Genomic DNA, 95,236 nt, shown 5'->3' with positions numbered 1-95,236 from the left:
TCAAGCGCTATTTCATCCAGTTCTTTCTGGCTGTAGACCGATAGGTCCGTTCCCTTGGGCAAGTACTGCCGTATCAGTCCATTGATATTTTCGTTGGCGCCTCTCTGCCACGGGCTGTGCGGGTCGCAGAAGTAGATGGCAACGCCGGTGTTCTGGGTGATTCTGGTGTGCTTCGCCATCTCACGTCCCTGGTCATACGTCAGGCTCTTCCGTGCGGCCAATGGCATGCGATTCAGCGCCGCGCTGAAGCCTTCCACCGCGGAGGTAGCGGTCGCATCGTTCATCTTCGCCAGAATCAGATAACCGCTTTTGAGTTCGACGAGGGTACCGACGGCCGATGCGTTGCCCTTGCCTTTGATGAGGTCGCCTTCCCAGTGCCCCGGGAACTCGCGTTTTTCCACCTCCGGAGGACGCAGGTGAATGCTGACCATGTCAGGAATCTGGTTACGCCGATCGACCTGGCCCCGGCGTGGCTTTCGGGTCGATTTCCCTTGCCTCAGGCAGTGGATCAACTCCTTTCTCAGCTCACCGACGGGCAACGCGTAGATGGCGCTGTAGATCGTTTCACGGCAGACGTAGGCGTCTCGAAGGTCTGGAATCGTCATACGCTTGAGCTTGCCGCTGATCTGTTCGGGAGACAAGCGATGACGCAGCATATACTGGATCAAGGCGAACCGAGGACTTCCTTGAAGCAGCTTACGCCTTGGCCGACAGCCTACCCGGCGATCACGGCGATCACGGCGACACTGGTGAGCGTGTAAAACGCGGTATCGGCCATCGGGTGATCGATTACGTCGTATCTCTCGACTGATCGTCGACGGGGATCGCTCGAGCAGAGCCGCCATCCTCCTGATGCTCAAACCTTGCTCAAGGCTGACCTGGATTGCGGCACGTTCTTCGATGCAGAGTTCAGAATAGGACATGGGGCCAACACCTTACCGAATTGGTCAGGTGTTGCACTCAGACTTTGCGTCCAAGAAGTAATCAGTAAATATTGGAAAATCACGCTTTCCACCTCGGGAGGATGGAGGTGAATGCTGACCATATCAGGAATCTGGTTGCGCCGATCGACCTGGCGATGGCGTGGCTTTCGGGTCGATCGACGCAACCAGTGGATCAACTCCTTCCTCAGCTCACCGACGGGCAAAGCGTAGATGGCGATCGTTTCACGGCAGACGTAGGCGTCTCGAAGGTCAGGAAATCGTCATACGCTTGAGCTTGCTGCTGATCTGTTCGGGAGACAAGCGATGACGCAGCATGTGCTGGATCAAGGCGAATCGAGGGCTCCCGAGAAGCAGCTTGTGTCTCGACCGACACCGTATCCGGCAGTCCTGTTGAAGCTGTTGAGCATGCGGGACGCAGTATCGGCCATCGAGCGCCTGATTGCGTCGTATCTCGCGATTGATAGTCGACGGGGACCGCTCCAGTAGGTCAGCCACCTTCCTGATGCTCAAGCCTTGCTCGAGGCTGACTTGGATCGTGACGCGCTCTTCGATGCAGAGTTCAGAATAGGACATGGGCACAACACTTTACCGAATTGGTCAGGTGTTGCACTTAGAGCTTGCGGCCAACAGGTTTCTCCGCCGTGCAACTGATCGAGCTCGAAACTCATCGCACGACGGCTGGTGCGGTAAACGTATAGCCGACGCCATAGACCACCTTGATGGGCGCTTGCAAGTTGGTGTGTGCATCTACCTTGCGACGAAGGCGGCTGACGACGGCATCGAGATACCGGTTGTCGAAATGAGCCCCTGGACGGGCAATCGTCTCCACCAGCTTCTCTCGATCACAAACGCCCCCCTCGTAGTCGCAGAGCGTACTCAAGAGAGCAAACTCGGTCGCGGTCAGCTTGAGCGTAAGCTGGTTTGGTGCTGTGAGGGTCCAGCTTCTGCTGTCCAACACCCAGTTGCCTCCGGTGTTGTCCGTTGCATCGGTCAGGTCTCCTGTCCGGCGCAACAGGCTGCGGATCGCCGCTTCTATCTCCCGCAACGTACTATGCTTGACGAGATAGATGTCAGCGCCGCTTTCAAAACCTCGTATGCGGTCGTCACTTTCGCTGAGCGCCGTGAGCATGATGATGCCGCAGCGATGGATTGCGCGAATTTCGCTGGCGAGCTCAAACCCGTTACCGTCTGGTAGCCCGACATCAAGGATGATGATGCCAGGTGGCTCGCTATCCAGCAGCGCCTGACGCAAGCCTTCCGCTGTCGCGACACCTTCAGCTGTAAAGCCGCACAGCTTGAGAAAGTCGACCAGGTCCTTTCGCAGCCGCGGCTCGTCTTCAACGATCAATATGTGCGTCAAGTCATCGCCTCCTATGGCTTGGTCGGCTGGGTTGCGTCGTTTGGCAACGGCACGCGCAGGATGGCCACCGTCCCCCGACCTTCATTGGGGAGTAACTCCAGTGTGCCGCCATGGTAGGCAAGTAGCTTGCGGGACGAGTAGAGGCCGAGCCCGGTGCCTGTCGCGGCCTTGGTGTTGGAGGCTCGGAAGAAACGCCGTCCTATCCTGGGTAATTCGGCTTTCGGTATGCCGATGCCGCGATCACGAACCCGGATAGTAACGAACCCGCCTCCTGCCCAGAAATCGATATGAACGGGCTGGCGTTCCGGCGAGTATTTGAGCGCATTGTCAATCAGATTGATAATGATCGTCGACATCATATCTGGATCGACGAATATCGATATTGCCTCGTGATCTGTCCGGAAATGCAAACGGTCACTGCGGCCACCCATTTCGAAATGCAACTGCACATCGACGATAAGGGATGCAATTGGCATTGATTCGGGCTGAAAACCATTTTCTCGGTCGTTCGTCATGAAGCGATCGATCAGAGAGAACAGTCGGTCCACCGCCTCTCCGATGCCGGAAAGACGTTCCCTCGTTGCCTCATGAGATCTGTCGCCGACAAGGCCAATCATGTCGACTGCATTACGGATGACTGCCAGCGGAGTGCGAAACTCGTGACTGACAACGCGCATGAAATCCGTCTGCTCCGCACGAAGTGCGCGTTCAGACTCAAGACTGGTGTTCAGCTGATCCTGCAATTTACGCCGTTCCAGCACCTCCCGCGACAGGGCGTCATTCTTCTCGCGCAAATCAGCAGAGAGCCGTGAACTGACCATGAAGAGCAGGCAGGCAAACAAGGCGATCTGGAACAGAATACCTTGCAGCAGATACCAGGCGTTACGGTCGTTTATAACAGTGATACCCTGCGGAATGGCCGGAAACCAGAATTCGATGGCGCTGTGAATGATGCTCGCTGCCATGTAATAGACCAGCACGCCAATCGTCATCCAACGCAAGAGCCAGGGTTGTGTCCGATCTCGCAGCAGCACCAGGGTCATGGCCGACATGGCGATCACCGTGAAGAGCGTGGATGTGTAAATGCGAATCGCGATGTTACCTGGGTCGGCGACCATGGCGACGCTCCAGATCGCGACATAGCAAATCAGCAGAGAGAGGCCGGCCCAGAGATAGCGCGGCTGTCCCAGAAAGCGTGCCAAACCTGCTGCGAGCAGGACCACCCCCAGCTTGATAACGGTATTGGACAGGACGATGGACCAGACTGCTGGCTGCTCCTCCCTCAGGAGCAGTAGGAGAAGCCCTATGGCAATGGCCTTGAACCCTACCGCGAGAAACTTGAGCTCGTAGAGATGACGCCACGCCAACCAGACAAAGAGCCAGGCCACTGCCTGCAGGCTCGCGATTGCCAGGCTGACGACCAGTACTGTCTTGAGATCAAGCATCGCTGAGCATTTTCATGGATCCCTCGCCGCATAGCCGCGGTGATGCATCTTATGGTTGGCAGGTGATGAAGGATAGCGCAAGTACCGTTGTGTTGGGCAAGACGTCGTTGGAAAGGTCGATGGATGTTGCCGTGGTCGATGGATCAGTTGGTTTTCCACCTTGACTCGACTCGAATGTCGATTCGCAAGATTTAGTCAGAATTCAATTGTTTTGATCAGTAGAAATGATGACTGCAATAGTCCTAAATTCTTATCAGACACTGGAACGCCCGTCACAGGCTGCCGCCCAGTCCATCAAGAAACTCCAAACTCTGTTGGATTTATGGATATGCATAACAAAGATAAAGCCTCATCCTGGCGCGGTAGTCTTTCTGAAACCTCGCTCAATCCGAATACTCTGCGTGTGCTGACCGCATCGGCTGTGGGTCTTTGCAGTTTGGCCATGGTCAGCGGTGCGCGCGCAGGCTGCGATGGATCTGCAACCCAAACACTTGGCGAAGGCAATTTTGGGTATACATGGTCGATTTGCCAAGGCGAGGACGGTGCCGATGACAAAGATGAGAAAGAAGGCAAGCCAGGGGCGGCCATAACGTTTCAAACCCAAGGATCGTATACGGCCGGCAGCAGCCTCCCTTATGACTCATATGGGGCCGACCAGAACGGTGTCATCATGGCGCGCTCACGTGGTGGCGATGGCGTCGACGAGGGGGCGGCGGGGGGCGGTGGTAGCGTTACGATCACAAATTCTGGCCCTGTAACCCTGACTAGCGAGAACGATCCGGGCTCGATCGGCAGCTTGATTTCGGCATTGAGCTTCAGCGGCGACGGAGATGCGGATAATGACAATTACAAGTCGAGTGGCGGGAATAGCACGTGGGCTGGGACCGTCACCATCAACAACACGGGGACGCTGACCGTAGAATCGGTTAAGGCCGATCAAGGCAGAGGCATGTCCGGCATCCTTGGCTGGAGCCAGGGTGGCATTGGTGGTCATCAGAACGACGGTGTGGTGGGCGACCAAGTGGGCGGCACTGGCGGCAACGGCAACACCATCACCATCACCAACGACGGGCAAGTGAATCTCGGTAGTGAGGGTAGCCTGCTGAACGGGCTGGACTATGCCTGGGGCATTGCTGCCAGGTCTGTTGGCGGTCAGGGTGGCGACGACAACGGTTCTGGCGGTACGGGGGGCGCCATCCATATTGGCAACGGAGCATCCGGTAGTGCACCAATCAATATCTACTCGAACAGCTCTGACAGCGTGCGCGGCATCTATGCGCTGAGCCTGGGCGCCAACGGCACCGCTTCCAAGGACAGCACCGATAATGGCGGCAACGGCGCGCGCGGCAGCACCATTTCAGTCGATACATTTTCCGATATCACCGTCGTCAATACCGCCGATGTCAGCGAACTATCAGGCGGTATCGTGGCCATCAACCAAGGGGGGAGTGGGGGCACCGGCTATGACTCGTCGAACGGCGGTGCTGGTGGGGCCGCCAGCAACGATGTGATGACCCTGGGCGTCGAACAAGGCGCTACGGTGTCGACATGGGGCGATCATGTGATGGGCGTGGTCGGGCTGACCCAGGGCGGGCGCGGCGGCGATGGCAGGGATGGTGAGAAGAATAGCGCCGGAGGGCGCGGCGGTGAGGGTAGTCAGATCCAAATGGATGTTGATGGCGGCACCATCGAGACGGACGGCAACTATGCCTACGGGGTATTGGGTGGGAGCATCGGCGGTCAGGGCGGCAACGGCGGCGACGACACGGCGGTTGTCGGTACCAGTGGTGGTGGTGGCTACGGCGGTGATGCCGGCAGCGTCGGTGCCTACGTAGCGAGTGGTTCCGAGATTACGACGCTCGGGGATTTCTCGGCTGCAGTGACCTTGCACTCGATCGGCGGCGGTGGCGGCACCGGTGGCGACTTCACCAATGTGCTCGGCGGCGGTGCGGGTAATGGTGGCAATGGCGGCAATGGTGAGTTGGCCACCATCAACAATAATGGCGGGACGATCACCACTCATGGCGATCATTCCTACGGTCTTCTTGCGCAGTCGATCGGTGGCAGTGGCGGTACCGGTGGCATCGCCGCTGGGTTGACCCTCGAATTGGGTGGCGATGGCGGCAGCGGCGGGTCGTCGGGAACGGCCAGTGTCGAGAATGTCGGCTCGGTTACCACCTCCGGCTATTCGGCACATGGCATCGTCGCGCAGTCGATCAGCGGCGGTGGCGGTGCTGCCGGCATGGCCGGCGGCGTGTTGTCGATCGGTGGGTCCGGCGGTGGCACCGATAATACCAATGGAAATACGGCCAAAGTCGAGAATTCGGGCGATATCAGCACCGTCGGCGATGCGGCGATCGGCATCATGGCGCAGTCGATCGGCGGCGGTGGTGGCACCGGCGCTGGGGCGGCGGGTATTGCCACCGTCGGCGGCCAGGGCACTGCCGGTGGCGATGGCGGAGACACCAGCGTAATGCTGACAGGTGGCTCGATTACCACCCAGGGCGAGATGGCGCATGCGATCATGGCGCAATCGATTGGCGGTGGTGGTGGCAATGGCGGGAATGTGATCGATATGTCAATCGGCCTTCCTGCGTTGGGTATCGGCGGTAGCGCCGACGGTGGCGGTGATGGTGGGACGGTCTGCGTCACGAATGTTGATGACGGCGGCGCTTGTTCGGCCAGCTCCAATATGAACCCTGTCACCATCACGACCGCGGATTCCGGTGCGCTCGGCGTACTTGCTCAGTCTATTGGCGGCGGCGGCGGCAATGGCGGTAACGCCACGGGCGGCGATCTCGGACTCGCCAGCTTCCAGGTCGGCGGTATTGGTGGTGGTGGCGGCAACGCTGATACCGTAAACGTTGCCTTCGGCAATCTCGACTTGACGACCCGGGGCTCGCATGCGCCGGGCATCGTGGCTCAATCGGTTGGCGGCGGTGGTGGCAATGGCGGCTCTGCCAACTCCTATTCCTCGGGTGTTGGCTTCACGGCGTCGATGGCGGTGGGCGGTTCCGGGAGTTCTGGCGGTGCCGGCGGCCCCGTTTCCGTGAAGCTGACCAACAGCGTCGTCAAGACCGGTCAGGATGGCGGAGACGTGACCGACGCCATCGGCGTGCTTGCGCAGTCGATCAGCGGCGGTGGTGGCAATGGCGGTTCCTCGGTTGCCGATGCACTCACTGTGGCGGTGCCGACAACCGACGGCGTCTCCCTGGCGATGAGTGTGGCCACGGCCGTCGGCGGCAGCGGTGGAGGAAGTCACTCCGCCAGCAGCGTAGATGCGGTACTGGATGGCGGTACCGTCTCCACGAAAGGTGCTTCGTCGCATGGCCTCGTGGCGCAGTCGATCGGTGGCGGTGGTGGCAATGGCGGCAGTGCGTCGTCGATGGCCGCAACGGCCGGCATAGCGGACACGGTCAGCGCGGACATTGGTGTAGCGGTTGGCGGCTCGGGTGGCGGTGGCGGCAATGGCGGCACCGTCAACGTGGTACTCAAGAATACCTCCTCCGTAACGACTGCCGACGATTATGCCAATGCGATTGTAGCGCAGTCGATCGGCGGCGGTGGTGGTAACGGCGGTGTCGGCAGTGTGAATAACCATCAGATCGGCGGCGGCTTCAACCTGACGGCTAATATTGGTGTCGGCGGCGCCGGTAGCGGTGGTGCCAGCGGCGGAACAGCGAATGTGGATCTCGACGCTGGGACCAGTGTGCAGACCAGTGGGTCCGGGTCGCGTGGCGTACTCGTTCAGTCAATCGGCGGCGGCGGCGGCACGTCACAGGGCGTCAGCGTGGGCCTGGCGGGCAGCGGGGGGACGGAGGAGACAGGCGACATTACTGCCTCGGTCGGCGTTTCCGTCGGTCGCAGTGGTGGTGGCGGCGGTAGTGGTGGCGCGGTCAATGTCACCACAGCGGGTAATATCATCACCAGCGGGGGGGACGCCGATGGGGTGCTCGCGCAATCGATCGGTGGTGGCGGTGGGCTTGGTGGCTCGGTCGCGTCAGCCACACCTCGAGACTCGATATTGCCCGACCAGGGCACCAGCTACGGTTTCACCGTCGGCATCGGGGGCGCTGGAGGTGAAGCGGCCGACGGTGGCACTGTGACTCTGACGCACGCTGGCGATATCACCACCACGGGTGACTGGGCCGACGGCATCGTCGCGCAATCGATCGGAGGCGGAGGCGGCGCGGGCGGCTCCTCCAGCATGTCTGGCAGTCAGGCAACCGCCAACATCGCCGTGGGGGTTGGCGGCAGTGGTAGCGGGGGCGGTGATGGCGGCAAGATCGACATCACGTTCGACGATAATAGCGGCAACAGCATCAACACCGCGGGTTATAGTGCCCATGGCGTGCTGCTGCAGTCGATCGGTGGCGGCGGTGGCCAGGGGGGGGACGGCTCTGATCAGGCTAACGGCAAGATCACCGTAGGCGGCGGTATAGGCGGTAGTGGAGGGGCCGGCGGCAATGGCGGCAGCGTGGTAACCAGGGATTGGATCAACCTGTCGACGAGCGGTGACGACGCACATGGAATCGTCGCGCAGTCGATCGGCGGCGGCGGCGGCGTTGGCGGAGCCGGCAACAGCACGGCGGCCGAGGGCGACGATAGCCATACGATCGATCTCGTCGTCGGCGGCGCCGGGAGTGCTGGGGGCAGCGGTGGCACAGTCGATCTCGACCTCGGCACGTCACTGATTACCCATGGCGATCGAGCGTTTGGCGTCGTGGCGCAGTCGATCGGCGGCGGTGGCGGCATTGGTGGCGCCGGAGAGGCAGACAACATTGCTTCGCTGGTGGTCGGCGGCTCGGCCGGCGGCACGATCAACGGCGGGGATGTCTCGGTCGACATCACGACGAAGAGCTCTCTCCAGACCGGTGGCCTCGCTGCTCACGGCATCGTCGCGCAGTCAATTGGCGGCGGCGGTGGAATTGGCGGCACCGCGTCCGGCGCACCGCTTTCCTTCCAGGGGAACGACGCGGGTAGCTATGGCGACGGCGGTGACGTTGCCGTGACACTCGACAACGCGCATATCGAAACTGACGGGGATCATTCCTTTGGCATCATCGCACAGTCGATTGGTGGTGGTGGCGGCTTTGGAGGCAACGGATCCAGCGCCTTTATGGGATCGAACAGGAACGCAAGCACGGCCGGCATGAGCGGCCAGGTGACCGTCAATGTCATCAACGATGGATCCGTCCGAGCGAATGGCGAGGACTCGGCCGCCATCTTTGCGCAAAGCGACTCGCGCCAGATCAACGGCGGCGTAGAAGTGAACATCGCCGGCACGGTCGTCGGCGGCTCGGGTGACAAGGGCGCAGGGATGATCGTCGCCGGTGGTACTGATCAGGGCGACCACGCCAATTCCGTCACGGTCAATGAAGGTGGTTCGCTCAGTGCCGCCTCCGGCGTCGCGATCCGCTACCACGGCAGCGATAACTCCAATAACGACAATCCCAATGCCGGTGGCCTGGCGATCACCAATGAAAGTCTTGGCCGGATCGATGGCAGTATCGAGGCCTATGATGTAAACGGAAATTTGCTGACTCGCACTCAGGGAACCGGTACCGCGATGGTCAGCACGGCAACCTTCGCCACCCCGTATGCCGCCGTCAGCGCGGTGCCGGCGCATCCCGTGACGGTGCTCAACGAGGCAGGCGGCACGCTGACCGGGGCAACGCGTTACCAGGCGGATGTCACCAACGAGGGGCGTCTGGACGTTGGTCATCCGGGGAGAAGCGATACACTGACTGTCGCCGGAGATTTTGTTCAGTCCGACAGCGGTGACACCCATGTCGCGGTCGATTTCGCCGGTAACGAGGGCGATCTGATGGCGATCAACGGGGCCGCAACGTTGGAAGGTACCCTGACACTCGAGCCGCTGTCGATCCTCTACGGCTCGGAGTTGACGGTACTGACCGCCGAGGAGGGCATCGTCGGGAGGTTCGATGATGACGCATCTGAACTCATCACCTTCAAGCATTCGGTGACCGAGAAGGGGTACGCGATAGCCGTGTCGGAGGCGAGTTTCAGTGATGATCGCCACGGTCTGAACGAGCAGCAGGAGAATGTCGCGGACTACCTTGGCGATGTGTTCCGGGCGGGCGACATCAACACCGCTGAGGCTGTTGCGGCGTTGGAGCTCGCCGCGCGCGATGGTGGCTACCGCGAGGCCCTGTCGAGGCTCTCGCCCGGGGCAAGTCTGGCTGCGGAAGCGGCAAGTTTCGAACTTGCACGCGGCCGGTTCTCGACGGTTCTTGACTGTTCGGCCCAGGCCGGTGCCTGGTCCGACGGCCAGAACTGCCTGCAGATCCTGGGGTCGGGACAGTATCTCGACCAGGGGGGCGGCGATGACGCCTTCGGCTATGACGGGCATGTTGATACCGTCGGCGTGGCCGGTGCGACGATGCTGAACCCCGACTGGCGGATCGGCGGGGCGATCGGCTACGAGACCGCTGACTTCAACGGTGAGGACGGTTACGGCGCGACCGAGGGCGAGACGGTCTTCGCCGGTATCTCGGCTACACGCGAGATCGGTCCAGTGACCCTCGCCGCAGCCGGGGTGTTCAGCCGTGGCAATTTCGACACGACCCGGCAGCCGGGTCTTACCGCCGGCGCCGACACAGCACGCGGCGATCACGATGTGACCAGCGTGGCAACACGCTTGCGGGCCAGCTATCGCAAGGATTTCGGGTCATCCTACGTAACGCCGATGATGGATCTTGACGTCATCTGGACCGATTCCGAGGGTTACACCGAGGACGGTGCGGGAGAACTGGCGCTGGAGGTGGACGACAGCGAGGAAACGGCCTTCGTGGCAACACCGGCGATCGAAGCGGGACACCATTTCACCTTGGACAACGGTGCAGACCTGCGGGTTTACAGCAGTGCGGGGGTCAGTCTTTCGTCACTCGACCGCTACCGGACCAGCGCACGCTTTGCCGGTTCTGACCCAGCGGTAGGTTCCTTTGACAGTGACGTGGCCATGCCCGATGTTGTCGGCCGGATCAGCGCGGGGGCGGAGGTTCTGAACTCTCGAAACCTGGGATTGGGCGTACGTTACGACGGCGCCTTCGGTAGTGACCTGACCAACCATGGCGGAAGTCTGAGTCTGACCTACAGGTTCTGATTGCCACTGACAGGGATGGTTATTCACGAGGAGAGTTTCGAAATGAGTGAGAGTCTTATTCAATGACAGTAGGGGCATGTCGAGCGTAAGTAACTTATGGCGGATGGTGACCTGGGGACTGGTCATCATCCTTGCTATTGTCGTTGATTAGCTCCAGCTGTGTGCCTGATGGCATCGGCAGTGTCGTTACGACAGCGATCATGCGCGCAAAAGGTCATGGACTGGCTGATGAGCCAGCCGAGGCGCTTCTCACTGTTCATGTACACCATCTCAGGGCATACCGAATCAGGTGGCAACAGTATGCTCGCAGCCGAGTGTCAACGAAGCACCTCGAATCGACTGATGATCCAGAAGATGTGGAAAAGCAGTGCGAGGACTGCGAAAGCCGTCTGATAGCGCTTCGATCGCCATATCAGCGCAAGGACGGTTCCGGCGAACAGCACGGCCTGGCGGACCGGATAATACCAGCTGCCGTAATGAGCCAAATAATACTCTCGGCCCTTGATCAACGTATCGATCACATCGACGGTAAGTAGTAGCAGGAGCAGGATATAGAAGGCGTGCCGTCGCTTGCGGAAATAATCGCCAAAGCCCTGATATTCGTCCATGCGATCAGGGAACAGGACAGCCGACAGTGCTGCGAACAGGCCAGCGTAGAAGATCAGGAAGACATAGAGCTCAAAGGACCAGTTCTGTCGATGTGAAAAGGAAAATTCAAACCACCAGAAGTGGATGATAAATAGTAGAAGGAACAGCACCCAGCAGAAATGCGATAGAGAAAGCTGTTCGCGCCCCGGGTGTTGGATGAAGCGCGTCATCCCGGTGATCAAGCGGCTAACGCTGAGCCCCAGTACCATACCCACGATGACGCGGATATGCGTAAAGATTTCCCCACCGGTCGAGCTGTGTGCCAGTTCGTTCATATCACCCCGGGTATTCAACAGAAACGATGGTAGTTCCCACAGCTGCGTCCAGTTGGAGGCTAGTACATTATCTTTGGCATCGCCAAGGGATGGGTGTCGTTGATGGTCAGCTCCGAATCATGTCGCACATGAATCACGTAACCTTCACGCCGCTATCATAAATATTGCCATACCGAGTACGCCCTTGGTCGCCTGAAAAGCTGAAGAGGAATGTCAAGCTGCTATGAGTCGATATGTAGAGCCTCCCATAGATTGGCTTGATTCCCGAAGGAAGTGATTTACAGCGAGGTGATAAAAGTTAACCGAAGGCTATAAGTTCATGTATGTTTTCGTGTCTGTGCTCTTTATTTCTGTTGAAAATATGAAGAGGAAATTTACCTCATATCCGATCAGAACCGCACCCATCTGAAATATCAGTGACACGTCGAGGAAAATGCGCCTGGTTGTCGCCTGACCCGACTGGAGGCGATCAACGTGCGTTACTCTCCAGAGCGTAGTTCAGCCGTCATCCATGTTGACGATCACCGGCTGTTGCGGAGTCGACGATCGTGCGCCTCAGCCAGAGGTGGCGCGGCTCATCCTGATGACGGGTATGCCACAGCAGGCTCATCGTGAAACTGTCGAGATCAAGCGGTGGTGGTAGCGCAATGAAGCGCCCCATTCCCGCTGCCGTCTGTGCCAGACTTTCTGGCAGCGTCATGATCAAGTCGGAGCGGGCGGCGATCTCGACGGCGGCAAGAAAGCTCGGCACGCGCACGCGAATCCGCCGCCGCCTATTCTGCCTGGCGAGGGCAATGTCGACGGGCGCCGATCCCACGCCAGTGACGCTGACGACGATGTGGCCCAACGCGAGATAGCCATCGAGATCAAGCTTCCGGCTGGCGGCGGGGTGTCCAGCGCGCATCAGCGTCACGAATCGATCATCGTAGAGACGGCGCCGACGAATACCTGTCGGTGCCTCATCGATCACGCCGACCACCGCGTCCACGGCGTCGTTCTCCAGCGCCGCAAAGACTGCCGGCCCGGGCGACACGATGTCCAGATCGAGCCCCGGGGCCTCGGCGGCGAGGCGAGCCAGCAGATGCGGCCCCAGCACAGCGGTTTCCAGGTCCAGCATCAGCAAGCGCACTTGCCCCGTCGCGGTGGCCGGATCGAATGGATTCGCCTCCAGCATTGCCTCAACACCCGATAGGGTTGTGTGCAATGTCGGCCGGATCTCCTGAGCGCGGGGAGTGAGGGTATAGCCGGACGGTCCTTCTGCCAGCAGAACATCCCCAAGGAGCTTGCGTAGCCGAGACAAGGCGCGGCTCACCGCCGGCTGGCTCATGCCGAGGCGGCCGGCGGCACGGGTGACGCTTCTTTCCTCGAGCAGCGCCTCGAGCACCACCAGAAGGTTCAGGTCGATTCGACGTAGATTCACTTCACGCATGCAAACTATATAGCCCATGCATTAGACGCATGTTCAGTGGCCGAACACACTCAGGAGTGTGCTCGTCACGAACTACCTGGAGGACAGCGTCATGTATGTGATCTTTGGAGCCAATGGTCGAGCAGGCGGCGAAACGGCGCGAGCGCTGCTCGAGCGCAGCGAACCGGTGCGTGTCGTGGTGCGTCATCGGGAACAAGGCGAACGCTGGAAGGCGCTGGGCGTCGAAGTGGCTCTGGCCAGCCTCGATAACGCGGCACAGGTCTCCGACGCCCTGACCGGGGCGACGGCAGCTTTCCTTCTTGAGCCGCCGCCGGTGGCCAATGATCCGTTTGAGCAGGCGACGGCGATCAGCACAGCTCTCTCCGAGGCGGTACGGCGCTCTGACCTGCCCAGAGCGGTTGTCCTGTCAGCAGTAGGTGCGCAACATGCCTCGGGAACTGGTGTCATTGCCACGCTGCATCAGCTTGAGGCCAGTTTGGCTGGGACTGCTCCGGCCACCGCCTTTCTCCGCTCGGGCTATTTTATTGAAACCTGGTCAGAGGTTGCCGAGTGCGCTGTTGCTGACGGTATCCTCCCATCCTTTCTGGATCTCGATCAGAAAATCCCGATGGTGAGTACGACCGATGTCGGGCAGGCCGCCGCTCGGCTCATGACCCAGCAATGGACAGGTACGCGCATCGTGGAGCTTGGCGGGATCACCGATTGGAGCGCTCGTGATGTCGCCGCTGCCTTTGCCGAGGTTCTCAACCGCCCGGTCAAGCCGATGTGGGTGCCGCCGGAGCAGCGGAGCGCCATGTTGGCCGAAGAAGGACTTCCCGAGGAAGTGGTTACTGTCCTGCTCGGCATGTATGAGGGCATCACAAACGGCCGCTTCACCCGCGAGGATGGCACCGAGCATTGGCGAGGCTCGACATCGCTGACCACCGCGGTTGAACACATCGTGACGAAGCTTCGCACCGCTGTATAAGCCAAGTGATCATGATGAACTTCATCCCGAAGACAGGAGGGGCAACGACAATGGAGCTATCCATCGATCTTCTGCTGTGGTCTGCCGCGATCGGCTGTGGCCTCATCGCCGGGATCTACTTCGCTTTCTCGACCTTCATCATGGCGGCCCTCGGCCGTATTGATGAAGGTGGCGGCATCGCTGCCATGAACTCGATCAATGCGACGATCCTTGGCTCACTGTTCATGACACTGTTCTTTGGCACAACGCTCGCCAGTGTCGCGTTGGTGATCCTCGGCCTGGCTGCGTGGGGCCAGCCGGGTTCGACGGTGATGCTCGCCGGTGGACTGATCCACGTCATCGGCATGTTTGCCAGCACGCTGGTCTTCAACGTACCGCTCAACAAGGAGTTGACGAGGGCCGGGGAAGGGGCTGCGGATGTCTGGGCCCGTTATCTCAAGAAGTGGACCTTCTGGAATCATGTCCGGACGGTCGCCTCGACGGTGGCCTGCGCAGGTTTCATCGCGGCTCTCCTGGCCAGGCCCCCAGTGTTCTGAAGCCTGCCAATGACTCTTGTCCCGGACAAAGGCCCCTGTGGCCGAACATTGAGGATCTTGCTTCGCTTACTGAAGTACGGAGTCTCGCAGCCACGATCAAAAGTCAGTACACGCAGCTGGACGAGCTGGTCAGCAATGCCGGAGTGGTAATCCTGGGTGATGTTCCGAAAGCCCTGCATATTCTGACAAACCCCCAATGATCTCCTATGCTTGACCCGTACGGGCAAATGACAGGTCAAAAGAACAACAAACGGTGGTCGATCAGTATGCTAGTGGGCCTGCCTGCCGTTCATGGATTGGATGAGGGCATGCATGAAACAGGATGCTACCGTGATCATTGCGCAATACTGGGCTGTCGGCCTCTTCGTTGTTGCCGTGATCGCTCTGTGTGCCTTCATGATTGGTGTTGCCAGTCTGCTCGGCGGGCGCAGCAAGGGGCGTAGCAAATCCCTGCCTTTCGAGTCCGGCGTGGTCGGTACAGGGAGTGCTCGCCAACGTTTTTCCGTCAAGTTCTACCTGGTCGCGATGCTCTTCGTGATCTTCGATATCGAAGCCGTATTCCTGTTCGGCTGGGCCGTAGCCGTGCGCGAAGTGGGCTGGACCGGCTTTGCCGGGGCTGCGGTGTTCATCCTTATTCTGCTCGCAGGGCTGATTTACGACAGTCGTGTCGGTGCCCTCGATTGGGCCCCGAAGCGCAAGCTGCGTGACCCCGAGTTCTGACTCGGCCCTGGCAACAGGCAAGATCTGGCCGACGCCGGCTTCAGATGTTCCATAACGATGTGACAGCTAGCCGTTAGCGGGAGGAGATGTATGACTTACACCCTCACACGTGCCGAAGAGGCAGCGCCAGCGGATGAACGCTATCCACTGGGCGAGCGCCAGCGGGTCGAAGAAGATCCGATGAAGCAGCAGATCCATCGCAACGTTTTCACCGGCAAGCTGGAAGAGGTCCTCAATTCGGCCGTCAACTGGGGGCGCAAGAACTCCCTGTGGCCTTATAACTTTGGGCTGTCGTGCTGCTATGTGGAAATGACCACGGCGTTTACCGCGCCGCATGACATCGCACGTTTCGGCTCCGAGGTGATTCGTGCATCCCCGCGCCAGGCGGACTTCATGGTGATCGCGGGGACCTGTTTCATCAAGATGGCGCCGGTCATCCAGCAGCTCTACGATCAGATGCTCGAGCCCAAGTGGGTGATCTCGATGGGCTCATGCGCCAATTCCGGGGGCATGTACGACATTTATTCGGTGGTTCAGGGTGTGGATAAATTCCTCCCGGTAGACGTCTACGTTCCCGGCTGTCCGCCACGGCCCGAGGCTTTTCTGCAAGGCTTGCAGCTCCTCCAGGACTCGATTCAGGAAGAGCGGCGGCCACTGTCGTGGGTGGTTGGTGACCAGGGTGTGTACCGTGCCGACATGCCTTCGCAGCGCGAGAAGAACCGCGATAGACGCATCCAGGCCACTGAGTTGCGTACGCCCGACAGCATCTGACCCGTGCGTCCACTTTCCGTCGCAGGAGCTGGTTCACGTCCATGAGCGTTGCCACCTTTTCCCCCGATTCGACGATCGCCGACGATTCCATTGTCGATGCGCTCAAGCAGCGCTTCGGCGATCAAGCTGTCCTCGAGCAGTCGACGCTGACCGGCATGCTGGTGTTGTGGGTATCCCGCGAAATATTGACCGAGGCGCTGAGCCTACTGCGCGATATGCCCGAGCCGTTCGAGATGCTCTACGATCTATCGGCGATCGATGAGCGCCTGCGCGCTAACCGGCACGGCCTGCCGGATTCGGCTTTCACGGTCTTCTACCAACTGATGTCGATACGGCGGAACCGCGACGTCATGCTGAAGGTGGCGCTGCACGAAGATGACCTGACGCTGCCCACCAGCGTGTCGCTCTATCCCAATGCCAACTGGTACGAGCGTGAAGTGTGGGACATGTTCGGTATTGATTTCCGTGGCCACCCCCATCTTGCGCGGCTCCTCATGCCGCCAACCTGGAATGGCCATCCGCTGCGCAAGGACCATGGCGCACGGGCCACCGAGTTCGACCCCTATACGCTGACGGTCGAGGGCCAGGACATCGAGCAGGAGGCGCTGAGATTCAAACCTGAAGACTGGGGCATGCAGCGCGAGCAGGGCGACACCGAATTCATGTTCCTCAACCTGGGGCCAAACCACCCCTCGGCGCATGGCGCCTTTCGCATCGTGCTGCAGCTCGACGGCGAGGAGATCATCGACTGTGTGCCGGATATCGGCTATCACCATCGCGGCGCCGAGAAGATGGGCGAGCGCCAGTCCTGGCACAGCTACATCCCCTATACCGACCGGGTCGATTACACCGGCGGGGTAATGAACAATTTCCCCTATATCCTGGCGGTGGAGAAGCTTGCCGGTATTCAGGTGACCGAGCGCGCCCAGACCATTCGTATCATGATGGCCGAGCTGTTTCGGATCAGCAGCCATCTGCTCTTTCTTGGCACCTACCTGCAGGATCTGGGGGCCATGTCGCCGGTGTTCTACACCTTTACCGATCGCCAGAAGGCCTATGAAGTCATCGAGGCGATCACCGGCTTTCGCATGCACCCGGCGTGGTTTCGCATCGGCGGGGTGGCTCAGGACCTGCCCAGGGGGTGGGATCGCCTGATGCAGGGCTTTGTCGATTGGATGCCTGCACGGTTGCGCGAGTACGAACGGTCGATGATGGAAAACGCCATCGTCCGCGAACGCACCCGTCACATCGCCGCGTACACCACCCGGGAAGCACTGGCCTGGGGCGTCACCGGCCCCAACCTGCGCGCTACCGGCTGTGACTTCGACCTGCGCAAGCAACGCCCTTATTCGGGTTACGAGCAGTTTGACTTCGAGGTGCCGTTGGGTGGTAACGGCGACGCCTTCGATCGTGGCCAGCTGCGCATCGAGGAAATGCGCCAGAGCCTGCGTATCATCCAGCAATGTATCGATCACATGCCCGCCGGTGACTACAAGGCGGATCATCCGCTGACCACGCCACCGCCCCGCGAAAGGATGCTGCAGCACATCGAGACCTTGATCACGCATTTCCTGCAGGTGTCCTGGGGCCCGGTGCTCAAGCCCAATGAGTCGCAGCAGATGATTGAAGCGACCAAGGGCATCAACAGCTATTACCTGACCAGTGATGGCAACACCATGAGTTACCGCACGCGCATTCGCACGCCGAGTTTTCCGCATCTTCAGCAGATTCCGTCGGTCATGCGCGGTGGCTTTGTACCCGATCTGATTGCCCATCTGGGCAGTATCGATTTTGTGATGGCCGACGTGGATCGCTGACATGACCGAGACGGCACGACAGATCACCAGTGATGGCGATGGCTTCATCCTCGCCGACGAGGACCGCCAGGCCATCGAGCATGAGCGCGACCATTATGAGCAGCCCCAGGCGGCCTGCATCGAGGCGCTCAAGATTGTTCAGCGTCGCCATGGCTGGGTGCCCGACGCGGCGATTCCCGTCATCGCCGAGGTGCTAGGGATCGGACCGGCCTCCGTCGAGGGAGTGGCGACCTTCTATAGCCTGATCTTCCGTCAGCCGGTGGGGCGCCATGTCATTCTCGTCTGCGACAGCAGTTCGTGCTTTCTCAACGATTACGATGAACTGCTCGAGGCGCTGTCGGCGAGGCTCGGCATTGGTTTGGGTCAGACCACCGAGGATGGTCGCTTCACGCTGCTGCCGGTGTGCTGTCTGGGCGCCTGCGACCGCGGTCCGGCGCTGATGGTCGACGATGATACCTACGGCCCCGTTGCACCCGATGACGTGGCCACTTTGCTGGAGGGCTATGCATGAGCGTCAGCCGCTATCGCAGTCAGCTGCGTCAGAGCGCCGCCGAGCGTCGCGCCGAAACCCATCCACTGACCTGGCGACTGGGTGAAGACGGCGCCATGGTCGGGCTGGGCGAGTACCTCGACAAGGACGGCTATGTCGCCGCACGGAAGGTCCTCAACCACCAGTCGCCCGATGACGTGGTCGCGACCATGAAGGACGCCAACGTGCGCGGGCGTGGCGGCGCTGGCTTCTCGGCGGGCATGAAGTGGAGCCTGACCATGAAGGGGCAGGACATCCCTCGCGGCTACCTGGTCTGCAACGCCGACGAGATGGAGCCGGGCACCTTCAAGGATCGCCTGCTGCTGGAACAGCTGCCACACCTGCTGATCGAGGGCATGATCATCGGTGGTTACGCCAACCACTCGCGCTTCGGCTACATCTTCCTGCGCGGCGAGTACGTTGAGGCGGCTCGCGCTCTGGCTCGCGCAATCGACGAAGCGCGCGCTGCCGGCTGGCTGGGCAATGATATCGCCGACAGCGGTTACGACTTCGACATCGCGCTGCACACCGGTGCTGGCCGCTATATCTGCGGGGAGGAGACGGCGCTGATCAACTCGTTGGAGGGCAATCGTGCCAACCCGCGGGCCAAGCCGCCGTTTCCGGGCCAGTCAGGCGCATGGGGCAAGCCCACTGTCGTCAATAACGTCGAGACCTTCTGCAACGCCCCGGCGGTGATGCTTCACGGTGCCAGGTGGTATCAGGATCTGTCCGGTGAGCTCAGCAACGACGGAGGGACCAAACTCTATGGTGTCTCCGGCAAGGTCGCCATGCCGGGGCTATGGGAGTTGCCGATCGGCACCAGCGGCAGTGAATTGCTCGAACGTGCCGGCGGTATGCGTGATGGTCGAGCGCTGAAGGCCTGGTTGCCGGGCGGCGGAAGCACTGGCTTTCTATTGCCCGAACACCTCGATGCGCCGCTCGACTTCGACACCATCGGCGAGTTGGGAAGCCGCATGGGCACTGGGCTGTTGACGGTGGTCAACGAGGATCAGAGTGTGTTGTCGCTGGTGCGCAACCTCGAGCAGTTCTTCGCCCGCGAGTCGTGCGGCTGGTGCACGCCGTGCCGCGATGGACTGCCGTGGACGGTCAAGATACTCCAGGCGCTCGAGCACGGCGAAGGCGAGCGCGGCGATCTGGAAATGCTCGACAAGCTGGGCGGCGATCTGGGACCGGGCAAGACGTTCTGTGCTCATGCTCCGGGGGCCGCGATGCCGCTGCAGTCGGCGCTCAAGTACTTCCGCGAGGAGTTCGAGCGTGGCGTCGTGCATCCGCCGCGCGCTGCCCATGCCGACCCGATCCCGGTGGGTGTGGTATGAGCGGATTCGTTCACCTGAAGGCGAGGTAGCGGCATGGCGACGATCCACGTAGACGGACAGAGCTACGACGTCGACGGGGCGGATAATCTGCTCAGTGCCTGCCTGTCACTGGGCCTCGATGTGCCCTATTTCTGCTGGCATCCGGCGATGGGCAGTGTTGGAGCCTGTCGCCAATGCGCGGTCAAGCAGTACAAGGATGCCGACGATACTCGGGGCATGCTGGTAATGTCGTGCATGACCCCGGCGGCCGATGACAGCAGGATCTCGATCAGCGATGCCGAGGCGCGCGAGTTTCGCGCCAGTGTCATTGAGTGGCTGATGATCAACCACCCGCATGACTGTCCGGTGTGTGAGGAGGGCGGCCATTGTCATTTGCAGGACATGACGGTGATGACTGGCCATGATCGGCGGCGTTATCGCTTTCGCAAGCGCACTCATCGCAATCAGGAACTGGGTCCGTTCATCGCCCACGAGATGAATCGTTGCATCACTTGCTATCGTTGCGTGCGCTTCTATCGCGACTACGCCGGAGGCACCGATCTCGGCGCCTTTGGCGCCAACAGCAACATCTACTTCGGTCGTCATCAGGACGGCGTACTGGAGAGTGCATTCTCCGGCAATCTTACCGAGGTCTGCCCGACTGGAGTGTTCACCGACAAGACCCACTCTGAGCGCTATACCCGCAAGTGGGATCTGCAGTTTGCGCCGAGTATCTGCCATCAGTGCGCCTCGGGCTGCAATATCAGCCCCGGTGAGCGCTATGGTGACATCCGCCGCATCGAGAATCGTTACCACGGCGAGGTAAACCGATTCTTCCTGTGCGACCGCGGCCGCTTTGGCTACGGCTACGTCAACCGCAGCGACCGGCCGCTTCGCCCCGAGTGGCGCAGTGATCGCAACGACACCGCGGTCACTCTGGAGGTCGATGCGGCACTGGGTCGCGGCGCCGACCTGTTGCGCACTTCGCGCCGGGTGATTGGTATCGGCTCGCCGCGGGCGAGTCTCGAAAGCAACCATCAACTGCGTGAACTGGTGGGTGAGGACAACTTCTCGACCGGTATCGCCGCGCAGGAACTGGCGTGCCTGACGGCAATGAACGCGCTGAACCGGAATTGCGGATTGCCTACTCCGACTCTGCGCGATGTCGAAGATCATGACGCCGTACTGGTGCTCGGTGAGGATCTGATCGCCAGTGCTGCCCGCGCTGGTCTGGCGGTGCGCCAGGCGGTCACCGCCCGGCGTACCGAACTGGCCGCCGAGCGCGATATCCCGAGCTGGAACGATGAAGCCGTCAGGACGCTCGGCCAGGACAGCTATCATCCGCTGTACATTGCCTACCCAATCGCCACCGGACTCGATGACATCAGCGCCGGGAGCTGGACGTTGGCGCCGGCCGATATCGCACGACTTGGCTTTGCCGTGGCGCATGCCATCGACGCTGAGGCTCCAGTGGTTGAAGACCTCGACGAGTCCACCAGGCGTGAAGCCGAAACGATCGCCAAGCGGTTGCTCGCGGCGCGCCGGCCGCTGGTTATCGGCGGCGGATCGCTGGGCTCGCCAGTGGTGATCGAAGCGGCCGGCAGTGTGGCCCGGGCATTGTCCCGGCGCACCCGCCAGGGCAGCCTGCTGCTGGTGCGCGGCGAGGCCAACAGTACCGGGCTGACGATGCTCGGCGGAGAGTCGCTGGAGTGGGCGCTCGACGAACTCGATGGCGCGCATGCCGATGCCGTGGTGGTGCTCGAGAACGACCTCTACCAGCGAGCGCCGCGAGAGCAGGTCGATGCCGTGCTGGAGCGGGCCGATGCGGTGATTGTGCTCGATCACCAGCGCACCGCCACTTGGCAACATGCCGATCTGGGGCTGCCGGCGGCGGCCTTCAGCGAAGCCGACGGTACATTGGTCAGCCTGGAGGGGCGCGCCCAGCGTTTCTTCCAGGTGTTTGACCCGCGCTACATTCGCCCCGAGACACGCATCCACGAGAGCTGGCGCTGGCTGCATGCCTTGCGTGCCGACATGCTGCGCCAGGATACCGGTGAGATTACCTTCGATGCGGTGACCCGGGCCTGCGCTGAGCACTATCCTGAATTGCACGACATGCTCGGTTCGTCGCCGAGCGCCGACTATCGGGTGCGCGGGCTCAAGCTGGCGCGCGAGCCTCACCGCTACAGCGGGCGCACTGCGATGCGCGCTCATCTCGACGTCAGCGAGCCGCGTGCTTCGCAGGATGTCGATTCACCGTTCACCTTCTCGATGGAGGGGTATAACGGCTTCGATCGGCCGCGCGAAGAAGTCGCCTTCGCCTGGGCGCCGGGCTGGAACTCACCCCAGGCATGGAACAAGTTTACCGACGAGGTCGGTGGCCACCTGAGCGCCGGTGATCCCGGTGTGCGACTGCTGCATCCGTGCCCGGGTCAGTATGACTATTTTGTCGCGCTGCCGGAACGCTTCACACCGCGCGATTCCGCCTGGCAGGTGGTGGTGCTGCCGCGGCTGTTCGGCGGCGAGGAAACCTCGTCACGCGCTACACCGATCATTGAGCGTGCCGCACCGGTGACGCTGCGGCTGTCTGTCGACGATGCCCAGCGCCTGGGTTGTAGCGATGGCGACTTGCTCAGCGTGGTCACCGACAGCGGCCGAACCAACCTGCCCGTGCAACTCGATGCGGTGCTGCCTGTCGGGTTGGTCGGCATCCCGGCCGGCGTTGAACCGGGCCTGATCAGTGGTGACTGGGCTGAGCTGAAAGCGGAGGCGACGAACCATCACCAAGGCCAGATCATGGGTCAGCGTGACGACGAGACAGGAGGTCGCCCATGAGCTGGTTGTCGCCGGTCATTGTTGCCAGCCTGATCGCCATGCTCCAGGCCTTGGTGATCCTGCTTGTCGCAGTATTGCTGGGGGCGGTCATGACGGTGGTCGAGCGGCGTTTGCTGGGACTCTGGCAGGACCGCTACGGACCCAACCGGGTCGGGCCCTTCGGTTCGCTGCAACTGATCGCCGACATGATCAAGATCTTCTTCAAGGAGGACTGGATCCCGCCGTTCGCCGATCGCACGTTATTCGTGCTGGCGCCGGCGATTGCCATGGCCTCGTTGCTGCTGTCGTTCATGATCATCCCCATCACCCCCGACTGGGGGGTGGCGGACCTCAATATCGGTCTGCTGTTTTTCTTCGCGATGGCCGGCATCAACGTTTACGCCGTACTGTTCGGAGGCTGGTCGAGCGGCAACAAGTACGCTCTGATCGGCGCCATGCGCGCATCGGCGCAAACACTGTCCTACGAGGTCTTCATGGGCCTGGCGCTGATGGGGGTGGTGGCGATGACCGGCTCGTTCAACATGCGGGACATTGTCAACGCCCAGCAGGGGCTGTGGTTCGTGATCCCGCAGTTCTTCGGTTTCTGCACCTTTCTGATCGCCGGGATCGCGGTGACTCACCGTCATCCGTTCGATCAGCCCGAGGCCGAGCAGGAGCTTGCCGATGGCTATCACATCGAGTACTCGAGCATGAAATTCGGCATGTTCTTCATCGGTGAGTATGTCGGCATGGTGCTGGTGTCGGCGCTGATCGTGACGCTGTTCTTCGGTGGGTGGCATGGCCCGCTGTTGCCGCCGGTTGTGTGGTTCGCGCTCAAGGTCGCTGCCTTCCTGGTACTGTTCGTGCTGCTGCGAGCGGCATTGCCGCGGCCGCGTTATGACAGGGTAATGAGTTTCGGCTGGAAGTTCTGCCTGCCGCTGACCTTGATCAATCTGCTGGTGACCGGGGCGGTAATTCTGATTGCCGATCCGATGTGACGAGTCCGCCATGACCGAGGAGAGATGGCCATGTTCTGGAACGTGATCAAAGGAACAGTCTCCCAACTGCGTACGCTGGGCATGATCTTCATGCACAGCTTCCGCAAGCGCGAGACGCAAAACTATCCCGAGGATCCAGTTTATCTGCCGCCGCGCTATCGAGGACGCATCGTGCTGACCCGTGATCCCGACGGTGAGGAGCGCTGTGTGGCCTGCAATCTGTGCGCGGTGGTCTGTCCGGTCGCTTGCATCTCGCTGCAGAAGGGGGAGCAGGAAGATGGCCGCTGGTATCCCGAGTTCTTTCGCATCAACTTCTCGCGCTGCATCTATTGCGGAATGTGCGAGGAGGCCTGCCCGACCTCGGCGATTCAGCTCACCCCGGACTTCGAGATGGGCGAGTATCGGCGCCAGGAGCTGGTCTATGAGAAGCAGGACCTACTGATCGACGGCCCCGGCAAGGACCACGACTACCACTTCTATAAAGTGGCGGGGATGGCGATCGCCGGCAAGGACAAGGGGCGGGCGCAAAACGAGGAACCGCCGATCGACGTCAAGACGCTGCTGCCGTAAGACGGCATTCATCAGCAGGAGGTAGCGATGGAAATCGCCTTCTACTTGAGTGGCCTGATCGCCGTACTGGCGACATTGGGAGTCATCACCAACACCAATCCGGTGCATGCGCTGCTCTACCTTATCGTCTCGCTGATTTCGGTAGCGCTGGTGTTCTTCGCTCTGGGGGCGCCATTTGCCGGGGCCCTGGAGGTGATCGTCTACGCCGGCGCGATCATGGTGTTGTTCGTGTTCGTGGTAATGATGCTCAACCTGGGAGACCAGGGGGCCGCCCAGGAGCGAGCGTGGCTCAAACCACGCATCTGGTTGGGGCCGTCGCTGCTCGCTGCGGTGTTGCTGGTAACGCTGATTGCCACGCTATGGTCGGGCGATGCCGGACGTATGGTCGACGGCGAGATCCTGACCGCCAAGGCGGTGGGGACGTTGCTGTTTGGCCCCTGGCTGATGGTCGTCGAACTTGGTGCCATGTTGCTGCTGGCGGCGCTGGTCACGGCTTCACACGTCGGTCGCACGATCCCTCCCGACAAGCCCCGGATCAATGCTGAATCCGGTGCCCGCAAGGAGGTGTCATGAACGGAGTTCCCATGGAGCATGGCCTGGTGCTGGCATCGATCCTCTTCGTGCTGGGCTTCGCCGGACTGGTCAGTCGACGCAACATGGTGTTCGTGCTGATGAGCCTGGAGATCATGCTCAATGCCGCGGCGCTGGCTTTCATCGTCGGCGGTTCGGCCTGGGGCCAGCCGGAGGGCCAGGCGATGTTCCTGTTGGTGATCACCCTGGCCGCAGCCGAAGCGAGCGTAGGTCTGGCACTGTTGATCCAGCTCCATCATCGCTTCAAGTCGCTTGATGTAGATGCCGTCAACCGTATGCGCGGTTAAGGGAGCCTGCCGATGTCGCAGTTGCCACTGATGTTCCTGCTGCCTCTGACGTTTCTGCTGCCGCTGGCTGGGACTTTGATCCTTGCCCTGTCGCGAGGCAGGCTCAACGCTCGTGCCAGTATGGTGGTCGGCGTTGCCAGTGTCGGGCTGGCCGCGCTGGTCACCGCCCTGGTTGGCTGGAAGTTTCAAGTCAGTGGCGACACCAGCGTAGACATGACGCTATGGACCTGGCTTTCGGTGGGCGATTTTCAGCCGACCATCGGTCTGCACCTCGATGGGCTGTCACTCACCATGCTGGGGGTCATTACTGGCGTCGGCTTCCTGATTCACTTGTTCGCCGCCTGGTACATGCAGGGGGAGAGTGGCATCACCCGCTTCTATGCCTACATGAACCTGTTCGTGTTCAGCATGATTCTGCTGGTGCTTGGCGACAACCTACTGCTGCTGTATCTGGGCTGGGAAGGCGTCGGCCTGTGCAGCTACCTGCTGATCGGCTACTACTACCAGACGTCGGCCAACGGTTGGGCGGCCTTCAAGGCGTTTATCGTCACCCGGTTGGGCGACGTGTTCCTGGCCATTGGCTTGTTCGTGTTGTTCCGTGCGCTGGGCACATTGAATATCGCCGAGATCCTCACACGTGCGCCGGAAGTCTGGGCCGAGGGCACGCTTGAGGTGCAACTGGCGGCCCTATTGATTCTCGGTGGCGCCTTGGGCAAGTCTGCCCAGCTGCCACTGCATACCTGGCTGGCGGATGCCATGGCTGGTCCTACGCCAGTGTCTGCGCTGATTCATGCGGCAACCATGGTCACCGCCGGTGTCTATCTGATCGCTCGACTGCACGGGATCTTCGAGCTGGCGCCAATGGTGCTCTATCTGGTGGGGCTGATCGGTGCGTTGACGTTGTTGATGGCAGGTTTTGCGGCGCTTGCCCAGACCGACATCAAACGGGTGCTGGCGTATTCGACGATGAGCCAGATCGGATACATGTTTCTGGCATTGGGCGTTGGTGCCTATGATGCGGCGATCTTCCACCTGATGACCCACGCCTTCTTCAAGGCGTTGCTGTTCCTTTCTGCTGGTGCGGTGATTGTCAGTTGTCACCATGAACAGGACATGCGCCGGTTGGGTGGCCTGTGGCGCCGACTGCCGCTGGCCTACGCCGGTTTTGTCGTTGGCGGTGCAGCGTTGGCGGCATTGCCGTTGGTTACCGCCGGCTTCTACAGCAAGGATGAGATTATCTGGGAAGCTTGGGCCGCCGGCGATGGAGGCCTGGTGCTGGCGGGCCTGATCGGCGCCTTCCTGACCTCGTTATATACCCTGCGGCTGATCATTGGCACTTTCCATGGCGAGATGAAGAGCGACAACGCGCGCCACGCTGAAGCGGGGCGCGGTCTGGTGCACGGTCTGCCACTGGTCGTTCTGGCGGTCCTGTCGACCTTCGTTGGTGCGGGGATCCATCCACCATTGGAGGATGTACTGCCGTCGAGCCCCGGGGCCGATGTGCACGGTGTCGGCCATATCGTGTTGGGGCTTTTTGCTGCCGCGGCTTCACTGGGCGGGCTGGGACTGGCCGCCTGGCTATTCCTGAAGCGTCGCCGCTGGCTGGCTGACCGCATCGCCGATGGTTGGGGAGCAAGGCTGTGGCGCCTCTGGCATCACGCCTGGGGCTTCGACATCGTCTACGACCGGCTGCTGGTGCGCCCCTATCGGTGCCTGGTATACGTGCTGCGCAACGACATCATCGATCGTCTTGTGCTGGTGGTGGGTTGGATCGCCTGGCTATCTCACCGTGGCCTTGGTTACACGCAGTCGGGCAAGCTGCGACTGTATGCCGTCAGCATGGTGATGGGAGTCACGGTGGTCTTGATCGTGTTGGTGCTGGGCAGTTGAGCAACTGAGCAACGTGATGTCCATGACTTGCAGAACAAGAGGCAGAGGGAGGTCTCCAGTGTATCGACAACCACAGGGAATGCACCGCTTATGACGTTGCTCTGGCTGATCCTGATTCCCTTCGCTGGCGGCCTGTTGTGCTGGCAGGGCGAGCGCTTCGGTGATCAGGCACCGCGCTGGATCGCGCTGGCGACGATGCTGATCGAGCTATTGATCACGTTGGGGCTATGGTTCCACGGTGATTACCACCTGCCGCAGATGGGCACCGGCAGCGAGGGAGTTCGCTGGTCGATGGAGTGGCAGGCAGCGTGGATTCCACGCTTCGGTATCAGTGTTCACCTGGCGCTCGATGGCCTGTCGCTGGTGCTGATTGCGCTGACCGGCTTTCTGGGCATATTGGCAGTACTCTGCTCGTGGAACGAGATAGTACGCCGGGTCGGTTTCTTTCATCTCAACCTGCTGTGGATTCTCGGCGGTGTGGTGGGTGTTTTCCTGGCGATCGACCTGTTCCTGTTGTTCTTCTTCTGGGAAATGATGCTGGTGCCGATGTACTTCCTGATCGCGCTGTGGGGACACAGTGGGTCGGAAGGGCGGACCCGCATCCGCGCGGCGACCAGGTTCTTCATCTATACCCAGGCCAGCGGTCTGCTGATGCTGGTGTCGATTCTTGGCCTGGTCTTTGTGCACCACGCCAATACCGGTGAGTATTCGTTCTCTTACGCAACGTTGATGGAGACGCCGTTATCAGAGGGGACAGCGATGCTGCTGATGCTCGGCTTCTTCGTTGCCTTTGCGGTCAAGCTGCCGGTGGTGCCGCTGCATGGCTGGTTACCCGATGCCCATGCTCAGGCGCCCACTGCGGGTAGCGTCGACCTCGCCGGCATTCTCCTCAAGACCGCCGCTTACGGCATGCTGCGTTTTGCCTTGCCGTTGTTCCCCGAAGCCTCCCAGACCTTTGCTCCAGTGGCCATGACGCTGGGCCTGGTAGGTATCTTCTACGGGGCGCTGTTGGCCTGTGGACAGCGGGACATCAAGCGCTTGATCGCCTATACCAGTATCTCGCACATGGGCTTCGTGCTCATCGGTATCTACGCTGGCACCGAGCTCGCCTTGCAGGGGGTGGTGATGCTGATGGTCGCCCATGCATTCTCGGCGGCCGGGCTGTTCATCCTGAGCGGCCAGCTCTACGAGCGGCTGCATACCCGTGACATGCGCGAGATGGGCGGCTTATGGGGGCGCATGGGCAGTCTTCCGGGGTTCTCGCTGTGTTTCGTTGCCGCCTCGCTGGGTATGCCGGGAACCGCCAACTTCATCGGTGAGTTCATGATCCTGTTCGGCACCTTCCCGGTCGCTCCCTGGACGGTGGTCATCGCCAGTGGTGGGTTGGTACTGGCGGCAATCTACTCACTGCTGCTGATGCAGTGGGTCCACTTCGGCCCGGCCCGGGGCGAGGAGCGCTTCGCCGATCTCGATAGCCGTGAATACCTGATGATGCTTTCGCTACTTGGGTTGGTCCTGCTGTTCGGGCTCTATCCGCAGCCTCTGCTGGATACCACCGGTGCCGCGATGCTCGAAGTGCAGCACCTGTTCGGTGCGGTCGCACCGTCAACCATTCCGCCGACGGGGGCTCCATGATCTTGACCGCGACGCACCTGCTGGCATTGACGCCTCTGGTTCTGGTCTGTGTCACGGCCATCGTGGTGATGCTGGGGATTGCCTGGCGCCGCCATCATACCGCTATCACCATCGTCACGGTTGTTGGCCTCAATCTGGCGCTCATTGCGCTGATCGGCGTGTGGCGCATGGCACCACTGGCCACGCCGATGCTGGCCATTGATGGCCTGGCGATCTTCGCCGCGGTATTGATCCTGGTGGCGGCGCTGGCCTGTGCCACGCTGGGACATGCCTACCTCGAGCACTATCGTGGACCGCGGGAGGAGTTCTATCTGCTGTTGCTGTGTGCCACGGCGGGGGCCATGGTCCTGGCCGCCAGCACCCACCTGGCGACGCTGTTCTTTGGCCTCGAGCTATTATCGATGCCGCTGTATGGCATGCTCGCCTATACCTACCATGAGCGGCGCTCGCTCGAATCCGGTATCAAGTATCTGGTGCTGTCGGCGGCGGCGACTGCCATTCTGTTGTTCGGCATGGCGCTCCTCTACGCCGATACCGGCCATCTGGACTTTGCCGGTCTGGCCACGGGGCTGGTTGCCGATGCTGGCGCCTGGAGCCTGGCGGGTGCCGCATTGATGCTGCTGGGGCTGAGTTTCAAGTTGTCGATCGTGCCGTTTCACCAATGGACGCCGGATGTCTATGAGGGTGGCCCGAGTCCCGCATCAACCTTCCTCGCATCGGCAAGTAAAGTGGCGGTATTCGTGGTTCTGCTGCGGCTGGTCATGGCGGTCCCGGCCTTTCAGAATGCCTTGCTGCACAGCGTACTGGCGGTGTTGGCGATCCTTACCATGCTGGTCGGTAACCTGCTGGCGCTGACCCAGTCCAACCTCAAGCGTCTGCTGGGCTATTCGTCGATCGCTCATTTCGGTTACCTGTTGACGGCGCTGGTGGTCAGCGACGGGCTGGCAGTGGAAGCCACTGGCGTCTACCTGGTGGTCTACATGCTGACGACTCTGGGCGCCTTCGGCGTGGTCACGTTGATCTCCTCGCCATACCGCGGCGAGGACGCAGCAGCACTGCACCACTACCGCGGACTGTTCTGGCGACGTCCCTACCTGACCGCGGTACTTACCGTGACCATGCTGTCGCTGGCTGGCATTCCCTTTACCGCGGGCTTTATCGGCAAGTTCTACATCATTGCGCTGGGTGTCGAGGCCGAGCGCTGGTGGCTGGTGGGCGGGGTCGTCGTCGGCAGTGCCATCGGGCTCTATTACTACCTGCGGGTGATGGTCACTCTGTATCTGGCCGAGGCGGGCATGCAGAAGCGCGATGCGCCTGAGGACTGGGGAGTGCGCGCCGGCGGTGTGGTCGTCCTGGGCGTGGCGTTGTTGATCATTCTGCTGGGGATCTACCCGACGCCGATGATCGACTGGGTGCGGGTCATGGGCGGTGCCATGCTGGGGCCAACCGGCTAGCGCCAGGAGTTCCATGCGCCTCCTTTGAACGTCTTCCTGCATCGAAGAGGCGGATCACTGTCGGTGGAATGACCAACTGATATTGCCGGTCTCACGACAACACGGGTGAACACCATGCCGACTAGACTACATGGAGGAGCGGAAGCCTATGAACCTGACGAATAGCCGTCAGATGGTGGCGCCCTCGACAATCATGCCGTGAGCGACCCGAGTCCCTCGCCATGATGGCTTCTGCAACTATCACTATTGCCCAAGGAGCCACTACCATGAACGATATCAGGATTCATCCCGCCGTAGACGACGGGGTACGTGCCGGCAGTGATAACTTTGCAGGTGCCAGCCTGCATTGCCACTGTATCGACAGCCCTGTCGAGGTCACTGTCAAGGCACAGTGCGCCCACAACCACGTTTGCGGCTGCACCAAGTGCTGGAAGCCAGAAGGAGCCTTGTTTTCGATGGTCGCTGTGGTACCCCGAGAGACCCTCAGCGTCACCGCCAATGAGGACAAGTTGGAGGTGATCGATGCTTCGGCCGCCATCCAGCGTCATGCCTGCAAGGAATGTGGGGTACATATGTTTGGCCGCATCGAAAATACCGACCATCCTTTCCACGGTCTGGACTTCATCCACACGGAGCTCTCCAAAGACACTGGCTGGGCGGCACCTGAATTTGCTGCCTTTGTCTCCTCGATCATCGAGTCGGGAGCCAATCCAGACAACATGGACAGCGTGCGTGGCCGACTCAGGCAACTCGGCCTGGAGCCCTATGACTGCCTGTCACCGCCGCTGATGGATGCCATTGCCACCCATACGGCCAGGGCGAGGGGAGTACTATGACGCCAACTGTCACCATGAGGCACACACCAACGTGATGAACGGGATGTAGTTCCCCCACTCTGTGCCGACGTTGTCGCGTCATATGGGTGGGGGAATCACTTACCGGTCCGAGGATGAGGAGAGCTTCCTTGAACACTATCCAGCCCGGCGTGGATTGCCTTGGGTGATGTGGGAAAGACGTTGTTTATTCAGGAGCGCAGCTGGCCCGTCATGCGGCTCGCCGACTTGCGCACCGTTTCCTCTGGGCTCTTCTCATACGTCGGCGAATCGTGTCGCTGGATCATGAACAGCCTCTCATGCCGTTTCGTCGACTGGCGTCGCGCTCTCTGCTTCCGGTTGGCCAGGAGGTTGCCAATGTACGGGCATGATGTGGTCAAGGCGCGTACGCTCCACCACGAAGTCCACGAAGGTTCGCACCTTGGGCGAGATCAGGCGGCCGCCCGGGAATACGGCATTGAACTCGACTTCGGGACCCTCCCATTCCGGCAGGATGCGCCGCAACTGGCGCTCCTCTGGCCCCAGGCAGGCAACGATCTCACTGGTCAGCATCACGCCATGGCCCTCGACCAGTAGCCCTCTCAGCACGAATGGATCGTTGGCGATGGCAACCGGGTCTAATTCGATTTCTTCCCGGTGCCCCCCCTTGTGCAACTCCCAGAAATAACGTTGACCGCGCTGGTCCCTGGATTTGGCCAGAGCGGGGTGGAAGGCCAGCTCTGCAGGCGTCTGAGGTTCTCCGTGGCGGGCGATATAGCTGTCGCTGGCATAGACGAACGAACGGTAGCTGGCCAAGCGGCGGGCGACCAGACTCGAGTCCGGCAGTTCACCAACGCGCAGCGCCACGTCGATCTGATGAGCCACCAGGTCGAGCCGGTCGTTGGACAGTACCAGTTCGATTTTCACTGCCGGATACAGCTCGCGGAAATCCCGTACCAGTGCCGAAGTGAATTCGGTGCACATGGTGAATGGAGCGGTAACTCGTAGCCAACCCCGGGGGTTGCCTTCCAATTGTTGGACAGCACTCTCCGCCTCGTCCATATCCTGGACAATGCGACTGCAGTAATCGTAATAGACGGAACCTGCTTCGGTCAGGCTCAGCTTGCGGGTGGTTCGGTTCAGCAGCCGCGCGCCGAGGCGCAGTTCCAGCGCCTGAACCTTTCGACTCACGGTGGTCTTGGGAATGCTCAGCAGCCTGGAAGCCGCGGTGAAACTGCCCTGTTCTACGACCCTGGCGAAGATCAAGGCGTCATTGAGATCCGGTTGCATTGTTGTTGTCCCATGTACTTATGTTTCGAAAGCACTTATGTCTCGGAAGTACTTGTGTCCGGGAACTGTCCCACCAGTGGAACAGTATTTCCCTCATATAGTAGGTAATCAAATTGTGGCTGAACTCCTATGGTGTTGCATTGCACTTGCATGCCGGCGGTGTCGATTTCATGCCCTGGCAAACGACTACTTCGATGAACTGGCAGGCTAAGTAGTCCGCACGATACGACAGTCTTATGGCGCTTCCTGCGTAAGCTACGCGCGTTGCATCGATAAGTGGTCCATGGGCATGCGGCTCATTACCTCAAGTTGAATTCGGGATGCAAGCTTGCCGTGTCAGCACCTTCCTGGAGAGATGAACTGATGAGTTATCCCGCCCCGGCACGTGGACGAAGAGGGCACTTGCCCCCCAGGCTGGCGACCCGCGTGTTTTCCATACACATGTTAGTAGCCATGACTGTGGTGCTTGGTGCCATTGCGACGGCCGGTTGCGATAGTCAGGCCGACGGTCTGGGGCAGGAGGCGCCGCCGCCACCGGAGGTCAGTGTGGCCGAGGTGGTGGTCCAGGATGTGAGTTTCTGGGACGAGTTTACGGGCCACATCGAGGCAGTAGAGACGGTGGAACTGCGTTCGCGGGTTGCCGGCTACATCGATAGCATCCACTACACCGAGGGCCAGAGCGTCGACAAGGGAGATGTCCTGTTTACCATTGATCAGCGTCCTTATCGTGCCAGCCTGGATAGTGCGGAGGCCGACCTGCAGCGTGCTCGCGCACGGGTCGAGCTTACCCGTGGTGAGGCCGCCCGCGCCGAGCGCCTGGCTCAGACCCAGGCGATTTCCCGGGAAGAGCTGGACCAGCGCAGGGCAGCGTCACTCCAGGCTCAGGCCGATCTGCATGCGGCCCAGGCCGCACTCGAGACGGCGCGCTTGAACATGGAGTTCACCGAGGTGCGTGCACCAATCGCAGGCCGAACCGGTCGAGCTCTGATCACTGTCGGCAATCTGGTGTCGGACGCGTCCCTATTAACCAGCATTGTCTCTCTGGACAAGGTTCATGTTCATTTCTACAGCGACGAGCAGACCTGGCTGCAGTACGGCGACATGGCCCGTTCCGGAGAGCGCCTCAGTTCCCGTGAGAATAGAACGCCAGTGCGCGTTGGGCTAGCAAACGATGGGGGCTATCCCTACAGGGGCGAAGTGGACTTTGTCGATAATCAGTTGGATGCCGACTCAGGCACCATGCTGATCCGCGCCGTGCTCGACAATGACGCTGGGCGCTTCTCGCCCGGTATGTTTGCCAGGGTACAGATGCGTGGCGGCAGTTCCGATAGGGCCATTCTCGTCGATGACAAGGCCATCTTGACCGATCAGGACCGCAAGTACGTCTACGTTGTCGACGCTGAGGGGCTTGCCATCCGCAAGGATGTGGAGCTCGGACGCATGGCTGATGGATTGCGGGTGATCCGAACGGGCCTGGAACCGGGAGACCGGGTGGTGGTGCGCGGTACCCAGCGGATCTTCTATCCAGGCATGCAGGTGGCGGCGAACAGCATCGAGATGCCCGGAGGAGAGCCCGGCGAACGGGAGTTGGCCACGACTCATTGAGCGTGTTCGAACGTCAATAGCCGTCATTTGACTTCACTGTCGACCGAGTCATCGGGGTAGGCTCTGAATGCCTGCCTCGGCGAGGGAGTATTGCCATGGATTTTGCCAGGTTCTTCATTGACCGCCCGATCTTCGCCGGGGTGCTGTCGATCCTTATCTTCATCTCGGGGTTGATCACCATACCGCTGATGCCGGTCAGCGAGTACCCGGACGTGGTGCCACCCTCGGTGGTGGTACGCACGGTCTATCCTGGCGCCAATCCCAAGGTCATCGCCGAGACGGTGGCCACACCGCTGGAGGAGGCGATCAATGGCGTTGAGGACATGATGTACCTCAAGTCGGTGGCTGGTTCCGATGGTGTACTGCAGGTAACCGTAACCTTCCGTCCCGGAACTGATCCGGATGACGCGGCGGTCAAGGTACAGAATCGGGTCAGCCAGGCGCTGGCGCGATTGCCTGAGGATGTGCGCCGACAGGGGGTGACCACGCAGAAACAGTCACCGACCTTTTTGATGGTCGTGCACCTGACCTCTCCGGATGGCCGCTATGACACCCTGTATCTGCGAAACTATGCCCGCCTGCACGTCAAGGATGCTCTGGCACGTATCCAGGGGGTCGGTGATGCGCAGATTTTTGGTGGTGGCGATTATGCCATGCGCGCCTGGCTTGATCCGGACAGGGTTGCTGCGCGAGGACTCACGGCCGGCGATGTAGTGGAGGCGATACGGGAGCAGAACGTTCAGGTCTCGGCCGGTCAGCTCGGCGCCGAGCCGATTCCCGATAGCGACTTCCTGACCTTGATCAATGCCAGAGGACGGCTGACCTCCGAACAGGAATTCAGCGACATCGTGGTCAAGACCGGTAGCGACGGACAGATCACCTATTTGTCCGATGTGGCCCGTCTGGAGCTGGGGGCCAATGACTACAGCCTGCGTTCGAAGCTGGACGGCGACGACGCGGTCGCACTCGGCGTCTTCCAGGCGCCGGGGGCGAATGCCCTGGAAATCCAGGAAAACGTCATCGCGACCATGGATGAACTTGCCCAACAATTCCCGGAGGGAGTTGAGTACGAGGCGGTGTATGACACTACCATCTTCGTGCGCGACTCGATCGAGTCGGTGGTCAAGACGCTGCTTGAGGCGGTACTGCTGGTGGTGTTGGTGGTGACGCTGTTCCTGCAGACCTGGCGCGCGTCGATCATTCCGCTGATCGCAGTGCCGGTGTCGGTGGTGGGCACTTTCGCTGTGCTCTATCTGTTGGGATTCTCGATCAATACTCTGACTCTGTTCGGTCTGGTGCTGGCGATCGGCATCGTGGTTGATGATGCGATCGTGGTGGTAGAGAACGTCGAGCGCAACATTGAGGAGGGCCTGGCGCCGCTTGCCGCCGCGCACCAGGCAATGAAGGAAGTATCCGGCCCCATCATCGCCATCGGCCTGGTATTGTGTGCGGTGTTTGTGCCAATGGCATTTCTGTCCGGTGTCACTGGGCAATTCTATCGCCAGTTCGCGGCAACCATCGCCATTTCCACGGTGATCTCCACGGTCAACTCGCTGACCCTGTCACCGGCGTTGGCGGCGCTGCTGCTCAAACCACACGATGCCCCAAAGGATCGCCTCACGCGGATGATCGACGGGTTGTTTGGCTGGTTGTTCCGCCCGTTCAATCGCTTCTTTCTCGCCAGCTCCAGACGCTACCAGGGAGGCGTTTCGCGCAGTCTGCGGCGGCGCGGCGTGGTGTTCGGCATCTATGCGCTGTTGCTGGTCGGAACAGGGGTGATGTTCCAGGCGGTGCCGCCGGGTTTTATCCCGACCCAGGATAAGCAGTACTTGATCGCTGGCGTGAAGTTGCCGGAAGGTGCCTCGCTTTCACGTACCGATGAGATGTTGAGCCAGGTGGGTGAGATCGCCATGGAGAGTGAGGGCGTAACCCACACAATTGCCTTCCCGGGGCTCAATGCGCTGCAGTTTACCAGCACGCCCAACAGCGGAGTGGTGTTCCTGCCTCTGGCCCCGTTCTCCGAGCGGAGTCGCTCGGCGGCCGAGATCAATGCCGAAATCAATCAGAAGATAGCCGGATTGCAGGAGGGGTTCGCGTTCTCGTTCATGCCACCGCCGATCCTCGGCCTTGGCAACGGCAATGGCTGGCAGATGTTTATCGAGGACCGCGCTGGGCTCGGCTATGGCGCGCTACAGGGCGCCGTGCAGGCGTTCCAAGGTGCGGTCGCACAGACGCCGGGTATGGGCTTCCCGATTACCAGCTATCAGGCCAATGTGCCGCAGCTTGATGCCGAAGTCGACCGGGTGAAGGCCAAGGCTCAGGGGGTGCCATTGACGGGGCTGTTCAATACTCTGCAAACCTATCTTGGCTCGACTTACGTCAATGATTTCAACCAGTTTGGCCGGACCTGGCAGGTGATAGCCCAGGCCGATGCTTCCCACCGCGACAACGTTGAGGATATCGCCAATCTGCGTACTCGTAATGATCGCGGAGAAATGGTGCCGATCGGCTCTGTGGTGGATATTCAGTGGACCTTTGGCCCGGATCCGGTGCTGCGTTACAACGGCTATCCTGCCGCGGACCTGGCGGGCGAGGCGGATCCTCTCGTGTTGTCCTCGACTCAAGCGATGGAGGCACTGAGCGAACTCGCTGCTGAGGTGTTGCCCAATGGGATGAGCTTCGAGTGGACCGATCTGAGTTTCCAGCAGAGCACTCAAGGCAATGCTGCCTTGATAGTGTTCCCGTTGTCGGTGTTGCTGGTGTTCCTTGCCTTGGCTGCACTCTACGAGAGCTGGACCTTGCCGCTGGCGGTGATTCTGATTGTACCGATGTGCATGCTTTCGGCGCTGTTCGGCGTGCATTTGATGGCGGGTGACAACAACATCTTCGTCCAGGTCGGGCTGGTGGTGCTGATTGGACTGGCCTGCAAGAACGCCATCCTGATCGTTGAGTTTGCGCGCGAACTGGAGATGCAGGGGCGCGGTATCGTCGAAGCAGCGCTGGAGGCTTGTCGTCTACGTCTGCGTCCGATCATCATGACCTCGATCACCTTTACCGCGGCGGTGGTGCCACTGATGCTGGCTGGCGGTGCTGGAGCCGAGGTGCGACAGGCGCTGGGCACGGCGGTATTCGCCGGGATGGTGGGTGTTACGCTGTTCGGGCTTTTCCTCACGCCAGTGTTCTACGTGGCACTACGCAAGTTGGTGACTCGCGGTGAGCGGACTTCGCAAGCACAAGAGGGGTATCAGGCCTGAGTGACTGGAGATGGAAGGCATGCTCGCTTATGCCTGCCATGGGCGCTAGCTCGAAGCTGGCGCCCAATATCTGGACGTCGGGGTCGGCCATCTGGGTTTTTCGGTCTGGTTCGAGTCCTGTTCGGGGAACCATAATGATTCCCTGGTGGTGGTCGTTATCTATTGATGAAGAATCCAGGTGATTGGAGGGGCTCCAGCATATATTCTGGTGCTGAGGAAAGCCTCAAAATACTGATCAGGGTTAGTTGACCACTACAACCTTATTTGTCGTTCGGTGTGACCACGGCATAAGCCACTATTTCGATCAGCATCTCTTCTCGAGCAAAACCGCTGACAATTAACGCTGCACGGTTGGGGTAGGGGGCGGTGACGTATTCGGAGTAGACTCGATTGACCGTGGCCAGGTCCTCGCGCTGGGTTACGTAGATCAGTACTTGAGTCAGTGACTCGACGCCGCCGCCAGCGCACTCCAGCGTATGCAGCAGGTTGTCCAGGGTCTGTCGGACCTGGGCCTCAATGCCGCCGTTGACCACCTCGCCGCCTGCGTTGATGGGGATCTGAGCGGTAAACAGGATGCCGTTGCCGATACTCCCCCAGGATAGGGGAGCGCGGGAAGCGAATAGCTCGGTCTTGACCGGATAAATCATAGGGCATTCTCAGTTATGGAAGCATGGGAAGAAAGACGGTGCTTGATTTAGTCGAGCGTCAGTCGTTGTCGTTGGACCCGGCTCCGGCCCCGCTGCGCGAGGTTTCGGTGGACTCCACCAGCAGCCGGGTAGCCAAGCTCTTGAGGCGTACCCAAAGACCTTCGTCGACCTCGATGCCTTGCTGCATGGCGCGCTCTCGACAGGCCAGCAAGTCGGACTCCTGATGGCGGGCCAACAGGTCGAGCTGATACTCGGAGCGCAGCGATGGCAGCAGGTCCACGTGGTTGGCCATGATCAGTGTTACTCCGTCGTTGGGTTCGTTTTCCTCGGGGACCTCGTGCACCGCGTAGACGCGGATCTCGGGCACCGAACTGCCAGCGCGAAAGCCCACCACCTGCTCGATCAGCGGGGTATCGTTCATCTTCCCGCTGTCAGGGGCTTGGGCATTGCGCCAGAAGGCGGTAACGTTCATCCCGCGTCCGGCCAGTCGCGCCAGATAGCCCATAATCAACTGGCGGTTGTGGCAGTGGCGGATCTTGATCACCGCAAGGCCCCGTGCCCGAGCCTTGGCGAAGCCCAGTTCCAGCGCCAGACTTGAGCTCTTGAGCACGCTTGCGCCGTGACTGTCGAGCACCGCCAGATCGCCATCCGAGTAGATCAGCTCTGGCGCCCGCTCATCCTGATCCTCGAGCAGAAAGTCGAGGCCGCGGCCTAGTGCCGTCAGCCCACTGAGCTCGTAAAGCTGCATCCAGGCTACCATGTCGGCGGCATCGCTGGCGTCTCCCTCTTCGAAGCCCATGGCCTGAAAGGCCTTGCGGCAGAGTGCCTGGAGTTCGTTGTAGGACACCTTCATGTACTGACTCCGGCGTATTGGCGGGTTACGGCACCGGCCTCGCTGAGCGTACCTTCAGCGCTTTGGCTTGGCTCCAGTGGAAAGCTCCAGTCGTCGAATTCGATCAGGTCGCAGGGCTTGGCGTTGAGCTCCTCGACCAGCGGCGCGCCCTGGAACAGGGTAATGCGCACCCAGCGATCGGACTTGGGGTCGAAACGGCTGGCACCAAAGAACGATAGCTTGGTGCGCAAAATGTGCACCGGCTTCATATCCCGGGCCCATAGATTGGCGCGGATCTCTCCGAATGGCGTTTCGGCCATGCTCTGGATACGCCGGATGATGTCCTTGTGACGTGGGTGGTGGATCAGAAACTCCACCACCAAGGCCCGCGGATGGGTGGTGAGAAAGTCATCAATGACTTTATGGGTGTCGGCGACTCGGGCAGCGATAGCGAGCTTCAACTCGCGGTCGGCACCGGGTTCTACGTCGCGCACGCCCAAGCGCGGTTCTTCCTTCTCCATTGAGCGATACCAGAACCAATAGCGCTCGTCGGGATCTTCGAAGTCGTGGCGCAGGGCCCAGTCGTAGTGGGTTTCGATCGACTGCTTGAGCCTTATCAGCGGCATGTCCGGGGTCAATTCCAGGCTCTCCTTGACGCCCATCCTGTCCTCAAAGGGGTCGACGATCTTCGGGTAGATCTCCAGCAGCAGGGTGTGGATCAGCTCCTGGGCCTCCAGACTCAAGGTCTGGCGGCTCCAGTCGATCAACTCCTGCCATAGCTCATCAGTCAGTGGCACTTGCTCCAGCCAAGCGCGCACCGCCGGCAGGGCGCTGGCGGTATCGCGGTTTCGAGCACTTTGCTTGGTGTCCTCGGTCACGGTCTGGGCCATGTGTTGTTCGGCCCGGGCGATCAGTGTCAGTAGGCGCTGACGGTCCGGCTCGCCAGGCACCTGACCGCTGACTTGGGCCAGCGCCTGCTCGCGGCTCTCGATCCAGCGTTGGATCAACTGCGGGTGGTTGATCAGAAAGGGTGCCATGCCGAGCCCAGTGGAGTTGCCTATGCCGAGATAGCGACGCAGTGGCGTTGCCATGGCGACGGCCCTGCCCGGCGCTTTGGCCCGGGCCATATGCTCGATCTGCTCGATGGAAAAGTGGCGCAGTAGGTACACGGCCAGCATCTGGGCCGAGAAGGGGCGCTGAAAGTCTGGGTTGTGCTTGAGCCGATCGAAGTCGGCGATACCGAATTTGCCGTTACCGTAGACCGCGGTAGTGCGATACAGGTAGCCGACTCTGGTGAGCCACGTCGGGTCCGGCTGGCGTCCGGCACTTAGCGCATCGAGAAAGGCAGCGAAGTTCCTGAGACTGCGGTTGGCCCGGGACAGCACCAGCAGGCGCGGATGTTGGCGCCCAGCCTCCTGCAGAGGCACATTGGCGGCCATATGGTCAAGCAGCGAGTCGTCCACGTCGCCCTCGACTACACCGAAAGTGGCATCCCAAGCCTCGGCAATCACCCGGTCGGAGCGAGCGGCATCATCCAGTGGCTGGGAGAAGATCACCCCGTGGTAGCGTGCCCATGGGGTCTGCAGGCGATAGATGGCAATTCCATGACCCTCAGCGTCGAGATCGAAGCGGATAGTACTGATCTGCCAGCGCTGGCGCGCCATCTGGCGCACCAGGCTGCGGACGAAGCTTAGCCGGCTGGCGTGCAGGCTGCCCAAGCGTTCGAGTTGCATCACCTCATCGGGGGAGCGCAGGCGAAGGCGTTGTTCGATGTCGGACAGGCGACTGGCCAGGTCTTCGCGTCTCATCTCAAGCTTCTCCCGGAACGCTGGATTTCAGGCTGGTTATGCCCTGGATGCGGGCCATGGCGAGGGCAGCCTGGGGGCCGGTCCACAGCGACGGCAGCAGTACTAGCGACACCGGAATGGCGGTGATTACGATGAACTGTTGCAGGGCGCTGATCTGCCCCGATCCCATGTACAGGAGAATAGCCGCCATCAGTGCCATGGCGATGCCCCAGAAGGCGCGGACCAACGGGCTCGGGTCATCGTGCCCGGCGCCGACCACGGCGATGGCGTAGCTCATGGAGTCACCGGTGGTGGCGACGAAGATGGTGGTCAGTACCAGGATCGCCGCCGCCATGCCGGTGCCGCCGGGCAGGGCCTGGGCCACGGTCAGGGTGGCTACGTCGAACTGGAAGTTGCTGAGCGCCTCGGTCAGGTCGATGACCCCGGTGAGTTGGAAGAAAATGCCAGAACCGCCCAGTAGGGTGAACCAGATGGCGGTGGCCACCGGCGCCAATACCGCCACGGTGAGCACCATCTGGCGAATGGTGCGGCCCTTGGAGATGCGCGCAACGAAGATCGCCATAAGCGGCCCATAGCCGATGAACCATGCAAAGAAGAATGCCGTCCACCACTGCATCCACCAGTCCGGGGCGCTCTGGGCGGTCATCGTCGACATGGCAAAGAAAGATGTCAGGTACTCTCCAAAGCCTTGGGTGAAGGCGTTGACCATGAACAGGGTCGGTCCAAATACGAAGATCACCACCGCGATGGCCAGCGCCAGAAAGATGTTGAAGCGCGACAGGATCTGGATGCCCTTGTCGATGCCGGTGACCGCCGAGGTGACGTAGACAGCGCCAAGACCAATCAGGATAAGCAACTGAGTCAAGTAGTTATTGGCCACGCCAAACAGCTCATGCAGGCCGAAACTAACCTGGGTGGCGAGAAATCCGATGGGACCGACAGTGCCGGCCACCACGGCGATCACGCACAACGCATCGACCACGCCACCCAGCGGCCCTTTCATCACCCGTTCACCCAGCACCGGGTATAGCAGGGTACGTGGCTGCAGTGGCTGGCCCTTGTCGTAGTGGGCGTGGGATAGCACCACTGCGGTCAGACTGCCGAGTACCGCCCAGGCGAGAAAGCCCCAGTGCATGAATGACTGGGCCAGGGCTGGGGCGACGGCGGAATTGGTGCCGGCCTCGATTTCTGTGCCGGCGGAAAAGGCCGGCGGCGTGACCACGAAGTGGTAGATAGGCTCGCCAGCGGCGAAAAACACCCCGCCTCCTGCCAGCAAGGTGCACATGATGATCGACACCCACTTGAAGGTGGATAGCTCCGGCGTGCGCGTGTTGCCGATGCGCGCACTGGCTGCCGGGGTGGCGACTAGCCCCAGGGCGATAAAAAAGGTGAGCAGCAGCAAGATCTGAAAATAGCTGCCGAGCGCCTTGGCGGTCCAGGCGAAGCCTGCGCCTATGGCCCCTGCCACGCCGTCGATGTCGTACAGCGACAAGCCGACGAACAGTACGATAAAGCCGACACTAAGACAGAGCACGACGGGGTCGCCCAGCCGGTACTGGCCGGCGGACAGATCCCGGGGATTTGCAGGAGAGGAGCGTGATGGTGACGAGGTGCCGTTGCGGGGTGTGGTCATGGCGTAAACCTCTGGCGTGCTGCACCGCCAGGGCGGTGCTTGTTGTGGTTATTGGTGGCCGTTGGCGTCCGCCTGTTCTTATGGTTCGGGTGACGCCGGGGGGCCTCAGGCGGCCCAGTCGGTATTGCTGGCCTGTGGCGTGGCGGAGCGTTCAAGCAACGCGACCCAATTGCACCCCATGATCCCGGCCACTTCGTCCTCGTTCATGCCGACGTTGCGCAGACCCTGGATCAGATTGGGGAGGTCGCGGCTGTCCTTGAGCCAGGTAAGTGGCCTCGGCCAGCCTGCGTTGGATGCGCTACCCTCGCCGTAGTCCATGTCCTTGGACCACCGACCGTTGCGCATCCAGTCGAGGACCGAGGTCGGTTGGTTTTGACATAGGTCGGTGCCAATAGCCAAGTGCTCCACCCCCATCAGATCGGCGGTGCGTGCGATCATCTCGCAGTACTCCGTGAGGGTGCAGTCTGGGCCGTTGCGCAGGTGGAAGGGATAGGCCGAGAAGCCCAGCAGGCCGTTGCACTCGGCGATGGCTTTGAGCACTTTGTCCGACTTGTTGCGTTTGGCAGGGTGAAAAGTGGCAGGGTTGGCATGAGAGATAATCACCGGACGGCTGGATAGCTCAATGGCCTCGAGGGTCGAGCGCTCAGCGCTGTGGGACATGTCAATGACCATGCCGACCCGGTTCATCTCGCGGATCACTTGGCGTCCGAAGCGGGTGATACCGCTATCCTCGGCCTCGTAGCAGCCGCAGGCCAGTAAGCTCTGGTTATTGTATGTGAGCTGCATGATCATCAGGCCCAGGTCGCGCATTACCTCGACCATGTCGATGTCGTCCTCGATGGGCGAGCAGTTCTGGGCTCCAAGGAAGACTCCGATACGTCCGGATGAGCGAGCACGAGCGATGTCGCTGGGTTGATGGACCGGAATGATCAGGTCAGCGTGGGCTTCGAAGCGCCGGTTCCACTCACCCAGTCGTGATAGCGTCTCGCGGGTGGTTTCGTGATAGACGAGAGTGGCGTGAACGGCATCCAGACCACCTTCGCGCATCTGCTCGAAGATATCCCGTGACCAGTTGGAGTACTGCAGGCCATCAATCGTCAACATTTCTCGGGACATGACATGCCTCCTCAGGCCTTGGTGTAACAGGTCTTGACCACGGTGTAGAATTCGCGGGCATAACGTCCCTGCTCACGAGGGCCGAAGCTGGAGTCCTTGCGGCCACCGAAGGGGACGTGATAGTCGGTACCGGCAGTGGCAAGGTTGACCATCACACAGCCAGTTTCGGCGCGTGCCTTGAAGTCACTGGTGAGTTTGAGGGAGTTGGTGATAATGCCAGCGGTCAGGCCGAAATTGGTGTCGTTGAGGGTTGCGATGGCTTGCTCATAGTCACGTACCTTGATCACGCAGGCGATTGGTCCAAAGATTTCCTCACGGTTGATTGCCATGTCGTTGGTGGTACCCACGAACAGCGTGGGTGCCATGAAGAAGCCATCTGTGTTGCGTTTCAGGCGTTCTCCACCGAAGGCGAGGGTGCCACCATCGGCTTTCGCACGTTCCACCCAGACGAGGTTGGACTCCAGTTGACGGGCATCTACGACGGGACCGATATGCACATCTTCTTCCAGCGCGTGGCCGACACGTACAGTCCTCAGTTTGGCGATCAGTTTCTCGAGGAAGGCGTCGTGGACTGCCTCGGTGACGATCAGTCGTGAGGACGCTGTGCACTTCTGTCCGGTGCTTGAGTAGGCGCCGGCGAAGGCGGCTTCCACGGCTAGATCCAGGTCAGCATCGTCGGCGACGATCAGGGCATTCTTGGACCCCATCTCCAGTTGGCACTTGACCAGGTTGCCGGCGGTAGCGGCGGCCACACGGCGCCCTACATCCAGAGAGCCAGTGAAGCTCAAGGCATCGATCTCGGGGCTCGAAATAAGCGCATCGCCGACGCTACTGCCTGGACCCATCAGCAGGTTGAAGGTTCCGGCTGGGAGCGCTTGGCGGCTGATTATTTCGGTTAGGGCCCAAGCACTGGCAGGGACCAGGTTAGCGGGTTTGAAAACCACTGCGTTGCCGAAAGCCAGAGCTGGGGCGATCTTCCACACTGCGGTGGCCATGGGGAAGTTCCAGGGACTGATGACGCCCACCACACCCACCGGCTCGCGGCGAGTATCGACTTCGACGCCTGGCCGTACGGAGTCGATACGCTCGTCGATCTGACGCAGTACTTCGGCGGCGTAGTAGTGGAAGAACTGCGCGGAGCGATAAACTTCGCCGACGCCCTCTACTCGGGTTTTGCCTTCTTCGCGACAGAGCAACTCACCGAGTTCCTCCTTGCGTGCGATCAATTCGTCGCTGATAGCCATCAGCACGCTATAGCGGCTTTCCAGGCTGCTCTGACGCCATTCAGTGAAGCCACGCCTGGCGGCGGCGATCGCTTGGCCGACCTGTTCAACGCTCGCTTGGGCATAGGTGCCGACCACGTCGCTGGTGTCTGAAGGGTTGACGTTAGTGATGCTGTCCTTGCCGGCGACCCAAGTGTCGTCGATGTAGAGAGCGTGAACGTGGGACATGGAAACCTCCTTTGAGACGTTGTCGTCATCCTGGGCGAAGATTTAAGATAAGGATAATCAATAATAAATATAAAATGATAAGGTTGTTTTATCGTTGTAAGGTGTCGAGAAGATATCATGCTGCCCGAACTCAAGATCCAACCCCTGCGCTATGTGCTGGCCATCGTCGATGAAGGTGGCTTCCATGCTGCAGCCCGTCATCTGCATCGCACTCAGCCAGCACTATCCATGGCCGTCCGTGAACTGGAGCAGCGCTTGGGCGAACCGATCTTCGAAAAGGGGGGAAAGGCGATGCTGACGCCCTTCGGAACATACTGCCTGCCACGTTTCCGTGAGCTGATTATCCAGCATGATCGTCTGAGCAGGGATCTGGTTACCCAGGTGGAGAAGCGTGCCGGACATATTGATATGGCCGCGGTGCCTTCGGTGGCCAGCCGTCTGATGCCGCGGCTGTTGTCGAATTTCATTCAGCACTACCCTGACCTGAAGGTCAGCCTCCATGATGGTACCGCCGACTTCGTCAGCCGGCTGGTAAGCGCCGGTGAGGTGGATCTAGGACTGACCAGCCTGTGGCAGGTGGATGAGGAACTGGACTTCCAGCCCTTGATGCGCGACGCCATTGGGGTGGTCTGTCGTGACGACCATCCTTTTGCTGGCCGAGAGGCACTGGACTGGCAGGAACTGCAGGGACAGGCACTGATCCGTAATGGCACCTCGCGGCTACTCGAGGGCACCGAGGCCGAGCTGCTGCTGGCCCAGAGTGACTTCTATATTTCCAACATGATCTCATTGACCGCCATGCTGGTAGCGGGCATAGGCATCACCACACTGCCGCGCCTGGCCTTTCCCGAGGAGTATGAACGGTTACGTTTCGTACCTTTGGCCACCCCCCACGTTGAGCGCGAACTCGGTTTGCTCAAGCCGCGACGGCGTAGTCTGTCGCCGGCTGCCCAGGCCATGGAGGCCTTTATCATCCTAGAGCTTGGAGAGTGAGCGGCCGCCAACTGGTGCCGAGTTCGGTTGAGGTGAGACCGCGGATGCCGATAGTAGAGGAGGTCTCGTAAATCAGCTCGACGTCATGCGGCGCTGTAAACCGCGTTGATGAGAGGCCAACGAGCAATTTCCTGTCCGCTCGGAATCGGTTTCGGTAGCCGTCCCGGCCACCGATAGTCGGCTCAAGAACCGACCGTCGAGCCTTTGTCCATCTGTGTATCGAGGTTGCTGCCGTCACCGGCGTAATCCTCGTGCTCGAGATCATCCCATACCGGATCGGGCAGGTGGCCCTCCTCGGTATAGAACTCATATTCTTCACTGCGATAATCGAAGATGCTCGTGTCTTCGGGGGCATCGCGCTGACCGTAGCTGTACATGTAGGCATCAAGGAAGTTGTATTTCTCGAGCCCGTCTTCCTGAAGCAGGCCATCCTCGTCGAGGGAGGCGAATAGATCATCAAGATCGTTGCGATGGGCATCCAGAGCATTGTTGTACTTGATGTCCTGAACGATGGTGAAGGGGAGCGTCGCTAGAGTCAGGCCGGCGCTGACCCAGAACAGTGGGCCGGTGGCGGCGCGGGCAAAACTGATGCCGCGTAGCGCTGCCATCGCCGAGCCACCTCCGGCCAGGCCGAAGGCTCCTGCTGCCACGGTTATCGAACCCTGGGCGATGGTGGCACCATCACCGCTGTCGGCACCACGCTTGATCATCAAGCCGCCAAGTACTGTATCCATGACGCCTGTAGTGATATTGGCCCCGGCATCAAGAATACGCAGAAAAGAGCTGATGGTTCGGGTTGTTGTGGTCGCGTCGGGGAGGCCGGGGCGGGAGGCATAGCCATCTTTCATGCCATCAACGATCTTGCGGGTCTCTTCCTCGCTGAGGTCCAGTTTCTGGCTCAGTTTTTCACGATCAGCAATGGGCGCTTCATCAATGATCTTCTCCATGTTCTTGACGAACTGAAGTCCTTTCTCATCGGTGAAGGGGGAGCCGGAGGCCTTGTCGTTGCCCCAGATTTCGGGCAACGTCTTGTCCAGTCCCAGCATCGCATTGACGTTGGTTCCCCTGGCCTTGTCGTAGATATTGCTGCCCAGCGTGACGAAATGCTGGCTGGCACCGAAGAAGGCGATCATTTCCTTGGCAATGGCGACGCGCTCTTCAGGTGTATCGGCGAGGGTGCCGCCCTTGCCGGCCAATTGATAGATACCTGATGCCAGCGAGATCAAGCCACCGGTCGAGCCCAGTGCGCCATTGCTGTTGAGCGTACTGATTACTGACAGCATGCCGCCGTTGGTCTTCTCATTGAGAGCCTTGTAGACGTCCTTCTTCAGCAGGTTGTCGATATCGTTGCGGGTGATTTCACCATTCTTCTGGAAGATATCGCCCAGCTGTTGCAGTGCCTTGCCGAAGTTCTTCGCCGTTTGCTGGTCATTGAGATATTCATTGACGAACTTGTCGATGCTCTCGACGGTGCGTCTCGGGATATCGACGCCGGCGCGCTTGAGCGCTGTCAGCACCATCTTGACCACATCCTGAGTCGCAGTGGCGGTATTGGCGTCGTTGATCTGGTCGGGATTCTCGATCAGGTGGTCCAGGTCGATGATCGAAGCATCGAGCTGCAGGCCTTGAGCGAATTCGGCGGCCTTGTCGGAATCCTCCGTCGCCGGGAACAGCGCTGCCAGTGCGCTGTAGGTCCGCGAGATGTCTGCCTCGGCCAGTTCACCCTGGCCGCTTTCGCGCAGATCACCGATATACTTGACGTACTCTTCGCTGAACGCCATTTCCTCGAGGCTGTCGGCAATCTCGTCCTTGTTCGCCACCTTGTCGATGGCGTCGGTCTGAGCCGACTGGTAATCCTTCTGTACGGCATCGGAGACAAACAACTCGCCCAGACGCTCGTCCAACTTGCCTCCATCGATGATGGCAGAAAGGTCGTCACCGGTGGCATTGGCGAGATTCTGGCCCGATGAGATATCCAGCACGGTCATATCGAGGCCGTTATCCAGAGCGCCCTGAGCACGCAGTGCACGGTAGAACTGGGCTCGTTCGTCATCCTTGGCGATGCTGCCGTCCTCGATACCCTGCTTCCAGTCATTGATCAGGTTCTGCCAGGTCAACTCGCTCACGGTGAGATTGCGCGAGCTATCGTCGGGATCGGCCTCCGACGTTTCCATGGACTGAATATCCAACTCACTGATCGGCGGCAGATCGTGATCGCGGCGCAGGGTGTCCAGTTCGGAGTGGTCGGTAAGACGCTGTGCGTCGTCCGCACCACCGTGACGCTTCCAGTAACCATCGAACACATCAACCACCGCATCGCCATCTTCGCCGGCGGCATTGCCGATGCGCGAGCGCAGATCGTCATTGACCTGAGTGACTGCCTCGCTCGGGTCGACGCCTTCGCTCTTCTTGATGTTGATCAGGTTCTGGTAGAGCTGGGAAAGAGTATCGGACGAGTCCAGGTGAAGGATATTGCGTGTGCCGGTCAAGGTGCCTCCGGCCATTGCGGATGCCAAGGCATTGAGATTGTCTTCGTAGCTCGGGTTGTCCAACTGCGTGGTATAGGAGAGGAAGTCATCGTAGGCGCTGTAGCCGGCACTCACTGCCGCGTCGTTGCCGCCATGACGATTCCAGTAACCCTCGAACACATCGAGCCCGGCCTCGCTGTCCTTGCCGACATTGGTCAGCCCGTTGCCGAGCCGGCCGAACAGGGCGTCTTTCGCGTCATCGATGGCCGTCTGGAGATCCGGTGTTTCACCGCGTTCGCGCTGCTGGTTGAGTTCATACTCGACCAGTTGGCTGAACTTGTCACCGGCATCACCCGTTAGCGGAGCCACGGTTCTGTCGTCGATATTGATGCCGTCGGCCATGTCGTCGACCAGTGAATTCAACGTGTTGTCGTAGGCAATGTCAGCATCGTCACGATTGGCCAGCCAGGTTTCTTCAGCCAGTTCCTCGGCATCTTCCTCTCCACCGTGCCGGCTCCAGTAACCATCGAAGATATCGACGACGTCATCACCACCAGCGCCGTCAAGACGGTTGCGTAGATCCTCATTGACCTGATTCCGTGCCTCCTCTGTATCGGCGCCCTGATCGAGTTTGTCCTTGATCAGGTTCCGGTAGAGCTGAGACAGGGTGTCGGAGGAATCCAGATGCAGGATGTTGCGTGTGCCGGTCAGCGTGCCGCCAGCCAGAGCCGACGCCAGGGCATTGAGGTTGTCCTCGTAGCTCGGGTTGTCGATCAGAGTGGTATCCGCGAGGAAATCATCGTAGGCATCGTAACCGGCATCCACTGCTGCGTCGCTGCCGCCGTGTCGGTTCCAGTAACCTTCGAACACATCAAGTCCAGCCTCGGTATCGCGCCCGCTATTGCTCAGGGCATGGCCGATGCGATCGAAGAGAGCCGTTTTTGCGTTGTCGATGGCGGACTCAAGATTGGGTGTCTCCCCGCGAGCTCGTTGTGCGTCGAGTTCGGCAGTGACCAATTGTTGAAACTGTGTCGCGGCATCACCTGTCAGGGGCGCCACGGTGCGCTTGTCGGTGTTGATTCCATCGGCCAGATGGGAGGCCAGCGAGTTGAGCAGGTTCTCGTAGTTGTCGTTGCCCAGGATCAGTGACGTTGTGGAAGTGTCGTTGTCTGCCACCTGTTTGGCCAGGCCGAGAGCCGTAGTGAAGGCTGCGTTGTTACGTGTGAGAGATAGCTCGGTCGGGTTGGCCTGGGGGTCGACACGCATCTGGCACTCCTCCTGAGTTGGCGCTGGCTGATGGGGCGAGCGACGAGAAGTCCGATTCAACCGCCGCGAGAGGTAGTTTGAGCAAGCGGCGTGACGTCTGAATGACAGTTTGGCAACAGCGAGTGGGCAAAAGAGCGTAGCGTTGAACACTCCGATGCCATGAGAGGCGGAGACCGACTTCAGCCATGAGTCGCTGACGCGTCCAGGCTGAGATCAGTGGAACTCGATCAATGGAACTCGATCAATGGAACTCGATAGTGGCCCAGAGTGATTCCTGTTGATGCCTTCTCTGCACCGCTTTAGGCTGAAAAGTTCTACCCGTCCGGGATATGGAGCCTGCTGTCGATCCAGCGGTGGGTATTGCCAGTTCGGGGTCTGACATCCACAAGGAGAGCGGAATGAACAGATTTATCCCCCTGGTGGCCTTGATGTTGGCTGCACCTGCCAGCGCAGTGGCCGATCAGGACATCATTCAGGAGATGGAAGCCGTGGCGTCACAGCTGACGGAGGAGCAGAACATCCTGGTACAGGGAGTGGTGGGCGACATGATGATGGCTCATGCCTGTGCTCCGTTGCTGGATGATCCCGCGATCTTCGAGCAGGCGCAGGAAGCCGCGCGTGTGGATCTCGAAGAAGAGGGACTCAGCGAGCCTTCAGTCGAGCAGCTTGTCCGCCTGGTCGAGAGCTTCTCGACCGAGGACAACCAGGAACTCAGTGCTGAGGCCTGCAGCATGGTCTATGAAAGGGAGCCGCAGCAGTCCTGATGGAAATGTCGGGCCTCGCCGGACCTGATGCCCGGCGAGGTAGATGAGGTATCTGGAAACCAGTGTCAGAAATTAGCTGCCATGAGCGGGATATCAGGACTGGGTGTCCTTGCGGTTGATGCCGCGCGTCTTGAGCAGACTGGCAACAGTAGTGATGACCAGGGTTCCGATAATGATGGTCAGCGAGAGCCAGATGGGGATCTCGGGAGCCCAGTGAATGGACTGGCCATCATTGATGAACGGCAGGTTGTTGGTGTGCAGGGCCTCCAGTATCAGCTTGATCCCGATGAAGCCGAGGATGGCTGACAGGCCGAAGCCCAGGTAGACGAGGCGATCCAGCAGACCTCCGAGCAGGAAGTACAGTTGCAGTAACCCCAACAGGGCAAAGGCGTTTGTTGTGAAGACGATATAGGGCTCCTTGGTCAACCCGAAGATCGCTGGAATGGAGTCCAGCGCAAACAACAGGTCGGTGAAGCCCAGGGCGACAACGACGAAGAACAGGGGGGTGACCAGCCATTTGCCGGCATCGCGGACCAGCAGTTGGTTTCCATGGTACTCGCTGGTGGAGGGAAAAACGCGGCGGGCCTGGCGTTCAACCCAGCTTGGCTGGCCTTCATCGCTGTGATCGCTGTCGCTGAGCTGAGTCTGCGCCAGGTGGACGGCGGTGTAGATGAGGAAGGCACCGAACAGGTAGAAGACCCAACTGAACTGGCTGATGGCGGCAGCGCCCAGTGCAATGAACAAGGCTCGCATGACCAGTGCGATGGCGATGCCCAGCAACAGGACCTTCTGCTGGTAAATCCGTGGCACCGCAAAACGGGCCATGATGATCACGAAGACAAAGAGGTTATCCACCGACAGACTTTTCTCGGTGATGAAGCCGGCAAAATACTCGGAGCCATACCGAGGGCCCCAAACGGCCCATACACCTGCACCGAAGAGCATGGCCACGGCGATGAAGAAAGTCGACCAGGCGGCGGCTTCCTTGAAGCTGGGTTCGTGGGGTTTTCGCGCGTGAAATACGAAGTCGAACAGAAACAGGGCAATGATGCCGCCCGCTGTGGCCAGCCACAGCCAGATAGGGATATCCATGAAGAGTCCTCCGGGTAAACGGTGTCGTTTCCGAAAGTCTCTTCCGCGACGCTATGAACGACGCTGCTGCCACCGGGACCATTGGGTCCGTGTTGACGAGGACAGTGCCGGGAGAGGTCTCCCGGGGAATACTCCCTTTCAGCTAGGGATTCTGACGGTTTGCTGCACAGCTGGCAACAGGGATGTATACGGCCGCGCGGAATGGGGTAGCCGAGACCTGTGCCTGGGTTCAGGCGGACCATGATGGTTCATCAGCAGGAAGCTGGCGGTGCCCGATGCCCCAGGCCTGTGCGTGGCGACCCAGGCCTGTGTATAGATCGGACGAACCGTTCAGGCGCTGCCCGAGGTGTCCTGCCCCGACGTCAACGGCTGGCTCGAATCGTCATCTTCCCGAGACGTCTGGGTAACGACGGTGGCAACATTTCTGGCTTCGCTGGGAGAAGTGTTGTTGGTGCGCTTGTCGACCCAATGCAGTGCCGCGAGCTGAACCAGCAGGACCGTGAAACAGATGGAGAGAGCCTTGATCATGTCGGGGAGTTCCGGAGGAATCGAGATGCCGACCGAATATACGCCCATGGACCGGAAATGGGTAGATGGAGTGGTTCATTAAAGGGAACTGGAAAGGGGGCGAGGGAGGGAGCCTGGGCGTGGCGACTCCCAGCCGGGAATCGCCACCGAGCATCAGCTTTCTGTGTTGTCTTGAGCGGGCTGTTGCGTCCGGGACATCATCGCGTTGCAGTTCTTCTGCATTTCCTCCATGTCTCCCATCATGCCCATCATCTGGCCGTGCATCTCCTCACCGCTCATCATGTCCTGACCGGCACCGTTCATCATGTTGCCATCCCCCAGCATGTGGGTGCCGCCTCCCTGAGTGGCGCCTTCATCTCCATCATGGGCGAGTAGTGATCCTGCGCTCAACATACCGAAGGCAATGGTGGCGGCGACGACCAGGCTTTGGTTTCTATTCATGTGCCTATCCCTCGTATCGATCTGTCCAACAGTGTTGACCATGACCACCAGGTTTCATGTCCGGTGGCGGTTTGACAATGGACCGAAGTCATCACCCTGAGTCTGGACCCAGGTGCTACCCACAGGTCAAGCGCAAGGAGGGAGGCTGCATGGTGGGGTACTGTTTATCGACGTCTGGCCATGAAGTGACTTTCATGAAGGGCTTTACGAAGTAATGAGAATCATGTTTAATTGTTATGTTATATCATAATTATTCGGAGCAAGACATGAAGAAGGGCATTCACCCCGCCTACGACTATGTGGTTTTCCGCGATACCAGCAGCGATACGAGCTTCCGTATCCGCTCCACCTGTACCTCCGACAGGACCATCGTCTGGGAGGACGGCAAGACCTATCCGCTGGTCGAACTGGATGTGTCCAGTGCGTCTCATCCTTTCTATACCGGTGAGCAGCGCCGGGTCTCCGCTGAGGGCCGTGTGGCACGCTTCCAGCAGCGTTTTGGTCAGTTTTCCCGTCAGCCCAGTGATTCCGGTCAGGGGTAGGTGTCATGCAGGTACTGAGTTCACTCAAATCGGCCAAGAACCGCCACCCCGATTGCCAGGTGGTGAAGCGGCGAGGGCGGCTCTATGTCATCTGCAAGACCAACCCGCGCTTCAAGGCGCGCCAGGGAGGAAGACGTCGGCCACGGTGATCGTGGCCGGTTGTTTGAGAGATGAAAGCTCGGTAGTAGCGGGGCGGTAATATCTCGTCGGATCAGCGAGGTGCTCGGCTCGCCTGAAGATGGAGGTCGATAAAACAGAACACTGTTGACCTTTTATTAGAGCGTGAGGTCCTTCGATACTCGAGGAGATGACGATGGTTCCATCTCCTGCCGGTGGTCGAGCTGTCGTTGCCGCAATTACAACAACAGGGCGCTCACATGAAACTCTCAATGCTCCTCGACTGGCGTCTGCACAGCATCGTGGCTGTTGCAGCCCTGATCTCAGAAGCCGTCGGCATCATCAAGATTCCTCTCGGGCCCGGTACGCTACTGCTTTTGCCACTGTTCTATGCCTTCATCATCGGGCTTCTGCTCAATCCGCACCTATTCTCGGCTACGTCACGTCTGGTGCCGGTGAAGCTGAGTACCGCCGCAGCCCCGGTCATTCTGCTATCGATCATGCCATTCATCGCTCGTTTCGGCTCCACGATCGGACCCGCCATCGAGCAGATTCTCAGTGCCGGTCCGGCGCTGATCCTGCAGGAACTGGGCAATCTGGGCACGATGCTGGTGGCCATGCCATTCGCAGTGCTGGTGCTGAAGATGGGGCGGGAGGCCATCGGCGCCACCTATTCCATCGCCCGTGAGCCCAATATTGCGATCATTTCCGACAGGTATGGTCTCAAGGGGCCGGAAGGTATCGGTGTCATGGGCGTCTATGTTGTGGGCACCATGTTCGGCACACTCTGGTTTGCGCTGATGGCAGGCTATCTGGCCACACTGGATATCTTTGATCCGCGCGCCCTGGCGATGGCCTGCGGGGTGGGCAGTGGCAGCATGGTGGCGGCCTGTTCTGGAGCCATTGCGGGTGCCTTGCCGGAGATGCGTGATGAGCTGTTGGCGTTCGCTGGCGCAAGCAATCTGCTGACCTATGCGACCGGCCTGTACATCTCGTTGTTCATCGCCTTGCCGATGGCCGAGCGTATTTTCAAGTGGTGTTCAGGGCGTCGGGAAGCGCGTTCTGTGGGCGCCAGGGCTACGGAACAACCGGATTTTGCCACCACGGTGAGTGACGAGGAACGTCCCGAACGTCATCTCGGTCAGACGGCAATCGTCATGGCGGTAGTCTGCGTGGTTGGCTGGGTCAGCAACACCATCAATGGTGGCTCCCTGATGATGGCTCTACCGGGAATGGTGATCCTTTATGCCATGACCATGCTGGGGCTGGTCATCACCCGCGTTGCTCCCTTCTACCTGCCGGGCGTCGCCTGGGTCTCACTGGTCAGTATTGTCGTGACCCTGCCGTGGTTCCCGGGTAATGCCTGGGTCGTCGAGCAATTACAGTCGGTAAGCTTCCTCGCCATTGTCACTCCGGTTCTGGCCTATGCCGGGCTGGCACTGTCACCGCGGGAGTTCACCATGTTCCGACAGGCCGGTTGGAAGCTGGTCATCGTGTCGCTGCTCGTGTTCACCGGCACCTTCATCGGCTCGGCTGTGGTTGCTCAGGCGCTTCTGTAACCCAGGCACTTCTGTAGCCCAGACATTTCTGTAACCCCGGCGCTTGTGTAACCAATGTGATTCCCAACAGGAAAAATGCTATGTCGACTATCACGCCGGATATTCTGCGCCAATGGCGCCATGAATTTCACCGTCATCCGGAAACCGCCTTCGAGGAGCAGCGTACCAGTGCTCGGATCGCCGAGATCCTCGATGCCCGAGGTATCGAAATGGTTACCGGGCTGGGCGGTGGTACTGGCGTGGTGGCCTGGGTCGATGGCTGTCGCGGCAGTGGCAGTGCCATCGGGCTCCGGGCCGATATCGATGCACTGGACGTGACGGAAGCCAATGCCTTCGCCCATGCCTCTCGGACACCGGGAAAGATGCATGCCTGTGGCCATGATGGGCATACCACCATGTTACTGGGGGCCGCCTGGGCGCTGGCCGACAACCCGGACTTCGCCGGCCGTGTCTATTTCATCTTTCAGCCGGCGGAGGAGAACGAGGGCGGCGGACGGGTCATGGTCGAGGAGGGCCTTTTCGAGCGCTTCCCCATGGAAGCCGTGTATGGCGTCCATAACTGGCCGGGTCTGGCCGTCGGCGAGGCCGCCGTGCACGAGACGGCGGTAATGGCAGCGTTCGACGTATTTACCGTGAAGCTATCGGGCTATGGGTGCCATGCCGCCATGCCTCACCTGGGCAAGGATGTGGTGCTGGCAGCATGCCAGTTGGTCAGCCAGCTTCAGGGCATTGTCAGTCGTGAGACGCCTGCGCATCAAACCGCCGTCCTGAGCGTGACGCAGTTCCATGCAGGGGATGCCTACAATGTCATGCCGGAAACCGTCGAACTGTGTGGCACTGTGAGGTGTTTCGACCCCGAGTTGCGCCACTATATCGAAGCACGTTTCCGTCAGGCGATTGCCTCGCTGGCGACCTTCCATGGCCTGGAGGCCAGCATCGACTATCAGTCGCGTTATCCGGCCACCTTCAATACGCCTGCTCATGCCAATCGCTGTGCTGAAGTACTGGAGGCGATGCCGGACATCCGCCAGGTGCACCGGGATATGCCACCTTCCATGGCATCGGAGGACTTCGCCTTCATGCTGCAGCAGTGCCCTGGCGCCTACATCTGGCTGGGGAATGGCAAGGACAGTGCTGCTCTGCATAACCCACATTACGATTTCAACGATGAGCTGACACCGCTCGGTGTGGCGTACTGGACCACGTTGGTGAGAACGCTACTCGGCTAGCGCTGTCTGCGCACCTTCCTTTTGAATGCAACCACTGTCTGGCCGTGCCTTCCTGGCATGGTCCAGTGCCTCCTTGCCTGCATTTCGGCACGAGGTCCTGTATCAGACAAGTACAGAGCAGGAGTTATCATGAAGATTGTAGTCATCGGTCTGGGCCACATGGGCGGCAATATGGCGCTCACTCTGCATGCCGCCGGATTCACGGTGCTGGGCACAGATGTTGCCGAGAGCGCTCGCCACAACGTGGCGTCTCGGGGACTCACAGTGATCTCCCCGGAAGTCCTGCCAGACGCTGACGTTTATCTGCTGTCGTTACCCACTTCGGCACATGTTCGGGAGGTGGTTGAGTCCTCTCCCGGGTTACTGCAACACGCCTCTGCAGGCAGTGTGATCATTGACACCTCGACCAGTGACCCGGTGGTCACTCGGGAGCTGGCTCGGAAGGTGGTCGAGGCTGGCCTTGAGTGGCTTGATGCGCCGGTGAGTGGTGGGCCGGCGGGGGCTGCAGCAGGGAGTCTCGGTATGTTGCTGGGGGGGGAGACGGCGACCATTGAACGTGTCGAACCCATGCTCAAGGCGATGTCGGCACGCTATACCCATGTGGGCGCAGCGGGTAGTGGGCATGTAGTCAAGCTGGCCAACAACTACCTATGCGCGGCACATCTACTGACGACAGCCGAAGCTGTTGCACTGGCACAGCGGGCTGGAGTGGCTCCGGAGGCCTGCCTGGCGGGCCTGAACAGCGGTTCTGGTCGCAGCGCCGTCAGTGAGGTCAACTTCTCCAGATGGATTCTTTCCGGCGCCTTTGATTCCGGCTTCACCACCGGCCTGATGCGCAAGGACCTTCGTCTTGCACGTGATGCCGCCATTGACCAGGGGCTGTCGCTGGATCTACTGAACAGTGTCGTCGAGAAGTGGCACGCGGATTCAGGTGCCTTGCCTGACGGTGCTGATTTCAACCATATCACTGATGCGATTCTGGGCCGTGCGTCAGCCAATGGTTCGCCATCAAGTCAGGAGGATACGTAATGAGCCTGCCCAACGATTCTTTCAGCAACTCGTTCAACAGCTCTTTTAGCGACTCTCCCACGAGCTCTCACAAGACCTCTCCCAGCAACCCTCTCAACGCCAGAGCAGTGGAGTGTATCAGCGAACTTCTGGCAACACTGGGAATGCAGGCAGAGGTGCCGCTCAGTAACTGGGTCGACGGGGAGCTGCTGGCGGGGCAGGGCGAAGTCATCGAACTGCTGGACCCGGTGACGGGCCTTCCGCTGGTGGCTTATCGTGACGCCGGTAGCGCGCTGGTTGAATCCGCGGTGGAAGCCGCGACTCGTGGTCAGCAGGAGTGGATGGCGCTGACAGCCAGCGAGCGGGGGCGACGCATGACGGCTGCCGCCGGGGCATTGCGTGGCCATGAGGAGACGCTGGCACGATTGGAGAGTGTTGTGGCGGGCAAGCCTGTTCGTGACTGTCGCGGCGAGGTCAACAAGGTCCGTGAGATGTTCGAGTACTATGCCGGCTGGTGCGACAAGCAACATGGCGAGGTAATTCCGGTGCCCACCTCGCATCTCAACTATGTGCGTCCTGTGCCCTATGGGGTCGTCGGCCAGATCACGCCCTGGAATGCTCCGATGTTCACTTGCGGCTGGCAGTTGGCGCCGGCGCTGGCAGCAGGCAATGGGGTAGTGCTCAAGCCTTCGGAAATGACCCCTTTCTCGTCGGTTGTGCTTGCCATGTTGCTGGAAAACGGCGGCTTGCCTCGTGGGTTGATCAATATCGTCAATGGAGTGGGTGCCACCACCGGGGCTGCACTGACCGGTCATGCCGGTATCAGCAAGTTGGTCTTCGTCGGTTCGCCGGAGAGTGGGCGACGTATTGCCCAGGCAGGCGCCGCGCGCCTTGTGCCGAGCGTGCTGGAGTTGGGCGGCAAGTCAGCCAACATTGTCTTTGCGGATGCCCGATTGGACGACGCTGTGGCTGGAGCCCAGGCTGCCATCTTCGCCGCCGCAGGCCAGAGCTGTGTCGCGGGTTCCCGATTATTGGTCCAGCGGGAAGTCCTGGATGTGGTCTGTGAGCGGCTGGCTCGAGCCGCGGGCGAGATCACGGTCGGCTTGCCTGACGATGATGCGACGTTGATGGGGCCAGTCCAGAATGCCAGGCAGTATCAGCACATCACTGCAATGCTCGAGGCCGCAAGGCAGCAGGGCGCACGAGTGTTGTGTGGTGGCAGTCGTCCGGACACTCTGCCGCAGGACGCCAGGGGCTACTATCTGGCGCCCACCGTCGTGGTCGATGTCACCCCGGATATGGCCATCGCACAGGAAGAAGTCTTCGGTCCAGTGGTAGTGGTCATGCCATTCGATACTGAGGAGGATGCCGTGCAGCTGGCCAATGCCACACGCTTTGGCCTGGCCGGGGCGGTATGGACGCAGGACCCGGCCCGCGCCCATCGGGTGGCCGCTCGGCTGCGTGCCGGTACGGTATGGATCAACAGCTACAAGGCGATCAATGTCATGTCGCCATTTGGCGGTTTCGGCGATAGTGGATTTGGTCGCTCCAGCGGTGTGGAGGGGCTCAAGGAATACACGGTGGCCCAGAGCGTGTGGGTGGAGACGGCGACGTCTGCCAGCGTGGCCATGGGCTATGGCAATGGCGTAGGCTGACCCGGCTGGGCTGGGCTGGGCTGGGCTGGGCTGGGCTGGGCTGGGCTGGGCTGGACTGGATTGAGTTGGGCTGGACTGGACTGGATTGAGTTGGGCTGGACTGGGCTGGATTGAGTTGGGCTGGACTGGGCTGGATTGAGTTGGGCTGGACTGGGCTGGATTGAGTTGGGCTGACGCAGGATCAGGAGTGTGTGGCGTTGGTGTCCACTTCCGTGCGTGAGTTGAAGGCGCGCATCCAGCGTTCCAGATGGCGCAGCAATTGCAGTCCGGCCCTGGGCATGCGCCGACCGACACGAGTGATAATATGTGCGTGGGCCTGGCGGAAGCGCTCGCAGTCAACATTACGGGCCACGAGTAGACCATCCTCCAGTTCCCTGGCCGCTGCGAAAGCAGGCAGCAGTGTCAGCGTCAGTTCGGAGCGGGCGGCATGCTTCAGCACGGACAGTGAATTGGTCTGCATGCTGACCTGGTGACGCAGCCCTGCCTCACGGAACCCATCATCGACCAATTGGCGCACTCCATGTCCGGTGCGCCACAGTGCCAACGGGTGCTCGCTGAGCACAGGCAGGGACAAGGCATCCTTCTCACCAGCCAGGCAGTGGGTCGGGGACATCAGTGCCACCAGTGGTTGGCGACTGGAATGCCAGAAGCGCAGCTTGGGGTGGATCCGCTCGTGGTACATCAACCCGATATGAGCCTCGTCCCCGACAACAGCATCAATGATTTCGCAGGTGCTGCCCGTATTCACGTCGAGGCGTACACCACGATAACTCTCGGTGAAGGTACGTAGTGGCGCATCGACCAGGTCGCCGACGAAGCCCTCTCCGACGGTCAGCGACAGATGGCCGGTCTCCAGGCGTTGATAGGCATCAAGCTCCTCACTGAACGTATCATCCAGCGCTGAGCGTTTACGGCAGTACTCCAGCAGCATCTCTCCGACGGCTGTCGGCACGACACCATTGCGCGATCGTTCCAGTAGTGGGGCACCAAGAGCAGCCTCGATCAACGTGAGCTGGCGACTGACAGCGGAAGGCGCTATATCGAGGCGTGCCGCGGCCTGGCGCACGGAGCCTGCCTCGATCGTCACTTGAAAATACACCAGTCGTTGGTGAGGGATATCCATTCCTGTTCTCTGAACTCCCGAGCGATGAGTGTGCTGGCCGATATCTCATTGCCGGCGCAGGTCTTGTTGTCATGATCATCCAGACGCAAACAGCTTCCAGTATATCCCGGTAACGGTCGGATCGTGGACTGGTCCGCGCAGGTGAGCACCATGACCTACAATCTGGGCGTATAACTTGGGCGTATAACTTGGGCGTATAACTTGGGGGAGCCCCGTTTGCTGCTCGCTGACATTGAAGCGGGTAGGCCATGGCGATTTGGTGGCTTGATACTATTAACATGGCAATCAAATAGCTCATCCTGATCGATTTGATTTTCGTCCGCACCACATTGGCGCAGATGCGCGGATCTGCTGGTGTGGTGCTTTCTCGCGTCGGCCTGATGGCCGACGGCGGCACGTCCCTGTGCCGCCATGAACCCAACATGAAAGCATGCCGGGTTCATAAGATGATGCAGTTCGGCCATGACGCAGTTCGGCGGAACTGGCTAGGCGTATCGCTGTCGGAGCGAATGAGTGGGATCATCAGGCTGATCATGGGGACATCTCAACGCGTCACTCCTCTTGCACCGGTGCAGGAGCAGCCCACAGCCGTTCGGTCACAGGGGAAGTCGCCAATGACGAGCAGAGAAACGCTAAACCGGAGTGTCAACCTGAAGGTTCTCGAGCAACTTGGCGACCCGGAGGGTGATGCCAATGCCGATTGGGTTGAGGGACGCGCTGACTGTGTGCTGTGGATGGATGGTGCTGCGCCCGTCAACTCCGGGGTGACGCGTAGTGGCTATCCCAGCGATGCCGCCTGGCTGGTACGCCGCTTCGCACAAGATTTCCTTGAGCGCCTGACACCTCATTGCGAGACTCAGGCGTTGGTCGCGGAGGTGCAGGGCGGCCTTGCAGAGGAATTCGCCGAACTCGGACAGCCTGGAGCGTGTGTAGTCGGGGGCCCTCCCTTTGCCTGCTTCGGGGCTGCACGGTTGATCGGCGAAACGCTTGAGCTTACCAATGCTGGTGATTGCGTGTTGCTCTATGAGGATTCCGCTGGGGAAGTGACCAGCTTTGGTTACAGCGCTGTCAGTGGCCTCGAGCAGCGAGCCATCGACTTCCTGATTGACTTCAAGATACGCACTGGAGCACCGCATACCGAGGCGCTTCAAGCAACCGTGCCTGTCATCTACGACAATGTGGCACAACGCAACCGTCTCTTCGGATACGATGTTGTCGAACCCATTGCTGGGCTGACAACTCAGTTGGAGCGGGTGTTGATGCCCGCCCGGAATGGCCAGCGTCTGTTGGCCATGAGTGACGGCTTCTTCCGCGCCGTTGATACCTACCGGCTGTTTTCCCGTGAAGAGCTATTCGAGATCGCTTTCCGAGATGGGCTCCGCGAAATTCTTGCCGCCCTGCGGAACGCTGAGGAGCAGGACCCCGAGGCTCAGGCCTACCCTCGACTCAAGTTGCGTGATGACGCCACGGCCATCGCTTTCATGGTAGAGGGTCAGTCGATCCCTCAAGGCCCGACAGGGTTACGGTAAGCGCAAATGCAACTGAAGTAGGCGGGCAATGAGCTGCGAGTCATGAGCAGAGGCGTGCTCATGACTCGTGTGCCTTGGCTGGCGGGTTCAGTGTTGGGATACAGCGGCCTTTGCTCTAGCACGCTTGCGCAGCGGGACGATGATGGCGGCGATCAACAATATGACCGAGATCACCAGCAACGTGGCGCTGATCGGGCGATCCATCAGGATCGAGAGATCCCCCTGAGACATGGCGAGAGTGCGGCGTAGCTCACTTTCGGCGATGGGGCCCAGTACCAGTCCGAGGATGATCGAGACGGTCGGGAAGTTGATCTTCTCCAGCAGGTAACCGATCACACCGAAGCCCAGCATCAGCCACACGTCGAACATCGAGTTGCTCACCGAATAGGTGCCGACGATACAACACATGATGATGATGGGGCCGAGTACCGAGTAGGGTACGTTCAGCAGTCGGGTAAAGAGCGCAATGAACGGCTTGGAGAAAGCCAGAATCATGAAGTTGACGACGAACAGTCCGGCAAATACGGCGTAGATCAGGTCGGCACTACTGACCATGAACAGTGGGCCGGGCTGCAGGCCATGCATGATGAAGGCGCCGAGAATGATGGCCGTGGTGCCACTGCCGGGAATGCCCAGCGCGAACAGCGGTACCAGCGCTCCCATGGCGGCAGCATTGTTGGCCGACTCCGGAGCGGCGATACCTTCGGGGGCTCCCTTGCCGAACTGTTCCGGATGCTTCGACCAGCGCACCGTCTCGCTGTAGCTGACCATGGCGGCAGTACTGGCACCGATACCGGGCAGGATGCCGATGATCACGCCAAGCAGTGAGGAACGTGACAGGGTCACACCAATACGCCGCAGAATCGGCATGTCGAAGATCTTGACCTTGACGCGGGTCAGCGGTTGGTGAGCTTCTCCCCCCAGGGAGCGCTTCATGACTTCGGAGACGGCAAACAGACCGACAATGACCGGAATCAGGCCGATACCTTCGGAAAGGTTGAGGTTGTTGAAGGTATAGCGGCTGACGCCGGTCAGCGGGTCGATACCGACGGTGGCAATGAACAGCCCCATGGCGGCGCCGATCAGTCCCAGAATCAGGCGTCCGCCCAGCGAGGACACCACCGTCAGGCCGAGAATGGCCAACGCGAAGTATTCCGGAGATGAGAATTTCAGTGCCACCGACGCCAGCAATGGCGTGCAGACGATCAGCGCAATGGTGCCCACGAGGCCCCCGATGGCCGAGCTCAGGATGCCGATGCCCAGGGCCTTGCCGGCCTCTCCCTGCTGGGTCATGGGGTAGCCATCGAACGAGGTCATGACCGCCTCGGGAGTGCCGGGCGCACGATAGAGAATGGCGGTGATCAACCCCGAGAAGACCGTCGAGCCATAGATGGCGGTGAGCAGCATGAAGGCCTGGGTCGGCTCCATGCCGTAGGTGACCGGCAGCAGGATCACCACCAGGATCACGCCGCTGATGCCGGGTAGAGCGCCGCCGATGAATCCGATGAAGACCGCGGAGGTCAGGATCAGCAGGTTAATGGGCTCGAAGACCACGGCCAGCCCACTGAGAAAACTATCCAGCATTGTCAGCTCCTCGACAACGGTTGGTTCTTCAACAAGAGAGAGTGGGCTGCCTCAGGGCAGCGGGATGCCCAGCAGAAAGACGAATACGCCCTGGATCAACACCACGGCGATGGCGACGGTGGCGAGAATCAGCCCCCAGTGGCGAGCACCCAGCAACCAGCTCATCGCCAGTGCAAAGGCCACCGTTGATGGCAGGAAGCCCAGGGTCTGCATCAACAGCGTGTAGATCACCGTCATGGCGATGAGATACCAGTGGCGATTGGCGGCGATGGACCACCGGTTGCCAGCCGCTTGCGCCGACTCGATGGGCTTGTCGTTCGATTCGCTGGGCATACTACTATCGGCTTCCTTGCGGGCCTGTTTGCGGGTATCCACCAGCAGAAATGCGCCGAAGGCCATCAGTGCGACCACCAGGCTCAGCGGCCATAACCGTGGCCCGACAAGAGTGGATACCTCCTTTGAACCGGGGAGCTGCAGGGTAGGAATCAGCGCCGCCGCAGCGACAATCATGACGACGGCGGCAAAGAGCGTGAGTTTGGTATTCATGAGGGTTGACCTGGCCGGTGGCGAGGGAGGTCGGCGATGACCTCTGAGGGGCGGAGCGAAGCCCAAGTGGCTCCACTCCGTGTACTCAGGCTACTAACTGTTCTCGAGCAGACGCTTGTACAGCTCGTAGTTCTCCTCGAGTTTCTGGCGGTAGTCTTCACTGCCCAGCCAGCCCTCGCGGTAGTGAAGATTCACTTTTTCCTCATATTGCTGATACTGCTCGGAGTCATAGACTTCCTTGAGGGCAGTTTCGAGTCTGTCGACGATGGCATCAGGTGTCTCGGCATTGACGAAGATGCCGCGCTCATTGCCGTCGGTCAGGTCCCAGCCGTTCTCCACGGTGGTGGGTATGTCCGGGAAGTTGGGCAGACGCTCCTCAGCGAACACCAGAATCGGCATCATCTCGCCGGATTCCATATAGCTCAGCACCGAGCTGATTTCACCGAACAAACCATCGATGTTGCCACCCATGACGTTGGCGGCCACGCTGCCTTCCTCGTCATAGGGAATGAAGTTCATGTCCAGGCCCGAGGCATCGCGTAATGACAGGAAGGCCATGCGATCCGGGCTGGCTGCGTGGGTGCCGCCGATAATGACGTCGCCGGGGTTTTCCTCGACGTGGGCCTTGAAGGCATCGAAGTCGGCATACTTCTCGGGGTCGACGATCAGCGTCATGACATCGGACTGCATGCGCGCTACCGGTGTCAGCTGGTCAAGGCCGGTGGGATTCTGGCCGGCGGCCAATGAGGTCACCAGCGTCGAGGAAGCGAAATCCAGGGTATGGCCGTCCGGGTCACTGTTGGCGGTGCGCTGATGAGCGAGGGCGCCGGATGCAGAAGGCAGGTTGATCACGGTGACACGAGTGTCGAGTGCTTCCTCGAGCATCGGTTTCACGGTGCGTGCGAAGTTGTCTGTGCCGCCTCCCGCACCTGCTGCGACGAGGAACTGCAGCGGTCCGGACGGAAAGTCGGCCGCCTCTTCGGCCATGGCGGCAGCACCCCAGACCAGGGCCAGGCCAGCAGAGCCGGCAAGGAGGTAGGACTTGAGGTGAGGCTTGACGTTGCGCGTATCGAACATGGTGAGTGCTCCGGTAGTCTTGTTGTCGTAGTCAGACTTGTTGTGATCGGATCTGTTGTGGTTGTTGGCTGGTCTGGTGGTGCTTGAGGTTGCTGGAAAACGGCAGGCTCAGGCGCTGGCAGGCGCAACCGTGCCGTGGAAAAGCTCGTCCTGCGCATGTCGCAGGCGCTTCAGATGGGAGTCCGGAAGTGCCACGTCAGCCAGAGTGATCAGCTGTCCGGCACGGACCGAGCGCAGGACCTCTGCGCCGGGCAGAAGATAGAAGGGGACCGCAGCATCGCCGACCAGCGGTGCGCTCGGGTGTACCTCCGGTTGCAGGCCCTGGATGTGACGGTGGTGGCCGCGCATTTCCAACGGTTGTCCGGCTGTCAGATCGGTTGTGGCGCGAGCGACGAGGTCAACATGGGGCTGGGTGTGTTGGCCACCGCCGGATGGCAGTTGCTTGAGCACCGCATCGAGTAGTGATATCGGTGCCTCGAGGCCCAACAGGTGGCGCGGCAGATAGACCATGGCGCTCTGGCCCGAGCGGCTCAGCACATGTCCCTTGCCGCGCAGCAGTTGCCAGTCGTCGGCATCGACACAGCGCAGGATGACAAACACACCGCCGGCGAAGCTCAACTCGTCGGGGCGGCGCAGGCAGTTGAAGACTTCCAGTCGAGCGTGGCCCGCGAGTACACCGCCCCGAGCTTCGCTGTCGAGCAGCGTCGGTACTTCATGGTTGCGTAGTACCAGTGCGTGGAACTCCGGGCGGTCAGGCAGCAATCCGGTGGCGTTGGCCACGTTGGTCATCTCGCACAGGTCCGGGGCGGAAATCTGCGGAATGTCGGCAAGGTGGTGTCCACGAGCCAGGGCGGTGGTGCGCTGGTCATCCTCCGGAAGGTCCCACAGCGCCGCCATGCCGGGAGCTGGGTTGACCTGCCCGTTGCATACAATGCTCTGCTGGTCCTGGTGCCAGATGAAGTCGTACTCGCTGCTCTTGCCGGCGGCGATGATCTCGAAACCCAGCGTCTGGGCCCAACTGATCAGCCCGATCAGCAGGGCAGGTTGGTCACCATCCAGTGGGGTGAAGATCCGTCCGTGCTGTTGAGCCAGCCGAGTCAGCCATGGACCCACCACGGACTCGGTTTCCTTGGTGGCGATACCGACATGCTTGCCGGCCAGAATAGCGGTCTCTGAATGGAGAGCTCCCACCTCTGGTATACCAGTCGACTCCACCAGGATGTCGAAAGGTAGATCAATGACGTCGTCCAATGATCCTGAAGCGATGAAAAGCCCTTTCTGCCAAGCTATTAATGCCTCTTCAGAAGTATGGCATACCATTATCTGATCTTCGGCAATGCCGCAGGAGCGTAGCGCCTGAGCGGCTCCATTGGCGGTGACATCGACGGCGATACGTGCAGAAAGGCCGGGCATCTGCAGCGCCTGGCGCAGTAGACCACGGCCAAAATCTCCGGCTCCCGCGACACAGGCCTCGACAACCTGAGATGAATCAAAGTGATGTAGGTAGTTCATTGGCAGGTTTGTCTCCACAGAAAACGCGATGGGTGCACCGCCTGTCGGGCTGTTCAGGTGCCTTCAAGAGATGTCGTGTCTGTGGGAGAAATGTAGTGGTATACCATTTTTGCCGTCAATGACTTCGGGCTGAGACTTTCGTCCAGGGCGCAATGTGGCTGCTGGCAACTCAATGAATCCAATGGATAAGAAGAAGGGAGCATGTACGCCGAGCAATTGAATTTCTCTATAATGGTATGCCATTATCGGTACATAACAGCTGGAGGTAGCCATCTGGATGGAAGACGAACAGCAGCCAGGGCGTTCAGGGTTGGTGGAAAAGGTCGCCAACTATCTGCGCGAACATATCGTGATGGACCACTTCCAGCCCGGCCAGCGTCTACCCGAGAGGACGCTGGCCGAGGAACTGCAGGTGTCGCGTACCCCGATGCGCGAAGCCTTGAAGATTCTCGCCACGGAAGGGTTGGTCGTGTTGTTGCCTCATCGAGGCGCGGTGGTGGCGGATGTCAGTCCCCGCGACATGCAGGAAAAGGCGCATGTGTTGAGTGTGCTGGAGCAGGCGGCAGCCGAGCTGGCCTGCGTCAATGCCTCGGATGACGATATCGCCGAGCTGCAGGCCATGCACTACGAGATGAAGGCGGCGTTTCTGCGCCGTGACCGCCAGAACTACTTCCGCCTCAATCAGGACATCCACAACCGCATCGTGGCGTTGTCGGGCAACGCCTCCCTGATCGAGATTCATGCCAACCTCAGTCGTCAGCTGTATCGCGTGCGTTATCTATCCAATGAGCGGACCGATAAGTGGCAGGTGGCAATGATCGAGCACGAGGCCGTCATGGCGGCGCTGGCCGCGCGTGATGCCGAGCGAATGGGGCGCGAGTTGCGCAATCACCTCGGCAAGACCTGGATGAAGTACGCCAATGGCGAGGCTGAGGTGATCGTGGAGCAGGGGAAGCGGGAAGACAGCGATCAGCCTGGAGTCTGACTGGCGGCCGTACCTGTGTCATTCACGGAGTGCTGTTCGCAAGATGCTGTTTACAAGGTGCCAGTCACAAGGAGCTATTCACAAAGTGCTATTCACGAAAGAGGCCGGAGCAGATTGCCCCGGCCTCTTTTCATGCAGTGACCCTGCCTCGAGGGTTACTGGTTCTTGATGGCATATTGCCAGCTGGGTCCCAGTAGAGAGAAGTCGAGCAGGATCTCAGCGGCTTCCTCAACTTCGGCGTGATCCACCGGTTGATCCTCTTCGCTCTCATCAGGTTGTGCGGTGTCTCCACTTTCCTCGCCGCTACTGCGGGCATCGGTCCAGTCTTCCAGAAGTTCCAGTCCCAGTGCCTCGCGTCTGGCGTTTTCCAGTGCCAGCATCTCCTCATCCCGAGTGTCGGCCTCCTGCTGGCGCTGCTCACGATTCAGACTGATGCTGGTGTGCTGCTCGCGCATGCGAGTGGCCAGTTCGGCACGTTCTTCCAGGTAATGGAAGTTGGGATGTTCATCGGCACGTTCCCGGTGGCGTTCACGCAGTTCCTTGAGGTACTGGCGCGGTGTGCCGTAGCTGCGATACTGGACTTCGCTGACGGTATCCCAGGGCAGGGCATTGTCCAGTGAGCTTTCACCGATGATCTCGGGATCGATCAGGCTGGGGAACTGGACATCCGGCTTGACCCCGCGGTTCTGGGTGCTTTCGCCGGAAATGCGATAGAACTTGGCGCGGGTCAGCTTGATCTGTCCGTAGTTCAGGTCGCTGAGTGTCTGTACTGTGCCCTTGCCGAAGGTGTTGGAGCCGACAATCAGGCCGCGGCCATAGTCCTGGATAGCGCCGGCGAAGATTTCCGAGGCTGAAGCCGACAGGCGATTGACCAGTACTGCCAGCGGGCCGTCATACAGTGAGCCGCTATCGGTGTCGCCGTACAGGCTGATGCGTCCGCGGGCATCACGCACCTGGACGGTGGGGCCGCGATCGATGAACAGGCCGATCATCGAGTTGGCTTCCTGCAGGGCGCCGCCGCCATTGTTGCGCAGGTCGAGTACGATGCCCTCGACGTTCTCGGCCTTCAGCTTCTCGATTTCCGCAGCGACGTCGCGAGTGGTGCTGCGGTAGTCGGCTTCGCCGGCCTGCCAGGCGTCGAAGTCGACGTAGAAGGCCGGTACCGTGATCATGCCGATGCGATGGGTGCCATCATCGCGTTCAACCTCGATGACCTCGCTGCTGGCGGCCTGATCCTCCAGCTTGACGGTGTCTCGAGTGATGTCGATGACGGTGGAGCGAGTCATGTCGACGGCTTCACCGGGCACGATTTCAAGGTTAACCACGGACCCCTTGGGGCCGCGGATCAGGTCGACTACATCGTCCAGACGCATACCGACCACATTGACCATGTCCTCGCCTTCCTGGCCGACGGCAATGATGCGGTCAGCCGGCTTGAGTGCACCGTCCTTCTCGGCAGGGCCGCCGGGCACCAGGCTGGCAACTTTCACGTACTCACCATCGGCCTGCAGCAGGGCACCGATGCCCTCGAGGGACAGGCGCATCTGGATGTCGAAGGATTCGCTCTGCCGAGGGGATAGATATTCGGTATGCGGGTCGATGGTGCCGGTGACACCGGCCATGAGGATGGTGAAGATATCGTCGGCATTGGTCTGCTCGACACGATGACGCTGGGTCTCGTAACGGTCGCGCAGTGTGTCGATGACTTCCTCATCCTCCTGGCCGCTGATCGACAGTGTCAGTGCCGCATCGGCCAGACGTTTCTGCCAGAGAGTGTCGAGTTCCTGCTCGCTGGTCGCCCAGGGAGCATCCTCGCGATCCAGCTCCAGTCGCTCATCACTGTCGAAGCTCATGTCCAGTTGATCGAGTTCTTCGATCAACCAGTCGAGGCGAGCGGTGACGCGTTGCTGATACAGGTCATAGAGTTCGTAGGTTCTTTCCAGTTCGCCATCCAGAATGGCGTCATCCATTGTCATGCTGAGGTCGGCAAACTGGTCGACGTCACTCTGCAGCAGGTAGGCGCGCTGGCCGTCAAGGATGTCGAGATAACGCTGGAAGGCGCGAGTGGACCACTGGTCGTCAAGCCTCACATCGGCGTAGTGGCCGTAGCGTAATGATTCGGCCACCTCCATGGCCGCCTGGCGCTGGTCATCCCCGGGCGAGGGAATAGCCAGTGCTGTTGGGGCCGCTAGCAGCAGGGACAGCGATAGCGCGCGACCCACAGACTCAAACAGGCTCATCAATGAAGCACTCCAGGATTGGTGTACACTCGTCGGTCTGACACCGACACAGTCGGCGGGTTCGTGAGAACTGGCTGATCTGTTCGCAGGAACAGCCGGTATTGTATCAGGTCGATACCTGTTCCATGACCCCCCTAACTATTCATCATGCACCAGAGGACGCCCATGTCACAGGAGAGCCTGCTAAAGGATGATTCCACTCAGGCCGCAAGGCTCGATCGCCTGCGCGAGTTTCTTCACCATTCACCAACCCCCTGGCACGCCACGACGAACATGGCCGAGCGTCTTGAAGCGGCGGGGTATCGGCGTCTGGATGAGACGGATACCTGGTCACTGAAGCCGGGTGACCGCTTTTATGTGACACGCAACGACTCTGCCATTATTGCCGTCAATCTGCCTGCTTCGCCACTGGCAGCGCTGAGAATGGTTGGCGCTCACACCGATAGCCCCTGTCTTCGACTCAAGACCAATGCCGCCCAGACTTCTGCAGGTTGGCTGCAATTGGGCGTGCAGGTCTATGGAGGCGTCCTGCTGGCGCCCTGGTTCGATCGAGACCTCGGGCTGGCAGGCCGAGTGCATGTTCGCCACCCGGATGGGCGCCTCGAGGGGCTGCTGATTCATGTCGAACAACCGGTGGCCATCATTCCCAATCTTGCCATCCATATGGACCGCGATGCCAATGAGGGACGTGCGATGAATGCACAGACCCAGATGGCGCCGGTGTTTCTCCAGGGTGGTGACAAGGAGGACTTCGATCGTCTGCTCGAGGGTTGGATCAAGGAGCAGCACGGACTGAGCGATGTGCAGGTACTGGACTTCGAGATTGGCTTTCATGATCTGCAGCCGCCTTCGATTGTGGGAGTCGGCGGTGAGCTGATCGCCAGCGCGCGGCTGGATAACCTGCTGTCCTGCTTCATTGGGCTGGAAGCCATGCTCGAGGCCGATGGCAGCCAGGGAATGCTGCTGGTGGCCAATGATCACGAGGAAGTCGGCAGTGCCAGCGCCTGCGGTGCCCAGGGGCCCTTCCTCGGCGATGTTCTCAAGCGCATCAATGCTCAGCTCGGGCAGGGCGGTGAGGAGAACTACATTCGCCTGATCCAGGCATCACGAATGATCTCCTGTGACAACGCCCATGCACTGCATCCCAATTTCCGCGACAAGCACGATGCCCAGCATGGCCCGGCAATCAATGGCGGTCCGGTGATCAAGGTCAACTCCAATCAGCGTTATGCCACCAACAGCGCCACTGCGGCGATGTTCCGGGCGCTGTGTGAGGAGGTCGAGGTGCCGGTACAGACCTTTGTCACCCGTGCGGATATGGGCTGTGGCAGTACTATCGGTCCGATCACCGCGACCGAGATCGGTGTGCCGACCCTGGATGTGGGCGTGCCGCAGTGGGCAATGCATTCCATACGCGAGACGGCGGGGACCCAGGACGTGGAGTACCTGACCCGAGTGCTGACAGCTTTCTTCAACAGCCCCGAACTGGCGTAGGTCGACCTTCTTCACATAACGACAAGGATAGCGACAAGGCTTCCCATAACGACAAAGCCCGCCGATCAAGGATCGGCGGGCTTTGTGATATCTGGTGGCTACGCCCTGATTTGAACAGGGGACCCCATCATTATGAGTGATGTGCTCTAACCAGCTGAGCTACGTAGCCTTTATTCGCGCCGTATTATACCCGGTAACCCGCCATTGTCAAGCCGGGCGAGTGCAGACATTGCGTTTTGTGCATGGCCTGGTTTTCCGTCCCGGTGGTTTTCTCCTGTTGCTGATTTCGGCAATATCTCACACAATACTGTATATATAGACAGTGTTTTGTAAGATGTCGTGTGAGAGCGTTCGAGACGTCGCGTGGCTGACGTCGCGTGTGAATGGTGCTGCAGGAATACAGGGGGTGGCCATGGGACTGGAGCAGTTGATCAATCGGGGCGATGTCTGGCGTGGGCCGGGCATGCTCCGTTCGTCGGCATCCGCTTCCCGGAGCACGGGGCATCTGCAACTCGACAGGATGTTGCCCGGCGGCTGGCCACGGGCGGAATTGATCGAACTGCTGTACGACCAGCCCGGTATCGGTGAGCTGCAACTGCTGTTGCCTCTGCTCTGTGCAGCGGAGGCTCCGGGGTGGCTGATGTGGGTGGACCCCCCTCTGTTGCCGTGTGCGTCAACGCTGCATGCACAGGGCCTGCCACTGGAACGAATGTTGGTGGTACATACCCGGACCACGAAGGAGCGGCTCTGGACCATGGAGCAGGCGCTGAAGAGTGGCTGCTGCACGGTGGTACTGGGTTGGTTGCCGACGGTGGATACCACGGCGCTGCGTCGGCTGCAGTTGGCGGTCGCTGAAGGTGGCAACTGGGGACTGGTCATGCGTCCGAGAGCGAGCCGTCAGCACAGTTCACCAGCTCCCTGGCGTCTACTGCTCGAGCCTGAGGAGGATGCCCGAGCATTGAGCGTGACACTGTTCAAGCGCAAGGGCGGCTGGGCCTTGCCGCGTTGCCGTATGCCGCTGAGCCAGCGGTCCTGGCGAGAGGTTCAGCCCGAGCCATCGGTGAACAGCGTGCCACAGGCAAGACTCCGGGGAGAGCCGGAGCTTCGTCTGGTGGGAGGTGGCGCATGAAAGGCTTGTGGCTTTATCTGCATTTCCCGCTACTGGCGCTGGAATCACACAGTGATGTGCTGGAGCAGCCAGCGGCTCTGCTCGATGAGCACGCGGTGCGAATAGTACAGGTCAATGCATTGGCACAGGCCTGTGGTGTGGTGCCGGGGATGGCCATGGCCAGTGCATTGAGTCTCGAACCTCGCTTGCGGCTGTTGCAGGCGTGTGCCGAGCAACATCGGTCGCAACTGGAGGGGCTGGGGCTCTGGAGTGGTCGTTTCAGTGCGCGTGTCAGTCTGCAGCCACCCGACGGGGTATTGCTGGAGATTGCCAGCATGCTGCGTTATTTCCAGGGGCTGGATGGCCTCAGAAGGCGGCTGCGACAGCAACTCGAAAAACTTGACCTGACCTGCGTCACTGCCACGGGGCATACGCCACGGGCGGCACGCCTATTGGCGCTGGATGGTGGCTTCTGGGCTGAAGACGAGTCTCGCCATGAGCAACGTCTGGCCAGGGTGCCACTGGCCAGGCTTGAACTGGATGAGCGTCAGCAGTCTCGTCTGAAGGGGCTGGGGCTGTCGCGGCTTGGGCAGTTACAGGCCTTGCCGTCGCGCGAGCTGGCCCATCGTCTGGGGGCTGCGCTCAGTGAGCAACTGGCATGCATCAGTGGCCAGCAGGCCGATCCCCCTGAATATTTCGTGCCACCGGAACGGTTCTGTCGAGCCATCACACTGTCCCACGAGGTCGAGCGGGCAGCGGCGCTGATCTTTCCGTTGCGGCGATTGCTGGAGGAGCTGGAAGGCTTTCTGCATGCGCGTTGCCGACGCGCAGTAACGCTGGAACTGAGCCTGGAACATACACAAGAGCAGCAACAACTGACCATTGGGCATGCTACCGGTGAGCAACGCGCCGAGGCCTGGCTGGAGCTCTGTCACCTGCGGCTGGAGCGTTTGCAGTTGTCTCGGCCAGTTGTCGGCCTGCGCCTGGAAGTGCATGAGCTGCGTGAGCTGGAACCTGGCCGTGAGGACCTGTTCAGCCCTCGATTGCCTGCTGATGCGCCGGCGCAGTTGTTGAGTCGGTTGACGTCGCGACTGGGTGAGCAGGCACTGGGCCGCCTGGTGCCCTGTGAGGACCATCGTCCGGAGTGCAGTTGGCGCCGTCTTCCGGCAACGGGGCGTTGGCCGAAAGAGATGGTGGCGAGTTCGGGAAGACGTCCGGGATGGCTATTGATGTCTCCCGAGCCACTGGTGGCTGACTGGGTTGGTTCATCCATCGCTCTGTTGGAAGGCCCCGAACGCATTGCTGGTGGTTGGTGGGACCAGCATCCAGTACGCCGTGACTATTATGTCGCCCGATGGCCTGACGGGCGCTGTGGCTGGGTCTTCCGTGACGCAGGCGGGGGGTGGTTTGTCCATGGCTGGTTTGGCTGACAGGCAGCTTGCCGACGATTCGCCCGGAGCGAGGCACTCGCCGCTGGCATTCGCTGAGCTCCACTGCCTGAGCAATTTCAGTTTTCTGCGCGGTGCCTCGCATCCGGAGGAACTGGTGCGACGAGCCAGTGAGCTGGGCTATCGGGCACTGGCGATCACCGACGAATGTTCGGTGGCTGGAGTGGTGCGTGCCTGGCAGGAGGCGTGTGTTGTTGGGCTCAAGTTGCTTGTCGGAGCGGAGTTTCGCTTTGCGGATGAGCGCCTGGTGATACTGGCGCAGACACGTCAGGGGTATGCACGGTTATGTGCGTTGATCACGCTCGGTCGTCGAAGAGCCCCCAAGGGCCAGTATTGGCTCGACTGGCAGGATCTGGACCAACTGGATGACTGCCTGCTGTTGTACCGGCCCGGTGATGACCCGAATGAGGCCGAGCGGCGGGCTGGATGGCTATTGGAGCGCTATGCGGGGCGTTGCTGGTGGCTGTACGAACGGCTGCTGGGGCCTGCTGACGAGGAGCGCCGCCGCTGGCAGTTGGCCCTGGCGGACCGTCTGCGCATGCCGATGGTATGCGGCAATGCGGTCTTGATGCACCACCCTGATCGTCAGCGATTGCAGGATGTGGTCACAGCCATCCGCCATGGGGTCTCGGTACACAGGGCCGGCTTCCTGCTCGAAGGGAATGCCGAGCGGCATCTCCGCTCCCTGCGCAAGCTGGAGCAGCTGTATGGCGTCGAGATGATCGCCGAGACAGTGGCCATTGCCGAACGCTGCGGCTTTGACCTCGGTGAACTGCGTTATGAATACCCCGCCGAGTTGGTGCCGCCGCGGATGAGTGCCGCCGAGTGGCTGGCGCAACGGGTCAGGGAGGGCGAGCAAGTGCGTTTTCCTGAAGGAGCCTCCGACGACCTGCGACGCCAGATCGACCATGAACTGCGGTTGATCGGGCGCATGGGCTATGAGCATTTCTTTCTGACCATCGAGGATATCGTTCGCTTTGCACGCAGTCGCGGCATTCTCTGCCAGGGCCGCGGCTCGGCAGCCAATTCGGTAGTCTGTTACTGCCTGGGGATCACCGAGGTTGACCCGCGCCAGGCCACGCTGTTGTTCGAACGTTTCATTTCCGAGGAACGTGGCGAACCGCCGGATATCGATGTGGACTTCGAGCACGAGCGGCGTGAAGAGGTTATCCAGTACATCTACCAGCGTTATGGGCGCGAGCGGGCCGGATTGGCCGCCACTGTGATCAGCTATCGTACACGCAGTGCGCTGCGCGATGTCGGTAAGGCGCTGGGCCTTGATCCGCTGTACCTGAACTGGCTGTCCAGCCAACTGGATCGTCGTGCCGGTCAACGCAGCTGGCTGGAGGAGTTGCGTGCTCTGGGAGGCGAAAATCCCTCACCGCGCTTTGTCCTGCTGGTCGAATTGATCGAGGAGATACTGGGCTTCCCGCGTCACCTTTCTCAACATGTCGGTGGGTTCGTGATCTCGTCGGGGCCCTTGTCTGAACTGGTGCCGGTCGAGAATGCGGCGATGTCGGAGCGCAGTCTGATTCAGTGGAACAAGGACGACCTCGAGGCGCTCGGTCTGCTCAAGGTGGATGTGCTGGCGCTGGGCATGCTCAGCGCCATCCGTCGCACTCTGGATATGCTGGGCGAACGGCGAGGAAAGCCGTTTCCGATGCAGGATATCCCGGTAGATGATTCGGAGGTCTACGACATGCTGTCCAATGGTGACAGCGTTGGCGTCTTCCAGGTCGAGTCACGGGCACAGATGAATATGCTGCCGCGCTTGCGGCCGCGCTGCTATTACGATCTGGTAGTCGAGGTGGCGATTGTTCGGCCAGGACCGATCCAGGGCGATATGGTGCATCCCTATCTGCGTCGTCGCGATGGCCTGGAGGAGGTGAGCTATCCCGACGAGGCGATGCGCAAGGTACTGGAACGAACTCTGGGGATTCCGATCTTTCAGGAGCAGGTCATCCAACTGGCGATGGTGGCCGGCGGCTTCTCTCCGGGAGAGGCCGATCAGTTGCGACGGGCCATGGCGGCCTGGCGGCGTAGCGGCACCATTGCCGAATATCAGGATAAGCTGAGGGCGGGCATGCGGGCGCGGGGCTATGACGGCGAGTTCGCCGAGCGTATCTGTCAGCAGATCGAGGGCTTTGGCCAGTATGGCTTTCCCGAATCCCATGCGGCGAGCTTCGCGTTGCTTGTCTACGTCTCGGCCTGGCTCAAGTGCCATCATCCCGCGGCCTTCTGCTGTGGCCTGCTCAATAGCCAGCCGATGGGGTTCTACTCACCCTCGCAACTGGTACAGGATGCACAGCGCCATGGGGTCGAGGTGCGACCGGTGGATATCAATGCCAGTGACTGGGATTCGAGTCTCGAGGGCGACCGGATCATGCGTCTCGGTTTCCGGCTGATCAAGGGATTGCCTCGTGACGCGGCAGAACGGCTGATGGCGGCCCGCCCGGAGACTGGCTTCGGCTCCATCGATGAGGCGCGTCGCTGTGTCGAGCTGAATTCACGGGAATGGGAAGCCCTGGCTGCCAGCGGGGCGCTCAATGGGTTAGGAGGCCATCGTTACCAGGCGCGCTGGGAGCTGCTTGATTCGGATCCGCGGCTGGCGCTGGGTGAGGCACGAGCCGCAGAGGCGCAAGTGGTCGAGCTTCCGGCGCCGGACGAGCAGCAGGATGTCGTCGAAGACTTCCGGCATGTCGGGGTCTCCCTTGGCCGCCATCCCATGGCGATGTTGCGTGAGCGCTATGCGGCCAGCGGCCCACTCAAGGGGTGTCTACCCGCCGCAACGCTGACGAATCATGAGCATGGAAAGCTGGTGCGGGTCGCCGGCCTGGTCACCACCCGTCAGCGGCCTGGCACATCATCCGGTGTCACCTTTGTCACCCTCGAGGACGAGACCGGTCCGGTCAATGTCGTGGTGTGGCGTGATACCGCCCAGGCGCAGCGCCAGGCACTGCTCAACGCCGGCATTCTTCAGGTTACTGGCACGCTGGAGAAGGAAGGGCAGGTGGTGCATGTGATCGCTGGGCGCCTGACGGATATCAGCGAGCTGTGGCAACAGCTGCGCCTCAAATCACGGGATTTTCATTGACGACAAACTACCGAAGACAATGTCTCTTCAATCTCCATGCTGCCATGATGCTGATGACATCATGGCGGCATGGTGCGCTTATGAGACAGGATTCATGAAGCCGCCTTTCTGGCGTGGTTTTCAAGACACTAGTTTTTAAAGCACCAGTTTTCAAATCATCGCCTTCATGAAATGGCACGTTCAGGAAAACTGAATTCCCCCATCGATCATCACCGACTGGCCGGTCATGTAATCCGAGTCGGATGAAGCGAGGTAAGAGACATAATTGCCAACGTCTTCGGGAACGGAGACGCGACCCAGGGCAATGGAGCCGGAGTAGGTCTTCAGAGCTTCACCTTTTTGCCAACCTTCTTCGGCTGCCAGTTTTTCGTCAATCAACTCCCACATGTCGGTGCCTACAATACCAGGGCAGTAGGCATTGACGGTGATGCCGTGTTTCGCCCATTCCATGGCGGCTCCCTGGGTCAGGCCGCGTACGGCCCACTTGGATGCCGAGTAGGGGCTGAGCATGGCAAAGGGGCGATAGGCGACGATGGAGGCTGCGCCAATGATCTTGCCACCATTGCCCTGTTCGATCATCTGGCGGGCGGCCTCCCGATAGCAGAGAAATACACCGCGCAGATTGACATCCATGACCCGATCCCAGTCCTCCAGGCTGACGTTCAGAAGTGACTCCACATGAGCTATGCCGGCATTGGCCACCATGACGTCCAGAGAGCCCAGTTCTTTCACCGTCTGTTCGATCAGCTGTTTGACCTGTTCTTCGCTGGTGACATCGGCGACAACCGCAGCACTCTGTCGACCCATGTCACGAATGGCCGCGGCAACGCCATCCAGGGCGTGGCTGTTGGCGCTGATATCATTGACCACGACATTGTGGCCATCCTCGGCAAGACGTAGTGCAATGGCCTTTCCGATTCCACGCGCTGCACCTGTGACAATAACGTTGCGAGACTGCTGAGAAGATGTCATGTGAATTCTCCACTTCTGCTGTGGCTGAATGGTGGCTATCCCTGCACTCGAGCCATGCATTACCGAGGAAAACTGTTCAGGGAGTGCCATTTTTTGGGCAATACCAGCCCTGACGGGTCATAGGGTGACCTGTCGAAATGGTCGGGAGTCAATCAAGGTGTTGTTGTTGTGATTTCACTCTAGAGACTCTGGAGAAGAGCGGGTAATAGTCCGCTACTACGTCGACTAAAGTGTAAAGATCTCCACGTTCACGAGCTCGTTGGTATCAATCATGAGTTCGTTGGTATCGATGCGAGAGAGGGGAGAGCTATTGCGGATCAGCTGGACTTTTCGGGTGCCAGCCAGCGGAAGGAGTGCTCGAGAAAGGCCCGGGCCTCGCTGTGGATGATCTCACCATGTGCCATGATCAATTGCTCAGGCTGCCATGCCAGAATACGTCGTAGATGCTGACGTGCTTCATTTCTGTGGCCGATGAAGGACAGTCGCCAGTCCAGAGGCATCCGGCCATTGGGAGCGACAACGCCACCGGCTCTTGCCAGCCATCGTTTCAGTGGCGGCAGACTCTCGGGAGTCAGGTTTTCGATCAGGTCGCTGACGATAAGGGTACGGGTCTGGCGATGAAAGAAGATGGTCTCGGTCATGGCCGGCGAGCCGGTGAACAACAATTGATCCAGTTGCGGTGACCATGTCGGGTGAGCGGTGTCGGTCAACGGCGCGTTGAAATGCAGGTCATGGCGCTTGGCGATGACCTCGGGAGTGCCGTAGCTGGCAGCGTTGGGGTAGGCCTGCTGCCATTGCTCGATGAACAGGTGGTGGAGGTGGTTGGGGGCGATCAACCAAGCGACCTGACCCAGTCGATCGACCTGCTCCTGAAGCGAGTCATCCAGCGCTATCGGGCTATGTATCCAGAGGCTGCCGTCCTCGAGGCGCACGATCACCATGCGGGTCGGGTAGGGTAGCGTATAGAAGGATACCGTTTCCCCTTCCACCACCCATAGACCGGAACCGAAGGGTATCAGTCGTTCGCTCGCCGCTGAATGGGGATCGGAGGTGTTCATTCGATGTCCCTGTCTGGTCGTTTGCCTGGTCTATCTCCGTCCGGCTTTCCTCTGACACACACCTATATCTGCGCACTGACCAGGACGAACATCGGGCGCTCGGCTTCCTCGATCAGACTGCTGTCGCTGGCCATCTGTTCGGCACTGGGCCCCCACTCGTCGACATGACGCAGGGTGAAGCCCGCCGCCATGACCGCATTCAGGATCGTCGCCAGGGTGCGGTGATACTTGACGACGCCGGGAGCGAGCCAGTCGCTGGTGCGCTGTCCCTCGTCCTGGTAGCGGTGCAGGGCCCAGTAACGTGTCCCCTGGTCATCAGTGAGCCAGCGATGATCGGTGGGGCAGGTATAGATCGGGTGCTCGGTAGAGAACACTAGCCAGCCACCGGGCTTCAGAGCCTGCTGAACCGTGTTCAGCAGCGGTGCCAGGTCTGGCAGGTAGTGGAGCGCCAATGAGCTGTAGGCTACGTCGAAGGTGCGCTCGGGCAGTGAGAGGTCCGCCAGGTCGTCGAGCCGGTAAATGATGCCCGGATCATCCGTCATGGCTTCGGCCCTATCGAGCATTCTGCGTGACAGATCAATGCCCAGCACCTGGCTGGCGCCCTGTTGTCGGGCGCTGCGGCAGAACCAGCCGTAGCCACAACCCAGGTCCAGCACATTCAGGCCATTCAAGTCCGGCAGCATGGCCTGGAGCGAGGGCCACTCGGGAGCCGCCGCGAGCCCTTGCTGTGAGCGAGGTAGCTGGGCGTAACCCGCAAAGAACTCAGGATCGTCGTAGATATTTCGGGACATGGTGTTGGCTCCGGTGGGCATGACCGGAGTTTGGCAGCAGAGAGAAATGATGAAAAGAGCCCCCAACAGTGTTGGAGGCTCTTTCAATGGAAGGGCAGTAGCGAGAGGTATCTCGCGGGGACTCAGGTGTTCAAGCGCTCAAACATTGAAGCGCTTGAGCATTGAAACGCTTAGACATTGAAACGGAAGTGCACCACGTCGCCATCCTTGAGGATGTAGTCCTTGCCTTCGAGACGCCATTTGCCGGCATCCTTGGCGCCCTGTTCGCCACCGAGGCTGACGAAGTCGTCGTAGGCGATGACTTCGGCGCGGATGAAGCCCTTCTGGAAGTCGGTATGAATCACGCCAGCACCTTCCGGCGCCGTGGCTCCAGTCTTGACTGTCCAGGCGCGGACTTCCTTGACCCCAGCGGTGAAGTAGGTCTGCAGGCCGAGCAGGGCGTAACCGGCACGAATCACGCGATCCAGGCCGGGTTCTTCCATGCCCATCTCGCTGAGGAACATCGAGCGTTCGTCGTCGTCGAGCTCGGCAATCTCGGCTTCCAGCTGGTTGCACACCGGCACCACGACGGCGCCTTCTGCCTCAGCAATCTCGCGCACCACGTCGAGGTAGGGGTTGTTCTCGAACCCGTCCTCATTGACGTTGGCGATATACATGGTCGGCTTGAGGGTCAGGAAGCCGAAGCTCTTGACCTGCTTGAGCTCATCCTCGCTGAGATCAAAGCTGCGCAGGGGCTGGCCTTCGGCAAGGTGTGGCTGGATGCGGTCGAGCACCGCCTTGGTGGCGATGGCATCCTTGTCGCCGCCCTTGACCACGCGAACCAGGCGCTGAATGGCGCGCTCCACGGTGTCCAGGTCGGCCAGTGCCAGCTCGATGTTGATGGTCTCGATGTCGGCGCTGGGATCCACCTGGTTGGCCACGTGAATTACATTGTCGTTGTCGAAGCAGCGCACGACATGGGCGATGGCCTGGGTTTCGCGGATATTGGCGAGGAACTGGTTGCCGAGGCCTTCACCCTTCGAGGCGCCCGCGACCAGGCCAGCGATATCGACGAACTCCATGGTGGTCGGAACCACGCGCTCGGGCTTGACGATTTCGGCCAGCTTGTCGAGGCGCGGATCGGGCATCGGCACGATACCGACGTTGGGCTCGATGGTGCAGAAGGGGAAGTTTTCCGCATCGATGCCGGATTTGGTCAAGGCGTTGAACAGTGTCGACTTGCCGACATTGGGCAGACCGACGATGCCGCAGTTGAATCCCATGGATGTATCCTGACGATAAAAGTGATTCTTGAGCGACGCGCCGCTATTGAGTGCGAGTCGGTTGTGTGCGGGTGCTGCTGGTGCAAATAGTGTATCGGTTGTGATGTCGCTGCGCAGAAAAACGTTGTCGCGTAGCTGTCTTCTGGATCGGTCTCGAGTCAGACCTGACGGCCAGGACCACGGATAACACTATCCGTGAGTAAAACTGTGCAGACGGTTCATGGCCTTTGCCCAGTCACCTGCTAGAGCGAGGGGCAGGGTGGCCATGCATTCGTCGATGCTGGCGTCGATAGCCTCGCGCTCGCTCTTGCCCGGACGACCCAGTACGTAATTGGTGACCTGACTGGCGCTGCCGGGGTGACCGATACCGATACGTGCACGATGGAAGGACTTGTCGTTGCCCAGCGCACTGATGATGTCGCGCAGACCATTGTGTCCGCCATGGCCGCCACCCTGTTTGTAGCGAGCAGTGCCCGGCGCCAGATCCAGCTCGTCGTGGGCCACCAGTATTTCGTCGGGGGCCAGCTTGAAGAAATTGGCCAGTGCCGCCACTGCACCGCCGGAGCGGTTCATGTAGGTGGTCGGTGTCAGCAGATGGAGATCCTGGCCATCAATGATCGCCTTGGCATACAGGCCCAGAAACTTGCGCTCAGGGCGCAGGCTGGTACCGGCCTGGCGCACGACTTCCTCGACCAGCCAGGCGCCGGCGTTGTGCCGAGTGGCTTCGTATTCCGCGCCGGGGTTGGCGAGGCCGATCAGTGCCTTGATCCGTGCCATATCATGTCTCCGTGCCACATCCAGCCGTTGCTGGAGTCAGCGAGTGCTTTGCTCAGCATCCCAGGTCATTGAACTGAGCGCACTGAACAAAGAACTGGCGTATCAACGAGAGTCTGCGTTCGAGCGGTAGAGGCTGTCGCCAAACGAAAGGGGCCACCGTAGTGGCCCCCGAGAAGTCGACAAGGATTACTCCTTGTTGCCTTCTTCTTCGTCGTCGCCCTTGGCTTCTTCGCCGGCAGCAGCCTCGGCAGAAGCAGCGGCTTCTTCCGCTTCTTCTTCCTCGGTCTTCTGGACCTTGGCCTTGGTCACGTTGACGATGGCCTGGTCATGGTCTTCACCATGAGTCAGCTCAACGATGGTGACGCCAGCCGGAACAGTCAGGTCGGACAGGTGCAGGGTGCCGCCCAGTTCGAGATCAGCGATGCTGGCCTCGAGGTAGTCAGGCAGGTCCTTCGGCAGGCAGCTGACTTCGACTTCAGTCGCCAGCTGGTGGACTTCACCGTCCTGCTCCTTGATCGCCTTGGACTCGTCCTGGCCAACCACATGCAGCGGAACACGCATGGTGATCTCGTGAGTGGCATCGATGCGCAGGAAGTCGGCATGGGTGACCAGCGGCTTGTACGGGTGACGCTGCAGATCACGCACGACAACCTGAAGCGGCTTGCCTTCAACCTTCAGAGTGATGACGGAGGAGAAGAAAGCTTCGTCTTCCAGCGCCTTGTAGAAGGAAGTCTTGTCGACGGCGATCGGCTGCGGAGCCTGTTCACCACCATAGATGATGGCAGGCACCTGCTGGTTCGCACGACGCAGGCGGCGGCTCGCACCTTTCCCCAGGTCGTTGCGAACGCTGGCTGTAAGTGTGTATTCGGACATGGAATTGCCTCTTGATCAAAAGTAAGGAAGCCATCGCAGCCCGCGACCAGACGACGATGGTTCCATTTGCTCCGCTTGATGATCGGAGCGCGTTGCGGAAACGTCAGGCGTTTCCTCCGACGCGTTGTTCCGGATACTGAAAGCCTCTGATGTTGAAAACAACGCTGTTGAGAACAACAGTATTGAAAACAACAGAGTTCCAGAATCTAGTGGAACATCGCGCTGACGGATTCTTCATTGCTGACACGACGAATGGCTTCGGCGATCAGGCCGGCCACGCTCAGCTGGCGGATACGACCGCTGCGGCGCGCTGTGTCGGACAGCGGAATGGTGTCGGTCACCACGACCTCGTCGAGTACCGAGGCGGAAATATTGTCCACCGCCGGACCAGACAGGATCGGATGGGTAGCGTAGGCCACCACGCGACGGGCACCGTGTTCCTTGAGTGCTTCACCCGCCTTGCACAGGGTGCCTGCGGTATCAATCATGTCGTCGACGACCACACAGGTGCGATCCTGGATCTCACCGATGATGTGCATCACCTGGGCCTGATTGGCCTGGGGACGACGCTTGTCGATGATGGCGAGGTCGGCGTTGAGCTGCTTGGCGATGGCGCGGGCACGCACTACGCCGCCAACGTCAGGGGACACTACCACCAGATCGTCATAATTCTGGCGCTCGATATCGTCGAGCAGGATCGGCGAACCGTAGACGTTGTCCACCGGCACGTCGAAGAAGCCCTGGATCTGGTCAGCATGCAGATCCATGGTCATGACCCGATCAACACCGGCCTTGACCATCATGTCGGCGACGATCTTGGCTGAGATCGGCACACGAGCCGAACGTACGCGGCGATCCTGACGAGCATAACCGAAGTAGGGTACTACCGCCGTGATACGTGTTGCCGAGGCCCGACGCAGGGCATCAACCATCAGGATCAGTTCCATCAGGTTGTCATTGGTCGGTGCACAGGTGGACTGAAGGATGAAGACGTCCTTGCCGCGCACGTTCTCATTGATCTCGACCGCGACTTCTCCGTCGCTGAACTGGCCTACTGTGGCATTACCCAGTCGGCTATCCAAGCTCTCGGCGACCTTACGGGCGAGTTCGGGGTTGGCATTCCCGGCGAAAACCATCAATTTTGACACGCGCAGCCACCTTTGCTGTGTTGGGTCTTCATTTTTCATGATGAACCATGGTGTTGTGTCCATGATTCACAGGAAAGCTGGCTGGGGTAGGAGGATTCGAACCTCCGCATGGCGATACCAAAAACCGCTGCCTTACCGCTTGGCTATACCCCAGCAACGTCTGCACGTCAGATATGCAGGTCGTCCAACAGAGGGGAGCGGTTGAGACCTCGAGCACAGAAGACATGCCATGCGGGATGTTCCTGCTCGAGCTCTGCCTGCAGATGCAGCGCTTGAGCCCTGCTCGCCAGGCGAGCAAAAACACAAGCGCCGGTCCCCGTCAGCATGGACGGTGCCCGGGCATTCAACCAATCAAGTGCCTGCGCCACGTCAGGATAAAGCTGCCTGACAGTGGGTTCACAGTCATTGCGCCAACTCGACGCTCCTCCCTCGATTGCGCGCGCCATGGTAATCGGGGGGGTGTCCCGTGTCAATTCTGGAGCCCGGAATACCGCTGGCGTGGAGACACTGATTCCCGGGTGGACAACGACGAACCAGGGCGTATCCAGCTCGACTGGTGTCAGCCTTTCGCCGATGCCTTCTGCCCAGGCTGCACGGCCGCGCACGAACACCGGGACGTCGGCGCCCAGACGCAGACCAAGCTCAGCCAGATGGTCTTCACTCAGGTTCAGCGACCAGAGTGCATTCAGGCCCACCAGGGTCGTAGCGGCATCGCTGCTGCCGCCGCCCAGGCCTCCGCCCATCGGCAGACGCTTGGTGAGCGCAATGCTGGCTCCCTGTGAGGTGCCAGTATGCGCCTGCAACAGTCGAGCGGCACGAACAATAAGGTTGTCCTCGCTGCTGACTCCGTCCAGGTCACCGTCAAGTAGAATGCGGCCGTCATCTCTTGGCCTCAGTTGCAGGCTGTCCCCGTGATCGACGAACTGGAACAGTGTCTGCAGCTCGTGATAGCCGTCGGCACGGCGGCCAACAATATGCAGCATCCGGTTGAGCTTGGCAGGGGCCGGTAGGTTCAGTTCGCGACCCTCGTTCGGGGTAGCCTTTCTCCTGGTACCTTTTATTTCGCCACCTCTTTTATAGGTATCGAGAGTCGAGGTACTGGCAGCATGGCCAGGAATGGATGTGTCGTTATCGGCGGGTGGGGCAGGGGGCATGATTCGATGCTGTCTCGGCAAACTGTCTTGGAACACATGGGTACGCTGTCATGCCGCCCTAGGCCCGGGCGGCATGACACCAGGCTCATTCTTCCAGGGCTTCCCACTGATTGACCACCAGGGTGGCACGCAGGTCGTCGTAGGTCATGACCAGGCGGCTGGGGAGCCAGACACCGTCAACGTTGTGCCAGCTACGATAGTCGATTTCCCAGCCGTCCTGGGACAGAGTGTCGGGAAAGCCGAGACTATCTTCGGTGGATTCGTGAGGCTGCCCCTCAGCGGGCAGGCCGCGCACCCAGTCGGTGAGGTTGGAAACCGGCAGTGACCAGCCGAGTTGCTGTTCCATCAGTTCTTCGGGGCTGTCGGCTTCGAAACGACCTTCGCTATTGGTTAGCGAGACTCGGCCATCGCGGCCTTCCAGGGTGCTGCGGCCAGCGCCGATCGGGCCGGTGACCAGCAGACGGTATTGCCAGGGCGTCTGACGCCAGTCGAGGTTGGCGCTGGTCGAGTCCTGCGGGGTGCGCAGGCCGACCTTGCCGATCAGGTTCCAGGAAGTGAACCCCTTGACCTCATCAAGCTGCTGCTGCCATTGACCATCGCTACGCTCGGTGCTCTGTTGCGACGTTGTGCTACCCGGGGTGGCACAGCCAGCCAGGGTGGCCAGACAGAGGGCTCCGAGGGACAATCTGAGAGAAGAAGTCATCACGCTATCCTTACGTGTAGGGAAAAGTGGTCATGAGTTGATCCTCGGTGAGTCGGGCGCTCAACGAGCAATCTCCGGCCTGCGTTGAATCAGCTCATCGATCAGCGGGTGTTCGGAGAACTGTCGTTGCGCCTGCTGCAGCAGGTCGCGTGCGCGCTGCTGTTGACCAAGGTCCCACAGCACTTCGATGAGATGGGCACCGACTTCCTGGTCGGGAATCTGTGCCCAGGCCTGTTCTATCCAGCGTAGCGCGGTGTCCAGGTCTCCGCGCTGATAGGCTACCCAGCCGAGACTGTCGTGAATGGCAGGGTTGTTGGGCTGAAGTTCATGAGCGCGCTTGATCAGGCGTTCGGCCTCATCCAGATCCTCGGGATCGCCCTGGTCGGCCAGAGTGTAGCCGAGGGCGTTGAGTGCAGTGGCATTGTCCGGCTGATGCTGAATCAGGGTGCGAAGGTCGCTCTCCGAGGTGTCGGCATCGCCATTCCCCCAGGCTCGCATGGCACGGAAATAACGCAGTTCGCCATCATCCGGAACGCGCTCCAGTTCTCGGCGCAGCAGTTCATCGGCTTCGGCCTGCTGGCCCTGGCTATCGAGCAGCTCACTTTCGATGATCACCAGTTCGCTGTAGGACTCACTGGAGTGCAGTCGCTCGGACCGCAGGAAGTCGCGGGCGTCAATCAGGCGCCCTGCGTCGATCAACGCCTGGGCGGCATTGTGTCGTGACAGGAGGAAGTCCGGTCCTTCCGGAACCTGCCGGTAATAAAGGAGGGCATTCTCGACATCCCCCTGATCCGCGGCAATGTCGCCGAGCATCAGGTACACCGGCGAAGGCGTGTTGGGCTCGCCGACCACTGGTGTGAGCAGGCGGGACGCTTCGTCAGGGTAGCCTTCCTCGAGAAACAGTTGAGCCAGCCCGACTTTCAACAGGGGCACATCACGGCGTAACTCGATCAGCGCATCGGCGTTGCTGCGTGCCGAGGTGAGGTTGCCGAGCAGAATGTCGGCGCGGGTCATCAGTAGCAGGAAACGAGGATCTTCCGGCGACAGGGCCAGACCACGTTGGGCGGCTCGTCGCGCCTCACTGGGTCGCTCGCGGTCCAGCGCGATGCGCGAGGCGACCAGCCAGTACGGTGGCATCTGGCTGGCGGTGTTGCCGAGTGAATCCAGTCGTGTCCGTGCCTGATTCAGATCACCAAGGGCGGCGTCGGTCAGGGCCAGTGCCAGCGTCAGGTCGGCACGAAAGTGGGCGCTGAGTCGTGGCTGTGACAATTCGTCGCGTAATGGCTCGGCCAGTCGCTCCGGACGGGCACCGGCGGATAGCGCGGTATCGACGAAACGGGTGATATCGCTGTCATCGCGATTCTCGCTGACGATCAGCGATTGGCGCAGTGCTTCCTGCCAGTCGCCGCGGCTGCTGGCGAGGGTGCTCAGAATCTCGGCCGCGGGCTGAGCTTCAGGAGATATGGATTGCCAGCGGCGTGCGGCTTCCTCGACCAGCAGCGGGTCGTCGGCGAAGCGGGCGGCCAGTGTAGCCCGCTCGATAAGAGCAGGTGATTGGTAGCGTTGCGCGGCCTTGAGATAGCCCTCGCTGGCCCGGCGATAATCGCCACGCAGGCCCGCCATCTCGGCAATGAGCAGAGTGGACAGTCCTCCTGCGTCCAGACCGCGGGTGATCGGCGGCGCATTGATCATGGGGTCTCGGGTTTCGGCGCTGGATGGCGCGATACCGAAACCCTGGCAACCTCCCAGCAGCACCGAGAGCACCAGCGCCGGGAGGGTGTGTGTGACCAGAGGCTTGCAGATCAGCGGTCTCGTCATCTGTCGATTGCGCACATCGCTGGGCATACCCGAATCACCATATCTGTAGGAATCTTCAGGATAACGGCTTGGCGAGGCTTGGCAAAGCACATCTCTGTAGAAGAAGAGGAGGTGAGGGGCGAGGAATGTGGCGAAGAAGGCGCGACTCGGAAGGGGGAGTCGGAACCAGTGTCGCTATGCTAGAATGTGCGGCCTTGCGGTGCGGCCATATACGACACCTTGTCCCTGATGGTGAATCAATCAGCTGGTGATTCACCGACGGGGCGGTAGTGAACTCTTGTCGTGAATCGTCCGGTTGTTCGTGACCTTTGGTTACTGGCTATCAGGACGAATGCCGCCCGGACATTATCTGGTGAAGACGTCGAACGCATGACCCTGCTCGCCCTTGGCATCAACCATCGCACCGCCGCCATCGAAGTGCGTGAAAAAGTGGCTTTCGGACCGTCGCAGCTGGCAGCAGCGCTGACGGAGCTGCGTGCGTTGCCGCAGGTCCGGGAAGCAGCGGTGTTGTCGACCTGCAATCGCACCGAGCTGTACTGCATCACTGATGAACGCGGTGAGCAGGAGGTGCTGGGGTGGCTGAGTCACTTTCACGCCCTTCCCGTGGAAGAGCTGACCCGTTGTGCCTATCACTATGTCGATGGTGAAGCGGCGCGGCATCTGATGCGTGTTGCCGTGGGGCTGGACTCCATGGTGCTCGGTGAGCCGCAGATTCTCGGACAACTCAAGGATGCCTATCAGGCCGCGCGAGAAGCCAAGGGTTTGGGCGGTGAGCTTGAACGTCTCTTCCAGCATACCTTCGCCGTGGCCAAGCAGGTACGTACCGAGACGGGGATCGGTGAGAACCCGGTATCCGTGGCCTATGCAGCGGTCAGTCTGGCGAGCCGTATCTTCGATGATCTATCCACTGCTTCGGCACTGCTGATCGGTGCCGGCGAGACCATTGAGCTGGTGGCACGCCATCTACACGAAGCCGGGGTGCGCAAGCTGACTGTGGCCAATCGTACCCGGGAACGAGCGAGTCAACTGGCCGGAGAGCTGGGAGGGCAGGCGATCAGTCTCGACGAGATTCCCGAGGCGCTCGAAGGTGCCGACATTGTCATTTCCTCAACCGCCGCGCCGCTGCCGATTCTCGGCAAGGGGATGGTCGAGCGGGCTCTGAAGCGCCGCCGCCATCGCCCGGTATTCATGGTCGATATCGCCGTTCCGCGCGATATCGAACCGGAGGTCGGCGATCTCAGCGATATCTTCCTTTATACCGTCGATGATCTGCAGGAGGTTATCGAGGAGAATCGTCGTCACCGCCAGGTGGCGGCGGATCAGGCGGAGGCGCTGATCGAGCATGGTGTCAACCATTGGCATCATGAGCGCCGCATCCGCAGCGCCGGCGAAGTCATTCGTGACGTGCGCTCCCACGGTGAACGCCTGCGGGACGAAGCGCAGCAGCAGGCGCTGGATCGTCTTGCGCGCGGAGAGGATGCCGAGCAGGTCGTGCGCCGCCTGGCGCACCAGTTGACCAATCGCCTGCTGCATCAGCCGACATTGGCACTGCGTGGAGCCGCTGCCGACGAGCGGCAGGAGCTGCTCGAAGCGGCCTCGGAGCTGCTGCTGGGTGATGGCGAGCGAGGCCACTAGCTTTCTTCATCTGCCTCAGCCATCAGAAGCCACCCTTGACCTGCGGTGTCCGGGGATAGTCGCGCCGAACCTCTTGCCCTACATGATTTCAAGGAATTGCCGATGAAAGCCTCTCTGCGTCAGCGTCTCGATACCTTTGTCGAACGCTTCGAGGAACTCTCCGCGCTGCTGTCGGAACCCGATGTCATCTCCGACCAATCACGTTTCCGTGACTACTCCCGTGAATATTCCGAGCTCGAGTCACTGGTCGAGACCTGGCGCGATTATCGGAGCGTTGAAGAAGATGTCGCGACTGCCGAACAGATGGCTGACGACTCTGATGCCGAGATGCGTGAGCTGGCGCAGATGGAGCGCGATGAAGGCATGGCCAGGCTGGAGGAGCTGGAAGTCGAGCTCAAACGCCTGCTGGTGCCGAAGGACCCCGATGATGGCCGCAGTGTGTTCCTCGAGGTACGAGCCGGCACTGGTGGCGATGAGGCGGCCCTGTTCGCCGGTGACCTGTTTCGCATGTACTCCCGGTATGCCGAGAACCATGGCTGGAAGGTCGAGATCGTCAGCGCCAGTCACGGCGAACAGGGCGGCTACAAGGAAGTGATTTCCCGGGTCAAGGGCGATGGCGTCTATGCGCGCCTGAAGTTCGAGTCCGGTGCGCATCGCGTGCAGCGGGTTCCGGCCACCGAGTCCCAGGGGCGCATTCATACTTCGGCCTGCACCGTGGCGATCATGCCCGAGGCGGATGAAGTGACCGATGTCGACATCAACCCGGCGGACCTGCGTGTGGATACCTACCGTTCCAGCGGTGCCGGTGGCCAGCACGTCAACACCACCGACTCAGCGATCCGCATCACACACCTGCCTACCGGCGTGGTGGTGGAGTGCCAGGAAGAACGGAGCCAGCACAAGAACCGGGCCAAGGCCATGTCGCTGCTGGCGGCTCGACTCAAGCAGGCGGCGGTGGCCAGTCGGCAGCAGGAGCAGGCCGATGCACGGCGTTCGCTGGTCGGTTCGGGTGACCGCAGCGAGCGCATTCGCACCTACAACTTCCCCCAGGGGCGAGTTACCGATCATCGCATCAACCTGACCCTCTACAAGCTGTCCGAAGTGATTACCGGTGATGGCCTGGACGAGGTCATCGAACCCCTGATCCACGAGTTTCAGGCCGAGCAACTGGCGGCTCTACAGCAGGAATCCTGATGCGTATCGATATCCTGTTGGCGCGCATGGCGTCACGCCTGCAGGAGGCCGGGTCTCCCTCGCCGCGGGTCGATGCCGAAGCGCTTGCCATGCATGTACTGGGAGTGGATCGTGCCTGGCTCTACACCTGGGGCGATCGGCATTGGGCTGTCTGGCAGCGGGCACGCTTCGAGGCTCTGGTGGCGGCACGCTGCCAGGGGCAGCCGATTGCCTATCTGACCGGGGAAAGAGAGTTCTGGGGACTGGCCCTGGCAACCTCATCCTGCACGCTGATTCCTCGCCCGGACACCGAGACCCTGGTCGAGGCCGCGTTGGCCCGGGCATCATCAGTTCAGGGCGACCTTCTCGATCTGGGAACCGGAACCGGCGCCATCGCCCTGGCGTTTGCCAGTGAGCGTCCCGAGTGGCAAGTCACGGGAGTGGACATTGCCGCCGAAGCGGTCGAACTGGCGACGCGCAATGCGCAGCGCCATGGTCTCCATGCACAGTTCCTGGTCAGCGACTGGTTTACGGCCCTGTCAGGACAGCGCTTCGACCTGATCGTCTCCAACCCACCCTATATCGATGGTGAAGATCCTCACCTGCGGCTCGGTGATGTGCGTTTCGAGCCAAGACGCGCGCTGGTGGCGGCCGACAAGGGGCTGAATGACATTCGCCGTATTGTGGACCAGGCGCGGAGGCATCTACGTGAGGGCGGTTGGCTGCTGGTCGAGCATGGCTATCGTCAGGCAGAGGCGGTGCGCTCCATTCTGGAGCAGCATGGCTATCATCAGGTGACCAGTATCGCTGACCTTGGTGGCAATGATCGTGTCAGCCTGGGGTGTTCTGGGGACGTCGTGTAGCGATTGCAGCCGTCGTGCGTGGAGCCCCTGGCCGACTGTCATGAAGCTGCCCGCTGTCGCGCAGGAGAAACTGCGTCGCAGAGACAGGGCCGTAGAAGCAGAAACAGGGCCGCGGAAACAGTGTCGTAGCGAGTATCGAGCCAGCTAGCGTTGAAGCTGATTGGTGGAGCAGTTTTTTGCGATATGCTACAGATTCAACATTAAAATAATTCGAAAAAATCCGTTTCCACGCGAGAGATTGTCGCAGATGGCATTCTCCCTAGTCTTCCGGTGATGACTCTTGCGATCTGGATTGGCGCTCCCGACTCAACTTCAGGATTACAATGAAAAACCGCAATCGTTCTCTCGATCGTATTGATCTCAAGATTCTGCGCTGCCTGCAGGATAATGCCCGTGTCTCCTATGTTGATCTGGCCGCTCAGGTCGGCCTGTCGACCACTCCTTGTCTCGAGCGTGTCAAACGGCTTGAAAGGGCGGGGGTGATTCGTGGCTACAAGGCGGTGCTCAACCCACGCATGCTCAAGGCCAATCTGCTGGTGTTCGTCGAGATCAGTCTCGAGACACAGTCGCCAGCGGTGTTCGACGAATTTCGTCGTGCCGTCTCCAGGCTGCCGCAGATTCAGGAATGTCACCTTGTTTCCGGCCAGTTCGACTACATCCTCAAGTGCCGTATTCCCGAGATGTCGGCCTACCGCCAGCTGCTGGGGGATGTGGTGCTGACGCTTCCGGGAGTGAAGGAATCCAAGAGCTATGTGGTGATGGAAGAGGTCAAGGAAGACTACTCGCTCCATGTGCCGGATCTCGATGAATTCGACGACAAGTGAGCGGATCCAGGCTACTGGCGGATTTAGACTACTGATATTAACCCGGCATGCTTTTATGTTGGGTTAATGGCGACACAGGGACGTGTCGCCGTCGGCCATCAGGCCGACGCGAGGCCGCACCACACCAGCAGATCCGTGCATCTGCGCCAGTGTGGTGTGGGCGACAATCAAATCGATCAGGATGAGCTATTTGATTGCCATGTTAATAGGAGAAGTGAACTGATGCTGGAGGCTGGGCGATCTTGAGTATGACAGACCAGCAGCTGCTGCGTTACAGCCGGCAGATCATGCTCAACGAAGTGGATATCGAGGGCCAGCAGCGTCTGCTGGACGGGCACGCCCTGATCATCGGAGCGGGAGGGCTTGGCTCTCCAGTGGCGCTCTACCTGGCCGCCGCTGGGGTGGGGCGCTTGACCATCGCTGACGATGATCTGGTGGAGGTCTCCAACCTGCAACGTCAGATCGCCCATGGCGAGTCCGACCTGGGCGTCAACAAGGCCGAGTCCGCGGCCGCATCCGCGCGGGCGCTCAATCCCGGTTGTCGCATCACCGCCATTGATCATCGTCTCGAGGCCGAAGCCTTGCGCGCTGTTGTCAGTGAGGCGGATGTGGTGCTGGATTGTACGGATCGCTTTTCCAGTCGCTATGCCATCAATCAGGCCTGTGTCACGGCGGGAGTACCGCTGGTGTCCGGGGCCGCCATTCGGTTCGGCGGGCAGTTGGCGGTCTTTGATGGCGCGGATGCCGATAGTCCCTGTTATGCCTGCCTGTATCCTCCCGATGATCAGGGCGATGAGGCGTTGTCCTGTGCCGAGAGTGGTGTGATTGCGCCACTGGTGGGGATAATCGGCAGTTTCCAGGCTCTGGAGGCCGTCAAGCTGCTCACCGGTGCCGGCCAGCCTCATCAAGGGCTGTCGACCTTCGATGGTCTGAGTGGCGAGTGGCGACACTTCCGCGTGCCGAAGGATCCGGGCTGTGCGGTATGCAGCAGCGAGGCATCATGAAGTCAACGCGCTCCCATCAGAGTCCGGTCACCGATTTCGATATCCGCCTGTTGCGGGTCTTCAAGGCGGTTGCGGAGTGCGGCGGCTTTTCGGCAGCCGAGGGCGAGTTGGGGATCAGTCGCTCGGCGATCAGCCTGCACATGGGCGACCTCGAGAAACGGCTGGGGCTGAAGCTCTGCCGCCGTGGTCGAGGAGGCTTCGCGCTGACCGAGGAAGGTCGCGAAGTGCTGGAAGGCGCGCGCCGTCTACTGGCCGGTCTCGAGGCCTTCCGCAACGAGGTCAACGCATTGCATCACAGCCTGCGCGGTGAGCTCAATATCGGTATTACCGACACCCTGGTGAGTTCTCCCGAGATGCGCATCACCCACGCACTGGCGGACCTCAAACAACAGGGACCCGATGTGCGTATCAACATGATGATGGAGCCGCCGGGGGAGATTGCTCGAGCCGTCGTCGATGGGCGCCTGCATGTTGGTGTGGTACCGGCGGTCAATTTGCCTGCCAGCATTGAGGCAGGGGATCTCTACGAAGAAATCTCGCGTCTCTACTGCTCCCGTGAACATCCGTTGTTTTCCGTCGCCGAGGACCCGGAGTTCGAGCAATTGGCGCAGTGGGATGCGGTGGTGCCGTCCTATCCCTTGACGGAGGCCGGGCGCGAGCGTCACTCCTGGCTGAACAGCAGCGCTTCATCCTCGGATCGCGAGGGGGCCGCCTTTCTGATTCTGACCGGGGCCTACATCGGCTATCTGCCTGACCACCAGGCCCACGTCTGGGTAGAGGAAGGGCGCTTGCGTCCGCTGTGCAGCGAGACTGGCTGGTATTCGACCCCGTTTGTCACCATTACCCGCCGTGACCGTCGTCCGCACCGCGTGCTGGACGTTTTCCTCGGCGCACTCCGCCAGCGGTGATTCCCGGGAACCCGCAGCACCGCTCTCTGCAGGCAGTGACCGTAGAGAACCCGTTTATCCGTTGATGCTTATGCATCGCCATCGGCTCACCTATACTTTGCGCTCCGGCACTGACGCCAGCTCGCACGCTTTCGAGCGCTTTTCGAATGCGAGACTGTCGAATATTGCAGTTCGAAAGTGACGGGAAATGTCATGACAAGACGATGCGGGGATCGTCAGGACAGCGCATTATCTGGTCTCTGTTGTATGGGGGAGGCTCCTTGGGTGGCAGCATCATGGTGTTGTTTGAGCACTGTGGTTACTGGGTTGCAAGGCAATGTTATGGAATTGCTGTCCTTTCGTTGAATGAATTCTTGTTATTGAATTCTTGACATGGTGCGGGGGCATGGTGCCACATTGAAGAGGTGATGCCAGTCATGGCATGCATGTCTTCAATCGCCATGTCTCCAATAACGACAAAGCGCAATGCGCAACAGAGACGGACTTTTTATGACAGTTTCCTCGTCGTCCGCGACACCTGCGTCCTGGTACCGCGACTCCATTGCAGTCGAGCTGGACCCGGCGCCTCCCCTCGAAGGTGATGTGCGGGCCGATGTCTGTGTCATCGGCGCAGGCGTTACCGGCTGCTCCACGGCATTGCACCTGGCCGAGCGTGGCTATCGAGTGGTGTTGCTCGAGGCACTGACAGTAGGTCACGGTGCCTCGGGCCGCAGCGGTGGTCAGATTCTCCCCGGGCTGGGTACCGATATGGGGACCATCGAGAAGGCCCTGGGTCTGTCGGCAGCCCGCGATATCTGGGCCATGAGTCGTGAAGCGGTCAACCTCACCGCCGAACTGGTCGAGCGTCACGAGATCCCCTGTGACCTGGCCTGGGGCTACCTACATGCGGCGGTCAAGTCTCGCCATATCAATGAACTCCGCCAGTGGCAGGAAAGCATGGCCCGCGACTATGGCTACACGGCCATGGAGTGGCGTGAAGGCGAGTCACTGCGCGAGCATGTGGTAACCGATGCATATCCGGCAGCCCTGTGGGAAAGCGAAGCCGGGCACCTGCATCCCCTCAATTACACCCTTGGCCTGGCCCGTGCTGCGCAGCGTGCTGGCGTCAGCCTGCATCAGTACAGCCCTGTGATCGAGATCGATTACCGGGATCCGGCCACCGTGACCACCGAGCGCGGCCGTGTCGTGGCCGACCATGTGGTGCTGGCGACCAACGCCTACGGAGATCGCCTGGTGCCGAAAATGAGTGGTCGCATCATGCGCGCGGCCAACTACATGATTGCCACCGAGCCGATGTCCGCCGAGCAGGCCAGTCTGGTGCTGCCGCGTAACGATGCACTGTCGGATGCCAACTTCGTCCTCGATTACTATCGGCTCTCGGCGGATCGCCGCCTGATCTATGGTGGCCAGGTCAGTTATGACGGCAAGCCACCACGTCACCTGGATCAACGCATCGATGCCAAGATTCGGCGCCTGTTTCCGGTACTCGACAATATCGATATTGAATATCGTTGGGGTGGAGATGTCGCTATTACGCTGAATCGTGCCCCCGACTTCGGTCGTCTGGCCGACAATATCTACTATGCACAGGGGTATTCCGGACATGGCATGGCCCTGGCGGGACTCGCCGGCAAACTGTTGGCGGAAACCATCAGCGGGCAGAGCGAGCGTTTCGATGTCTTCGCTGCCATGCCTCACCGGGCGTTTCCCGGGGGACGCTGGCTGCGTACACCGTTGCTGGTGCTGGCCACGACCTTCTACAAACTGCGTGACCGACTCTGACAAGCTGCTGGAGCGGCAACCAGACAGCCAGAATAATATCTAGAGGACCTTTCCCATGACCGATTTCACTACCGCGGTCGATGCCACTGGGCGCGCAGATAGCGCAGCCCCTTCCGGCGAGGACACCGGTGAGCAGAGTCACCTGCAACGTGGTGCCTCATCGATCACCCTGCAGGGATTGCACAAGCGTTTCGGTCGCGATGCCGTAGCGCTGGACGGGGTTGATCTGACCATCGAGGCGGGTGAGTTCTTCACCCTGCTCGGACCCTCCGGCTGTGGCAAGACCACGTTGCTGCGGATTCTTGCCGGGCTCGAGGAAGCCGACGAAGGGCAACTGAACATCGGTGGCAAGGATGTCATTGATGTGCCGCCCCACCACCGCAGCGTCAATACCGTATTCCAGTCCTATGCGCTGTTTCCGCACCTTTCGGTACGCGAGAATCTCGCCTTCGGCCTCAAGATGCGTGGCATGCCAGCCGCCCAGCGCGAGCAGAAGGTGGCCGAGATCGCGCAGTTCAT

Annotated in this window: 74 protein-coding genes, 2 tRNA genes and 1 pseudogene (1 of these 77 only partly in view); 42 read left to right on the top strand and 35 right to left on the bottom strand. The window is 60.4% G+C overall.

The features are described from left to right. The 4 genes and pseudogenes from BUE38_RS14275 to BUE38_RS14260 all read right to left on the bottom strand — a co-directional run. The coding region (locus BUE38_RS14275; protein WP_073435920.1) for an IS30 family transposase at positions 1-923 on the bottom strand (923 nt) is incomplete at its 3' end. Between the two features lie 86 nt (positions 924-1,009). Then, positions 1,010-1,517: pseudogene (locus tag BUE38_RS23275) on the bottom strand (transposase); the annotation flags it as partial. A gap of 91 nt (positions 1,518-1,608) precedes the next feature. Then, positions 1,609-2,304 carry a response regulator transcription factor gene (locus tag BUE38_RS14265; protein ID WP_073435875.1) on the bottom strand — a complete coding sequence of 232 codons (696 nt, stop codon included), beginning with the start codon at positions 2,302-2,304 and terminating at the stop codon, positions 1,609-1,611. An 11-nt stretch (positions 2,305-2,315) separates the two neighbouring features. Further along, positions 2,316-3,749: a sensor histidine kinase gene (locus BUE38_RS14260; RefSeq protein ID WP_073435874.1), complete on the bottom strand. Its 1,434-nt coding sequence runs from the start codon at positions 3,747-3,749 to the stop codon at positions 2,316-2,318. A gap of 670 nt (positions 3,750-4,419) precedes the next feature. Here BUE38_RS14260 and BUE38_RS14255 point away from each other — a divergent pair. Continuing rightward, on the top strand, positions 4,420-10,875 hold the full coding sequence (locus BUE38_RS14255; protein ID WP_073435918.1) for an autotransporter outer membrane beta-barrel domain-containing protein: 6,456 nt from the start codon (positions 4,420-4,422) through the stop codon (positions 10,873-10,875). A gap of 317 nt (positions 10,876-11,192) precedes the next feature. Here the strand turns inward: BUE38_RS14255 and BUE38_RS14250 are convergent, their stop codons facing one another. Beyond that, positions 11,193-11,798: a hypothetical protein gene (locus BUE38_RS14250; protein WP_073435873.1), complete on the bottom strand. Its 606-nt coding sequence runs from the start codon at positions 11,796-11,798 to the stop codon at positions 11,193-11,195. Between the two features lie 505 nt (positions 11,799-12,303). Beyond that, positions 12,304-13,227, bottom strand: a complete 924-nt coding sequence (locus BUE38_RS14245) for a LysR family transcriptional regulator (protein ID WP_073435872.1) — start codon at positions 13,225-13,227, stop codon at positions 12,304-12,306. A gap of 91 nt (positions 13,228-13,318) precedes the next feature. Between BUE38_RS14245 and BUE38_RS14240 the strand changes: the two genes are divergently transcribed. The 16 genes from BUE38_RS14240 (at position 13,319) to gfa (ending at position 30,958) form a co-directional block, all read left to right on the top strand. Then, positions 13,319-14,194 carry an NmrA family NAD(P)-binding protein gene (locus BUE38_RS14240; RefSeq protein WP_073435871.1) on the top strand — a complete coding sequence of 292 codons (876 nt, stop codon included), beginning with the start codon at positions 13,319-13,321 and terminating at the stop codon, positions 14,192-14,194. Positions 14,195-14,244: 50 nt separating this feature from the next. Continuing rightward, complete coding sequence (locus BUE38_RS14235) at positions 14,245-14,730, top strand: anthrone oxygenase family protein (RefSeq protein WP_073435870.1); 486 nt, start codon at positions 14,245-14,247, stop codon at positions 14,728-14,730. A gap of 312 nt (positions 14,731-15,042) precedes the next feature. Then, positions 15,043-15,450: an NADH-quinone oxidoreductase subunit A gene (ndhC, locus tag BUE38_RS14230; RefSeq protein ID WP_073435869.1), complete on the top strand. Its 408-nt coding sequence runs from the start codon at positions 15,043-15,045 to the stop codon at positions 15,448-15,450. A gap of 90 nt (positions 15,451-15,540) precedes the next feature. After that, positions 15,541-16,221, top strand: coding sequence for a NuoB/complex I 20 kDa subunit family protein (locus BUE38_RS14225; protein WP_073435868.1), 681 nt, complete (start codon positions 15,541-15,543; stop codon positions 16,219-16,221). A gap of 41 nt (positions 16,222-16,262) precedes the next feature. Next, positions 16,263-18,038 carry an NADH-quinone oxidoreductase subunit C/D gene (gene nuoC / locus BUE38_RS14220; protein WP_073435867.1) on the top strand — a complete coding sequence of 592 codons (1,776 nt, stop codon included), beginning with the start codon at positions 16,263-16,265 and terminating at the stop codon, positions 18,036-18,038. Position 18,039: 1 nt separating this feature from the next. Next, positions 18,040-18,549, top strand: a complete 510-nt coding sequence (gene nuoE / locus BUE38_RS14215; protein ID WP_073435866.1) for an NADH-quinone oxidoreductase subunit NuoE — start codon at positions 18,040-18,042, stop codon at positions 18,547-18,549. Continuing rightward, on the top strand, positions 18,546-19,904 hold the full coding sequence (nuoF, locus tag BUE38_RS14210; RefSeq protein WP_073435865.1) for an NADH-quinone oxidoreductase subunit NuoF: 1,359 nt from the start codon (positions 18,546-18,548) through the stop codon (positions 19,902-19,904). Before nuoE ends, nuoF begins: the two co-directional genes overlap by 4 nt. A 33-nt stretch (positions 19,905-19,937) precedes the next feature. Continuing rightward, positions 19,938-22,718 (top strand): NADH-quinone oxidoreductase subunit NuoG, encoded by a 2,781-nt coding sequence (gene nuoG, locus BUE38_RS14205; RefSeq protein WP_073435864.1) that lies wholly within the window; start codon positions 19,938-19,940, stop codon positions 22,716-22,718. Then, entirely contained in the window at positions 22,715-23,695 is a 981-nt protein-coding gene (gene nuoH / locus BUE38_RS14200; protein ID WP_073435863.1) for an NADH-quinone oxidoreductase subunit NuoH, read from the top strand. Before nuoG ends, nuoH begins: the two co-directional genes overlap by 4 nt. A gap of 30 nt (positions 23,696-23,725) precedes the next feature. After that, complete coding sequence (nuoI, locus tag BUE38_RS14195) at positions 23,726-24,265, top strand: NADH-quinone oxidoreductase subunit NuoI (protein WP_073435862.1); 540 nt, start codon at positions 23,726-23,728, stop codon at positions 24,263-24,265. Between the two features lie 27 nt (positions 24,266-24,292). After that, the gene (nuoJ, locus tag BUE38_RS14190) at positions 24,293-24,838 is read left to right on the top strand and encodes an NADH-quinone oxidoreductase subunit J (RefSeq protein WP_073435861.1); all 546 of its coding nucleotides are present in this window, start codon (positions 24,293-24,295) and stop codon (positions 24,836-24,838) included. Further along, the gene (nuoK, locus tag BUE38_RS14185; RefSeq protein ID WP_073435860.1) at positions 24,835-25,143 is read left to right on the top strand and encodes an NADH-quinone oxidoreductase subunit NuoK; all 309 of its coding nucleotides are present in this window, start codon (positions 24,835-24,837) and stop codon (positions 25,141-25,143) included. Before nuoJ ends, nuoK begins: the two co-directional genes overlap by 4 nt. 12 nt (positions 25,144-25,155) lie before the next feature. Next, positions 25,156-27,033 (top strand): NADH-quinone oxidoreductase subunit L, encoded by a 1,878-nt coding sequence (nuoL, locus tag BUE38_RS14180; protein ID WP_255320770.1) that lies wholly within the window; start codon positions 25,156-25,158, stop codon positions 27,031-27,033. A 90-nt stretch (positions 27,034-27,123) separates the two neighbouring features. After that, complete coding sequence (gene nuoM, locus BUE38_RS14175) at positions 27,124-28,668, top strand: NADH-quinone oxidoreductase subunit M (protein ID WP_073435859.1); 1,545 nt, start codon at positions 27,124-27,126, stop codon at positions 28,666-28,668. Continuing rightward, positions 28,665-30,122: an NADH-quinone oxidoreductase subunit NuoN gene (gene nuoN / locus BUE38_RS14170; protein ID WP_073435858.1), complete on the top strand. Its 1,458-nt coding sequence runs from the start codon at positions 28,665-28,667 to the stop codon at positions 30,120-30,122. Before nuoM ends, nuoN begins: the two co-directional genes overlap by 4 nt. A gap of 266 nt (positions 30,123-30,388) precedes the next feature. After that, complete coding sequence (gene gfa, locus BUE38_RS14165) at positions 30,389-30,958, top strand: S-(hydroxymethyl)glutathione synthase (protein ID WP_073435857.1); 570 nt, start codon at positions 30,389-30,391, stop codon at positions 30,956-30,958. A gap of 294 nt (positions 30,959-31,252) precedes the next feature. Here gfa and BUE38_RS14160 read toward each other — a convergent pair whose 3' ends face one another. Further along, positions 31,253-32,224: a LysR family transcriptional regulator gene (locus BUE38_RS14160; RefSeq protein WP_073435856.1), complete on the bottom strand. Its 972-nt coding sequence runs from the start codon at positions 32,222-32,224 to the stop codon at positions 31,253-31,255. 441 nt (positions 32,225-32,665) lie between these two features. On the opposite strand from BUE38_RS14160, the gene BUE38_RS14155 reads away from it, so the two are divergent. Together BUE38_RS14155 and BUE38_RS14150 are read left to right on the top strand one after the other, a co-directional pair. Further along, positions 32,666-33,829 (top strand): efflux RND transporter periplasmic adaptor subunit, encoded by a 1,164-nt coding sequence (locus BUE38_RS14155; RefSeq protein WP_073435855.1) that lies wholly within the window; start codon positions 32,666-32,668, stop codon positions 33,827-33,829. 95 nt (positions 33,830-33,924) lie between these two features. Then, positions 33,925-37,083, top strand: a complete 3,159-nt coding sequence (locus BUE38_RS14150; protein WP_073435854.1) for an efflux RND transporter permease subunit — start codon at positions 33,925-33,927, stop codon at positions 37,081-37,083. A gap of 260 nt (positions 37,084-37,343) precedes the next feature. Here the strand turns inward: BUE38_RS14150 and BUE38_RS14145 are convergent, their stop codons facing one another. From BUE38_RS14145 to BUE38_RS14120, 6 genes are all read right to left on the bottom strand, one after another. After that, positions 37,344-37,730 carry a RidA family protein gene (locus tag BUE38_RS14145; RefSeq protein ID WP_073435853.1) on the bottom strand — a complete coding sequence of 129 codons (387 nt, stop codon included), beginning with the start codon at positions 37,728-37,730 and terminating at the stop codon, positions 37,344-37,346. Between the two features lie 58 nt (positions 37,731-37,788). Then, complete coding sequence (locus BUE38_RS14140) at positions 37,789-38,583, bottom strand: DUF3726 domain-containing protein (RefSeq protein ID WP_073435852.1); 795 nt, start codon at positions 38,581-38,583, stop codon at positions 37,789-37,791. Beyond that, complete coding sequence (locus tag BUE38_RS14135; RefSeq protein ID WP_073435851.1) at positions 38,580-40,370, bottom strand: hypothetical protein; 1,791 nt, start codon at positions 40,368-40,370, stop codon at positions 38,580-38,582. The genes BUE38_RS14140 and BUE38_RS14135 overlap by 4 nt, the downstream gene beginning before the upstream one ends. Before the next feature lies 1 nt (position 40,371). Then, on the bottom strand, positions 40,372-42,003 hold the full coding sequence (locus BUE38_RS14130) for a BCCT family transporter (protein ID WP_084541951.1): 1,632 nt from the start codon (positions 42,001-42,003) through the stop codon (positions 40,372-40,374). A 105-nt stretch (positions 42,004-42,108) separates the two neighbouring features. Further along, positions 42,109-43,119, bottom strand: coding sequence for a membrane dipeptidase (locus tag BUE38_RS14125; RefSeq protein ID WP_174788041.1), 1,011 nt, complete (start codon positions 43,117-43,119; stop codon positions 42,109-42,111). An 11-nt stretch (positions 43,120-43,130) separates the two neighbouring features. Beyond that, positions 43,131-44,570, bottom strand: a complete 1,440-nt coding sequence (locus BUE38_RS14120; protein WP_073435850.1) for an aldehyde dehydrogenase family protein — start codon at positions 44,568-44,570, stop codon at positions 43,131-43,133. A 117-nt stretch (positions 44,571-44,687) separates the two neighbouring features. Between BUE38_RS14120 and BUE38_RS14115 the strand changes: the two genes are divergently transcribed. Beyond that, positions 44,688-45,563, top strand: coding sequence for a LysR family transcriptional regulator (locus tag BUE38_RS14115; protein ID WP_073435849.1), 876 nt, complete (start codon positions 44,688-44,690; stop codon positions 45,561-45,563). Between the two features lie 182 nt (positions 45,564-45,745). Here the strand turns inward: BUE38_RS14115 and BUE38_RS14110 are convergent, their stop codons facing one another. Continuing rightward, positions 45,746-49,297 (bottom strand): hypothetical protein, encoded by a 3,552-nt coding sequence (locus BUE38_RS14110; RefSeq protein ID WP_073435848.1) that lies wholly within the window; start codon positions 49,295-49,297, stop codon positions 45,746-45,748. 398 nt (positions 49,298-49,695) lie between these two features. Here BUE38_RS14110 and BUE38_RS14105 point away from each other — a divergent pair, with 398 nt between their 5' ends. Beyond that, entirely contained in the window at positions 49,696-50,061 is a 366-nt protein-coding gene (locus BUE38_RS14105) for a hypothetical protein (protein ID WP_073435847.1), read from the top strand. A gap of 93 nt (positions 50,062-50,154) precedes the next feature. Here BUE38_RS14105 and BUE38_RS14100 read toward each other — a convergent pair whose 3' ends face one another. The 3 genes from BUE38_RS14100 to BUE38_RS14090 form a co-directional block, all read right to left on the bottom strand. Next, positions 50,155-51,153, bottom strand: coding sequence for a TerC family protein (locus BUE38_RS14100; protein ID WP_073435846.1), 999 nt, complete (start codon positions 51,151-51,153; stop codon positions 50,155-50,157). 330 nt (positions 51,154-51,483) lie between these two features. After that, entirely contained in the window at positions 51,484-51,681 is a 198-nt protein-coding gene (locus BUE38_RS14095) for a hypothetical protein (protein ID WP_143166335.1), read from the bottom strand. A gap of 153 nt (positions 51,682-51,834) precedes the next feature. Continuing rightward, on the bottom strand, positions 51,835-52,122 hold the full coding sequence (locus BUE38_RS14090) for a hypothetical protein (protein WP_143166334.1): 288 nt from the start codon (positions 52,120-52,122) through the stop codon (positions 51,835-51,837). Between the two features lie 266 nt (positions 52,123-52,388). On the opposite strand from BUE38_RS14090, the gene BUE38_RS14085 reads away from it, so the two are divergent. The 6 genes from BUE38_RS14085 (at position 52,389) to BUE38_RS14060 (ending at position 58,232) form a co-directional block, all read left to right on the top strand. Then, entirely contained in the window at positions 52,389-52,664 is a 276-nt protein-coding gene (locus BUE38_RS14085) for a type B 50S ribosomal protein L31 (protein ID WP_073435843.1), read from the top strand. A gap of 5 nt (positions 52,665-52,669) precedes the next feature. After that, a complete protein-coding gene (gene ykgO, locus BUE38_RS14080) occupies positions 52,670-52,813 on the top strand; it encodes a type B 50S ribosomal protein L36 (protein WP_073435842.1) in 144 nt (47 codons plus the stop codon). Between the two features lie 228 nt (positions 52,814-53,041). Next, positions 53,042-54,340 (top strand): DUF3100 domain-containing protein, encoded by a 1,299-nt coding sequence (locus tag BUE38_RS14075; protein WP_073435841.1) that lies wholly within the window; start codon positions 53,042-53,044, stop codon positions 54,338-54,340. 80 nt (positions 54,341-54,420) lie between these two features. Next, positions 54,421-55,569, top strand: coding sequence for a M20 aminoacylase family protein (locus BUE38_RS14070; protein ID WP_073435840.1), 1,149 nt, complete (start codon positions 54,421-54,423; stop codon positions 55,567-55,569). A 129-nt stretch (positions 55,570-55,698) separates the two neighbouring features. Continuing rightward, positions 55,699-56,598, top strand: a complete 900-nt coding sequence (locus BUE38_RS14065) for an NAD(P)-dependent oxidoreductase (RefSeq protein WP_073435839.1) — start codon at positions 55,699-55,701, stop codon at positions 56,596-56,598. Positions 56,599-56,741: 143 nt separating this feature from the next. Next, a complete protein-coding gene (locus BUE38_RS14060) occupies positions 56,742-58,232 on the top strand; it encodes an aldehyde dehydrogenase family protein (RefSeq protein ID WP_073435911.1) in 1,491 nt (496 codons plus the stop codon). Between the two features lie 181 nt (positions 58,233-58,413). Here BUE38_RS14060 and BUE38_RS14055 read toward each other — a convergent pair whose 3' ends face one another. Beyond that, positions 58,414-59,355 (bottom strand): LysR family transcriptional regulator, encoded by a 942-nt coding sequence (locus BUE38_RS14055; protein ID WP_073435838.1) that lies wholly within the window; start codon positions 59,353-59,355, stop codon positions 58,414-58,416. A gap of 614 nt (positions 59,356-59,969) precedes the next feature. On the opposite strand from BUE38_RS14055, the gene BUE38_RS14050 reads away from it, so the two are divergent. After that, the gene (locus BUE38_RS14050) at positions 59,970-60,884 is read left to right on the top strand and encodes a hypothetical protein (RefSeq protein WP_073435837.1); all 915 of its coding nucleotides are present in this window, start codon (positions 59,970-59,972) and stop codon (positions 60,882-60,884) included. 87 nt (positions 60,885-60,971) lie between these two features. Here BUE38_RS14050 and BUE38_RS14045 read toward each other — a convergent pair whose 3' ends face one another. The 4 genes from BUE38_RS14045 to BUE38_RS14030 all read right to left on the bottom strand — a co-directional run bounded on the left by BUE38_RS14045 (position 60,972) and on the right by BUE38_RS14030 (position 65,603). After that, complete coding sequence (locus tag BUE38_RS14045; RefSeq protein ID WP_073435836.1) at positions 60,972-62,468, bottom strand: tripartite tricarboxylate transporter permease; 1,497 nt, start codon at positions 62,466-62,468, stop codon at positions 60,972-60,974. A gap of 51 nt (positions 62,469-62,519) precedes the next feature. Beyond that, positions 62,520-63,014, bottom strand: a complete 495-nt coding sequence (locus BUE38_RS14040) for a tripartite tricarboxylate transporter TctB family protein (protein WP_073435835.1) — start codon at positions 63,012-63,014, stop codon at positions 62,520-62,522. A 93-nt stretch (positions 63,015-63,107) separates the two neighbouring features. Next, positions 63,108-64,091, bottom strand: coding sequence for a Bug family tripartite tricarboxylate transporter substrate binding protein (locus BUE38_RS14035; protein WP_073435834.1), 984 nt, complete (start codon positions 64,089-64,091; stop codon positions 63,108-63,110). A 108-nt stretch (positions 64,092-64,199) separates the two neighbouring features. Then, positions 64,200-65,603: a flagellar biosynthesis protein FlgA gene (locus BUE38_RS14030; protein WP_073435833.1), complete on the bottom strand. Its 1,404-nt coding sequence runs from the start codon at positions 65,601-65,603 to the stop codon at positions 64,200-64,202. Between the two features lie 277 nt (positions 65,604-65,880). Between BUE38_RS14030 and BUE38_RS14025 the strand changes: the two genes are divergently transcribed. Continuing rightward, the gene (locus tag BUE38_RS14025; protein WP_073435832.1) at positions 65,881-66,588 is read left to right on the top strand and encodes a GntR family transcriptional regulator; all 708 of its coding nucleotides are present in this window, start codon (positions 65,881-65,883) and stop codon (positions 66,586-66,588) included. Between the two features lie 155 nt (positions 66,589-66,743). On the opposite strand, the gene BUE38_RS14020 is transcribed toward BUE38_RS14025, so the two are convergent. After that, the gene (locus BUE38_RS14020) at positions 66,744-68,828 is read right to left on the bottom strand and encodes a carboxy terminal-processing peptidase (protein WP_073435831.1); all 2,085 of its coding nucleotides are present in this window, start codon (positions 68,826-68,828) and stop codon (positions 66,744-66,746) included. A gap of 165 nt (positions 68,829-68,993) precedes the next feature. Here BUE38_RS14020 and BUE38_RS14015 point away from each other — a divergent pair, with 165 nt between their 5' ends. After that, on the top strand, positions 68,994-70,322 hold the full coding sequence (locus BUE38_RS14015; RefSeq protein WP_073435830.1) for a M18 family aminopeptidase: 1,329 nt from the start codon (positions 68,994-68,996) through the stop codon (positions 70,320-70,322). A 92-nt stretch (positions 70,323-70,414) separates the two neighbouring features. On the opposite strand, the gene BUE38_RS14010 is transcribed toward BUE38_RS14015, so the two are convergent. Further along, positions 70,415-70,491 (bottom strand) — tRNA-Met (locus BUE38_RS14010). 243 nt (positions 70,492-70,734) lie between these two features. Between BUE38_RS14010 and imuA the strand changes: the two genes are divergently transcribed. The 3 genes from imuA to BUE38_RS13995 are packed head-to-tail and all read left to right on the top strand — an operon-like array spanning position 70,735 to position 75,972. Beyond that, positions 70,735-71,451 carry a translesion DNA synthesis-associated protein ImuA gene (gene imuA / locus BUE38_RS14005; protein WP_234987008.1) on the top strand — a complete coding sequence of 239 codons (717 nt, stop codon included), beginning with the start codon at positions 70,735-70,737 and terminating at the stop codon, positions 71,449-71,451. Continuing rightward, complete coding sequence (locus BUE38_RS14000; RefSeq protein WP_073435828.1) at positions 71,448-72,860, top strand: Y-family DNA polymerase; 1,413 nt, start codon at positions 71,448-71,450, stop codon at positions 72,858-72,860. The genes imuA and BUE38_RS14000 overlap by 4 nt, the downstream gene beginning before the upstream one ends. After that, the gene (locus tag BUE38_RS13995; protein ID WP_084541948.1) at positions 72,844-75,972 is read left to right on the top strand and encodes an error-prone DNA polymerase; all 3,129 of its coding nucleotides are present in this window, start codon (positions 72,844-72,846) and stop codon (positions 75,970-75,972) included. The genes BUE38_RS14000 and BUE38_RS13995 overlap by 17 nt, the downstream gene beginning before the upstream one ends. 180 nt (positions 75,973-76,152) lie before the next feature. Here BUE38_RS13995 and BUE38_RS13990 read toward each other — a convergent pair whose 3' ends face one another. The 11 genes from BUE38_RS13990 to BUE38_RS13940 all read right to left on the bottom strand — a co-directional run bounded on the left by BUE38_RS13990 (position 76,153) and on the right by BUE38_RS13940 (position 86,555). Then, positions 76,153-76,944 carry an acetoin reductase gene (locus tag BUE38_RS13990; RefSeq protein ID WP_073435827.1) on the bottom strand — a complete coding sequence of 264 codons (792 nt, stop codon included), beginning with the start codon at positions 76,942-76,944 and terminating at the stop codon, positions 76,153-76,155. A 317-nt stretch (positions 76,945-77,261) separates the two neighbouring features. Then, entirely contained in the window at positions 77,262-78,002 is a 741-nt protein-coding gene (locus BUE38_RS13985) for a DUF4336 domain-containing protein (RefSeq protein ID WP_073435826.1), read from the bottom strand. A 62-nt stretch (positions 78,003-78,064) separates the two neighbouring features. Then, entirely contained in the window at positions 78,065-78,793 is a 729-nt protein-coding gene (locus BUE38_RS13980) for a class I SAM-dependent methyltransferase (RefSeq protein ID WP_073435825.1), read from the bottom strand. Between the two features lie 170 nt (positions 78,794-78,963). Next, positions 78,964-80,055, bottom strand: a complete 1,092-nt coding sequence (gene ychF / locus BUE38_RS13975; protein WP_073435824.1) for a redox-regulated ATPase YchF — start codon at positions 80,053-80,055, stop codon at positions 78,964-78,966. A gap of 189 nt (positions 80,056-80,244) precedes the next feature. Further along, complete coding sequence (pth, locus tag BUE38_RS13970; RefSeq protein WP_073435823.1) at positions 80,245-80,832, bottom strand: aminoacyl-tRNA hydrolase; 588 nt, start codon at positions 80,830-80,832, stop codon at positions 80,245-80,247. A 186-nt stretch (positions 80,833-81,018) separates the two neighbouring features. Beyond that, a complete protein-coding gene (locus BUE38_RS13965) occupies positions 81,019-81,705 on the bottom strand; it encodes a 50S ribosomal protein L25/general stress protein Ctc (RefSeq protein WP_073435822.1) in 687 nt (228 codons plus the stop codon). A 206-nt stretch (positions 81,706-81,911) separates the two neighbouring features. Continuing rightward, a complete protein-coding gene (locus tag BUE38_RS13960; protein ID WP_174788040.1) occupies positions 81,912-82,853 on the bottom strand; it encodes a ribose-phosphate pyrophosphokinase in 942 nt (313 codons plus the stop codon). A gap of 78 nt (positions 82,854-82,931) precedes the next feature. Next, positions 82,932-83,006: transfer RNA gene (locus BUE38_RS13955), tRNA-Gln, on the bottom strand. Between the two features lie 14 nt (positions 83,007-83,020). After that, positions 83,021-83,836: a 4-(cytidine 5'-diphospho)-2-C-methyl-D-erythritol kinase gene (gene ispE, locus BUE38_RS13950; RefSeq protein WP_234986999.1), complete on the bottom strand. Its 816-nt coding sequence runs from the start codon at positions 83,834-83,836 to the stop codon at positions 83,021-83,023. A gap of 256 nt (positions 83,837-84,092) precedes the next feature. After that, a complete protein-coding gene (gene lolB / locus BUE38_RS13945) occupies positions 84,093-84,710 on the bottom strand; it encodes a lipoprotein insertase outer membrane protein LolB (protein WP_073435820.1) in 618 nt (205 codons plus the stop codon). A gap of 60 nt (positions 84,711-84,770) precedes the next feature. Further along, the gene (locus BUE38_RS13940) at positions 84,771-86,555 is read right to left on the bottom strand and encodes a tetratricopeptide repeat protein (RefSeq protein ID WP_234986988.1); all 1,785 of its coding nucleotides are present in this window, start codon (positions 86,553-86,555) and stop codon (positions 84,771-84,773) included. 342 nt (positions 86,556-86,897) lie between these two features. Here BUE38_RS13940 and hemA point away from each other — a divergent pair, with 342 nt between their 5' ends. The 9 genes from hemA to BUE38_RS13900 all read left to right on the top strand — a co-directional run. Beyond that, on the top strand, positions 86,898-88,163 hold the full coding sequence (gene hemA / locus BUE38_RS13935) for a glutamyl-tRNA reductase (RefSeq protein WP_073435819.1): 1,266 nt from the start codon (positions 86,898-86,900) through the stop codon (positions 88,161-88,163). A gap of 102 nt (positions 88,164-88,265) precedes the next feature. After that, positions 88,266-89,357: a peptide chain release factor 1 gene (gene prfA / locus BUE38_RS13930; RefSeq protein ID WP_073435818.1), complete on the top strand. Its 1,092-nt coding sequence runs from the start codon at positions 88,266-88,268 to the stop codon at positions 89,355-89,357. Beyond that, positions 89,357-90,199: a peptide chain release factor N(5)-glutamine methyltransferase gene (prmC, locus tag BUE38_RS13925; protein ID WP_073435817.1), complete on the top strand. Its 843-nt coding sequence runs from the start codon at positions 89,357-89,359 to the stop codon at positions 90,197-90,199. Before prfA ends, prmC begins: the two co-directional genes overlap by 1 nt. A 323-nt stretch (positions 90,200-90,522) precedes the next feature. Further along, positions 90,523-91,023, top strand: a complete 501-nt coding sequence (locus tag BUE38_RS13920) for an Lrp/AsnC ligand binding domain-containing protein (RefSeq protein ID WP_073435816.1) — start codon at positions 90,523-90,525, stop codon at positions 91,021-91,023. Positions 91,024-91,089: 66 nt separating this feature from the next. Continuing rightward, positions 91,090-91,269, top strand: a complete 180-nt coding sequence (locus BUE38_RS22620) for a hypothetical protein (RefSeq protein WP_143166332.1) — start codon at positions 91,090-91,092, stop codon at positions 91,267-91,269. A 2-nt stretch (positions 91,270-91,271) separates the two neighbouring features. Then, entirely contained in the window at positions 91,272-92,027 is a 756-nt protein-coding gene (locus tag BUE38_RS13915; RefSeq protein ID WP_073435815.1) for a HesA/MoeB/ThiF family protein, read from the top strand. Continuing rightward, positions 92,024-92,935 carry a LysR family transcriptional regulator gene (locus BUE38_RS13910; protein WP_073435904.1) on the top strand — a complete coding sequence of 304 codons (912 nt, stop codon included), beginning with the start codon at positions 92,024-92,026 and terminating at the stop codon, positions 92,933-92,935. Before BUE38_RS13915 ends, BUE38_RS13910 begins: the two co-directional genes overlap by 4 nt. A 489-nt stretch (positions 92,936-93,424) precedes the next feature. Further along, entirely contained in the window at positions 93,425-94,717 is a 1,293-nt protein-coding gene (locus BUE38_RS13905) for an NAD(P)/FAD-dependent oxidoreductase (protein ID WP_073435814.1), read from the top strand. 55 nt (positions 94,718-94,772) lie between these two features. Next, positions 94,773-95,236: the 5' end (the start) of an ABC transporter ATP-binding protein gene (locus tag BUE38_RS13900; RefSeq protein WP_073435813.1), read on the top strand. The gene runs 676 nt beyond the window's last position; only the first 464 of its 1,140 coding nucleotides appear in the window; its start codon is at positions 94,773-94,775; its stop codon lies beyond the right edge, outside the window.

The sequence above is a fragment of the Halomonas cupida genome, from assembly GCF_900142755.1.
Lineage (GTDB): Bacteria > Pseudomonadota > Gammaproteobacteria > Pseudomonadales > Halomonadaceae > Halomonas > Halomonas cupida.
This window is presented reverse-complemented; position numbering and strand designations above follow the sequence as displayed.

Coding starts and splice junctions, on each gene's coding strand:
- BUE38_RS14260 (WP_073435874.1), bottom strand. CDS start 3,749: ATGCTTGATCTCAAGACAGTACTGGTCGTCAGCCTGGCAATCGCGAGC.
- BUE38_RS14255 (WP_073435918.1), top strand. CDS start 4,420: ATGGCGCGCTCACGTGGTGGCGATGGCGTCGACGAGGGGGCGGCGGGG.
- BUE38_RS14250 (WP_073435873.1), bottom strand. CDS start 11,798: ATGAACGAACTGGCACACAGCTCGACCGGTGGGGAAATCTTTACGCAT.
- BUE38_RS14245 (WP_073435872.1), bottom strand. CDS start 13,227: ATGCGTGAAGTGAATCTACGTCGAATCGACCTGAACCTTCTGGTGGTG.
- BUE38_RS14240 (WP_073435871.1), top strand. CDS start 13,319: ATGTATGTGATCTTTGGAGCCAATGGTCGAGCAGGCGGCGAAACGGCG.
- BUE38_RS14235 (WP_073435870.1), top strand. CDS start 14,245: ATGGAGCTATCCATCGATCTTCTGCTGTGGTCTGCCGCGATCGGCTGT.
- ndhC (WP_073435869.1), top strand. CDS start 15,043: ATGAAACAGGATGCTACCGTGATCATTGCGCAATACTGGGCTGTCGGC.
- BUE38_RS14225 (WP_073435868.1), top strand. CDS start 15,541: ATGACTTACACCCTCACACGTGCCGAAGAGGCAGCGCCAGCGGATGAA.
- nuoC (WP_073435867.1), top strand. CDS start 16,263: ATGAGCGTTGCCACCTTTTCCCCCGATTCGACGATCGCCGACGATTCC.
- nuoE (WP_073435866.1), top strand. CDS start 18,040: ATGACCGAGACGGCACGACAGATCACCAGTGATGGCGATGGCTTCATC.
- nuoF (WP_073435865.1), top strand. CDS start 18,546: ATGAGCGTCAGCCGCTATCGCAGTCAGCTGCGTCAGAGCGCCGCCGAG.
- nuoG (WP_073435864.1), top strand. CDS start 19,938: ATGGCGACGATCCACGTAGACGGACAGAGCTACGACGTCGACGGGGCG.
- nuoH (WP_073435863.1), top strand. CDS start 22,715: ATGAGCTGGTTGTCGCCGGTCATTGTTGCCAGCCTGATCGCCATGCTC.
- nuoI (WP_073435862.1), top strand. CDS start 23,726: ATGTTCTGGAACGTGATCAAAGGAACAGTCTCCCAACTGCGTACGCTG.
- nuoJ (WP_073435861.1), top strand. CDS start 24,293: ATGGAAATCGCCTTCTACTTGAGTGGCCTGATCGCCGTACTGGCGACA.
- nuoK (WP_073435860.1), top strand. CDS start 24,835: ATGAACGGAGTTCCCATGGAGCATGGCCTGGTGCTGGCATCGATCCTC.
- nuoL (WP_255320770.1), top strand. CDS start 25,156: ATGTCGCAGTTGCCACTGATGTTCCTGCTGCCTCTGACGTTTCTGCTG.
- nuoM (WP_073435859.1), top strand. CDS start 27,124: ATGACGTTGCTCTGGCTGATCCTGATTCCCTTCGCTGGCGGCCTGTTG.
- nuoN (WP_073435858.1), top strand. CDS start 28,665: ATGATCTTGACCGCGACGCACCTGCTGGCATTGACGCCTCTGGTTCTG.
- gfa (WP_073435857.1), top strand. CDS start 30,389: ATGAACGATATCAGGATTCATCCCGCCGTAGACGACGGGGTACGTGCC.
- BUE38_RS14160 (WP_073435856.1), bottom strand. CDS start 32,224: ATGCAACCGGATCTCAATGACGCCTTGATCTTCGCCAGGGTCGTAGAA.
- BUE38_RS14155 (WP_073435855.1), top strand. CDS start 32,666: ATGTTAGTAGCCATGACTGTGGTGCTTGGTGCCATTGCGACGGCCGGT.
- BUE38_RS14150 (WP_073435854.1), top strand. CDS start 33,925: ATGGATTTTGCCAGGTTCTTCATTGACCGCCCGATCTTCGCCGGGGTG.
- BUE38_RS14145 (WP_073435853.1), bottom strand. CDS start 37,730: ATGATTTATCCGGTCAAGACCGAGCTATTCGCTTCCCGCGCTCCCCTA.
- BUE38_RS14140 (WP_073435852.1), bottom strand. CDS start 38,583: ATGAAGGTGTCCTACAACGAACTCCAGGCACTCTGCCGCAAGGCCTTT.
- BUE38_RS14135 (WP_073435851.1), bottom strand. CDS start 40,370: ATGAGACGCGAAGACCTGGCCAGTCGCCTGTCCGACATCGAACAACGC.
- BUE38_RS14130 (WP_084541951.1), bottom strand. CDS start 42,003: ATGACCACACCCCGCAACGGCACCTCGTCACCATCACGCTCCTCTCCT.
- BUE38_RS14125 (WP_174788041.1), bottom strand. CDS start 43,119: ATGTCCCGAGAAATGTTGACGATTGATGGCCTGCAGTACTCCAACTGG.
- BUE38_RS14120 (WP_073435850.1), bottom strand. CDS start 44,570: ATGTCCCACGTTCACGCTCTCTACATCGACGACACTTGGGTCGCCGGC.
- BUE38_RS14115 (WP_073435849.1), top strand. CDS start 44,688: ATGCTGCCCGAACTCAAGATCCAACCCCTGCGCTATGTGCTGGCCATC.
- BUE38_RS14110 (WP_073435848.1), bottom strand. CDS start 49,297: ATGCGTGTCGACCCCCAGGCCAACCCGACCGAGCTATCTCTCACACGT.
- BUE38_RS14105 (WP_073435847.1), top strand. CDS start 49,696: ATGAACAGATTTATCCCCCTGGTGGCCTTGATGTTGGCTGCACCTGCC.
- BUE38_RS14100 (WP_073435846.1), bottom strand. CDS start 51,153: ATGGATATCCCTATCTGGCTGTGGCTGGCCACAGCGGGCGGCATCATT.
- BUE38_RS14095 (WP_143166335.1), bottom strand. CDS start 51,681: ATGATCAAGGCTCTCTCCATCTGTTTCACGGTCCTGCTGGTTCAGCTC.
- BUE38_RS14090 (WP_143166334.1), bottom strand. CDS start 52,122: ATGAATAGAAACCAAAGCCTGGTCGTCGCCGCCACCATTGCCTTCGGT.
- BUE38_RS14085 (WP_073435843.1), top strand. CDS start 52,389: ATGAAGAAGGGCATTCACCCCGCCTACGACTATGTGGTTTTCCGCGAT.
- ykgO (WP_073435842.1), top strand. CDS start 52,670: ATGCAGGTACTGAGTTCACTCAAATCGGCCAAGAACCGCCACCCCGAT.
- BUE38_RS14075 (WP_073435841.1), top strand. CDS start 53,042: ATGAAACTCTCAATGCTCCTCGACTGGCGTCTGCACAGCATCGTGGCT.
- BUE38_RS14070 (WP_073435840.1), top strand. CDS start 54,421: ATGTCGACTATCACGCCGGATATTCTGCGCCAATGGCGCCATGAATTT.
- BUE38_RS14065 (WP_073435839.1), top strand. CDS start 55,699: ATGAAGATTGTAGTCATCGGTCTGGGCCACATGGGCGGCAATATGGCG.
- BUE38_RS14060 (WP_073435911.1), top strand. CDS start 56,742: ATGCAGGCAGAGGTGCCGCTCAGTAACTGGGTCGACGGGGAGCTGCTG.
- BUE38_RS14055 (WP_073435838.1), bottom strand. CDS start 59,355: ATGGATATCCCTCACCAACGACTGGTGTATTTTCAAGTGACGATCGAG.
- BUE38_RS14050 (WP_073435837.1), top strand. CDS start 59,970: ATGACGAGCAGAGAAACGCTAAACCGGAGTGTCAACCTGAAGGTTCTC.
- BUE38_RS14045 (WP_073435836.1), bottom strand. CDS start 62,468: ATGCTGGATAGTTTTCTCAGTGGGCTGGCCGTGGTCTTCGAGCCCATT.
- BUE38_RS14040 (WP_073435835.1), bottom strand. CDS start 63,014: ATGAATACCAAACTCACGCTCTTTGCCGCCGTCGTCATGATTGTCGCT.
- BUE38_RS14035 (WP_073435834.1), bottom strand. CDS start 64,091: ATGTTCGATACGCGCAACGTCAAGCCTCACCTCAAGTCCTACCTCCTT.
- BUE38_RS14030 (WP_073435833.1), bottom strand. CDS start 65,603: ATGAACTACCTACATCACTTTGATTCATCTCAGGTTGTCGAGGCCTGT.
- BUE38_RS14025 (WP_073435832.1), top strand. CDS start 65,881: ATGGAAGACGAACAGCAGCCAGGGCGTTCAGGGTTGGTGGAAAAGGTC.
- BUE38_RS14020 (WP_073435831.1), bottom strand. CDS start 68,828: ATGAGCCTGTTTGAGTCTGTGGGTCGCGCGCTATCGCTGTCCCTGCTG.
- BUE38_RS14015 (WP_073435830.1), top strand. CDS start 68,994: ATGTCACAGGAGAGCCTGCTAAAGGATGATTCCACTCAGGCCGCAAGG.
- imuA (WP_234987008.1), top strand. CDS start 70,735: ATGGGACTGGAGCAGTTGATCAATCGGGGCGATGTCTGGCGTGGGCCG.
- BUE38_RS14000 (WP_073435828.1), top strand. CDS start 71,448: ATGAAAGGCTTGTGGCTTTATCTGCATTTCCCGCTACTGGCGCTGGAA.
- BUE38_RS13995 (WP_084541948.1), top strand. CDS start 72,844: ATGGCTGGTTTGGCTGACAGGCAGCTTGCCGACGATTCGCCCGGAGCG.
- BUE38_RS13990 (WP_073435827.1), bottom strand. CDS start 76,944: ATGACATCTTCTCAGCAGTCTCGCAACGTTATTGTCACAGGTGCAGCG.
- BUE38_RS13985 (WP_073435826.1), bottom strand. CDS start 78,002: ATGAACACCTCCGATCCCCATTCAGCGGCGAGCGAACGACTGATACCC.
- BUE38_RS13980 (WP_073435825.1), bottom strand. CDS start 78,793: ATGTCCCGAAATATCTACGACGATCCTGAGTTCTTTGCGGGTTACGCC.
- ychF (WP_073435824.1), bottom strand. CDS start 80,055: ATGGGATTCAACTGCGGCATCGTCGGTCTGCCCAATGTCGGCAAGTCG.
- pth (WP_073435823.1), bottom strand. CDS start 80,832: ATGGCACGGATCAAGGCACTGATCGGCCTCGCCAACCCCGGCGCGGAA.
- BUE38_RS13965 (WP_073435822.1), bottom strand. CDS start 81,705: ATGTCCGAATACACACTTACAGCCAGCGTTCGCAACGACCTGGGGAAA.
- ispE (WP_234986999.1), bottom strand. CDS start 83,836: ATGCTGCATATTGTTGGCCGCCGTGCCGACGGCTATCACGAGCTGCAG.
- lolB (WP_073435820.1), bottom strand. CDS start 84,710: ATGACTTCTTCTCTCAGATTGTCCCTCGGAGCCCTCTGTCTGGCCACC.
- BUE38_RS13940 (WP_234986988.1), bottom strand. CDS start 86,555: ATGCCCAGCGATGTGCGCAATCGACAGATGACGAGACCGCTGATCTGC.
- hemA (WP_073435819.1), top strand. CDS start 86,898: ATGACCCTGCTCGCCCTTGGCATCAACCATCGCACCGCCGCCATCGAA.
- prfA (WP_073435818.1), top strand. CDS start 88,266: ATGAAAGCCTCTCTGCGTCAGCGTCTCGATACCTTTGTCGAACGCTTC.
- prmC (WP_073435817.1), top strand. CDS start 89,357: ATGCGTATCGATATCCTGTTGGCGCGCATGGCGTCACGCCTGCAGGAG.
- BUE38_RS13920 (WP_073435816.1), top strand. CDS start 90,523: ATGAAAAACCGCAATCGTTCTCTCGATCGTATTGATCTCAAGATTCTG.
- BUE38_RS22620 (WP_143166332.1), top strand. CDS start 91,090: ATGGCGACACAGGGACGTGTCGCCGTCGGCCATCAGGCCGACGCGAGG.
- BUE38_RS13915 (WP_073435815.1), top strand. CDS start 91,272: ATGACAGACCAGCAGCTGCTGCGTTACAGCCGGCAGATCATGCTCAAC.
- BUE38_RS13910 (WP_073435904.1), top strand. CDS start 92,024: ATGAAGTCAACGCGCTCCCATCAGAGTCCGGTCACCGATTTCGATATC.
- BUE38_RS13905 (WP_073435814.1), top strand. CDS start 93,425: ATGACAGTTTCCTCGTCGTCCGCGACACCTGCGTCCTGGTACCGCGAC.